This window comes from Thermohalobaculum xanthum (assembly GCF_016623495.1).
Taxonomy (GTDB): Bacteria; Pseudomonadota; Alphaproteobacteria; order Rhodobacterales; family Rhodobacteraceae; genus Thermohalobaculum; species Thermohalobaculum xanthum.
The window spans coordinates 54,151-162,471 of sequence record NZ_JAEHHL010000010.1; the positions used below are offsets into that span (position 1 = coordinate 54,151).

The window sequence follows — 108,321 nt, forward strand, 5'->3', positions numbered from 1 at the left end:
GTTCATGCTGGAAGCCATTTCCGCCAAGAGCTGGATCACTGCCTCGCTCGAACCGCCGCTTGGTCGGGGTATCAATTTCGAGATTGGCGTCGATGACCTCGGAGCAATCGAGACCCGGCTGGTGGCCGCGGGCGTCGCGCTCTTCCGCCCAACCGAAGAGGCCTGGTACCGAGCCGGCCCGGTCTGGCTCGGACAGCGCCAGTTCCTTGTGCAGGATCCGGATGGGTATCTGCTCAGATTCTGCGAATCGCTCGGCGAGACATCCAGCCGCCCGGAACGCGGCAGGGTAGTGGGATGACCGACGCGCCCAAACCCCGCTCTCAGGGCATGTTCCAGCCGCGCGTGGCCGCGCGGCCCCGGCCGCTCATGGAGGATCTGCACCGCCCCGGCGCCTTCACCGCCCGGGTGCTGACCCTCTTTCCGGGCATGTTCCCGGGCCCGCTGGGCGACAGCCTCACCGGAAAGGCCCTTAGCGACGGTCTGTGGCGGCTCGAGGCTCTGGACATTCGCGAATTTGCGCGCAATAAGCACCGCACCGTCGACGACACCCCCGCCGGGGGCGGGCCGGGCATGGTGCTCAAGCCCGACGTGGTGGGAGAGGCGATCGACGCGGCGATGGCGGATGCGACCGGCGACCGGGCGCGTTGGCCGTTGTTGTATTTGTCGCCCCGTGGCCGGGTGTTCGATCAGGCCATGGCGCGGCGGCTGGCCGGGGCGCAGGGCGTCACCCTTCTCTGCGGCCGCTTCGAAGGCGTGGACCAGCGGGTGCTGGACGCGCGCGGGGTCGAGGAGGTCTCGATCGGCGACTATGTCCTCACCGGGGGCGAGTTGGCCGCGATGGTGATCCTCGACGCGGTTCTGCGGCTTCGCCCCGGGGTTCTGGGCAACGAGGCCAGCACGGCCGAGGAAAGTTTCTCGCGGGGGCTCCTCGAGCATCCGCAGTATACGAGGCCCCAGGTCTGGGAGGGGCGCGAGATACCGGAGGTTCTCCTCTCCGGCCATCACGCCCGGATCGCCGAATGGCGGCACGCCCAGGCAGAAAGGCTGACGAAGGAAAGACGTCCCGACCTCTGGCGGGCCTGGGTGAACGCCACCCAGCCGGACCCGGCAGGAGAAGCAGAGCTCTCGGACGCTGAAACCTCCGCCGCAAAAGGCGGGCCAAAGAAGGACGACGAGACATGAACCTGCTTCAGCAGCTCGAAGCCGAGCACATCGCCGCTCTCGGCAAATCCATCCCCGACTTCGCCCCCGGCGACACCGTTCGCGTGGGCTTCAAGGTTGTCGAAGGCTCGCGCTCGCGCGTGCAGGCCTACGAGGGCGTCTGCATCAGCCGCCGCGGCGGCAACAACCTCAACGCGTCGTTCACCGTGCGCAAGATCTCGTTCGGCGAGGGCGTCGAGCGCGTCTTCCCGCTCCACTCGCCCAACATCGACTCGATCACCGTCGTGCGCCGCGGCAAGGTCCGCCGCGCCAAGCTCTATTACCTGCGCTCGCGCCGCGGCAAGTCGGCCCGCATCGTCGAGAAGACGAACTACAAGGCGCGCGACGAGGCGGCAGCCGCCAAGTAATCGCCGCGCAAAAGCGGGCGAAGCTTCGAAGGGCGGCCATCGGCCGCCCTTTTGCGTTTGGACAGAACCCGCTCACGCCGCCGCCATCGCCAAGCGGCGGCGCGCCGGTCACTCGTCGAGCTTGCGCGCCTCGTCGATCAGCATGATCGGGATGCCCGAACGGATCGGGTAGGCGAGGCCCGCCGCCTTCGAGACAAGCTCGCCCCGCGCGCGGTCGAGAACCAGCTTCCCGCCGGTGGCGGGACAGACCAGCGACTCGAGCAGCCGCGGCGCCACGGCATCGGCGCCCGGCGTCGGGCCCATGTTGCGCTGCGGCCGGTCGTCATCCGTTTCGGTCATTGCACCTTGTTCCCGTCCGATCCGCCCGAGGCGATGGCGAAACGCATCAGGGCAACGAGCGTGTCGCAGCGATCCGAGAGCCGCGGCGCTTCAAGCAGCGCCTGGCGCTCCTCGACCGAGAAGGGACACATCATCGACAGCGAGTTGATCAGCATTTCGGGCTCGGCCTCGCGCATCGCGTCCCAGTCCGACGAGAGGTGCGCCGACTCGAAATACTGGCGCAAGAGCGCGAGGAAGGCGTCGCGGTCGAAGGCGGCATCCGTCTCGACCCGCCCGAGGTCCGCCGCGAAGTCGGTCCAGTCGGCGCGGACGCGCCGGTACGGCGTGAACCCGTCGAGCTCGCCCCGCAGGCGGAAGCGGCAGACACCCGAGAGCGCGATCAGGTAGCGCCCGTCCTCGGTCTCCGAAAGCGAGGTGACGCGCCCCGCACAGCCGATCGAGTGGAGTTTCGGCGGCTGGCCCGAGTTCTCGAAAGGCTGCACCATGCCGATCAGCCGGTGATCCGAGCGAAGCGCGTCATCGAGCATCGCGAGGTATCGGGGCTCGAAGATGTTGAGCGGCAGCCTGGCCCTGGGCAACAGAAGCGCCCCCGGAAGCGGAAAGACGGGAATGACTTCCGGAAGATCTGCAAGGGCGAAGCGCCGGGTCAAACGCCGGATCCTTTCTCAGGCGAAGATCATCGAGGAGAGCCGTCGGCGCCCCTTCTGCGTCAGCGGGTCCTTGGGGCCGAGCGTGTCGAACAGCTTGAAGAGCTGGGTCCGGGCCGCGCCGTCATTCCATTCGCGGTCGCGACGGAAGAGGTCGAGCAGCGCGTCGATGGCGCCCTCGTTGTCGCGCGCCGCGATCAGCGCGAGGGCGAGATCGTAGCGTGCCTGGTGATCGGAGGGGTCGGCCTCGAGCCGCGCGCGCAGCTCGGCGACCTCGCCGGTCTCCTGCGTCATCTCGGCAAGCTCGATCGCCGAGCGCGCCGCGAGGATCGCCGCATCCTTCTGCAGCTCGGCCGGCGCTCGGTCGAGCGTGGCCTTCGCCTCGTCGGTGTTGCCGGCGGCCAGCAGTGCGCGCGCCAGGCCGCCGATCGCGCGGCCATTGTCCGGGACCTCGGCCATGATCGCCGCGAAGGTCTGCGCTGCGTCCTGAAGCGCGCCCTCGGCCAGCATCGTCTCGGCCGCCTCCAGCGCCTCCTCGATGCCGTCGCCGCCCGCCATTTTGGCCAACCGCTCGACGAATGCCTTCACCTCGGACGGCGCAACCGCGCCCTGGAAGCCGTCGACCGGCTGGCCCTGGAAGAAGGCGTAGACCGTCGGGATCGACTGCACGCGCAGCTGGCCCGCGACCATCTGGTTCTCGTCGACATTGACCTTGGCCATGCGCACCGCGCCGCGGGCCGCGTTCACCGCCTGCTCGAGCGCCGGGCCCAGGGTCTTGCACGGACCGCACCAGGGCGCCCAGAAGTCGACGATCACCGGCACCTCGCGCGATGCCTCGATCACGTCCTCCATGAAGCTCTGGTCGGTAACGTCCCGGATCAGGCCCTCCGCGGGCTTTTCCGGTGCGGTATTGCCAAGCTCGATCATCGTCTCACCCTAAAATTGCGGTCGGCCTGCCCAAGGGGCTTTCGCCCCACATAGAGCCTCGCGGGGCGCGCCGCAATCATCCCGCGGCCGCGTGGCCGCCGCTTTCCGCGCGCGCGCGGGCCAGTGCCTCGAGCGCGTCAAAGTCCACGACCACCGCCTCGTGCCCCGTGAGTGCGACGAACCGCATGAGATCATCCCTCGAGATAGCGGTCGTCGCCTCGTTGTGTAGCGGGTGGACGTTGATCGTGTCGAAGTCGAGCAGCCGCGCGTCGAGCGCGAAGTTCACGCGGCCCTCGCGGTCGTTCAGCAGGCCGAAGGGCGTCACCGCGCCGGGCCGCACGCCAAGGCTCTCCCACAACAGGTCGGGCTTGCCGAAGCTGAGGTTCTTGGCGCCGATCTCCTTCTCGAGGTCGCGGATGCGGATCTCGCGATCCTCGAGACAGGTGGCAAGCCAGATCGCTCCCTTCTTGTCCTTCATGAACATGTTCTTCACATGCGCGCCCGGCAGGTCGCCGCGCAGCGCGCGGCTCTCCTCAACCGTGTGCAGCGGCGGATGCGTGTGATGGCGAAAGGCGATCCCGTGGTCGCGCAGGTAATCGTAGAGTTCTGCCTCGCCGGCCGGCGTCGCGCCCGTCATCACGCCCTCCTTCTGTCCCGTCCGGCAGCATAAGGCGGGGTGGCGCTGAGGCAAGGGCAGCCGGGCCGCCCGGCGCGATCAATCATCGGACGTGGATGCGGGCGGCGCGATATCGTGCCCGCCAGCGGCGCGGCGCGTCTGCGACGGCGTCTCGCCATGCATCTGCCGGTAGGCGCGGGTGAACGATGCGGCCGAGGCGAAGCCCGCCGCTGCCGCGACCTCGACCACCGGCTGCGCCGTCTCGATCAGAAGGCGCCGGGCATGGTTGAGCCTGAGCGCGAGGTAGTGGCCATGCGGCGAGACGCCGAACCTGCGGCGGAACAGCGTCTGCAGGTGCCGGGCCGACACCCCGGCGCGGCGGGCGATGCGCTCGAGCGGCAGGGGGGCATCGAGGTTGGCCTCCATCTCGCTCAGCGCGGAGGCCAGAACCGGCTCGCGCGGACGGGCGAGCGCAAGCGCCGGCGCCTGCTCCTCGCGGCCCGAGGGCTCGTAGATGAAGGCCTTGGCAACCTCGAGCGCGAGGGGATAGCCCAGCCGCCTGCGGATCAGCGCGAGCATCAGGTCGAGCGCAGGCCCCGCGCCGCCGGTGGTGAAGCGGTTGCCATCGATCACGAAGCGCGCGGGCTCGACGCGGATGTCGGGGAAGGTCCCGGCAAAGGCATCGAGATCCTCCCAGTGTGTCGTCGCGCGGCGCCCGGTCAGCAGGCCCGCGCGCGCCACCGCCCATGCCCCGCCCTCGATGCCGCCGATCACCGGCCGCTCGCGCCCGGCCCGGCCAAGCCGTCGGATGAGCGTCCCCGCCGCATGCCGGTCGATATTGTAGGAGGCGAAGACGAACAGCGGCTCGCGCGAGGCCAGAGGATCGAAGGCCCGCGCGGCAGGCACCGGGATCCCCGCCTGGGTCGGCGCGGCGGCACCGTCGGGCGTCGAGATGGTCCATGCGAATTGCCTGCGCCCCAGAAGCCGGTTGGCCGCGCGCATCGGCTCGATCACGGCCGCCACCTGGATCAGGGTGGTCTCGGGCAGGACCAGCAATTCGACGGCCAGAGGTGCGGGATCGGGTTCGAACACGGGTTGTTCCGTTTCTGCATCTTAAAGTTCCGATAATGTAGAGCACGGGTGGCCACATGCAGGCAATCTGCGCGAAAGCCAAGGGAGGATGCCTGATGCCGCTCGCCATGAACCGCGAGGTCTTCATCACCTGTGCCGTCACCGGATCGGGGGGCACGCAGGATCGAAGCCCGCATGTGCCGCGCTCGCCCAAGCAGATCGCCGAGAGCGCGATCGAGGCCGCCAGGGCCGGCGCCGCGATCGTGCACTGCCATGTCCGCGACCCCGAAACCGGCAAGCCCTCGCGCGATGTCGCGCTCTACCGCGAGGTGACCGAGCGGATCCGCGACGCCGAGGTCGACGTGGTTCTGAACCTCACCGCGGGCATGGGCGGCGACATCGTCTTCGGCTCGGTCGAGCAGCCCCTGCCGACGGTCGCGGGAACCGACATGATCGGCGCCTCGGCCCGCGTCGAGCATGTCGTGCAGTGCCGACCGGAGATCTGCACCCTCGACTGCGGCACGATGAACTTCGCCGAGGCCGACTACGTCATGACCAACACCCCCGGCATGCTGCGGGCGATGGCGAAAATGATGACCGACTCGGGCGTGCGCATCGAGATCGAGGCCTTCGACACCGGCCATCTGTGGCTCGCCAAGGAACTGGTTAAGGAAGGGCTGATCGAGGACCCGGTGCTGGTCCAGCTCTGCATGGGAGTGCCCTGGGGGGCGCCGGACGACCTCAACACCTTCATGGCGATGGTCAACAACGTGCCGGAGAGCTGGCATTTCTCGGCCTTCTCGATCGGGCGGAACGAGATGCCCTATGTCGCGGCGGCGGTGCTGGCGGGCGGCAATGTCCGGGTTGGGCTCGAGGACAACCTCTGGCTCGAGAGGGGCGTGCTGGCGACCAACGCGCAGCTGGTCGACCGCGCCGTCGGCATCGTCGAAAGGATGGGCGCGCGGGTGATCGGCCCGGACGAGGTGCGCAAGCGCCTGAAGCTGGAGAAACGGGCGCCGAGGTGAGTTCAAACGATGCCGTAAAGCTAGCGATCGTGGCGGCCACGTTTATCGTCGCCGCCTTGCCTATGCTTGCGAGAACCTGGAGAGGGCTCGCTGCAATCTCGATACCGATCGCATTGGTTGGCGGGTATTGCTGGTTGGACTCGCTCGCCATGGACGACCACTACACCGTGGAGATTGCCTTCGCTGTCGGCGCCTTGGTCACCACCGTCGGGGGTACGGTCGGCACAGGTGCCGCAGCGCTCCGTCTCGCCGGCAGCAAACACAACTGGCGCATCTCGCGCTTCCCGGTCACCGAGGTTCTGGCATCCGGCATCCTCCTGATGTTCTTCCTTGGTTACTGGCGGCTGCTCCTAGTTTGAGGATCTTTCAATGTCGTCACTTAAGAGAGCTGCCATCCTCGGCGGCGGTGTCATCGGCGGAGGCTGGCTCGCCCGCCTGATCGAGAACGGGGTCGAGGTCACGGTCTATGACCCCGACCCGGAGGCCAGGCGCAAGCTGGGAGAGGTCTTGGCCAATGCCGAGCGCGCCTATGGCAAGCTGACGCTCGCGCCCCGGCCCGCCAAGGGCGGCTGGCGGCTGGCCGGATCGGTGGCCGAGGCGGTCGAGGGCGCCGAGCTGATCGTCGAGGCGGTGCCCGAGCGGATCGACCTCAAGCACAAGGTCTATGCCGAGATCGAGACGGCGAATGCCGAGGGCATCATCGCCTCCTCGACCTCGGGCTACAAGCCGAGCGACCTGCAGAAGCCGCTGGCCCACCCGGAACGCCTGATTGTCGCCCACCCGTTCAACCCGGTCTACCTGCTGCCGCTGGTCGAGATCGTAGCGGGCGAGCGGACCGACGCGGGCGTGGTCGAGCGGGCCAAGGAGATCTACGCCACCATCGGCATGAAGCCCCTGCATATCCGCAAGGAGATCGACGCCTTCATCGCCGACCGCTTCCTCGAGGCCGTCTGGCGCGAGGCGCTCTGGCTGGTGAAGGACGGCATCGGCACGACCGAGGAAATCGACGACGCGATCCGCTTCGGCTTCGGCCTCCGCTGGGCGCAGATGGGCCTTTTCGAGACCTATCGCGTCGCGGGGGGCGAGGCGGGGATGCGCCACTTCATCGCCCAGTTCGGCCCCTGCCTGAAATGGCCCTGGACCAAGCTGATGGACGTGCCCGAACTGACCGACGAGCTGATCGACATGGTCGCCGACCAGTCGCACGCGCAGTCGGGCAAATACTCGATCCGCGAGCTCGAGCGCATCCGCGACGACAACCTCGTCGCCATCATGCAGGCGCTGAAGGCCAACGACTGGGGCGCGGGCAAGGTGCTGGCGGATTACGAGAAGCGGCTCTTCGCCCTGACCGGGACCAAGGCGCAGGACTTCTCCCGGCCCTTCGTCACCGCCGAGGCGCGCATCCCCGCCGACTGGACCGACTATAACGGCCACATGAATGAGAGCCGCTATGGCCAGCTTTTCTCGGACGCCGCCGACGGCGCGATGAAGGCGATCGGGGCGGATCAGGACTACATCGCCAGGGGCCTCAGCTATTTCACCGTCGAGATCCACATCCGCTATCTCGACGAGGCGAAGGCCGGCGACCGGGTGACGGTCACGACGCAGGTGCTGGAGGGCAAGGGCAAGAAGCTGCGCCTCTTCCACTGGATGCGGCACGAGGACGGGCGGCTTCTGGCGACCGGCGAGCAGATGCTGATCCATGTGAGCCTCGAGACCCGCGCCGCCTGCGACCCAGCCCCCGCCGTCGCGGCGAAGCTCGGCGAGATCGCCGCCGCCCACGCCGCCCTGCCCTTGCCCGAGGGCGTGGGCCGCGCGGTCGGGCAAAGGCCATGACCGCCCCCATCACGCTGCCCGCGGGCCATCGCGTCCTGATCACGGCCGGCGCGTCCGGCATCGGCCGGGCGATGGCCGAGGCCTTCGCCGACGCCGGCGCACGGATCTGGGTGGCGGATATCGACCGCGAGGCGCTGGCCGCCTGTCCCGACAGCTGGCAGCGCTGCGCAACCGACGCGGCCGACGAGGCGCAGGTCTCGGCCATGTTCGAGGAGATTGGCGCCCTCTGGGGCGGGCTCGACACGCTCTGCGCCAACGCCGGGGTCGCCGGGCCGACCGCGCGGGTCGAGGACATGCCGCTCGACGGCTTCCGCGACTGCGTGCGGGTGAACCTCGAAGGGGCGTTCCTCGCGGCGAAATACGCGGCCCCAATGATGAAGGCGCAAGGCTCGGGCGCGATGGTTCTCACCTCGTCCACCGCCGGGCTCTACGGCTACCCGAACCGCGCACCCTATTGCGCGGCCAAGTGGGGCGTGATCGGCCTGATGAAGACGCTGGCCATGGAACTGGGCCCGCACGGCATCCGCGCCAACGCCATCTGCCCCGGCGCGGTCGAGGGCCCGCGGATGGAGGGCGTCGTCGCCCGCGAGGCCGCCGCCAAGGGCATGACGCCCGAGGCCGTGCGCGCGGGCTATGCCGCCGGCACCTCGATGCGGAGCTGGGTCACGGCCGGCGACGTGGCGCAGATGGCGGTCTTTCTCGCCTCGCCCGCCGCCCGCCTCGTCTCGGGCCAGGCGATCGCGGTCGACGGCCATACCGAGAACCCGGACCCCAAGGTCTGACGGAGCATACGGGAGCAAGACAGATGCATTTCGGCCTGACCGAAGAACAGGAAATGATCGTCTCGACGGTCCGCAGCTTCGTCGAGAACGAGATCTATCCCCACGAGAACGAGGTCGAGCGCACCGGCGAGGTACCGCTCGCCGTCGCCGAGGCGATCAAGGCCAAGACGCTGGAGTTGGGCTTCTACGCCTGCAACTTCCCCGAGGAGGTGGGCGGCGCGGGTCTCTCCCACCTCGAATTCGCGCTGGTCGAGCGCGAGCTCGGGCGCGGCTCGATGGCGCTTACGCACTTCTTCGGCCGGCCGCAGAACATCCTGATGGCCTGCAAGGGCGAGCAGCGCGAGCGCTACCTCTTGCCCGCCGTCCGGGGCGAGCGGATGGATGCGCTGGCGATGACCGAACCCGACGCGGGCTCGGACGTGCGCGGCATGAAGACCTTCGCCCGGCGCGACGGCGGGGACTGGGTGATCAACGGCACCAAGCACTTCATCTCGGGCGCCGACCATGCCGATTTCGTCATCGTCTTCGTTGCGACGGGCGAGGACCAGACGCCGAAAGCGCCGAAGAAGCGGATCACCTGCTTCCTGGTCGACCGCGGCACGCCGGGCTTCACCATCCGGCACGGCTACAACTCGGTCAGCCATCGCGGCTACAAGAACATGATCCTCGAGTTCGACGACTGCCGCCTGCCCGACGCACAGGTGCTGGGCGAGGTCGATGGCGGCTTCGACGTGATGAACGAGTGGCTCTATGCCACCCGCATCACGGTCGCGACCATGTCGGTCGGCCGCGCGCGCCGCGTCTTCGACCACGCGCTCAGCTACTCGGCCGAGCGCAAGCAGTTCGGCCAGCAGATCGGCAAGTTCCAGGGCATCAGCTTCCAGCTTGCCGACATGATCACCGAGATCGACGCGGCCGATTGGCTGACCCTCGCCTCGGCCTGGCGGCTCGATCAGGGGCTGCCGGCGAACCGCGAGATCGCCTCGGCCAAGCTCTACGCCTCCGAGATGCTGGCCCGCATCACCGATGCGGCAATCCAGATCCATGGTGGGATGGGCCTGATGGACGACCTGCCGCTCGCCCGCTTCTGGCGCGATGCCCGTGTCGAGCGGATCTGGGACGGCACCTCCGAGATCCAGCGCCACATCATCAGCCGCGAGATGCTGCGCCCGCTGGGCGCATAGCCCGATGGCGCCTCGAAACGTCATCTCGCAACCGCGAAAGGAAGATTGACCGAGGCTGCACCCTTGGTATACCAGAGGGACGTTTCGGCATCTCGGCGGCCGGGACCGTCCGGGCCGCGGGGGTGCCGGAAGGCCGCGCCGCCCCGAGCGGGGGAGATCACGATGCGAGCCATATTCACGGCGCTGCTGGGCGCCGCCCTCATCGTCCCGTCCCTTTCGGCCAGCGCGGCACAAACGGCCTGTGACGAGGGCGAGCAGAAGATCCGCTTCAGCCATGTCGTCGCCGACAAGGGCCATCCCAAGGGCGAGGCCGCGGCCGAGTTCGCCGCCCGCGTGAACGCGACCTTCGAGGGACGCTACTGCGTCGAGGTCTATCCCTCCTCCACGCTCTTCTCGGACGACGACGTGCTGGACGCGCTGGTCGCCGGCGACGTCGAGATGGCCGCGCCCTCGCTCTCGAAGTTCGAGACCTATACCCTGGCGTTCCGGATCTTCGACCTTCCCTTCCTGTTCGAGGACATCGCCGCCGTCGAGCGGTTCCAGACCTCGCCCGCCGGCGAGGCGATGAAGTCCTCGATGCGCGACCGGGGAATTCTCGGCCTCGCCTACTGGCACAACGGCATGAAGCAGATGTCGGCCAACCGGCCGCTGAAGGCACCCGAGGATGCGGCCGGCCTCAAGTTCCGCATCCAGTCCTCGGACGTGCTGGACGCGCAGTTCCGGGCGCTGGGCGCCGAGCCGGTGAAGCTCGCCTTCAAGGACGTCTACGATGCGCTCGGCGACGGCCGGGTGCAGGGGCAGGAGAACACCTGGACCAACATCTACACCAAGAAGTTCTACACCCGTCAGGACGGGGTCACCGAGACCAATCACGGCATCATCGACTACCTGGTGATCGTGTCGCGCGACTGGTGGGAGGGGCTTCCGGCCGCCGATCGCGCCGGCATCGGGCAGATCCTCGTCGAGGTCAGCCACGAGTACAACCGCTTCTCGTTCGAACTCAACGAACTGGCAAAAATGCGCATTCTGGAGAATGGTGGAGCGGTGCGGCGGCTGACGAAGGGCAATCGCGAGAAATGGGTCGATGTGCTGACACCGGTGTGGCGGCAGTTCGAAAACGAGATCGGCGCCTCGCTGATCGAGGCGGCTCTGGCCTCGAACCGCCGCTGACCCCGCTGCCGCGCCAGGCGCCCGGCAGGGCGCGAGGGCGGCGGTCGTGACGCGCCGCCTGACGACCCTTCTGGCCCTCGCCTTGCCAGTCATGCTGGCCGCGGCGCTTGCCTGGTTGTGGGCGTGGGCCACCGGCATCGACGCGATGCGCCGCGACGCCGACTCGGAGATCGCGCTCGCCGTCGCCCGGATCGAGACGCCGCTGGCCAAGTTCAAGGAACTCCCGCGCGTCCTCGCCGACACCGGCCCCTTCGCCGAGACCCTCGCAGCACGCGACGAGTTGTCGATCGAGGCGTCGAACCGGCTGCTCGAGCGGCTGGTCAGCGTCACCGGCGCCTCGGACATTTACCTGATCGACACCGACGGCGTGACCGTCGCCGCGTCCAACTGGAACGAGCCCCGCAGCTTCGTGGGCCAGAACTTCAGCTACCGACCCTATTTCAGCCGGGCCATGGAGGGCGCGCTGGGCCGGTTCTACGCGATCGGCACCACCTCGAAGCTGCGGGGCTTCTATTTCGCCGTGCCGGTCGACGTGCAGGGCACGCGCCTCGGCGTGCTGACGGTCAAGGTGGATGTGGACGAGCTCGAGGCCGAGGCGCTTACCGGCGAGCGTGACGTCTTCTTCACCGATCCGCACGGCGTGGTGTTCCTCGCCTCGTCGCCCGGACTTCTCTACCGGACGCTTGAACCGCTGCCGCCCGATGCGCTGGACGCCATCCGGCAGAACCGGCAATACGACGGCGCCGAGATCCTCACCTTGCCCAAGCTGCCGGCGCGGTCGGTCGCGGGCCGTGAAACGGTCGACGGAACCGCGTGGGCGAGCGAGGGTGTCGCAACGGGCGAGGCCATTCTCACGCGGCTCGACCTGCCGCGGCTCGACCTCATCGCCCACATGCTGACGCCGGTGGAGCCGGTCGCCGCGCAGGCGCGCACCGTTGCGGCGATCGCGGCGCTGGCGAGCCTGGTGATCGCGCTTGTCATCGCGCTTCTCATCCAGCGCCGCCGGCGACTGGCCGAACGGCTCGCGATCCAGGCCCGGGCCAGGGCCGGGCTCGAGGCGCGCGTCGCCGAGCGCACCGCGGCCTTGACGCGCACCAACCGGCAGCTCTCGGCCGAAATCGCCGATCGCCGTGCCGCAGAGGCGGCACTGCGCCAGGCGCAGGATGACCTCATCCAGGCCTCGAAGCTCTCGGCCCTGGGCCAGATGTCGGCGGGCATCAGTCACGAACTGAACCAGCCGCTCGCCGCCATACGCTCCTTCGCGGAAAACGCGCAGGTCCTGATCTCGCGCGCGCGCACGGACGAGGCCGCCGCGAATCTGGGCCGGATTGCCGAGCTGACCTCGCGCATGGCGCGGATCATCAGCAACCTGCGGGCCTTCGCACGCAGGGAAGGCGAGCCGGCGACCGAGGTCGCGCTCGACCGGATCGTCACCGATGCGCTCGAACTGATGGAGCGGCGCCTCGCGGCCGAGGGCGCACGCGTCGACTGGCATCCGCCCGAGGCGCCGGTCATCGTCCGCGGCGGCCAGGTCAGGCTGGGGCAGGTCGTGATGAACCTCGTCGCCAACGCGCTCGACGCGATGACCGGCACCAGCGAGCGATGTATCGAGATCCGGGCCGAGCCGACGCCCGAGGGCGGCCGGCTCACCCTGCGCGACACGGGACCCGGCCTCAGCGAGGAAGCACGGCGCAATCTCTTCGACCCGTTCTGGACAACCAAGAGCGTTGGCGAAGGGCTGGGCCTTGGTCTCTCGATCTCGTTCGGGATCGTCGAGAGCTTCGGCGGACGGATTCGCGCGACCAACCATCCCGACGGCGGCGCCGTGTTCACCATCGATCTGCCCGGCGTCCATGTCGAGGCCGCGGAATGAGCGCGCAGATCGCCCCGCATGTGCTGCTTGTGGAAGACGACGCGATGGTTCGCGCGGCCCTCGCGCAGACCCTCGACCTTGCCGACATCGCCGTCGAGACGGCGGAGTCGGCCGAGGTGGCGCTGCAGCGGCTTGACCCGGCCTGGCCCGGTGCCGTCATCTCGGACGTGCGGATGCCCGGCAAGGACGGGCTTGCACTGCTCGACGCGGTCGTCGCGATGGACCGCGAACTGCCGGTGGTGATGCTGACGGGCGAAGGCGACATCCCGATGGCGGTCCGCGCGATGAGCGCCGGCGCCTACGATTTCCTCGAGAAGCCCTGCCCGCCGCAACGGCTGATCGAGGTGGCGCGCCGAGCCTGCCATACGCGCGCGCTGGTGCTCGAGAACCGCGCCCTGCGCGCCGAGCTTGCCGCGGCGCCGGGCACCGTCCGCCTGATCGGCGAAAGCGCCGCTGCAAAACGGCTGCGCGAGCAGATCGAGAAGGTCGCCGCCTCGGGCCTCGACGTGCTCATCCTGGGCGAGACCGGCGCCGGCAAGGAAGTCGCGGCGCGCATGCTGCATGCGCGCTCGGCACGTGCCGAAGGACCATTCATCGCGATCAACTGTGGCGCGCTTTCGCCCGACCTGGCCGGGTCAGAACTGTTCGGGCATGAAAAGGGAGCCTTCACCGGAGCGACGGCCCGGCGCATTGGCCGGTTCGAGCAGGCCGGGGGCGGGACCGTCTTCCTCGACGAGATCGAGTCGATGTCGCTCGACCTCCAGGTCCGCCTGCTGCGGGTGCTGCAGGAGCGCGAACTGGAGCGCCTTGGCGCCGAGCGCGCGATCCCGATCGATGTTCGGGTCATCGCCGCGACGAAGGCCGATCTGCACGCCGGCGCCGCCGAGGGGCGTTTCCGATCCGACCTGACATATCGCCTCGATGTCGCGCGGGTCGCCGTGCCCCCGCTGCGCGAGCGGCGCGAGGATCTGGCCGCGCTGTTCCGCCATTTCGTGGTCGAGGCCGCGTCGCGCGCGGGGCAGACCGCGCCACAGGTTCCCGACGCGCTGGTGGCCGAGCTTGCGGCACATGAATGGCCCGGCAATGTCCGCGAGCTCAAGAACGCGGCACAGCGTTTCGCGCTCGGCCTCGACTGGCATGCGAGCGGCACGCAGTCCGCGGAGCCGGCCCCGGATGGAACGGCAGCCACCCTTGTGGCGCGCATGGCTGCCTACGAGAAATCGATGCTCAGTGACGCCCTGCGCGCAACCGGAGGCCATGTGCCGACGGCCTGCGAGCGTCTGGGTACTCCGCGCAAGACCTTCTACGAGAAGCTCGCGCGTCACGGCCTCAAACCGGACGACTTCCGTTGAAGCGCCCCTTCCCCGGGCCGCGAGGGTCAGCGGTGCGGCACGCAATGCCGCGGCCTGCGCGACGTCACACAAGAGGACGGGCGGCCTCGGATCTATTCGCATGACTGTGCGGAATTCCGCACGCGAAGGGCGTGTTCTGTGCGGCAGCTCGCACCACGGGTGTCAGCGGAACGACCAGGGCGCGAGCGGGCATCGGGCGATGTGTGTGCAGCAAATGGGCTTTTTCGGCCTTATCCGCTTTCCCTTGCAATCTGGCACGCATCTTGAAGACTATCCCGGCAGCGCGCCGCCGGGCGCGTGCTGACAAACCCGACTGGGAGGAGAGAGATGCAATTCCGCAAGATCGCCGCGACCGCCGTGGCTATCAGCTTCATGGCCGGTGGCGCCGCCTTCGCCGCCTGCGACTCGGGCGAGATCGTCATCAAGTTCAGCCATGTGACGAACACCGACAAGCACCCCAAGGGCATTGCCGCCTCGCTGCTGCAGGAGCGGGTCAACAACGAGATGAACGGCAAGGCCTGCATGGAGGTTTATCCGAACTCGTCGCTCTACGACGATGACAAGGTGCTCGAGGCGATGCTGCTGGGCGACGTTCAGCTCGCCGCGCCCTCGCTCTCGAAATTCGAGAAGTTCACCAAGAAGTTCCGCGTCTTCGACCTGCCGTTCCTGTTCGAGAACGTCGCCGCGGTTGACCGCTTCCAGGCATCCGAGACCGGTCAGGCGCTGCTCGACTCGATGCAGAAGCGCGGGCTGCAGGGCCTCGCCTACTGGCACAATGGCATGAAGCAGTTCTCGGCCAACAAGCCGCTGCTGCTGCCGGAGGACGCCAAGGGCCTGAAGTTCCGCGTGCAGCCGTCGGACGTGCTGGTCGCGCAGATGGAAGCACTCGGCGCCAATCCGCAGAAGATGGCGTTCTCCGAGGTCTACGGCGCGCTTCAGACCGGCGTCGTCGACGGGCAGGAGAACACCTGGTCGAACATCTACGGCCAGAAGTTCTTCGAGGTGCAGGACGGTTCGACCGAGACCAACCACGGGATCATCGACTACCTGGTCGTGACCTCGGCCGAGTGGTGGGCCGGGCTCGACGACGACGTGCGCACCCAGCTCAAGACCATCCTCGACGAGGTGACCGCGGATCGCAACGGCGACTCGAGCAAGGTCAACGAGGAGGCCAAGGAGGCGATCATCGCGGCCGGCGGCGTCGTGCGCCAGCTCACGCCCGAGCAGCGCGCGGCCTGGGTCGAGGCGATGAAGCCCGTCTGGGCGAAGTTCGAGGGCGACATCGGCGCCGACATCATCGCGGCCGCGCAAGCCTCGAACGCGTCGAACTGATCCGAGAGTCGAAGACCCGCGCGGCGTCCGCGCCGCGCGGGTTATCCTGAAAGAACAACAGGCGCGGGGCATCCAGACCCTGTGCTCAGAACCCGCAAGGGCCGACCCCGGGGGGAATGTCCATGTCCGGCCACTACGAGGCTCGAACCACGCTCGGACGCGTGATCAACGAGATCGAGGAGACGCTGATCGCGGTCTTCCTCGGGTTGATGACCGTGATTACCTTCGTCAACGTCGTCGCGCGCTACGTCTTCAACGCGAATGTTCTCTGGGCCCTCGAGGCGACCGTCTTCCTCTTTGCCTGGCTCGTGCTCTTTGGCGTCAGCTATTGCGTGAAGATCACGGCACATCTGGGTGTCGACGCGCTGGTCAGCGTGTTCTCCCCACCGATCCGGCGCGTCATCACCATGTTCGCGCTGATCGCGACACTGGCCTATGCGGTGCTGCTGCTCGTGGGCTCATGGGACTACTGGTACAAGTTCGCGACCACGGCCTCGTTCCTCGAGGTCAATGACGTGCCCTTCCCGGACTGGATACAGATCGCGCTCGGCCTGACCGACGAGGGCGAGCCGCTCTACGACTACCTGCCGCGCTACATCCCCTATTTCATCCTGCCATTCGGCATGGCGCTGTTCCTTGCCCGGCTGCTCGAGGCGGGCTGGGACATCATCACCGGCCGGCGCACCATGCTGATCGCGAGCCACGAGGTCGAGGAGATGCTCGAGGAAGTCGCGGCACAGAGGAAGGAGGACTGATCCATGGATGTCGTCTTCCTTTTCATCCTCGTCATTGGCTTCCTGCTGATCGGCGTGCCGATCGCGGTGTCACTTGGCCTCTCGTCGATCATCTTCCTGACGCTCTACTCGGACAGCACGCTCGCCTCGATCGCAGGCACGCTGTTCAACGCCTTCGCGGGCCACTACACGCTGCTGGCGATCCCGTTCTTCATCCTCGCCTCGTCCTTCATGTCGACGGGAGGCGTTGCGCGGCGCATCATCCGCTTCGCGATCGCCTGCGTCGGGCATCTGAGGGGTGGACTGGCGATCGCCTCGGTCTTCGCCTGCATGCTCTTCGCCGCGCTCTCGGGCTCGTCGCCCGCCACCGTGGTCGCCATCGGCTCGATCGTGATCGCGGGCATGCGGCAGGTCGGCTACACGAAGGAATTCGCCGCGGGCGTGATCTGTAACGCGGGTACGCTTGGCATCCTGATCCCGCCTTCGATCGTGATGGTCGTCTATGCGGCGGCGACCGACGTGTCGGTCGGGCGCATGTTCCTCGGCGGCGTCATCCCCGGTCTTCTTGCAGGCTTCATGCTGATGCTCGGGATCTATGTCGTGGCGAGGATGCGCAACCTTCCGGCCCAGCCCTGGGTGGGTTTCGGCGAGGTCATCGACTCGGCGCGCGAAGCGGGCTGGGGCCTGTTCCTCATCGTCATCATCCTGGGCGGGATCTACGGCGGCATCTTCACGCCGACCGAGGCCGCCGCCGTTGCCGCGGTCTATGCCTTCGTCATCGCCAACTTCGTCTATCGCGACATGGGACCGCTGAAGGCGGAAGAGGGCTCGGAGTATCCGCTGCCGCTGGTGCGGAGGCCTTACGCCCTCGTCACCTGCTTCTTCCACCGCGACACCAAGAACACGCTGCTCGAGGGCGGACGCCTGACGATCATGCTGATGTTCATCATCGCGAACGCGCTGATCCTCAAGCACGTTCTGACCGACGAGCAGATCCCCCAGCAGATCGCAGAAGCCATGCTCTCGGCGGGTTTCGGGCCGGTGATGTTCCTGGTGATGGTCAACGTCATCCTGCTGATCGGCGGGCAGTTCATGGAGCCTTCTGGTCTCCTGGTGATCGTCGCGCCCCTGGTGTTCCCGATCGCGATCGAGCTGGGCATCGACCCGATCCATCTCGGGATCATCATGGTGGTGAACATGGAAATCGGGATGATCACGCCCCCGGTCGGCCTCAACCTCTTCGTGACCTCGGGCGTGGCGGCCATGCCGCTCTGGGATGTCGTGAAGGCGGCGCTGCCGTGGCTCTCGATCCTCTTCGTGTTCCTGATCCTCGTCACCTATGTGCCTTGGCTCTCGACCTGGCTGCCGACGCTGATGATGGGACCCGAGATCCTGATCAAGTAGCGGCTGCCGCATGTCGGCACCAATTGGACGGCGCGGCAGCTCCCCTGCCGCGCCGTATCTCGTGAACGGCATCGCATCGACAACGGCTGGTGCCGCGGCGGGGCGGCGCTAATCTTTCCCTGCCGATTCGGCGTGGAGGGCCCTTGCGCCGAGGCCGGACGCGACAGGAGACAAGATGCGCCGCCTCATTCCGCTCGTGCTGCTTACCGCCCTTCTGACCAATCACCTCCTCGCCGGCGCGGACGAGTCCGCGGCTCCGCCATGCGGCAATCCCGAAGGCATCTGCTCGGTCGAGAACGGCATCTACCGGCTTCGGCTTCCGGACAGCGTCGGGGCCGCCCCGGTTCCGGCCGTGATCTACCTGCACGGCTGGGGCGGCAACTCGCTCGCGGTGATGCGCGGCGCAAATCGAGTGAGCGATGCGACGGTCGCACGCGGTTATGCGCTAATCGTGCCCGAGGGCGTGCCGAAACCGGGGCGAGAGCAGCGTGACTGGGCGGTTCGCGACATGCTGAGCAACCACCCGCGCGACGACATCGCGTTCCTCGCCTCTGTGCTGGACGACGCGGCCGCCCGCGGGATCGACCGCAGCCGTGTCCTTCTGGCGGGGTTTTCGCGCGGCGGCTCGATGGTCTGGGACGTGGCCTGCCGGGCGCCGGGGCTCGCGCATGCCTATGCGCCGGTGGCTGGCGCGTTCTGGGAACCGCTGCCGGACGACTGCAATGGCCCGGTCAACCTCTTCCATACCCATGGCTGGACCGACCGCGTCGTGCCGCTGGAGGGAAGGTCTGTCGCCGATGGGCGTCTCATTCAGGGCGACGCCTTCGCGAGCCTCGCAATCATGCGCGACATGACCGGATGCGATGCGCGGATGCCCGACACTACTCCGATGGAAGCGGATGGCGGCATCTGGTGGCGCCACTGGACGAGCTGCCCCGGCGGCAGGCTCGATCTCATGCTTCACCCCGGCGGCCACGCCCTGCCCGATGGCTGGATCGATCAAGCCCTGACATGGTTCGAGTTGCTCGAGTGATCAAGCTGCATCAAAGCCAGCGGCGCGTGCGCGCGCGGTAGGCTCGATATCCCTCCCCCAGCCGCGATTCCAGCATCGCTTCTTCCGGCAGGATGAAACGACGCTCGAACACCCGAGCGAGAGGCCAGAGCAGCAGCAGGCCAAGGGGCTGCCCGGTTGTCAGCACCCAGCCCGCAAGGATGACCAGATCCGCGATATAGATGGGATTTCGGCTGAACCGGTAGGGCCCGCCTTCCACCAGCGCCGCGGGCTCCGCGCGCGGCACGATCGTGGTGCGCGCGCGCCGGAACTCCAGCGCCGCCCAGATCATCAGCGCGACGCCGGCCGCGATGACCAGCCACCCCGGCCACCGCGACCAGTCGCCCAGTGGCGACCCGAGCGCCCCAAGCGCCGAGGCGATCGCCATGGCGAGCGCGAGCCAGACCGGCGGCCAATCGAGGTGCCGCAGCCAGGTCATCCTTCGACGGGCATGTTGTCGATCAGCCGCGCCCGACCCAGCCGCGCCGCGCCGAAGATGCGCGTCGGCACGGTCGGATCGAACCGCACGACCTCGGCAAGGGTGTCGGCTTCGCGCAGCTCGACATAGTCGATCGAGGCAAAGCCCGCACCGAGGATCGCAGCGCGCGCCGCCGCCAGTTCCGACGGGATGTCCTGCCCTGCCACGATCCGCTGCGCGGCTTCGCGCAGGGCCTGGTTGAGCGTGCCGGCGACGGCGCGCTCGTCAGCCGTGAGATACCGGTTGCGCGAGGACATCGCGAGGCCATCGGGCTCGCGCAGGATCGGCGCGCCGAGGATCTCGGTGGGGATGTCGAGGTCGCGGGTCAGCCGGCGGATGACGGCAAGCTGCTGCCAGTCCTTCTCGCCGAAGATCGCGACATCGGCCTGCGCCTGGTTGAGAAGCTTGGTCACAACCTGGGCGACGCCGTCGAAATGCCCGGGGCGGACAGCGCCACAAAGCACATCCGTGAGCCCGTCGACGATGACCCTGGTCGAGAAGCCGGGCGGATACATCTCGCCGACCGCCGGCGCGAAAAGCAGATCGCACCCTCCCCTGGACAGCAGGTCCGCGTCGCGTGCTTCATTCCTCGGATAGCCGTCGAGGTCCTCGTTCGCACCGAACTGCGTCGGGTTGACGAAGATCGTCGCAACCACCCGATCCGCGTTGTGCTGGCCAAGCGCGACGAGGCTGAGATGCCCATCGTGCAGGGCGCCCATGGTCGGGGTGAGCGCCACCCTCTCGCCCCGCGCGTGCCAGCCGCGAACGCGGGCACGCAGGTCTGCAACGCTTCGGACGATGTCCATGGCCCGCCTCGATTTCCGCCACCTGCGTCGTGCTAGCGCGATTTGAGCCCGGGTGGAAGCTGGAGCTGAGGTTTGCACAGCGGCCAGTACGACCTCGGCGTGCCCGCAGGTGCGTGCGCCTCGTCCGGCGGACCGGAATGCGCCTGGTCAGGGGGGTGTTCCGGCGCGGGACGCGTCCCGAAGTGACGGCACGGTCACGCTAGAGCCAGCCTTGTGCCTCGCGCCGGACGATGCTCTCGATCATGTCGATATGCGCCTCGTCATCGTTGAGGCACGGGATGTAGTCGAAACGCTCGCCGCCGGCTTCCTCGAAGCTCTCGCGGATCTCTTCGTTGATTTCCTCGAGTGTCTCGACGCAGTCGGACGAGAAGCCGGGCGCCATGATGGCAATATGCTTGTGCCCCTGGCGCGCGAGTTCGGCGACGTATTCGACGGTGTAGGGCGTCAGCCACTCCTCGGGCCCGAAGCGCGACTGGAAGGTGGTGTGTATCTCGCCCTTCTCCCATCCCAGCCGCTCTCCGAGAAGGCGCGACGTCTTCTGGCAGAAGCAGTGATAGGGATCGCCCTTCAGGAAATAGCTGCGCGGAAGCCCGTGATACGAGGTGACGAGCGCGGTCGGGCGCTGCTCCATCGCGGCATAGGCCTTCTCGACCGAGAGCGCGAGCGCCTCGATGAACTTCGGGTCGTCATGATAGCTCGGCACGGTGCGAAATGCCGGCTGCCAGCGCAGCTTCATCAGCGTCCTGAAGGCATGGTCATTGGCCGTGCCCGTCGTGGCCGCGGCGTAGTGCGGGTAGAGCGGGAAGAAGAGGATCCGCTCGCAGCCCTGCTTCGCCATGCGCCTGATCACGCTGTCCGTGGACGGGTTGCCGTAGCGCATGCAGAAATCGACCACGACGCCCGCACCGAACTCGGCTTCCATCCGGCGGCGCAGTTTCTCCGTCTGGCTGCGCGTGATCGTAAGCAGCGGGCTCTCGTCCAGCTCGGTGTTCCAGATGCCCCTGTAGGCCTCGCCCGACGAGAACGGCCGCTTGGTCAGGACGATCCCCTGCAGGATCGGCTGCCAGATCAGCGGCGACCACTCGATGACCCGGCGGTCGGATAGGAACTCGTTGAGATACCGCCGCATCGACCAGTAGTCGGTCCCGTCAGGCGTCCCGAGATTGGCGAGCAGGATACCGACCCGCGACGGCGGAACGGGCGGGTGGTCTGGCCCGGCGTGGGCCAGCCGTCCGGTGCCCGCGATCACCTGCGTTGCCGTCGTACTGTCGAGCATCACGTTCTCCGTCCGTCACCTCGCCCCGGCGCACCAACCATGGCTTACCGCACCGCTGCGCCGAGAGGTATCCCTTCGCGGGCAAAGGTCAAACCCGTCGGCTGCGACCTATTCGACCCTGATGTGTCGAACATCACCCCGACCCGGGTGCCTTCTCTCCCGCCTTGTGCTCGGTCGTGCCGAGCGCGTCGGCAAGCCGCACCGCGGCCGACCCCGGCCGCTTGGCCTTCGGCTGGCCGGGACCAGGCGCCCAACCGGTCAGGAAAACGATCTCGAAGGTCGCCTGCACGCGTCCGTCCGGCGTCGGGAAATGCTGCGCATAGAGCTGGCAGGCGCGGGCCAGGACGTCCCGCCGAAGCGGGCGGCGGTCCCGAAGAATGCCGCTTTCGCCCATTGCCCGAAGCTCGCGCATCAGGTGAAGCGGCGTCTCGTACGTGACGGTGAAGCGCTCCGTGTCGGCGACTGGCATCGCGAATCCGGCCCGCTGGATGAGCGCGCCGAGATCCCTGATTTCGCCCATCGGCGCCACGCGGGCAGCCAGCGTCCCGGTGAGCTCGGCTTCGGCCTCGGCCAGGGACGCGCGCAGCTCGGCAAGGCTTTGTCCGCCGAAGAGCGCCGCGATCATCAGACCATCGGGACGCAGCGCATGCCGCAGCTGGACGAGATGGCCGACCGGATCGTTCAGGCCATGCATCACCATCGCCGAAACGGCCAGATCATGCGCGCCGGGCTCGAAGGCGAGGACCGACGACCATGGCCGCGCCTCGACATTCGGTTGTGGGACCGCTGCGGGAAATGGCTCGGCGAGCGCGACATGCCCGACCCCGGCCCCGACCAGCGCCCCGGGGATGACGCCAGCGCCGCCATCCACGACGGCAGCGTCCCGAAAATCCCGCTTCACCTCGGCCAGGCGCTCGATGACCAGCTGAGCCACCTCGCGGATCAGGAAGTCGGCGCCCCCGCGAAACCCGAGCCGCAGCGCCCGCGCGCGGCGGCGCGGCATGCCGGCTTCGTCGAAGATCTCAGGACGCTCTTGATTCTCCGCCATGACGACCCGCCATATAGGTGCAACGGGAGTGGCGTGCGAGGGATTTCTCGAGATGGAGCGAAGCGCGGTAGGTCGTCTGGTGACCGCAATGGGCGGCGCACTCTTCCCACCGCTTTGCCCCGGCTGCCGGGCCGAAACGGCCGAGCCCCAGAGCCTTTGCCAGAGCTGCTGGAGCGACACGGAGTTCATCGCCGGCGCGGTCTGCGATACCTGCGGCCGACCGGTGACGGGCCTTCCCGCCACCGAGCCGGGGTTTCGGTGCGACGAATGTCTGCGCAATCCGCCTGAATGGGACCGGGCGCGCGGCGTTCTCGTCTACGGAGGGACCGGCCGGCGCATCGTGCTGGCACTCAAGCACGGCGACCGGCTCGACGTCGTGCCGATGCTGGGCCAGTGGGCGGCCCGGACTGGCGAGGGACTGATCGCCGACGCCGACCTGGTGGTTCCCATCCCGCTGCACTGGACGCGCCGACTGCGGCGCCGCTTCAACCAGTCTGCCGAACTCGCGCGTGCGGCCCTGGTCGCGGCCCGAAGACCCGAGATCTATGCCCCCGAGGTCTTGCGCCGGGTGCGGCGGACGGCAAGCCAGGACGGACGCAGCCGATCGGAGCGCGCCGAGAACGTCGCCGACGCCCTTGCGGTGGCGCCGGGCGCGGAGCCATTGATCCGCGGCAAGCGCATCCTTCTGGTCGATGACGTGATGACCACCGGCGCGACGCTGTCTGCGGCCGCGACGGTCCTGCGGGCAGCGGGCGCGAAAAGCATTGACGCCCTCGTGATCGCACTGGTGAGGGCGCCGCGTGATGATTATCTGCGCGCCGAGCAACGCAAAGAACACCCTTCCGAGGAGAGCGAGGCATGAAATCTGTCGAGATCTACACGACCCCCATCTGCCCCTACTGCATGATGGCCAAGCGCCTGCTGCAGAAGAAGGGCGTGCCCTTCACCGAGATCAACGTGATGGGTGACGCGACGACCCGCTCCGAGATGGTCCAGCGCGCACATGGGCGCAATACCGTCCCGCAGATCTTCATCGGCGAAACCCATGTCGGGGGATGCGACGACCTCTTCGCGCTCGACGAGCGCGGCGGGCTCGACCCGATGCTTGCGGCGTGACCATGGAACTGCGCGCCGCCCTGTTGCAGCTCACCGCCTCCGACGACCCGGGCGCGAACCTCGTCGTGACCGAGCGGCTGTTGCGAGAAGCGGCAGCGGGTGGCGCGGAGATGGTGCTCACGCCCGAGGTCACGAACATGGTCTCGGCAAGCCGCGCGCATCAGAAGGCGGTGCTTCGCTCGGAGGCCGATGACGCGACCCTCGCCCGGCTTCGCGACGTCGCCGCCGAATGCGGCATCTGGCTTGTCATCGGCTCGCTGGCATTGAAGGGCGAACAGGACGAGCGCTTCGTCAACCGCTGCTTCGTGGTGCGACCCGACGGCAGCATCGCGGCACGCTATGACAAGATCCACATGTTCGATGTCGAGATCGGCGAGGGCGAGAGCTATCGCGAGAGTGCCGGATACCGCCCGGGTGACGCCGCGGTCACCGTGGACACGCCCTGGGGCAGGCTGGGTCTGAGCATCTGCTACGACATGCGGTTCCCCGCGCTCTACCGCGCGCTCGCGCAGGCAGGTGCCGTGATCCTGACGGCACCGTCTGCCTTCACGGTGCCGACGGGCCGCGCCCACTGGGAGGTCTTGCTGCGCGCCCGCGCGATCGAGACCGGCGCATTCATGCTCGCACCCGCGCAATGGGGTCGCCACGCCGCCAGCGAAGGGCGAACCCGCGAGACCTGGGGGCATTCCCTCGCGGTCGATCCCTGGGGCCGGGTGCTCGCGGATGCAGGCGACGGCATGGGAGTGACCTTCGTGACCCTCGACCTCGACGAAGTCGCGAAGACACGTTCGAGGATCCCGTCGCTGGCCAATGCCCGGAGCTTTACGGGCCCCTGACGTCAGACCTCGCCGGCCACCCAGAAGACCTTGGCGACGATCTGCCAGCGGCCGTCGTGCCGAAGGAGCGTCAGGGTGTCGATGAACCGGTACCCGACATAGTCGTCCTCGACCCGGACCAGGGCGGTGTCGCCCGTCACCTCGAGGTCCTGGATCTCCCACCGCGGTGCCACGCCCGACGACGGATCGAAAGCGGCCTTCACCCCGGCAATGAACGCGTCCAGCTGCTCCCATTCGAGCGCGCCGCCGAAATGGCCGATCGAGCACGCCTTGGGGTGGAAGGCACGGCGCAATCGGGGCTCGTCCGCGAGAACCATGCCTTCCACGTAATCGGCGACGACCGCCTCGATTTGTCGGCGATCCGTTTCGCTGACGCTCATGCTGACCTCCGGCTGCCCTTGGCGGACGACGTTAAGGCGCGGCGCGCGGCCGGGCAATTCGTCAGTCGGGGAGCACCGCACCGGGGTTCAGAATGCCGTTCGGGTCAAGCGCCTGTTTGATCGCGCGCATCGCGGCCAGCTTCACGGGGTCCGCGAACCGGGCCAGATCGGCTTTCTTCAGCCTTCCGATCCCATGCTCGGCCGAGATCGAGCCCCCGAGGCGGTCGGCGACCTCGTGAATCGTCGACTTGATGGCGGGGCGATCCCCGTCGTGGTCCGCGCGCGTCCGGCCCGGGGCAGGGAAGACGTTGAAGTGCAGGTTGCCGTCCCCGACATGCCCAAAGCAGTTGATGGTCAGATCGGCGTCGATCGCCGCAACCGCGGCTCCCGCCTCGTCGATGAAGCGGGGAATCGCGCTCAGCGGCACCGAGATGTCGTGCGACGAGACCGCTCCGACCCTCCGGTTCGCCTCGGGGATCGTCTCGCGCAGCCACCACATCGCCTCGCGCTGCTGTCCCGAGGTGGCAACGACACCATCCGTGGCAAGACCCGCCTCGAACAGGTCCGCGAGCGCCGTCTCGGCCCGCCCGGCCAGGTCACCGCCAGCGGGGCCGGTGATCTCGACCAGCACGCGCCATGCGGGATCGCCGTCGAGAGGGTCGCGCCAGTCGGGATAAAACCGCCGGATGAACGTTGGTCCCTGCCCGGCCATCAGTTCGAAGGCGGTGACACCGTCGCCCATCCGATCGCGCAACGCGTGCAGCAGCTTCACCGCGGCGGCCGGCGACGGCACCGCAAGCATGCCGGTGACGGTTTCGCCCGGCGCCGGGAACAGCTTCAGGACCGCCGCCGTGATAATCCCCAGCGTCCCCTCCGATCCGATCAGCAGGTGGCGCAGATCGTAGCCGGTATTGTCCTTGCGCAGGACCTTCAGGCCGTGATGGATGCTGCCATCCGCCAGCACGGCCTCGACACCGAGGCACAGGTCCCGCGCGTTTCCGTAGCGCAGCACCTGCACGCCGCCCGCGTTTGTCGCGAGGTTGCCACCGACGCAGCACGAACCCTCGGACGCCATCGACAGCGGGAAGAGCCGCCCTGCCGCCTCGGCCGCGGCCTGCACTTCGGCAAGGGTGACGCCTGCCTCGGCAATCAACGCCCCATCGTCCGGCAGGACCGCGCGAACGCGGTTCAGCCGCTCCAGGGACAGGATCACCGGCTTGGCGCCGTGATCGAGCGTCTGCCCGCCGACCAGCCCGGTCCCCCCCGAGATTGCGATCACGCCGATACTGCGGTCGTGGCACATCCTGACTGCGGCCGCGACCTCCTCGGTGGTGCGCGGACGCAGCACCGCGGCCGCCTGGCCCTGCCAGCGGTCCCGCGGCTCGCGCAAATACGCGTCGAACCGATCCATGCCCGGAAGCAGCAGGTCGCCGGCGTCGAGCCGCGCCGCGAGGGCGTCGAGATCGTCGCGGGAGGGCTCTCGCAGGGATCGCGCCGGAGTGTCCATCGTCTCGAGCTACCTTGTCAGCGCCTTGATCACGAGTTGGTCATGGCCGGGGCGCCGCCGCCCGCCTCAGCCGGTCATTGATGGCACGGCCGAGGCCGCGGTCCGGGATCGCTGCGACCGCGACTGTCCCCTGCCCGTGCATCAAGCCATCGAGCGTCCGCAGATGCGAGAAGAGATTGGCCGCGGCCTCCGCCATGTCGCCCGAGGGCGACAGGTTCAGCGTGGGAGCGTCGATGCCCTCGGGGTCGGCGCCGAAACCCAGCCAGCCCTCGCCCGCAGCCGGGGCGGCCGCGTTCAGCCGCAGCCGGATGCCCGGCGCATAATGGCTTGCAAGCTGGCCCGGCGCCCTGATGCCGCCGCCCGCCCGCCCCAGGCTGCGGCCGAGGCAGGCCTCGATGACCTCGACCGGCAAACCGCCGGGACGCAGCAAGACCGGCACATCCCCGTCGAGGCCGATGATGGTCGACTCGACACCGACCGGGCACGCCCCGCCATCGACGACCGCGGCGATGCGCCCGCCGAGACCGTCGAGGACATGGTCCGCCGAGGTCGGGCTGACCTTGCCGGACGGGTTCGCGGACGGCCCCGCCAACGGCCCGCCGAATGCTGCGAGCAACCGCCGGGCGACCGGATGGGCCGGCACCCGGATCGCCACCGTCGCGAGCCCCGCGGTCACGAGATCGCTGAGCCCTGCCTCCGGCGTCACCGGCGCGACAAGGGTCAGCGGCCCGGGCCAGAACGCGTCTGCGAGCCGCTCGAGCGCACCCCGGACTGCGGCGATCCGGCGGGCTTCATCGAGACCGGGCACGTGCACGATCAGCGGATTGAAGCGCGGCCTGCCCTTCGCCTCGAAGACATGCGCGACCGCAAGACCGTTGCGCGCATCGGCACCGAGGCCGTAGACCGTCTCGGTCGGAAAGGCGACAAGCCGCCCCTCCGCCAACAGCGCGGCGGCACGGGCGATCCCGGCATCGTCGGAAGCGAGTCGCTCGGTCTCGGGCATGATGACGCGGGTTCCGGGGTTGACTGGAAGCTGCGCGGCGCGACTTCCTTTTGAAGCCATCCCGCCTTACCCCGAGGCGGAGGGCTCAGGCAAGCTCAAGCCCGACGGGGCGAAAGACGGGGCGGGAGAGACACGCGATGAGCTACGTTGCGCCGGTCACCGAGATGATCTTCTGCGCCGAGCAGGTCGTCGGGCAATCGCGCCTCGCGCTGACCGACAGGTTCGCCGAAGCCACGGCCGAGACGCGGGCGGCCATCCTCGAGGAGGCCGCGAAGCTGTGCGAAGGTGTGCTCGCGCCGTTGAACCGTGCCGGTGACCTGACACCGGCGCGGCTCGAGAACGGTGTCGTGCGCTGCACCCCCGGCTTCGGCGCCGCCTATCGCCAGATCGCCGAGGGCGGCTGGGTCGGCATGTCTGCGCCGGCCGAGCTTGGAGGGATGGCGCTGCCGCAGTCGCTGACGGTGATGGTCAACGAGATGATGGCGTCGGCCTGCCTTGCGCTCTCTCTCAATCCGCTCATGACACAGGGACAGATCGAGGCGCTCGAACATCACGCCGAGGACTGGATCAAGGCGCTCTACATCCCGCGCCTCGCAAGCGGTGAATGGACGGGGACGATGAACCTGACCGAGCCGCAGGCCGGCTCCGATGTCGGCGCTCTTACCACCCGCGCCGAGCCGCGCGGCGACGGCAGCTACGCAATCTCGGGGCAGAAGATCTACATCTCGTGGGGCGATCACGACATCGCCGAGAACATCTGCCACCTCGTGCTCGCGCGCCTGCCGGGCGCCCCTGCGGGGACGAAGGGGATCTCGCTCTTCATCGTGCCCAAGTTCATCCCCGACGACGGCGGCGCGCCCGGCGTCGCAAACGCGGTGAAGCCGATCGGGCTCGAGCACAAGATGGGGCTGCACGGCTCGCCCACCTGCGTGATGCAATACGACGAGGCGACCGGCTGGATGATCGGCCCCGAGAACGGCGGGATGGCCGCGATGTTCACGATGATGAACAACGCACGGCTCGGCGTCGGCGTCGAGGGCATCGCCGTCGCCGAGGCGGCCCTTCAGAAAGCCGCGGCCTGGGCCCAGGAACGCCGCCAGGGGCGCACGCCCGACGGCAGTGCAACGATTGCGGGGCACGCGGACGTCCGGCGCATGCTGATGCGCATGCGGGTGCAGACGGCGATGGCACGCGCGATCGCGTATGACTGCGCGTTCTCGCTCGACATGGCGAAAGCGGCCGAGAATGGCGATGCGTGCGCCGCGCACACCGCGCGCGGCGCATTCCTGACGCCGATCGCGAAGGCGTTCGGAACCGACACCGGGATCGAGGTCTCGGGCCTTGGTGTCCAGGTCCATGGTGGCATGGGCTACATCGAGGAGACGGGGGCCGCGCAGTTCAGCCGCGACGTTCGTGTCACCGCGATCTACGAGGGAACCAACGGCATCCAGGCGATGGATCTGGTCGGTCGAAAGCTGTCGCTCGACGGCGGCGAAACGGCGCTCGACCTGATCGCCGAGCTGCGTGAGACGGAAGCTGCCGCGCGCGATGCCGGCCACGAAGCGTTGGCGGAGGCCCTAGGCTCGGCCCTCGCCGCGGCCGAGGCGGCAACCAAATGGATGGTCGCACAGAGCGACATGACCGAGCGCAACGCCGGCGCATCGGATTATCTTCGGATGTGGGCGCTCGCCCTTGGCGGGCATTACCTGATCCGCGGGGCGCTGGTCTCCGGCGACGCCGAGAGAGTGGCCCTGGCGCGCTTCGCCGCAACGCGCATGTTGCCCGAGGTCCCGGGGCTGGCGACGGCCGCGGCCGCCGGCTCGGCCGATCTCTACGCCATTCCAGCCGAACGGCTCGCGGGATGACGGCGCCCGCAGCCGCCGCGCGCGCTGGCGGGATACGCCATCCCTGGCCCGATCCGCCCGCCGCCGGCGAGATCACCGAGATCGCGCCGGGCATCCTGTGGGCGCGGCTGCCGCTGCCGATGGCGCTCGACCACGTGAACGTCTACGCGCTCGATGACGCAGACGGCTGGACACTGGTCGATACGGGGCTCGACTGGTCCCGGGGGCGTGCCGCGATGGCCGCGCTGAGGTCGGGACCGCTGGGAGGCAGGCGCGTTGCGCGTGTCATTCTCACCCATCACCATCCCGATCATGTCGGCCTTGCGGGTCCGCTGGCCGAGGAGGGCGCCGAGATCCTCGCCACCCGCGTCGCATGGCTGACCGGCCGGATGCTGACGCTCGATCGCCAGGAACGCCCCACGGCCGCGCAGATCGCCTTTCGCCGCCGGGCGGGAGTGACCGGAGCCGCGCTCGAGGCGTACGCGGCCGAGCGCCCGTTCAACTTCGCCGATTGCGTCGCGCCCCTGCCTCTCGGCTACCGGCGCCTGACGGGCGAGAGCGTGATCGAGGCCGCGGGCCGCGCATGGCGGGTCCATATCGGCGAGGGACATGCGCCCCAGCATGCCACGCTGTGGTCCGAGGACGGCCTCGTCCTTGCCGGCGACCAGATCCTTCCGGGCATCTCGCCCAATATCGGCGTCCATCCGACCGAGCCTGACGCGGACCCACTGGCCGGATGGCTCGAGTCCTGCCGCCGGTTTCTGGCGCTTGCGGAGGTGGCGGATCCGTTGGTCCTGCCCGGCCACGGCCTGCCCTTCATGGGCGCTGCGTTCCGCCTGCGGCAGCTGATCGACAACCACGAGCATGCGCTTGCCCGAATTCTCGCGGCCCTCGAGCGTCGCGCTTGCACCGCCACGGAGCTTTTCCCGGAAATTTTCAAGCGCGAGATCCGCGAGCGTGAATTCGGCCTCGCCCTGGTCGAGGCCGTCGCGCATGTCAATCACCTGCTCCATGCCGGGCGGGTGTCACGCTACGCCGACGAGGACGGTGCGTGGCGCTACCGACCCGCCTGAGTGGGCCGAAAGCTCGTTCAGGATCGGCCAACAGCGCTTCCGGGGAATTGCGCTTAGCCGCCGCCCGGGTATAGTGCGCGGCAAGACGAGACATCACCGAGAGGTCGAACCGATGGCCAGCCACGAGCACGGCAGCATGGATATCAGTGCCCACGAGCGCACTTTCGAGGGCTTCCTGAAGGCCTGCGCCATCGTTGCGGTGGGATCCGCCCTGATCCTGATCCTGCTCGCCTTCGTCGGCACCTGACGCGATCCGCGCGGATCGTCGATCCCTCAACCGGGAAATGACGCAAGAATATCCCGGCGCGCCCAGAAAGCGCGTTTCAAGGGCTATTGGAAGCGCGTCATATGGGCGCCGGCAATGCTTCGACGCCGGATTTGCCGAGCACTCCCCAACGAGTGCCCTCGAGGACGAGGCAGCTCAGGCGCCCGCCGAACACCGCACCAGTGTCGATGCCGATCCGGTTGCGACGCACGACGATCTCGTCCGATGGCGTATGCCCATGGACCACGACCGCGCCGAAATCGTCGGATGACGACAGGAACGGCTCGCGGATCCAGGTCAGGTCGCGTTCGTTCTGGGCCTCGATCGGCGTGCCCGGACGCACACCCGCATGGGCGAAGAAGTAGTCGCCCAGCCGCACGCCGATCCTGAGCCCTTCGAGAAAAGCGCGATGCGCCGCTGGCATCGCCGCACCCAGCATCGAATGAAGCTCCCGCCGGCGACGCGGGCCGACCAGCACGGCCTCGCCCGGTTCCGCGCCGTAATCGCGCAGCGTCGTCTCGCCACCGTTGAAAAGCCATGCATCGAAGGACCCCGCATCCGGGTCGTCGAGGAAATCCATGAGGTACTGATCGTGATTCCCGCGCAGGCAGACAATTCTGGGATCGCTGGCAAGTGCGGCGAGGGTTTCGATGGTTCCCCGGCTGTCCGGCCCACGATCGACGTAATCACCGACATGGACGATGCGCCAGTCGGCAACCGGCGCGGCCTCGAGATGATCGCCGATCATCCCATGGACTTCCCGCAACTGTGCAGTGCAGCCGTGGACGTCGCCGACCGCGTAGATCCGCATACCCTCGGGCGGGCGCGCCGCGCCAAGCATCACCATCGGCCTTCCCACGCTCCCAAAAAGCGAAACCCCCGCCGGTTGCCCGGACGGGGGATCAATGACTAGGCGTCATTCCGGTCCGTTGACCAGCGAGCCCGTCACGCTTCAGAGAAGACCCTCACGCTGCGCCTTCTTCCGCGCGAGCTTGCGCGCGCGGCGGATGGCTTCGGCCTTTTCACGAGCGCGCTTCTCCGACGGCTTTTCGTAGTGCTGCCGAAGCTTCATCTCGCGGAAAACGCCTTCACGCTGCATCTTCTTCTTCAGCGCACGAAGCGCCTGATCGACGTTGTTGTCGCGAACCAGTACCTGCACCTAGGTCACCACCTTTCTAGTTCGATTTGCGTCGAGGGGGCCTATATACTCGTGTGCGGGGTGCCTGTCCACCGTCACCACACGCGGCACGAGGGAGCAAACCATGGAAATCGCGCCGAAAACCGAGAGCGACCATATTGCCGCGGCGCGCGAGCAACTGTTACTCGCGGCTTTGCCGCATGTCGCCTTCGACGGATGGTCGCACCGGACCCTTGAATGCGCCATCGCCGATTCGGGGGTTGACCGGGGGCTCGCGGCGCTTGCCTTCCCGCGCGGCGGCGTCGACATGGCGCTGGGCTTCCACGAGCTGATGGATCGCCGACTTGCCGACGAACTCGCGCAGGTCGACCTCGCGAGCATGAAGGTGCGCGAGCGGATCACCTTCGCGGTCCGGCGCCGCATCGAGATCGTCGCCGATCATCGCGACGCGGTGCGCCGGGGCGCCACCCTGCTCGCCCTGCCCCATCATGCCGGCGACAGCGCGGCGGCGATCTGGGGCACCGCCGATCTTGTCTGGCGGCTCTGCGGCGACACCTCGACGGATTACAACTGGTACTCGAAGCGCGCGATCCTTGCCTCGGTCTACTCGGCCACCGTTCTCTACTGGCTCGGCGACGAGAGCACGGGCGCCCAGAACACATGGGGCTTCCTTGACCGGCGCATCGAGGATGTGATGCGCTTCGAAAAGTTCAAGGCGCAGGCGCAAGCCAATCCGGTGGCACGCGCCGCCTTCTGGCTGCCGGGGCAGCTCCTGGGGATGATCCGCGCGCCGCGAAACGCCAGCCGCGGCGGGGCGTGAGGGACCGCTGACGCCCTCAGCGCCGCGGGCCGATGCGCGTGACGTGGCCCATCTTTCGACCCGGACGTGTTTCGGCCTTGCCGTAGATGTGCAGGCCCCCGCCTTCAGCAGCAAGGCGCGGCCAGTCGTCGATCTCGTCACCGATGAGATTGGTCATGACCGCATCCGAATGCCGTTGCCCGTCGCCAAGCGGCCAGCCGGCGACGGCACGGATGTGCTGCTCGAACTGGTCGACGACACAAGCCTCGATGGTCCAGTGACCTGAATTGTGAACGCGCGGCGCGATCTCGTTGACGATCACGGGCTTGCCGGCCAAGTAGAACATCTCGACGCCCATCACACCGACATAATCGAGCGCGTTGAGAATGCGTCCCGCGACGAGCACCGCATCCTGAAGCGCGCCCTTGGGCAGGCCAGATGGCACCGTGGTCTGATGCAGGATGCCGTCGCGATGGACGTTGCTCCCGGGATCGAAGCAGACCACCTCGCCCGAAACGCCGCGCGCGGCGATGACGGAAAGCTCGGCAGTAAAGGGAACGAAGCCCTCCATGATCGCGGGCTGGCCGCCAATCCTGTGCCAGGCCGCGTCGACATCCGCCGGTCCCGAGACGCGTGCCTGTCCCTTGCCGTCATAGCCCAGACGCCGCGTCTTCAGAATAGCCGGGGCCCCGGTACGGCCGAGCGCGCCAAGAAGATCGGCCTTGCTGTCGACCTCGGCCCATGGCGCGGTCGCGACCCCGAGATTGTGGAGAAATCGCTTTTCGGTAACCCGGTCCTGCGCGATCTCGAGCGCCCCCGGGCTCGGTCGCATCACCGTCGAGAGCGCGAGCGTCTCGGCGGCCTTGGCGGGGACGTTCTCGAACTCGCATGTCACCACGTCGCATCCCGATGCGAACTGGCGCAGGGCGGCGGTGTCGTCATAAGCGGCGCAGGTCACGTCCGCGGCAACGTCCCCGGCAGGCGGCGAGGCACTCGGCTCGAAGACATGAACGCGGAACCCGAGCCGTGCAGCGGCAATCGCCAGCATGCGGCCAAGCTGGCCGCCCCCGAGAATACCGATCGTCGACCCCGGCTTGAGCGGCGTCGAAGCCTTGGGCTTGCGCTCGCGGATCGGATGGCGCGGCTCGACCGTGGCATGCGTGCTCTCAGTCAATTTCTGGCTCCTCGGCAACCGCTTCGGTCTGCGTCCGGCGCCAGCGATCGAGACGCTCGGCTAGCGCAGGATCCCCGGCCGCGAGTTGCGCGCAGGCAAAGAGCGCCGCGTTCGCGGCGCCCGCCGCACCGATCGCGAAGGTGGCGACGGGAATTCCCTTCGGCATCTGGACGATCGAGAGCAGGCTGTCGAGTCCCGATAGCGCCTTCGACTGCACCGGGACGCCCAGCACCGGAACAGGCGTCTTCGCGGCAAGCATGCCCGGCAGATGCGCGGCCCCGCCCGCCCCCGCTATGATTGCAGCCAGCCCCCGCTCGCGCGCCGCCTCGGCGTAGGCAAACAACCGATCGGGCGTGCGGTGGGCCGAGACGATCTTCACTTCGTGCGGAACGGCAAGGGCATCAAGGACGGCGGCGGCAGCCTGCATGGTCGGCCAGTCAGACTGGCTTCCCATGACGATCCCTATGCGCGGGGCGGCCGTTCGTGGCTCGGCGGGGCTGTCGCTCACGCGGGCGATTCCTTCTTGTTCTCAGGCAAGCTGACGCGTGACGCGCTTCGGTGCAGTGGACGACGCGCCAGGGCCTGACTCAGGCGATGATATCGGGGTAGAGGGCGTCTTCGATACGGGTGATCTGGTCTTTGAGGCTCAGCTTGCGTTTCTTCAGCCTCCGAAGCGCAAGCTGATCCGGGCTCGGCGTCTGCGCGAGCGCCGTGATCGCATCGTCCAAGTCCCGATGCTCCTGCCGCAGCTCGTCGAGCCGGGCGCGAAGATTCTCTTCCTGATCCACGAGATCCATTCGGAGTCGCTGCACCCGATGGCATGATGCGAGGCCCCTTTATACACAAACCCCTTCGTGCTCGGAAAGCCTTTCGCGCGCCGGGCCGCACCGGGTAGCGTCTTGCCGGATACCTGGCGCGCCTTTAAGTCACGAACGGGCGCTGCGCCCGGGCACGAAGCGATCAAGGGAGCCGCGATGCTGACCAAGGTCCTGTTCACGGCTGGGATTGTGGTGGTCGTGCTCATCGTGGTGCCATGGCTGATGCGGGCCCGCGCGCAACGTCCCGGCCCGACGCCGCCGACGCGCGTCGAGGACCTCATCCGATGCCCGCGATGCGGGGTCTACCGGGGCAAGCACGACCCATGCGAGTGTGGCTTGCGCTCAACATCCCACCGGTGACTTCGCAACCCCCTTCCGAATGGGCTTTGCCGTGCTATATCGCGGACACCGACCGGCATGAGCCGGCGCCCGGTTCGCGACAAGGGAACCTTTAACCGCATGGATTTCCTGCTGATCATCGCCGGGCTCGTGCTGCTTCTGGCCGCCGGCGACGCATTGGTTCGGGGCGCTGTGGCTTTGAGCCTTCGGCTCGGCGTTCCGGCAGTGATCGTGGGAGCCACTGTCGTCGCATTCGGAACCTCGGCGCCCGAGTTGCTGATCTCGGTCCAGGCCGCGATCGAGGGCTCGCCAGGGATCGCGCTCGGCAACGTGGTGGGCTCGAACATCGCGAATGTCTGGCTCGTGCTCGGGCTGCCGGCGCTGATCACGCCGATTGCCGGCTGCGGGAAGGATGCACACCGCAATCTCTGGTTCATGCTGCTGTCGACCGCGATCTTCACGGTCCTGCTGCTGCCCGGGACAATCTGGTGGTGGGGTGGCCTGGTGCTGATCGGCGTGACCGCGCTCATGGTCGCCGACTCGATCCGCCATTCAATGGAGATGCGCGCGATCAATGGCGAGGCATCCGAGGAGATCGCCGAACTCGAAGACGTCGACCCGGACATGCCCTCGTGGAAGATCCTCGGCCTGATCACCGCATCGCTGATCGGCCTGCCACTGGGCGCGCAGCTCCTGATCGACGGCGCGCGCGGGATCGCAAGCGAGTTCGGCGTCTCGGAGACCGTGATCGGCCTGACCCTCGTCGCGCTGGGCACCTCGCTGCCGGAACTGGCGACCACCCTGATGGCGGCGATTCGCGCTCAAGCCGACGTCGCCATCGGGAACGTCGTGGGCTCGAACATCTTTAACGTGACTTTCATCATCGGCGCCGCGGCACTGGTCGGGCCGATGGAGGTCCCCCACGAGATCTTGTGGCGCGACAACTGGATCATGGTTGCGGCGGCGCTGACACTGGCACCATTCGTGCTGACATGCCGGCGCATCTGCAGGGTCGCGGGAAGTATCTTCCTGCTGCTTTACGGGGCCTTCTTGGTCTTCGCGGTGGTTGGCTGAGGAGAGGACGCGATGACGGAACGCCGCCGCGCCGTGGTCACTGGCGGAGCGCATCGTCTGGGCCGGGCAATGGCGCTGGACCTCGCGTCGCGCGGCTGGGACGTCGCGATCCATTACTCGAGCTCGGAGGCCGGAGCGCGCGCCGTGGTGGCCGAGGCCGAAGCGCTGGGTGCCCGCGCGGCCAGTGTCCGCGCCGACCTGCTCCGCGAGGACGAAACGGCGACGATCATCGCAGAAGCCACCGAGGCGCTGGGCGGGCCGCTCAGCCTCCTGATCAACAACGCATCGATCTTCGAGAACGACCTCGTCGAGACAATGACCCGCGAGAGCTGGGATCGTTCGGTCGAGACGAACCTGCGCGCCGCGGTCAAGCTGACCCAGGACTTCGCGTCTCAGGCTCCGCGCGCCGAGATCGACGGTGCGGGCGAGCCGGTCGCCCGGGCATGCATCGTCAACATGATCGACCAGCGTGTCTGGAAGCCGACGCCGTTCTTCCTCAGCTATTCGGTGGCGAAGGCGGGGTTGATGGCGTTCACGCGCACATCGGCACAAGCGCTCGCCCCGCATATCCGCGTCAATGGCATCGGCCCCGGGCCAACGCTCAAGGGCACGCGCCAGTCGGACGAGCATTTCGCACGGCAGCGGGCCGCCTGTGTCCTGGGCCGCGGGGCCGACGCGGCGGACATCGTCCAGGCGCTGCGTTTCATTCTCGAGTGCAAGGCCCTGACCGGACAGATGCTCGCGATCGATGGCGGGCAACATCTCGCGTGGCAGACCCCGGACATCCTGATGGCCGACGAGTGATTCGTGATGGCAGCGTGGCAGTGGGGCCACTTGTCCACCCCTTCGCGGGGGCCGTCGCACCGCTGTTAAAATTCTTTAACAATCCCAAGGCGATGGCGGGGAAATTTATTTTCTCCTTTAAAAACAGTACATTAGAACGATGCCTATTTTTTGTGCAAGATGAACAACGTCCCTCAGACTCCACGAAGAATCCGGTCCTGCCACTAGATACTGACAGAGTTATCCACACATTCGGGGGACTCATTCACGCTTGAATGACGATCCCGTTACGGCTAGCCGAAAACCGATTCTCATGACACCGAAGAACACAACGCACGCCGAAGCAGCCGAAACCGGGATCGAGACCGGTCCCGAGGTGATCCGACGGCACCTCGCGACGCTCGATGACCGCCCAGGGGTCTACCGCATGCTGTCGGCGCGATCCGAGGTTCTCTACGTCGGCAAGGCCCGCGCGTTGCGCCGGCGCGTCGCGTCCTACGCGAAGATGGGAGGCCACACCAACCGGATCGCGCGGATGATCTCCGAGACCGCGTCGATGGAGTTCATCACCACCGAGACCGAGACGGAGGCGCTGCTCCTCGAGGCCAATCTGATCAAGCAGCTCAAGCCGCGCTACAACGTGCTGCTGCGCGACGATAAGAGCTTCCCCTACATCCTGATCGAGGACGGCGCGTTTCCCCTGCTCACCAAGCATCGCGGCGCGCAGCGCGCGAAGGGGCACTACTTCGGACCGTTCGCCTCGGCCGGCGCCGTCAACCGTGCGCTCAACCAGATGGAGCGGGCGTTTCTTCTTCGGACCTGCTCGGACACGATGTTCCGCTCGCGCACGCGGCCGTGCCTTCTGTTCCAGATCAAGCGATGCTCGGGCCCCTGCACCGGCGAGATCTCGGCCGAGGATTACGCGCTTTTGGTTGAGGATGCGGTCGCCTTCCTGCGCGGCCGGACGACCCGCATCCAGGCCGAACTTGCCGAGCGCATGCGGACTGCCGCAGCAGACATGGACTTCGAGCGCGCCGCCATCTTCCGCGACCGGATCCGCGCGATGGCGCATGTCCAGGGTCACCAGGGCATCAATCCGCGCCTCACTGCGGAAGCCGATGTCTTCGCCCTGCACCGGGAGGGCGGCCAGGCCTGCGTCCAGGTCTTCTTCTTCAGGAACCACCAGAACTGGGGCAACCACGCGTTCTTCCCGAAGGTCTCGCCCGAGATGGATGATGCCGAGGTGATGGAAAGCTTCATCGGTCAATTCTACAGCGCCATGCGCGTGCCGCCGCGAATGGTCCTGATGAGCCACCCGGTCGAGAACGGAGACATGCTTTCAGGCGCGCTTCGCGCCCTCGCTGGGCGGCGGGTCGCCATGGCCGTGCCCCGCCGAGGCGAGAAGCGCGAGCTGGTCGATCACGCGCTCACGAATGCCCGCGAGGCGCTGGGACGCCGGATGGCCGAAACCGCGAGCCACGCACGCAACCTCGAGGGCGTGGCCGAGGCCTTCGGATTGACCGCACCGCCGCAGCGGATCGAGGTCTATGACAACAGCCACCTCATGGGAACCGACGCCGTCGGCGCGATGATCGTGGCCGGCCCGGACGGCTTCGAGCGCGGCCAGTACCGAAAGTTCACGATCAAGGGCGGCGACCTCACGCCCGGCGACGATTTCGGGATGATGCGCGAGGTCTTGACCCGCCGCTTCGGCAAACTCATGCGCGACGACCCCGAGCGGCAGACAGGCGCGTGGCCCGACCTCATCCTGATCGATGGCGGGCAAGGACAGGTCTCGGCCGCAGGCTCGGTGCTTGCCGATCTCGGCGTGATCGATGTCGCGCTTGTCGGCGTGGCGAAGGGCGTCGACCGCGACGCTGGCAAGGAAATCTTCCACGCACCCGGGCGCCGTCCTTTCGCATTGCCCTATCGAAGCGCGACGCTCTACTTCCTCCAGCGACTGCGCGACGAGGCGCACCGCTTCGCCATCGGCGCCCATCGCGCGAAACGCGCGAAGGCCACAACCCGGACGCCGCTCGACGACATCCCCGGCGTCGGGCCCGCGCGCAAGCGCGCGCTGCTGACGCATTTCGGCTCGGCAAAGGCCGTTTCCCGCGCCGGCCTGACGGATCTCAAGGCGGTCGAAGGTGTCTCCGACGCAATGGCCGAGACGATCTACGCCTTCTTCCATGGCGAGCGGTAGAGGACCGCCTCCAAGCCCCCCTTGCCAACTGCCCCGCCGCCCGATACCCCGCTTGGATGCGCTGGACCGTACCGAACCTGCTTACCGTCTCCCGCGTCCTCGCGGCGCCAGGCGTGCTTTTCGCCTTCCTGCTCCTCGATTCGCCCTATGCGGACTGGATCGCGCTGGTTCTGTTCGTCAGTGCCGCGATCACCGACTATTTCGACGGCTGGCTGGCGAGGCTGTGGCGACAGGAAAGCGCGTTCGGCAAGATGCTCGACCCGATTGCAGACAAGCTCATGGTGGCAATCGGGTTGCTCGTGCTCGCGACTTTCTCGGTGGGCGCCACGCCGCTCTACCTGATCCCGGCGAGCGTGATCCTCACGCGCGAGATCCTGGTCTCCGGCCTCCGGGAGTTCCTCGGCGAGGTCAAGCTTCACGTCACGCTGATCGCGAAATGGAAGACCACCGCGCAACTGGTCGCGATCGGCGTCCTGCTGTCGGCCGTGCCGCTCGCGCATCTCACGGGTGCCGAGCCGCGACCGGCGCGGCCCAGCGCCCTTGTCGAACCCATCGGAACCGCGATCGCCTGGGGCGGACCCACCGCGCTGCCGGTCTGGAACTGGGTCGTGATTTCAGGGCTCTCCCTGCTCTGGATCGCGGCCGGGCTGACAGTGCTGTCGGGCTGGGATTATTTCCGCAAGGCGATGCCCTATATTCAGCATCGGGAGAAATGACGATGCAGGTTCTCTACTTTGCGTGGATGCGCGAGCGCGTCGGAGCCGCCTCGGAGGAGATCGACCCCGAGGGCGCAAAGACGGCTCGAGAACTCGTCGAGCGGCTGTGCGCGCGTGACGAGCGCTATGCTCTGGCCTTCTCGGAACTCGCGTCGGTCCGCGTGGCGGTCGACCAGGAGATGGCCGATCTCGATGCCTCGATTGCCGGGGCCCGCGAGATCGCATTCTTCCCCCCGGTGACGGGAGGCTGAGCATGGCTGACGCCGGCGGCATTCCCACCCACGTTTCCGTCCAGCCCGACGATTTCGACATCGGCGAGGAGATCGAGCGCCTCGCCCGCGGAAATCGGGACATCGGCGCCGTCGTCAGCTTCACCGGGCTCGTTCGCGAGATGACGACGGATGGCGAGATCTCGGCGATGGAGCTCGAGCATTGGCCGGGGATGACCGAAAAGGCGCTGAGCGACATCGCGCGCGAAGCAACGGCGCGCTGGCCGCTCGATGGTGTCAGGATCATTCATCGCCATGGCAAGCTCGAGCCCGGCGACAAGATCGTGCTTGTCCTTACGGCCAGCCGACACCGCGCCGCAGCATTCGAGGCCGCGGAGTTCCTGATGGACTACCTCAAGACGCGCGCGCCGTTCTGGAAGAAGGAGCATTCCGCGCGCGGCGGCCGATGGGTCGATGCACGCGAGTGCGACGATGCCGCCGCCGATCGGTGGTCAGGCCAGGACTGACGTCAGCTTCCCTCGCCGTCCGTTTCGGACTCGCTCGGCTTTCTGGCAGACCTGCTCCGTCGTCCGGTGGACGATGATCCTGTCGGCGCTGGTTTCTTTCGCGTCGAGGACTTCCGCCGCGATCTCGTCTGCGGCTTTGGCGGCTCCGACGTGTCTGTTTTCGGTGCGGACTGCAGTGCGCTCGCCCCCTGCGCCTCTGAAGGCGTGGTCGCGGCCTTTGTGGGCGCTGACAGGGTATCCTGCGCTTCCGCCAGACGGGCTTCGAGCTCTTCCACCCTTGCGCGCGCCGCGCGGAGCTCGGTCATCGATGCGTCGCGGTCGGCCGTTACCTCGGCGAGCGCCCGTTCCAGTTCGGCCTCGCGCCGCGCCGCGGCAGAATTGAGCCGCGCCTCCTGCTGCGAAGACGACCGCTGCAGCTCGGAGTTTTGTGCATCCAAAGCGGCTTCGGCAGCGATCCGCGCCTCGATCGCTGCATCCCGCGCCTCCTCGGCTTCGTGCAGCCGCTTCGAGAGCACGGCAATACGCCCCGCATGCGATGTCGGTACCGGCGCAAGCCTTCGCCACAGGACGTGCAGAAGCCATCCCAACAGGATCGCCCCGGCGAGCGTGACGCCAATGGCAATTTCCAGCTCGGCGCGGTCGAACATTGCTCTACTCCTTCAGCTTGAAGGCGATGCGGCGATTGCGGGCGCGGCCCTCGGGCGTGTCGTTTGTCGCGATGGGATCGTGCTCGCCGTATCCCTTCGCGTCGAGACGATGAATGCGGATGCCTTCGTCCACCAGCGCGTCCAGCACGGCTTCCGCGCGGCTTTCGCTCAGCTGCTCGTTGAGTTCCTCGCGCCCCTGGTTGTCGGTGTGTCCGCCGATCTCGACGGCAACCTCGGGGCAGCGCCGAAGGATCGAAGCGAGGGCGCGAATATCGTCGCGACTGCCACTGTCGATGCGCGCGCTCCCGGGATCGAACAGGACACCGCGTTTCATGACCGCGCGGTTCAGCTCGGCGACGCAGCGGTCGGGATCGAGTGGAAGCGCCCTGATCATGCTGGGCAGATCCACCCGAAACTGCGTTCGCAGCGGGATGGTCTCCGGCATGCGTTCGGCAATTCGGTCATGGAGTTCCCGCGCGGCGCGGGCACCCGGAAGCTTCGCGGTGAGTATCAGGCCACGGGCCGTCAACTCCGCGGTCCCGCGAAACTCGGTGAGGGCCTCGAGCGCGGCGAGTGCGGCCTCCTGCCACCCTGCCGGCGGAGTGACATCAGCGGCCCGCAGGTCCGACTCGACCGCATCGCGCCCAAGGCGCGACGACGCGACCGACGAGAGCGCGGTCGCCGCGACCGCATCCTCGACGCGCCCCTCCAGCGTGAGGCGCTCCCCGAGCCGCGTCAGCCGCATCCAGTAGCTTTCCTTCTCACGCGCGGCGCGCTCGGTCTCATGTCCCGCCGCGACCGCCCCGGAAAGGTCGAAACCCGGTGGAAGGTCGATCGAAAGGCTGGCGAGCGCCGCCTCGAACCTCTCGGTGCTGGTCGGCGGCAGGGCATCGAGCGTCACCGAGCGGTAGGTCACTTCCACGCGCCCCGCCGGCAGCGCGGCAAGGGCGCCGAGAGCGGCGCGAACCGCACTAACCCATTCGCCATGGGGGCCGCCAAGTCCCGCGGGGCACCGTGCAGGTCCCCCGGCGATCTGCATCTCCTTGCGAATGGTGTCGATTTCCACCGCCTCGGCCTCGGTCCGGGCCGAGCAGACGACAAGCGTCATCACGCCATCCCGTGATTTCTCCGTCACGAAGGAGAAGGGCGTGATCACCCGGCCGGGAACCCTGATCGCCGTGACGAGCTTGATATCAGGTCCGGCCAGCTTGAGAAGCTCGGTCTCCATCGCATCGCGTGCCTCGAGGTCGGCCGCGACCCCTTCGACGAAGACACTGCCCGGCGTCACGCGAACGAATGCACGCGGCATCATGTCGATCACGGCGAGGGCAACCGCGATCTCGCCGCCCCAGCCTGCCGGCGGTCGCGCCGCGTCGATCCCGGTCAAATCGTCGATCTCGAGTTTCTGGTCGACCTTCCGGACCTGCGCGATCAGCGCATTGCGCATCTGCTCGTCATGAACCCGGCCCATGAGCGTGAGCGCATTGTCATCGAGGTGAAATTCCAGCTCGATCGGCTCGCGGCGCTCGGGCGGCGCGAGCCGCGCGGTCGTCCCGTCGATCACGCGCCCGAGGCGCGCAAGCGATCTGCTCGCCTCGACGGCGAGCGCCTGCGAGTCGACATCTGGCGCATCGCCAGACAGCTCTACAATGAGGCCATCGACCGCGACGCGCGCCCAGTCGAGCCCCAGAACGTCAAGCCCGTTCTCGACACGCGCGCCAAGCATCGCCTCGATCGCGACGGCGCCGCGCGCGCTGAGGTCCCGGATGCCCAAGGCGACCAGCAGGGCGACCAAGGCGAACATCGAAAATCGCAGAACTGGTGTCATGCGTCCAAATCTTGGGCGCGACCATCGTGGGTCTCGACCTGCAATTCGCGGTGGAGATCCGTCACGACCGCGTGGTCGCCATCGCGCGCTGGTGTCGCATGCCCCGCTCAATCGCGCAAGCCGCCGTCTGGGTACTGGCATGTCGGCCCCTGCAATGCGAGAACGGTCGCCGTTCTGCCCCGCGCGTGGCGAACGCATCCCTGAAGCCATAGCCGGGAGCCATGGTCATGAGCTCGACACCTTCGGTCACCGCCGCACGACCCGACACGCCGCGACCGGCGCGGTTCGCGCGCGTGATCGCGCATCGCGGTGCCAGCGGCGCGGCGCCCGAGAACACGCTCGCCGCGTTCCGCCTCGCCGCCAGCCAGGGCGCGCGCGCCGTCGAGTTCGACGTCTCGCTTCTTGGCGACGGGACGGCGGTCATCTTTCACGACGAGACCCTTGATCGCTGCACCAACCGGACGGGGGCGCTCTCGGCCATCGGGCGGCATAACCTTGCCAACATCGACGCAGGGTCGTGGTTCAGTCCGGAGTTCGCGGGAGAGCCGCTGCCCACACTTGACGCGGCGCTCGAACTGATCGGCGCTCTGGGTCTGTCAGCCAATCTGGAGATGAAAGCGCATGGCGCCGCGCCCGGGCCTTTGGCGCGCGCGGTCGTTGACGCACTGGACCGGCATGCCTGGACGCGGCAGCGTCTGACCGTTTCGAGCTTCGATCACGACGAGTTGCAGGAACTGCGCGGTCTCTCCGCCGATGTCCCGGTCGCGGTGCTCTACGAGGAGCCGACAAGAGACTGGCGCGGGTTTCTCGCCGACCTCGATGCCGAGGCGATCCATCTCCATCACACCGCGCTCGACGGCGCGCTGATCCATGCCGCAGGCGATGATGGACGCTCGGTCCGCGTCTACACCGTAAACGACCCCGCGATGGTGAGCGCGTTCCGTGACGCGGGGCTCGAAGGTTTGTTCACCGACCATCCCCCGCGCTTTCTGAGCCAGAGAGACTGGGCGTCGTGGGACCGGGCTGCGGGCTGAACTTCGTCAGGCCACGCGCGTCGAGAGGTCGAGGCCGAGAAACAGGACGATCGTCAGACCCAGTGCAACGCCCGCCGGAAGGTAGACGGTCTGATCCAGTGATTTCCATCCGGTCTCGCGCACGCGCACGACGCGACGCGCGATCTGATGGAATACGATGAGCCCGATCGCCGAGAGCGCAAAGATCAGCAGGACGCCTGTGACGGCGCTTCCCGGCACGAAGGGGGTGATCGCCGCAATCAGCTTGAGATCCCCCGCCCCGATGCTTCCGCCGGCGACGCTGAACAACACGAAGCCGGCCAGCAGAGCAATCACCGCGTGGAAGATGCGCCACAGATAGACGTCGAACGGCAGTCCCCAGAGCCCGGTGACGAGAAAAACGCCAAAGGCCGCGAGCACGGCCCAGTTGGGGATCTTCATCGTCCGCAGGTCGGACAGGATGACGTAGGCCATCAGCGGCAGCATGACCGCGAAGGCAAGGGTCAGAGCGGGCGTTTCCATCATGGGCGTGCCGTCCTCAGTTCACGATCGCGGAGTCGAGATGAGCCAGGCGGTCGGCCGCCGCCTGATAGTACCTTGGATGCGACTGCAACGCCGCGGCATAGAGCCCGCGCGCGATGCGCAACTCGCCATTCTGCTGCGCGATAACACCCATGTTGTACTGGATCGTCGCGCGCTCGGAGTCCGTCATCGGCACGATCGGAAGACGAAAATCGCCCTGCAGCGCCCGGGAGATCGCGAGGTTGTTCTTCGCGCTGAACAGGCGGGAATCATAGCTGATAGCACGCTCGAAGGTTCGCGAGGCGTCCGGAAGGTCGCCGCGCGCCATCTTGCTCACACCCCAGTTGTTCAGGACCTCGGCCGGCGCAGTGCTCTGCGCCTCGGCGCGCTCATACGCCCGGTCGGCGGCTTCCCAGTCCTTGGCGTGATCGGCAAGCATCGCATCGAGCAGATGCCGCCTCGGCGTGTCGAGCGATGCAGGAAGTGACGCGGCCAGCGCCGAGGCATCGTTCCAGCGGTCGAGCCGCACGGCGACATAGGCGTAGTCGAGCCGATCGACGACTTCCTCCTGCTTGAGCGCCAGCAGCTCCTGATAAATTCGCGCCGCTTCGGGGTAGCGTTTCGCACGGGAATACGACTGGGCAAGCCCCCGACGGAAGTCGGCACGGTCGGGCTCGCGCGCGACCGCGTTCTCGAAGTAGCGAACGGACTCCTCGGGATCGCCCGCCTGCAACATCAACTGGGTAAGGTTGGCCTCGTCGATGATGTCACCCTTCAGCGGATCCTGCTTTTCGGAAACCGAGGGCGTGTCGCAACCGGCAAGTCCGACTGCCGACAACATCATGAGCGCAGCAATTGCGCGTTCTGCCCGCATCGCCTCTCCTCCTTCAGCCCGGCGTACCGGAGCTTTCCGCGCCTTCGGCGTCTTGTTCATTCGTTTCCATCAACCGGTATTCACTTGCCCCAAGTCGCTGCAGCCTGTGGCTCACCGCGGGGTCAGGCTGCGATTCCTGATCGGCGATGGCAATGGCCGTCTCCGCTTTCGCAAGATACAGCGCCGCAACTTCATTGGATCCGCTCGACAAGATGAACGCGGTCTGAAACGCCTGCTTCGCTTCATGATACCGGCCCAGATCGTAGAGCACCACGCCTAGATTGGTGTGGACCGTCGCGTCTTCGGGCGCGAGATCGCGAGCGTTCTCGAGATGCATCAGGGCACGCGACATCTGTCCCATCTGCGACGTCGCAATTCCCAAGCCGGTCAGGGTGCGGGCATTCAGGCCTTCAAGCGCGAGCGAGCGGTTGAACGCCCGTTCTGCCTGCGCCGGCTCCCGGGTAGCGAGGAGCTGCACACCAAGCATGTACCAGGATTGTCCCGAACTGACCTGGAGCGCGCCGGGAGCCTCAAGCTCCGCCAAGGGCCCTTTGGTCTCGCATCCTGAGAGGGCCACGACGACCAGGATCGTCCAGACGTGACGCGCGGTCGCGCGATGGATCATTGAGCGACGCCGGAGAGCTGGGCAAAGGAGCGCAAGATCTGGATGAAGGACGGTCCCACAAGGATCAGGACGAGCGGCGGCACCGTGAACAGCATGGTTCCCAGCGTCAGCTTGGTAGGCAGCACGTTTGCCTTTTCTTCCGCGCGCATCAGGCGCTTGTCACGCATCTCCGCGGCGTAGACACGCAATGCATCGGCAACGGATGTACCGAAGGCGATCGACTGGATCATCACGGTGACGAACGAGCCGACGTCATTGACGGCGGTCCGCTCAGCGAAGTCGCGCAAGACGGCGATGCGGTCCTTGCCAACGCGGAACTCCTGCGTGACGATCTGCAACTCGTTCGCAAGGGCGTCTGCGCTCTTTTGCATTTCCTTGCCGACACGCGCCATGGCCTGGTCGAGCGATTGCCCACCCTCGATGCAGACCAGGATCATGTCCATCGCATCGGGGAAAGCGCGTTCGATGTCTTCCTGCCGACGTCCGATGCGACGTTTCACCCAGAACGTCGGGAAGAGGAAACCGGCAAGGCCGAGCAGGCTGCTAAAGATCAGGGCGACCCCGACGTTCGGCTTTTCCGGGATCAGGAACGTCACCACGACGCCGAACAAGAGCAGCCCCAGTCCGAGCCCGACCCGCAGCAGCACGTACATCCGCACTGCCGATCCGCCTGTGTACCCCGCACGCTTCAACTGCGTGCGGAGTTCATCCATCTCCTTCTTTTCCTTGGGCTCAAGGTAGTTCTTGAGGGCCCCAAGCTTGCCGTCGTCCTTGTCGCTGCGAAGATTGACGAGCTCGCTCTTGAGCCGATCATCCCGGAAATTGAACCTCTCGAGGGGGTCCTTCTTCTTGCGCAGAACCAGCGGAATTGCCACCAGCACCATCAGGATCGAGAGCGCGGCAAGCGCATAGAAGGGTCCTGCGGGACCGTAGTTCTCGACCAGCGCCGCGACGACGCGATCAAAGAAACCTTTCAGGAACTCGAGCAGCCCAGCCATCTCTCAGACCTTGATGTTGACCATGAGGCGCATGAAAATGATGTTCAGGATCAGCAGGATAAACGTGAGGATCGCACCCGGCATGAACAATGGGTGATCCGACACGCTATCATAATAGTCCGGCTTCACGACCTGAACCATCAACAGCGCTAGCACAGGGAAGAACGAGAGGAACCAGCCCGACCAGCGTGCTTCCGCAGTGATCGCGCGGACCTTCCTGAACAGCTTGAAGCGCGCGCGGATCACCTTGCTCAATCCGTCGAGGACTTCCGCGAGGTTACCACCCGAGGTCGACTGGATGTTGATCGCGATCGCGAAGAACCGAAGATCCGGCAGGGGGACGCGGGCCGTAAGCCGGTCGAGCGCGTCATTGATATTCATTCCGTAGGTCGCTTCATCGGCGATCAGGCCGAACTCCGAACCAAGCGGATCCGGCATCTCCCGCGCAACGATCGCGATCGCAGCGGTGATGGGATGGCCCACGCGGAGCGAGCGGACCATGAGATCGATGGCGTCGGGGAACTGCTCTTCCAGGAGCGAGATCCGGGCCTTTGCCTTGTTGCGGAGCCAGATGAACAGCGCACCATAGCTGATCATAATGGCGACCACGATCCGGATCGGCAGAGACGCCGAGGTGAAGGCCGTCAGCATCACGAAAGCGGCGATCATCAGGAAGAAGAGGGTAACGACGATCCAGATCGGCGTGATCGCGATGTTCGCGAGGCGCGCCTGCTCCATCATCGCGCCGATGATCGGGATGCGCAGGTCGTATTTCTTGCCCTCACGCTCCGCGCGCAAGATCGAGAGGACCTCTTCGGTATCCTTGCCTTCCTGCAGGAGCGAGAGGCGGCGGTTGATCTTCTTCTCGCGCCGCAGCGTCTTGCCGAAGACGATCAGGTAGACGCCTTCGACCATCAGCAGGACGCCGATGAAGATCAGCGCATAGACGATCGGCTGGAAAAGCATGCTTCGATGGTCCCCGCTTCTACATCAGACGTCCGGGCGGAAGAGGCTCGCCGGAAGCTCGTAACCCCACTGCTTGAACCGGTCGGAGAACTTGCTCCGGATGCCGGTTGCGACGTAGCGCCCACGGATTAAGCCGCCCTGCTCCGTGGAGAGGCGTTCGAACTTGAAGATCTCCTGCATGGTGATGATGTCACCTTCCATGCCGACGATCTCGGAGATCGACGCCATGCGACGCTTGCCGTCGGACATGCGGCTCACCTGCACGATGATCTGGATCGCGCTGGCGATATTCGTCCGCACCGCCTTGAGCGGAAGCTCGATGCCCGACATGCCGATCATGTTCTCGATACGGCCCATGGCGTCGCGCGGGCTGTTGGCGTGGATCGTGGTCATCGATCCGTCGTGGCCCGTGTTCATCGCCTGGAGCATGTCAATCACTTCCTCGCCGCGAACCTCGCCGACGATGATCCGGTCGGGACGCATGCGGAGCGCGTTGCGCACGAGATCGCGGATCGTGACCGCTCCATGCCCTTCGATGTTCGGCGGGCGAGATTCCATGCGGCCGACATGGTCCTGCTGCAGCTGAAGCTCGGCCGTATCCTCGATTGTCACGATGCGCTCGTCATTCGCAATGAAACTTGAGAGCGCGTTCAGCGTCGTCGTCTTACCGGAGCCGGTTCCACCCGAGATCAGGACGTTCAGCCTGGTCCGAACGCAGGCATGGAGGAAGAGCGCCATTTCCTCCGAGAACGCGCCGCCCTCGATCAGCTTGTCGACCGTGTACGGGATCTTGGAGAATTTGCGGATCGAGAGCAGCGGGCCGTCCACCGCGCAAGGCGGGACAAGCGCGTTGACGCGGCTGCCGTCGGCGAGACGGGCGTCGACCCACGGGTTGGATTCATCGACGCGGCGGCCGACCGCCGAGACGATCTTGGTGATCACCCGCATCAGGTGCGCATTGTCCTTGAACTGGACATTGACGCGTTCGAGCTTTCCGCCGCGCTCGACGTAGCACTGTTCGTAGGTGTTGATCAGGATGTCCGTGATCGTCGGGTCGGCGAGAAGCGGCTCGAGGGGGCCAAGACCCATGACCTCGTCGACCAACTCGCGGACCAGCTGTTCGAACTCGGTGCGGCTCAGGACGAGATCGCTGTCGACCAGACCCTCGCGCACGATCTCCCCGATCTCGTAGCGAAGTTCGTTCTCGCTCACCTTGTCCAGCGCGGCAAGATTGAGGGTGTCCAGCAGCTTGCGGTGGAGTTCGTCCTTGAAGTTCAGCAGGCGGCGGCGGCGCTTCTGGTCCACCTCAGGCGCGGCAACGCCCGCGCGTGCATCCATGCCGATCTGGCGCAGGCGTTCCGACGTGTCGCTCTCGCGCTGAAGGGCGCCATTGGTGTCTGCCGCCGCGGCGGGATCCCGGAGCGCCTCGGCGCCCACGCCCCCTTCCGTACCGTCTGTGTCCTTCTGGCCGGTTCTCGAGCGACGAAACATCTTCGAACTCCCGTACTACACGGCCCCACTCACGCTGAGTCGGCCGATGCCTCGGTGGTTGTGACCAGGGTGATCGCGCGCTGTGCAACCTTTGCGATCTCTCGCCGCAGCGGATTATTCCGCGCGACCTCCGCGAGAGGAGCTCCCTGATCGCAACAATTCACCACCTGCTTTCCACCATCAGGCAGCATATGCGCAAATTCAATCCCCAGGCTCTCGGACAGGCGCTTGACCCGCGCCTTGCCCGACAAGTCGGTAAGGCCTGGCGCGCGGTTCAGGACGAACTGCAGCTTGTTGAGCGGCAGGTCTTCCGACTTAAGCGAGCGGATGAACCTGAACATGTTCTGCGCCGAACGCATGTCCGTTTCCATCAGGGCGTAGAACACGTCTGCGGCGCTGTAGACGGACTCGGACCACCCCATCAGAGCCTGGGGCATATCAACGACCACATAATCGAATGCGTCCCGCGCGAGTGCGAGGATGTTCTGAATGTCCGAAGGCGCCACGATATCGAGCGGCAATGCGTCGCGTGGCGCCGTGAGGACGTGAAGGCGATCGCGATATGACGACAATGCCTGCATCAAGCCGGTCTGATCGAGATTGCCGGCCTCGGACACCAGCTCATAGACGGCCTCGCGCCGCGGCACGTCGAGGAACGTGGCGATCGAACCATACTGGAAATTGAAGTCGAAGAGGGCGACGCGGCGCCCCTCAGACCGAACGATGCTCGCGAGTTCCCACGCGACGTTCACCGCAAAGGTGCTGGCCCCGACGCCTCCGGCGACGCCATAAACACCGACAATCTTGCCGCTGCGCTGCGTCTTTCCTTTCGCGGACCCGAGCGCGCCGCCACCTTGCGTCCGGGCGACGCGCAGTCGGTTGATCGCCTCCTGGAGCGCGCCAGGAGGGTCAGGATAGGGTGCAAACTCGACGGCGCCGGCACGCATGACGTTGTGCATGGTTCGCGGCGAGACATCCCCGATGACGAGAAGCACGAGCAACTCGGCATTTGAGGCCTTGCGGATCAGTTCGGCGCAGGCTTCGACCTCACCCTCGTCGTCCGAACTGAGCGTGAGGATGACGAAGGTCTGGTCGCGTTTGATTTCGTCGAAGACTTCGTCGGCTTCGGTGTTCGAGACCTCGACCCACTTGTCGGCGCCAATCTCGCCGTCGAGGTCCTCGGCCAACGAATCCATAGCGGCGAAGTTGTCCGAAAACACCATCGCCTCGGGCGTCGCCTCGGACTCTTTGCGCATGAAGGAAAGCGCCATCACTCTTCACCCTGCTGTTGCGCGGCGAAACCGGGCCGCTGCGGGAAAAGCGATCGCTCCCACAATGCTGCCCCGGTCATGCCTCGCCCTGCTACTGCCCCGCTACCGGCGCTGAAGAGCATCCGGACAGCCTGCTCAAACTGCACGACACCGCCTCCGGACACAGGCCCCATGCCCCGCGTGACAGAACGTGCCCCGTTGATGATACCGACTTTTCGGACATTCTGCCCGAATTTGAAACATCACGGGGACACCCTTCCCCACTACGCCGTACATCATGGCCACCCACTCCGGACAAACGGCCCTTACGCAAAACCCACGGATCCAACTTCGTAAACGATAATTAAACAAAAAGGCGGGCTCGTGGCGACAAGTCGACGAGGGCCGCCGAAAATGAAGGCGCGCGCAAGCTTCTGGACATGCGCGCGCCCTCGCGCCTGGATCAGTTCTCGACGTCGGTGCTGTCGGGTTCCGTGGTGATGTTCTGACCGGCCTGATACCGGTCATACACGCGCTGCGCGTACTCACCATCCAGACCCGTGCCAACCACGCTGAAGTCGAAGCCGACGACCTCGGTAACCGAACGCCGGTTGCGCCGTTCGCGCTCCTGCGTCTGGATGACCGGATCCCGCTCGCCGCGCGATTCGACGACATCGATGCGCTTTCGGGAGATCCCCTTCGCCACCAGGTAATTCGCCGCGGCGCGGGCGCGCCGCATGCCCAGGCGGTTGTTGTACCCCTCGCCGCCGACAAGATCAGTGTGCCCAATAACGGCAACGCGGACCGTCTTATTCGCCATCAGCCACGCCACCTGCTGGTCGAGCGCGCTGCGCGCGGTCTCGTCGAGGTTGGACTGGTCGAACTCGAAGGTGACGGTATCGGTTGCTGCGGCCTTGAACGCCGCGTTCAGCGCCCTCAACCGCTCGACCGGATCGCCATAGGCGATCTGGATCCGCTCGTTATGTGCCGCCGCGAGGCCATAGACACCCTGGTTGGGCGAGTCGCCGGCGATCTGATTTGCGCAACCGGCGACGCCAAAGGCTGCGACGACGAGAAGGGAAGTCGAGATTCTCTGCATCGTCCTCACTCCACCACGTAGCCGAATGCACCGTCGAGGCCCTGAGATGCGGCCCCACCCGCGAACTCGTTCGACGGCTGTCCCATGATGAACAGGTCGAACTCGTTCGGCAGCGCGACCCGGTCACCCGGCATCTGCAGCTGCTCGATGCTGTCAACCGGCACCACCAGGTTCGCGGTGACGATGATCACGAGTTCGGTCTCGTTCCGCTGGAATTCCGTCGAACGGAACAGCGTGCCCAGCACCGGCACGTCGCCCAACCAGGGGATCTGGTTGACGGCATCCGCGAAGTCGTCCTGGAACAGGCCGGCGATCGCGAAGCTCTGACCGTCACGGAGCTCGACCATCGTGGTCGCCCTGCGGATGACGAACGACGGCACCGTGACCGGCTGACCGCCAACCGTGCCAACGAACGTGCTGTTGTTCGGGTCAATGTTCGACACTTCGGCCGAGACCGAGATATTGATCAGGTCATCGTCGAGAACAGTCGGAATGAAGTTGAGTCCGACGCCGATCGGCTTGAACTCGACATTCGACTGTCCGTCGTCGTCGATGACCGGGATCGCGACCTCGCCGCCGGCAAGGAAACTCGCCTGGGCGCCGGAGAGCGCGACGAGGTTGGGCTCCGCCAAAAGGCGGGCAAAGCCTTTGTCCTCAAGCGCGGTGATCGTGATGTCGAGCAGGAAACTGTCGGCAATCGCGAAGATTGCACCGAAAGTGCCGAAGCCGGCCGCTGCGAGCCCCGCCGGGCCAACAAAACCCGTGCCCAGCCCCTCCTGCGGAGACACGGTCGCAGCGGTGTTCGGGTTGACGATCGCACCGGTTCGACCGGTCGAACCCCGCGCGCCGACATTAATGCCCAGCTCCTTCGAGGCAGCACGACTCATCTCGGCGATGCGGACCTTCAGCGACACCTGCTGCGTTCCGCCGACCGACATCATGTTCGTGACCTCGGCGCCGGTGTAGGCGCGCGCAAGGCTCATGGCCTTGTCGAGCTTCGCTTTGCCGGAGACGATGCCCGACAGCACGATGCCGCTCGCCGCCGACCGCACTTCGATCGGCTCGCGCGGCATCACAGCGCGAAGGCGCTCCTTCAGCTCCGCGAGATCGGGCATCACGCTGACCGTCACGTTCGCGATCAGTGCGCCGTTCTCGCCCAGGAGGGTAAGCGTGGTGACGCCGCGCGCGCGGCCCAGCACGTAGATCGCCCGATCCGAGAGCGGAGAGACGTCCGCGACTTCGGGCTGAGCAACCGACACCTCGACGAAAGGCTGCGACGTCTCGACAACCACGGCCCGGTTGACCAGAACCGAAACGTTGTCGGACGCGAGCCCTCGCGCGATCCGCAGGACCGAAGGCCCCTCGGCGGATGCGGCACCAGGCCACCCGATTGCAAAGACACAGATGCAGGCGGTCAAACCCGCTAGAAGAAAAGTGTTAAGTCGACCCCACATAGCGTTCATCGCCCCCAACGTGCGCTGTGACACCATCTCATGCTCGCAAGTTAAACACTCGGATGGTGGCTTCTTCAACAGTTTATGTCGCGAAGCTACAGTTCGGCCCAAAAGTCGTGGCAGAAGTGCCGCAAATCACTCGATACGCGTCGTCTCGACCGCGGTCCCCTTGCGGACCCGGATGTCGGTACCGGTATCAACGACCTTGGGCTTTTCCGCCCGGCCGATCAGATCGTCGAGACTGACAGGCTTGCTGGCATCCCCCTCGCCAGTACCCGCGGTCTCGGACTCATTGAGCCCTCGAAGGGTGAGCGACAGACGCCCGACCTGTTGCGCCAAGGCGAGTATCTGCGCCTGGCGCGAGTCGACCTCGACCGTCGCGGTGCGGCCAACCCGGGGCGAAGCCCGGTCCTTCGTCTGGCTCTGGTCGACCGCAATGACAAGGATGTCCTGGAGAATTACACGCGAGGCCAGCTGCTCTCCGCGGCTCTCCGTAAGAATGATATCGACACGATCACCAGGCGCCAGGAAACCGGCCACACCGGATACGGCATCGATGGGGAGAGAGTAGGCGCGCTTGCCATCGGCCAGCCGCATCGCCATTCCGGCTTCCTGGCCAAACCCCGTAATCTTGGCTTGGAGGATCGGCTCGCCCGGCTCCATCGCCCGCAGCACGAAACGCTTCTGCTGACCGGAAGAATCGACCAGTGCCTCGACCGCATCGAAAGTTCCCGCGGGGACCGATGCCTTCGGCCAATCGATGACGTTCAACGCGCTCGGCTCGAGCTCCTGTCCGTAGGAAAGAGGGATCTTGGCGACGACGACCTTGGCCATCGCGGGTCCCTGAGGACCCTGATTGCGCGCTTCGAAGGCGGCGAAATACTGCTTTGAATAGTAGAGCGCACCGCCCGCGAGAGCGACACCAAGGATAAGAACGAGAATACCAATCAGGCGCATCTGTTTCGGCCACTCCGCTCGCCATCCACCCTGAGGGAGGCGTTATATCAGAATGTTCTTTGAGCGTGCACCCGCCCCATGAGGCTGGGCAAGCCATATCAGTCAAATCGATACCGCGATGCGGAGTCGCCCCCAAGTGTTGCGCGGGCGCATCAGCGCTACTCTTGACTCGGCCGGCTCAAGCCCGGGCTTGGAGGTCAGCTCCATCGACGCGCGCTGGCCGAACAGGAGAGCTCAACCAGAAGTCAGCGTCGCACCGGCGAGTGTATCGCTTACCACTACGCCCAGGCCGCTCTTGATCCCAACGGCGACGCCAGTGATCGGATCGACGAGCACACCGATCACACCAAGGGCAAGCAGCACAACACCCGCGGCAAGTGCCACCCATTCGATGGTGATTGCGCCGTGTTCCTCGTTCAGGAAGGCCAAAAGATGCTGCATACTCTTTACTCCTTCGTCGACACAGTGGGCCTCGAAAAGATCGGCCAGGCTCACCACGGAAAGACGAAATCCACTTACAGGCAGCCCTGCATCTATCCGGCTCCGATCGCGCAAGCTGCAGATTTGGAAAGGTCAACTTGCCGGTAGCGTCGGCACACCTTTACTCGTCTGGGCTGCCTCCCCAAACGCATCCGGAGAGGCAGCAGTTCTCAGGCGCCCGAAGGCTGATCAGCCGGTCGTCGCACCGACGAGGGTCGTCGACGTCACGTCACCGATCGTATCGGCAATGTTCGACGCAACGCTCTCGAGCGCCGGGTCGAGAACCGCGATCACACCAAGGGCAAGCAGCACGACACCGGCGGCAAGCGCCACCCACTCAATGGTGATCGCGCCGTCTTCGTCTTTCAGGAATTTCACGAACTTCGTCATTTCTGTCTCCTACGGTTTACAAGCCGACTGGCAGGCGCCGATTCTTCATACCCACCAACCCGGGACGCCCTCGCGATACTTACACCATCACCCCACCGGCAGCGCCCTCTCGAATACGAATACCACCACGCCATCCGAGTCTCAAAGAACTTTTAAAGAATGTCTTTGAATATGACAGGCCAATCTCCTATCTTGATTACAACAGGCTCAAATAAAGGCAGCGTCGCCACAATTCATCGACGGAGAGCGTCAATTGAGGCGGAAATGTGGCAAAGCCATTTGGATCGTGATTCTTTCACTGGTCTGCGAATCGTCCGGAGTGGGAATCGTCCCGCCTGGAATCGCGACCGCAGGAACACTTCCGAACAGCGTCCGCGTCGGTGACCGCTCCAAGATGACGATCATCGGGCTCCCCAAGCCCGGAGAAAAGCGGATCGTCCTGCACCCTCCCACCGCGAAATCGAGGGACAAGCCCGCTAGCGTCGCGCGTCGCCCCGGACCATCCGAGCTCGACTGGTTCTGGTCGCGTCACAGCCCCGATGCCAGTGCGTCGACGCCTGCGCGCTGGGACGCGGCGCTTTCCAGCCTGCGCGAGCGGCGTGGCCAAGGCGGGGGCTTCGTCTCGGCGCGCCTGATGCGCGAGGTCATCGCCAGTCACGGAAACATCATCTCGGGAGCAGCCGAGCGCAACGGCATCTCGAGCGCGCTCATCGCGGCGGTGATCGCGGTCGAGTCTGCCGGCCGTGAAAAGGCGGTCAGCCACAAGGGGGCGCAAGGCCTCATGCAGCTGATACCAGCCACCGCCCGGCGCTTCGGCGTCTCGAACAGCTTCGACCCGGCGCAGAACATCGGTGGCGGCGCTGCATATCTGCGCTGGCTGCTCGACCGGTTCGGCGACGACGTCCTGCTGGCGCTGGCCGGCTACAATGCCGGCGAGGGCGCCGTCGAGAAGCACGGCGGGGTTCCCCCGTACCGCGAGACGCGCGATTACGTGGTCAAGGTGATCGACGCCCTTGTCGCGGCAGAGGGCATGTGCGCGCTCGCCCCTGCGGGACCGCGCGAGCCCTGCGCCTTCGTGCAGGCGAGCCGGTAGAGAACGACAACGGGCGCCCGATGGGCGCCCGCTTCAACCTGCACGATAATGGATGTCACTTGACGAGGCGCGCCTCGGTCAGCTTCTCGACCTCGTCCATCGTCACACCGTCGGCGAGTTCCACGACCTTCAAACCGCCCTCGACGACATCGAACACGCCAAGATTGGTAATGATGCGATCCACGACACCCTTGCCGGTGAGCGGCAGCGTGCATTCCTTGAGCAGCTTCGACTCGCCCTTCTTGTTCGCGTGATCCATCACCACGATGACGCGCTTGACCCCGGCCACGAGGTCCATCGCGCCGCCCATGCCCTTCACGAGCTTTTTGGGGATCATCCAGTTCGCGAGATCGCCCTTCTCGGACACTTCCATGGCGCCGAGGATCGCCATCGCGATCTTGCCGCCCCGGATCATTCCGAAGCTGTCCGAAGACGAGAAATACGCGGTGCGCGCCAGCTCGGTCACCGTCTGCTTGCCGGCGTTGATCAGGTCGGGATCGACCTCGTTCTCGGTCGGGAACGGTCCGATGCCAAGCATCCCGTTCTCCGATTGCAGCGTGACGTCAACACCATCGGGGATGTAGTTGGCCACCAGCGTCGGGATACCGATGCCGAGGTTCACGTACATCCCGTCCTCAAGCTCACGCGCGGCCCGCGCGGCCATCTGGTTGCGGTCCCATGCCATCTCAGAATCCTCCCCTCAGGCCGCGCGCGTGGTGCGCTGCTCGATACGCTTCTCGAAATTGCCCTGGATCAGGCGGTGCACGTAGATGCCGGGCAGGTGGATGTTGTCGGGGTCGAGGCTGCCGCGCGGCACGATCTCCTCGACCTCGGCGACGCAGACGCGCCCGCATGTCGCGGCCGGCGGGTTGAAGTTGCGCGCCGTCTTGCGGAACACCAGGTTGCCGGTGTCATCCGCCTTCCATGCCTTCACGATCGACAGGTCGGCGACGATGCCGCGCTCGAGGATGTAGGTCTCGCCGTCGAACTCCTTGTGCTCCTTGCCCTCGGCGACGGCCGTGCCGACGCCGGTCTTGGTGTAGAAGCCGGGAATTCCCGCGCCACCGGCGCGCATCCGCTCGGCCAGCGTGCCCTGCGGGTTGAACTCGATCTCGAGCTCGCCGGAGAGATACTGCTGCATGAAGAGATCGTTCTCGCCCACATAGGAGCTGATCATCTTCGATACCTGCTTGCCCTGCAGCAGCAGCCCGAGGCCGAAATCATCGACGCCCGCATTGTTCGAGGCGATGGTGAGGTTCTTGACGCCCGAGTCCTTGATTGCCGCGATCAGGTTCTCGGGGATGCCGCACAGGCCGAAGCCTCCAGCCGCGATCAGCATCCCGTCGCGCAGCAGGCCATCCAGGGCCTCCTTCGCGCTCCCGTAAACCTTCTTCATCCGGATTTCCTCCCGATCTTCCGCGCGGGACCGGCCGCGCCCCCAGGATCTTGCCGCGGCGCACCATAGAAAGTCGCGTGTCGGCCAGCAAGCGGGATCATGCCTGATTGCGACCCGTGTCTGAAACCCGGGGCTGCCGCGGGAATCTGCGTCGCGCGGCGTCCGGGGTCTGCCAGGCCTAGCGGGCCGAAGCGTCGCTCTGCGATACCCTCGCAAGAAGTGCCGCGATCCGCCCGTTCACGGCCTCCGCGGCCTCCAGCGTCGCAATATGTCCGACGCCGGGCAGGACGGTCAGAGCGGCATCGCGACAGGCCTCGACGATGGGCGGATGGAGCCTTGGTGGACAGATGCGGTCCGCCTCGCCCACGATCACCTCGACGGGTGCCGCAAACCCCTCGATCGGGCCCAGCATCTCCCTGCGTGTGTCGAGCGCGAGCGCCTGCGCGTGCATGACATCGGCCGGGGTCTCGAGCGCCATGGCGCGCACCATCGGGCCAAGCTGCGCCGCGATCTCGCTGTCATGGACAAAGAACTTCGGGACGAACCGATCGACATAGGCCTGCGTCCCGGTTCGCCGGGCCTCGGCCAGCAGATCCGAGCGCCACGCACACTCCTTCGGGCGGGCCGCGGTCGGGTCGGTGTCCATCAGAACTGCGCCGGCCACCCGCTCGGGCGCGCGCGCCATCACCTCCATCGCGACCATGCCCCCCATCGACAAACCGGCGACGACGAAGCGCGGCGGGGCGGTCGCGAGAAGCCGCTCGGCCATGGCGCCGAGATCGTCATCCCGCAGCGTGTCGGCGATCACCGTCGGATGACCGGCCGCGAATGCCGCAAGCTGCGGCGCATAGAGCCATGGCCCGCAGAGATGGCCGGGGATCCAGACGATTGGAAGCCCGCCCGCACCGTTTTGTGAAATCGCCGGATCGCCACCGTTGCCGGTCATCGCGGGAGGTCCCCTGCGCATCCGCGCATCGGTTCCCAAGGGACGCTGTCTCGAGGGGATCGCGATGCCATCGCTCGGGCCAGGGCGGCGATCGTGCGAGACGGGCGATCGCGCCTGCTCAAACCCTGCGCCCCCAGAGGTCGTAGTCGTCGGCCTCCTCGACCTCGACCTCGACGATATCGCCGGGCGCGAGCCCGTCGAAGCCTTCGTCAATGAACAGATTGCCGTCGATTTCAGGCGCGTCGGCCTGCGTGCGGCAGGTTGCGCCCTCCTCGTCGACCTCGTCGACGATCACGGGCATGCGGCGGCCTACCTTGGCCGCAAGGCGATCGGCCGAGATGCGCCGCGCGACCTCCATGAAGCGGTGCCAGCGCTCTTCCTTGACCTCTTCGGGCAGATGATCAGGCAGGTCATTGGCCGTGGCGCCCGCGACATTCTCGTATTTGAAGCAGCCCACGCGGTCGAGCCGCGCTTCCTCCATCCAATCGAGCAGGTGGCGGAAGTCGTCCTCGGTCTCGCCGGGGAAGCCCACGATGAAGGTCGAGCGCAGGGTGATGTCGGGACAGATCCCGCGCCACCGCGCGATCCGCTCGAGAACCTTCGCCTCGTTTGCCGGGCGGCGCATCGCCCTCAGGACCGAAGGGGCCGCATGCTGGAACGGGATGTCGAGATACGGCGTGATCAGCCCCTCGGCCATCAGCGGGATCACGTCGTCGACATGCGGGTAGGGGTAGATGTAGTGCAACCGCACCCAGGCGCCGAGGCTCCCCAGCCCGCGGGCCAGGTCGGTCAGATGCGCGCGCCACTCGGCCCCGCGCCACGGGCTCGCGGCATGGCGCAGGTCGACGCCATAGGCCGAGGTGTCCTGGCTGATCACCAGGATCTCGCGCACGCCCGCATCAACCAGCCGCTCGGCCTCTCGCAGCACCGCCGACGCGGGCCGCGAGGCCAGCTTTCCGCGCATGCTGGGAATGATGCAGAAGCGGCAGGCGTGATTGCAGCCTTCCGAGATCTTCAGATAGGCGTAGTGCCTGGGCGTCAGGCGAACCCCCTGCGCGGGGATCAGGTCGACGTATGGGTCGGGCGACGGCGGGACGGCATCGTGGACCGCGTCGAGCACCTGTTCGTACTGATGGGGCCCGGTTACCGCCAGGACCGACGGGTGGGCGCCGCGGATGTAGTCTTCCTCGGCGCCAAGGCAGCCGGTGACGATGACGCGGCCGTTCTCGGCCAGCGCCTCGCCGATCGCCTCGAGGCTCTCGGCCTTCGCGCTGTCGAGGAAGCCGCAGGTGTTCACGATCACCGCGTCCGCCCCGGAATAGTCGGGCGAGATCGCATAGCCCTCGGCCCTCAGGCGGGTCAGGATCCGCTCGCTGTCCACCAGCGCCTTGGGGCAGCCAAGGCTGACCATCCCGATCCGGGGCTGACCAGGGCGCGCATCGGCCGCGCCGATGCGGGCGCGCGGCGCGAGATCGGGGCGAAGGTCGGGCGGGTTTTGCGTCATGCGCGCTCTCTAGCGCAGCGCGCGGCGCGCTCCAAGCCCCATGCAGCTCTCAGGCGTCCTGCCAGCAGATGAAAACCTGGTCGCGGACCCGAGAGAATACCGCGCGATGGCGCCGGAACCCCTCGGGCGTCCGCGCTTTGAGGTAGTCGAACGCGGCGTCCGACTGCGCCTTGTCGCGGAAATCCATGACGAAGAAGAACTCGTGGCCGCGCTCGCGGTCGGTGTCGAGATGGGTCTCGACGCAGCGCCGCTTCACCCCGCTGCCCCCGAGGGCAAGCCCGGTTTCCCGGAGATGCGAGATAAAGGACTCGAGCGCGGCGCCGAACTCCTCCAGCCCCACACCGCGCTTGAGATTGAAGCAGGTGAGCATCTGGAACATTCGCGCCTCCGTCGGCCCCCGGCTCCCCGCGCTTCAGTTAATCACGAACCCGACACCCAGCCAACCGGCCGCCCCGATTGCACCGGGGCGGCCCGCTCACGCGCTCAGAGGTTCAGCTGATAGCCCGCGGCGACGTAGCGGAACCCGTCGCCCATCGGCTCGACGTAACCGACCGACGGCGCCGGCATGTGATACCCGATGAAGGGGATCTTGTCGGCGGCGACCATGCCGAAGACCTGCTTGCGCGCGGCGACGGCCATCTCCTTGTCCATGTCGAAGCGGACATGCCAGTCGGGGCGCTGCAGCGACATCACGTAGTGGTTCGCCACGTCCCCGGTGACCAGCAGACGCTTGCCGTCGCTCTCGAGGTGGTAGCACAGATGGCCGGGCGTATGGCCGAAGCTTTCGACCGCCTCGATCCCCGAGACGACGGCGTCGCCACCCTTGATGAAGGTGGCCTTCTCGGCCAGGGGCACGACGTTGCTCTGGATCAGCTCGACCCGACCCTTCATCTGCTCGTTCTCGAGATGCGCCGGGTCGGTCCAGAAATCGTACTCGACCTGACCGATCACATAGGTGGCGTTTGGGAAAGCGGGCTTGCCGTCCTCCATGAGCCCGCCGATGTGGTCGGGGTGGAAATGCGTGAGCGCGACGATGTCGACCGCCTCGGGCGCGACCCCGAGCTCGCCCAGAACCGCCAGCAGCCGGCCGGCATTGGGGCGGCGCCCGGCGCCGTTGCCCGCGTCCATCAGGATCAGCTTCTCGCCCGTGTTGACCAGGGTGACGGTGAAGCCGATCTCCATCCGGTCCGAGGGGAGGAAATTCGCTGCCGCCAGCTCGGCGACGTCCGAGGCCTCGACGTTCTGGCCGAAGATCGGATGTGGCCCGTCGAGCTGGATTGCGCCGTCATGGATGGCGGTTACCTCGAAAGTTCCCACCATGAACCGATAGACGCCCGGCCGATGCAAGCCCTGCATCGGGATTGCCGCGCGCGCGGCGCCCGCTGGCAGCGCGGCTGCAAGGCCAAGCCCGGCGGCGCCCAGCATCAGGGCGCGACGATCGAAGACAGGCTGGTTGGTCATCCCTCCTCCTTTCCGCGACCTCTGTGGGTCGAGAGCGCATGTTGCATGCCAAGATCAGCGGTACAGGCGTGACGAGAGTTGACGCGAAGCTGCGCAAAGGAAAGCCCTGCTCAGCAAAATTTGAGCAGGATGTCGCAAACCACGCCAGCGCGAAATGAAAAGCGCCGCGCGAGCTTCCCCGCGCGGCGCTGGTCTCAGACCTCTCGGAGCGGCGTCACCAGACCAGCCGCACCCGCTTGATATCCCACGGGAAGTCGATCGTACCATCCGCCGGAGCGCAGTCGGGATCGAACGTGGCGCCGGCCGTAAAGCTGATCGCTTCCGCCGTGCGAATGTCGAGACCGCCGGTCGTGCTGGGACCCGCCGTGAAGTTCACGTTCTTCTGGGCATAGATCCTGAGCGTGTTGAAATCGCCCTGCGCGGTGAAGTTGACGCCGCCCAGCGAGAAAATGTTGAGACCGTCATCCCACGTCGTGACCTCTGATACGCAGTTGCCACCGGCCACGGGCTGGCCGTTCAGCTTCACCGACACGTTGTCGGTGGAGGCCGAGGCCGAGTTGCCCGGATCGACGATGCTGCCGCCCTTGGTATTGGCCGAGGCAATGATGGTCGGACCGAAATTGATGTTCGACCCTACCAGTTCACAAGGATCGCCCTCGACCCCAGGCGCTCCCGAGCCGGACGGCCCAGTATAGATCGTGACCCCTGAGAGGGAGGTGATGCCGGTGCCGCCCGTCGCCAGCGAGTGGTTGTTTGCCTCGGCGACCATCTGGCCGAGGTCGACCGAGACGTTCGAGGTGTTGCAGGTGATATGGAAGTTCCTGGACCCGCTGGCATAGGCCTGACCCATCAGCGTCTCGGCGCTTGGGTTGCCGCCGTTCTTGATCTTGTGCAGCGGGAAAACCGACGGTCCGCCCCCGGATGGCGGGTACAAGCGCTCGCGCACGATGCCGACCGCCGTGACCGCGATTGCCTCAAGCGCGCTCTTCTCCGTCTCGGGGATTTCCATCGCCGCGCGTTGCTCGCACCCGTCGCATTCCTGGACGTCCCAGCCATAAACGGCCGAGTCCTTCGACGCGTCACCCCAGCCAAAGACCACGCCGTCGGCCGAGGCGTTGTTCATGTTGCCTTCGATGCCGTTCTTGCCATAGACGCAAAGGTCGCCGCCGAAGCCGTTGCCCGAGGTGAACTGCACGTCGTTCTGGGCCAGCATCCAGTTGGCCTTGCCGGTGCAGAAGCCACCACCCGCCGCGGCGATCGCCTCGACCGTGATGTTCCAGCTGTTGAAGTCGACGATCCGCAGCAGGCTGGTCGGCAGCGGCAGCTTCGACGTCTCTCCCGCGACCGTGGCTCGCTGCGCGATCACATGTACGCCATTCGGGTCGGCCATGCCGGTGTAGGGTGTGCCCTTACCCGGATTGTTGGGGTCGGGCACATAGGTGATCAGCGTCACGTCGCTGGCCAACACGACCGTGCCGTTCGACGCCGTAGGCAGGTTCTCCTGTGCGTAGGAGATTGCCTCGGCTTCTACCTCGGCCTTGGTGCCGTTGCCGTTGACCAGCCGGATTGCGCCGGCATGAGCAGCGGCGTCCGCCGTCGCCTGAAGCATGGCGCGCGTGCGGTACGCATTCGACACGTCGACCGCGAGCCCCGCGAAGCCCAGGAAAATGATCGACCACATCAGGAGCCAGATGGTGACGGCTCCGTCCCGGTCATCGCAAAAACGCTTGATACTCAACATATCGGCCTCCCGAGGTTAGAAGGGCTCTTTGTGCAGACGGACTTGGGTGACGATGGTAGGGCTCGATGCCGCGAAGGCACCGTAGAAGTCGAAGATGCTCAGCGCCCCGACATTCGCCGTGACCCGCAGAGCCGGGTCGAAGGTCGGGCCGTCGATCAACTGCGCAGTGAACTGGTTGCCGAGGCGCGCCTGCACGTCGGCATTGACCGCCGTGCTCACGGCGGCGACGGTCGTGGTGCCGATCAGGCCGTAACGCCCGACCGAGATCTGGCGCGCGATGTCGCGCGTGGTGTCCCACATCGCCGTGTAGCGCCAGTAGAACACCGACGCATCGACGATCAGCAGCAGCATCAGCAGGAAGAACGGGATCCAGACGACCAGCTCAACCGTCGCGGTGCCGCGCTCGTCAGCTGCGAAACGTGCAAGAAGCTTTCGAGGTTCTGTCCACTGTCTCATGGATCGATCCTCATGATCACGGTCGCGGTGATGTCACCGCCCAGAAGGTTCGAGAACACCGAGAAGGTGGTCAAGAAATCCGGGTCGCGGCGTACCGTCACGATGACGCTCTTGCCATCGGGATGCGGCGCGGTCAGCACGGTAACATTGGTCACCCCCAACCGCTCGGCCGCGAAGGCGCTGAGGTCGGAGGAACTGCTGCCATCGAGCGATCCCGCGGCGATCGTGCGCGCGACGTCGCGCGCCACGTTCCACATCTCGCCGTGGCGCCAGTACAGCAGCGATGCATCGACGGTGAGAAAGACGAGGAACAGGAAGAACGGCATCCAGAGCACGATCTCCATGGTCGCGCTTCCCCGCTCGTCACGCAGGTAGCGCGAAGCCCGGGCTCGCAATGCCTCGTTGAAACGTTTCAAGTCACCCCTCATTCGTCACCCATAGAATACACTCGGGGATCAATGCACACATGCGACACGGACGATTCAGCGTCCGATCGCTCAGCAACCCCGCCGGATGAGCGCCGCTCCAAACGCCTTCCATTAATAATATCGCAGAAACCGCTGCTCTGAGCGAGTCATTTTGCGGCGCAGCCCCCTTGGATGCACCATATCATTCCACTAAACTTGCCTACTCGTCTCAGATTGGGCCGCTATCCGATCCTCGTGACTGGCCGCCCATTCTCATTCGGCGACTCAATCGCGTCATCTCCGGTCGGCGCGGTGCGTTTGAGCCATGCGCTGATTCCATGCCTGGTCTTGTCCCAGTAGTATGGGGCGATGAAAAGCTCGACGACCGCCTTCCAGGCCGCGATCGCGCCCAAAGTCCAGTAGACCGGCAGCATCGGCACCCACATCAGGAACGCCGGCGATCCGCGCCGCAGCATCGCGACGGCGGCGCAGCTCAGCATCACGGCCTGGCCAAGTCCGAGCGCCCAGCCCAGCGGCGTGAGCAGCCACGCCGGGATCACCTCTCCCCAGACCGATCGCCCGGTCACGGCCCAGGTGCAGAGCGACGCCCAGAACAGCGGCATGGCAAGATAGCTGAGCGCACCGCCGAGCAGCAGCACGTTGAGACCGACAAACCCCTTCGCGCCAAGATCGCGCCAGAGCCGGTCGGGCCGGCGCATATGCGAGAGCCAGGTCAGCATGTAGCCCTTGAGCCACCGCGAGCGCTGCCGCACCCAGGGAAGTGCGCGGCAGTTTGCCTCCTCGCGCGTCGTGGAGTCGACAACCTCGCAACGCATCCCGCGGCGCGCGAGGCGCATGCCGAGGTCTGCGTCCTCGGTGACATTATGCGCGTCCCAGCCGCCCAGTTCCAGCAGCGCCTGCCTGCGGAAATAGACCGAGGTGCCGCCCAAGGGGATGGGCAGACCAAGCTGCTGGAAGCCGCGCATCAGCACGTCGAACCAGATCGAGTATTCGATCTGGAAGCATCGCGTGATCCAGTTCTCGGCCGCGTTGTAGTAAGACAGCTGGCACTGAACGCACGCGACCCGTTCGGGCGCGGCGACAAGGTGGCGTGCGACGCGACGGAACTGGTCCGGGTCGGGGCGATCCTCGACATCCAGGATGCCGACGATGTCACCGTGACAGAAATCGAGCGCGTAGTTGAGCGCGCGCGGCTTGGTCTTCGGCGCGCCTTCGGGCACCGTCAGCACGCTGATCCAGTCCGGCAGGCAGACCTCGGCCACCGCTCGGCGGGTCGCGTCGTCGTCAGCCTCCAGCAGGATCTTCACGTCCAGCAATTCTCGCGGATAGTCGGTGGCGCCGAGCGCGGCCGTTATTTCGGGCACCATGCGCGTCTCGCGATAGAGCGGCACCAGCACGTCGATACGTGGCCATCGGAACAGCTCGACATTCGGGGCGTGATCGAGCCGCTCGCCCGGCCTTCCGGCGAGCATCGCCGCGAGCCTCAGCCCCGTCGTGAGCGCGTTGATCCCGAGCAGGGCGCCCGCCGCGGCCGCGGCAAGGGCGCTGCCCGCCGTGAGCGCGGCCAGCGCCACACCAAGCAGGCCGAGCCCCACGATTGCCCGTTGCAGCGCCAGTGTCCGCACGCTCTCGCCCGGGGGCGTGCGTTGCGACGCCCGTGCTGCCAGCACCGGTGCCGCGTGGGACTGGATCGCCGCATCGAACTGCGCACGGGTCGCTACGACGACATCCCCCGCTGCGATGCCCGGACGGCCCATCGCACGCGGCGGGTCGTCCGTGACGTGGACGACCCTGCCGCCCCGCATGCGCCACGGCAGCAGGCGGTCGTCGAGCCAGCGCGACGCGTCGCGCGATGCCGCAAGGACATCCGCGTCAGGCGGCTCGGCCTCGAGGTCGATGACGGGCAGGCCCCACTGCTCGCCCAGAGCCGCGGCAACGTCCCGGGGCACGGTCGAGCCGCGCGCGCACAGGAGTTCTCCCAGCCGGCATCCCCGCTGGGGCATGAGAGCGAGCGCCTGTGCGAGGTCTTCGCCGGTCACCGCACCGCGCGCCACCAGGATCTCGCCGATCATGCGACCCGAGCGCGGGGCGTGGCCCGCGAAGCGGCCAGGCGTCACCGGCGTCGAGACGTTCACGTCAGGACCCCGTCCGGGCCCGTCCGGTCATTGCGGCGACACCACGACACCTGAACACCCTCCAGCACACCACCGGAGGGAAGGTTTACAAAGTCTTAGGTTAACAGTGGTTTAACCATAACCCGGCGCAGCGCTCTGTGCCGGGCGCGCGTTCAGGCCATCGCGGCGACGAAGCGCTCGAACAGATAGTAGCTGTCCTGCGGGCCCGGGCTGGCCTCGGGATGGTATTGCACCGAGAACACCGGACGGCCCTCGACCCTGATGCCGCAATTCGATCCGTCGAACAGCGACACATGGGTCTCCACCACGCCCGCGGGCAGGCTCGCGGCATCGACGGCGAAACCATGGTTCATCGAGGTGATCTCGACCTTGCCGGTCTCGAGATGCTTCACCGGATGGTTCGCGCCATGATGGCCATGATTCATCTTCATGGTGCGCCCGCCCAGGGCCAGCGCCAGCATCTGGTGCCCCAGGCAGATGCCGAAGACCGGCTTCCCGGCCTCGATCACGCCCTGGATCATCGGGACCGCATAGGTGCCGGTCGCAGCCGGGTCGCCCGGACCGTTCGACAGGAAGACGCCGTCGGGGTCATGCGCGAGGACACACTCGGCCGTCGCCGTCGCAGGCAGCACCATGACGTCGCATCCGGCAGAGGCCAGGCAACGAAGGATGTTGCGCTTGGCGCCGTAGTCCACCGCGACCACCTTGTGGCGTGCACCCTCGACCCGCTGGTGCCCCTCGCCCCAGGCCCAGCGCCCCTCGTCCCAGCGATAGGGCTGCGGGCAGGTCACCTCGATGGCGAGATCGGTGCCGTCGATCCCGGGAAACGCCCGCGCAGCAGCAACCAGGGCGTCGGTATCGAAGCGCCCCTGCGGATCATGCGCGATCGCGACATGCGGCATGCCCTTGTCGCGGATCAGGCGGGTGAGCCGACGCGTGTCCACGCCCGAGACGCCGACGCGCCCGCGCCGGGCCAGCCATTCCGAGAGATGGTCGGCCGCGCGCCAGTTCGACGGATCGGTGACGTCCCACTTCACGACCATCCCGCGCGCCACCGGGTCGGTGGTCTCGTCATCCTCGGGGTTCGTGCCGACATTGCCGACATGCGGGAAGGTGAAGGTGACGATCTGGCCGGCATAGGAGGGATCCGTCATGATCTCCTGATAGCCGGTCATTGCCGTGTTGAAGCACAGCTCGCCGACCGCGACCCCCTCGGCCCCAAATCCTCGGCCGAACACCAGCGTGCCATCGGCCAGCGCGATGCAGGCGGTCGCACCCGGCGGCGTGGAGGTTCCGGCGTCGGCGATCATGGCGTTCTCCTCGGGTGCGAGTCGCGCCGGGAAGTCGCGTCACCCGGAGCGGCTGGAAGCTAGCCCTGCGCGCCCGATTGGTCAAGAACCCACAAGATACTGATATATAACGGATTTACGCCCAGGAGACTCGACTGTTCGGCATTGCAGCATATATGACGCTCGTGTAACGTCACGTGTCTTGCGCTGGAATAGCGTGCCACGGAAGAGCGTTCGGGGTAGCAAGCGATGATCAGAGACCAGATTGCATCGGCGCTCAAGGATGCCGAAGAAGCCGGCAACGACGTGCCATGTTGCACGATGCGCCTCATGCTGGCGGCCATTCGCGACCGCGACCAGGCATTGAACAGCGACGATGGCGGTCAGCGGCTGGACGAGCCCGAGACGATCGCGCTGCTCGCCCGGATGATCGCCCAGCGCGAAAAATCCATCGAGGAATACGAGCAAGCCGGCCGCATGGAAGAGGCCGAGCGCGAGCGGGACGAGATCAAGATCATCCGCCAGTTCATGCCCCGGCCGCTGACCGGCCAGGAATATGACGCCGCCATCCGCGGCGCGATCGCCGAGACGCAGGCCTCCTCGATCCGCGACATGGGCAAGGTGATGGGCGTGCTCCGCAGCCGCTATCCCGGCCGGATCGATTTCTGCGACGCCAATGCCCGGGTCAAGGCCGCGCTTGGCTGACACCGCGGCGGCCCGCCCGCTTGCCCCTTACCCTCCGATCCGCTAGGGAACCTCGGCGCGCGTGCCGGGCGTGCGGACGAGGGACGACCCATGGCCAAGGACAAGGTGAAGAAGACGCCCCGACCGCGGGCCGAGACCCCGCGCGGCTTTCGCGACTATTTCGGCGCGGAGGTGGTCGAACGCCGGCGGATGCTCGACGCGATCTGCGATGTCTACCACGCCTATGGTTTCGACCCGCTCGAAAGCTCGGCCGTCGAGACGGTCGAGGCGCTTGGCAAGTATCTCCCCGATGTCGACCGGCCGAACGAGGGCGTCTTCGCCTGGCAGGATGATGACGAGAGCTGGCTCGCGCTGCGCTACGATCTGACGGCGCCACTGGCGCGCGTCTTCGCGCAGCATCGCCTGTCGCTGCCCACGCCCTACCGGCGCTATGCGGTCGGGCCGGTGTGGCGCAACGAGAAGCCGGGGCCCGGACGGTACCGCCAGTTCTATCAGTGTGACGCCGACACGGTGGGCACGCAGACCGTCGCTGCGGATGCCGAGATCTGCATGATGCTCGCCGACGCCTTCGAGGCCATCGGCATCAGCCGCGACGACGTGATCGTCCGGGTGAACAACCGCAAGGTGCTCAACGGCGTGATGGAGGAGATCGGCGTCCTCGACCCCTCGGACCCCGGCATCCGCGCGCATGAGCGCGGCATTGTCATGCGCGCGATCGACAAGCTCGACCGGCTGGGCGAGGACGGGGTGCGTGCGCTTCTCGGCAAGGGCCGGCTCGACGAGTCGGGCGACTTCACCAAGGGCGCGGGCCTCTCCGCCGACCAGGCCGAGATCGTCATGGGGTTCGTCGCCGCGCGCCGCGACACTGGCGCCGCGACCTGCGCGCGCCTTTGCGAACTCGTCGGCAACTCGGCGACGGGCGCCGAGGGCGTGGTCGAGCTCGAGACCATCGCCGAGCTGATGGAGGCGCAAGGCTACGCCAGCCGCGCCATCATCGACCCCTCGGTGGTGCGCGGCCTGGGCTATTACACCGGCCCCGTGTTCGAGGCCGAGCTGACCTTCGAGATCGTCGACGAAGACGGCCATCGCCGACAGTTCGGATCGGTTGCGGGCGGCGGCCGCTACGACGATCTCGTGAAGCGCTTCACCGGACAGGCGGTGCCGGCAACCGGAATCTCGGTCGGCGTCGATCGACTGCTGGCGGCGCTGCGTGCGATCGGGCGCGCCGGCGGGGCCGAGGCCTCCGGCCCCGTCGTCATCCTCGTGATGGATCGCGACCGGATGGCCGATTACCAGACGATGTGTGGCGAGCTTCGCCGGGCCGGCATCCGGGCCGAGGTCTTCCTCGGCGGCGGCAACATGGCACGCCAGCTCAAATATGCCGACAAGCGCAACGCGCCGGTGGCGATCATCGAAGGCGGCGACGAGCGGGCGGCAGGTGTCGTCCAGCTCAAGGACCTCGACCTCGGCGCGCGCCTGTCCTCCGAGATCGCGTCGCGCGAGGAATGGCGCGAGCAGCCGGCGCAGCAGACGGTCGCGCGTACCGACCTCGTGCCGCAGCTGCGCGCGATGCTTGCCCGGGCGGAGGCCCGCGGCCCGGCTGTCGCACGCGACGGAAACGGCGCGGCGTGACCCCGGCGACCCGGCTCGGTCCCGATCTCGCGGCGCTCGACCGGGCGCTCGCGGCGCTCGCGCGGCTCTTTGACGATGCCGGTTACGAAGCCGTCTCGCCGCCGCATCTGTTCCCTGCCGACCTCATGCTCGACCTCTACGGCGAGGACATCCGGGCTCGCGCCTTCCTGTTTCCCGGCGGCGGCGGCGACGAGGTCTGCCTGCGCCCCGATTTCACCGTGCCCGTCGTGCTCGCGCATGGCGAGCGCGGCTGGGACCGGCCGGCGCGCTACGCCTATCAGGGCCCCGTCTTTCGGCGCCAGGCGAGCGGCTCGCGCCGCCCGGTCGAGTATTTCCAGGCCGGCATCGAGTATCTGGGCGCGGCCGATCCCGCCGAGGCTGAGGCCGAGGTGCTGACGCTGACCCTGCGGGGGCTCGAGTTGCTCGGGGTCGCGCCGCTGCGCCTGACCACGGGCGATCTGGGGATCGTCTTCGGACTGCTCAACGCTCTCGACATGCCCGTGGGTCGCCGGGCACGGCTTCGCCGGCATCTTTGGCGTCCTGCCCGGTTCCACGCGCTCGTCGCCGCGGCCGTGGCCGGGCCGACCGAGGTGACCGCGCGCCGCGCGAGGCTCATCGCCGCGGTCGGCGCGCCCGACCCGCTTGCACAGATCGAGCGCCTCGCGGCCGGTGAAGGCGAGATCCTCGGGCTGCGCGACATAGAGGACATCGCCGAGCGCGCCGCCGCGCTTGCCGAGGCCGCGGCCGAGCCGCCGATGCCCGCCGAACAGGCGGAACTGATCGAGGCGGTTCTTGGGGTCAACGGCCCCGCCGAAGGCGCCCTCGCTCGCCTCAGGGGCCTGACAGCCAACGCAGGCATCGGCCTCGATCGCGAACTCGACGCGTTCGAGCGCCGCCTCGAGGCGTTGGCCCGGCACGGGATCAGCGGGTCGGAGCTCGCCTTCGACGCCGATTTTGGCCGCAACCTCGAGTACTATGACGGCTTCGTCTTCGAGGTCAGCGGCCCCGACCCGTCGCTGCCCCTGGCCGGCGGCGGGCGCTACGACAGCATGACGACGCGCCTCGGCGCAGGCACCAGCGTTCCCGCCATCGGCGCGATGATCCGACCCGAGGCCGCGCTTGCAATGCGGGGGGGGCGCTGATGGGCAGCCTGACGCTTGGCCTTCCCTCCAAAGGCCGCCTGATGGAAGCCACCATCGAGTGGTTCGGCGCCCGGGGCATCACCATCCGCCGCAGCGGTGCCGGGCGCGAATACGCCGCCCATGCGGAAGGCATCGACGGGCTCGACATCGTGATGCTCTCGGCCGGCGAGATCCCGCGCGAGCTCGATCGCGGCCGCATCCATCTCGGCGTCACGGGCGAGGACCTGATCCGCGAGAAGATCGCGGGATGGGAGCACCGGGTGAAGATCGCCACCGCGATGGGCTTCGGACACGCCGACCTCGTCGTCGCGGTGCCCGCCTGGTGGGTCGATGTCGAGACGATGGCCGATCTCGACGAGGCCTGCGCCCAGTTCCGCGCCCGCCACGGCACCGCGCTGAGGATCGGCACCAAGTACCACGCGCTGACCCGCGACTTCTTCCGCCGCAAGGGCGTCGCCGACTACCGCATCGTCGACAGCCAGGGCGCGACCGAGGCCGGCCCCAAGAACCAGAGCTTCGAGGCAATCGTCGACATCACCTCGTCGGGCGAGACGCTGACCGCGAACCACCTGCGCGTCCTGTCAGACGGGATGATCCTGCAGAGCCAAGCCAGCCTGTGCCTCAGCCTCGCCGCCGACTGGGGCGCCGAGGCAGTGCGGGCGCGCGACAGCCTCGGCACGAAGCTCGGCCTCGCGCTCGGCTGACGCAGCCGCAGGCTGCGGATCACAGGTTGACGCTCTCCATCACCTCCGGAGCGTGCACCGCGACGGGCGCGACCAGCGCGCGGAAGTCGTCGGCTGACTGCGCCAGAAGCGGGAAGGTGCGGTAGTGGCTCACGATCACGCCCTTGAGGTCGAAGAACTTCTTGCAGGCATAGGCTGCGCGCTGCGCGTCCATGGTGAAGTGTCCGCCGATCGGCACGATCGCATGGGTCGGATGGTGCAGATCCTCGAACAGCGCCATGTCGGCCATCACGTCGGTGTCGCCCATCACGTAAAGCGTCACGCCCCCGCTCGCGATCATGAAGCCAGACTCGGCGCCGGCATAGACCGGCGCGCCGTCAGGCCCCGCGACCGAGGACGAATGGACTGCATTCACCATCGTGACCTTGACGCCACCCAGGTCGACCGTGCCGCCCTTGTTCATGCCGATGCCCTCGACGCCCTCGGCCGCCGACACCCAGCTCACCCAGTCATAGATGCCGACGATCGGCGCGCCGGTCTTCGCCGCGATCTCGGCCGCGTTCGAGGAGTGGTCGCCATGGCCATGCGTGACCAGGATATGCGTCGCGCCCGTGATCGCCTCGTCGAACCGCGCCTCGTCGAAGGCTGGATTGCCGCGCAGCCAGGGGTCGAGCAACAGGACCTGCCCGCCGGTCTCGATGCGGAAGCTGGCATGGCCAAGCCACGTGACTTTCATCGGATGTCCTCCGTACTGATCCGGGTCGGGGCAAGGATGGCGCATTTCGCCTGATCCGCAAGGCGCATCGGCCACATCGGACCCGCACTTGCCGCCGCCGGGCGCGCCCGCTAAACCACGGCTCCGACACGACCCCATTTCCGGAGGCCGCATTCATGAGCATCGACGCCGCAACCGCGCGCAAGGTGGCGCATCTTGCCCGCATCTCGGTTGCCGAAGACGAACTCGAGCAACTCACCCGCGAGCTGGACGGCATTCTCGGCTGGGTCGAGCAGCTGCAGCAGGTCGATGTCGAGGGGGTCGAGCCGATGACCTCGGTGACCCCGATGTCCCTGCCCCGGCGCGAGGACGCGGTGACCGATGGCGGCATCCGGGACAAGGTGCTGGCCAACGCCCCGGATGCGCGCGAGGGCTTCTTCGCGGTTCCCAAGGTGGTGGAGTGACGCCGATGACCCTGCCTGCCACGACCATCGCCCAGGCGCGTGACGGCCTGCGCCGCGGCGACTTCACCGCGCGTGACCTGACCGAGGCCTGCCTGTCCGAGATCGGCGCGGCCAGTGCGCTGAACGCCTTCACCACCGTGACGGCCGAGCGCGCGATCGACATGGCCGACGCGGCCGACCGCGCGCGCGCCTCGGGCGAGGGCGGCGACCTGCTCGGCATTCCGATCGGCGTGAAGGACCTCTTCTGCACCGAGGGCGTCCGCAGCCAGGCGGCGTCGCGCATTCTCGACGGCTTCGTGCCGCCCTACGAGAGCACGGTGACCGCGAAACTATGGGCCTCGGGCGCCGTGATGCTGGGCAAGCTCAACATGGACGAGTTCGCAATGGGCTCGTCGACCGAAAGCTCGGTCTACGGCCCCTGCGTCTCGCCGTGGCGGCGCACCGGCGACGAGACGCCGATCGTGCCGGGGGGCTCGTCTGGGGGCTCCGCGGCCGCGGTGGCCGCTCGGCTCTGCCTCGGGGCCACGGCGACCGACACCGGCGGCTCGATCCGGCAGCCGGCCGCCTTTTGCGGTGTGACCGGCATCAAGCCGACCTATGGCCGCTGCTCGCGCTGGGGCATCGTCGCCTACGCCTCGTCGCTCGACCAGGCGGGCCCGATCGCGCGCGACGTGCGCGACGTGGCGATCCTGCTGCGCCACATGGCCGGGCACGACCCGAAGGACTCGACCTCTGCGGCGATCGACGTGCCCGACTTCGAGGCCGCGCTAACGGGCGATCTGAGGGGCAAACGCATCGGCATTCCCGCCGAGTATGCCGAGGGCCTGGGCGAGGAAACCGCCGCGCTCTGGCGCAAGGGCGCCGAGATGCTGCGCGACGCGGGCGCCGAGATCGTCGACATTTCGCTGCCGCACACGAAATACGCGCTTCCCGCCTACTACATCATCGCGCCTGCCGAGGCGTCGTCCAACCTCGCGCGCTACGACGGCGTTCGCTATGGCCACCGGGCCCCTCTCGACCAGGGCGACGGCGTGACCGAGATGTACGAGAAGACCCGCGCCGAAGGCTTCGGCCCCGAGGTGCGGCGCCGCGTGATGGTCGGCACTTACGTCCTCTCGGCCGGCTACTACGACGCCTATTACCTTCGGGCCCAGAAGGTGCGCACGCTGATCAGGCGCGATTTTGAAACGGCGTTCGGCGCGGTCGACGCGATCCTGACTCCGGTCTCTCCGGGGCCGGCCTTCGGGATCGGCGAGGTCACCGGCGACCCTGTGCAGATGTATCTGCAGGACGTCTTCTCGATCACGTTGAACCTGGCCGGTCTGCCGGGCGTCGCGGTCCCTGCCGGGATCTCGGCGAACGGTCTTCCGCTCGGGCTGCAGATCGTCGGCAAACCGTGGGGAGAGGCGGAGCTTTTGAACGCGGCATACGCGCTCGAGCAGCGCGCCGGCTTTGCAGCGGAGCCAGAAAGGTGGTGGTGAGGCCCTTGGTGTGGCCTCAGCCCATCTTCTTGAGAAGCAGGAACATGCAGGCGCCGAAGAAATAGAGCAGCGCGAACTTTCTCGCGCCAAACATGACCATCAGCAATGATGGAATGGTGATCACGTACATGTTCATGTGGTCGACTTCGAAAAGCGTCGAGATCCACCCCGACGCGTCAACCCGCTGCGATTCCATATCCCCCTCCGCTCCACCAGGCCCCGCGCTGGGATGTCGTGACGCGAAGCCTTACAAAAACACTCTGTACGTAACAATCATACCGTGTCCGCAATCGGATTGACACGGATCATGGCGCGCCCCCGCTGCGCAGGCAGACTATGTGCTAGAATAGCACAGGCTGGGTAAGTGGAGGACAAAATGATCTCGATCGAGGACTGCATCGGACTCACCGGCCTGACGCGCGAGGAGATCGACGCCATCGCCGAGCACGAACACATCCCCGAATCCGCGGCAACGGCGCTGGCGGGTTATCTCATGACAACGTCCGAAGGCCCGGCGGCCGTTCGCCAGATGATCCGCGACGATATTCGCGAAGCGCTCGCGGCGGGAAATCGCGAGCACGCGGCCGAACTGCTGGCTGCGCTCCGCCATTTCCTGGCGGAGCATCCGGTCCATCCGTGACGTCGGTAAGGTGCCTGCCGCGTCCGCTCAGAGAACGGTGATCGATCCGGCCGACATGCGCCCGTCGCGGCCCGACTGAAGCTCGAAGGAAACCTTCTGGTTCTCCTTGAGTTCCTCGATGCCGGCGGCGCGGACCGCCGAGATGTGGACGAAGATGTCCTTCCCGCCATCGTCGGGGGCGATGAAGCCGTAGCCCTTCTCGGTGTTGAACCACTTCACGGTGCCAGTGGCCATGACTGCTAGTCCTTCGCGTTGTGGGGATCAACTCGTCCCCTGATCGTCATACGTGAGGCAACGCCTCGGTTAAGATGTCGCCGAGGAATCTACCCCACGGGTGAAACCCGCGAAGGGACGAAGTCTTCAGGCCAACATGCGCCGGACGGGGACGCGCGAAAATCCTACACCGGATCAGGGCGCGGCACAATGAAGCAGGCGAGGCTGGCCAGACGGGCGCTGGAATTGAATTGCGGAATCCGCATGGCTGGGTTGCGCCACAGGGCTTTCATTCACTGAAGTTTCACACTATCTCCCCGTCATCCCGCGCGTCGCCCCGGCTTCGCGCCGCACCCCATGACCGAGACGAGGAGGCGCGAGATGTTTCGCGACACCGATGGCATTGCCTTCGATAACGAACAGGGCGACCGCGCCCGACGACTTTTTGCCGCCGTTGTAATGGCGGTAATGGAAGACGCCGTGAAGGAAGAGAAGAAGACCGGCCGCGGCGCCAGCGACCTGGCCAGCTGGGCGCGCTCGCGCGACGGGCGGACGGTGCTGAGCTGTGCCGGGATCGAGCCCAACGAGCGCAGCATTTCTGGCATGATCTCCTATGTCCGCTCGGGCGGCCGCCAGGGGATGAGCGACGGGCGCGAGGAACTGCCCGAAGCGGCGTGACCCGGACGGGCCATGCGTGACATGATGCGGGGCCTCCGGCGGGAACGCTGGGGGCCCTTGTCGCGTCGGCCCCCCAGGCCGGCGCCGGGCCGTCGATCCAAAGGAGCCGGGATGCCCCATCGCAGCCTCGTCGCGCTGACCCTGCTGAGCCTCGCCACGGCGCTTGCCGGGTGCGAGATCGACCAGGACCTGCCCTTCGGCGGCAGCTTCACCATGAGCCCGACCCAGCCGATGCCGGGCGGCAACTACGACGCCTCGGGCGGGGCGGCCTGCGTCGGGATCAACGAGCGCGGCCAGCGCACGCTGCTGGCGCGCTCGCGCTGCGCGGGGGACGATGACGGGGCGATCCGCGCGCCCTGAGGCCCCGTCGGGCAGCGCTTTCACGCGTGAAATCTCTATTAAGATGCTGAAATAAAACATTTTTATGGACGCGCAACGCACCCCCGCGCGACCGCGGCTGCACGGGGCATCCCCTGCGGCTGGCGGGGCGGCGCGGCAGGGGGTATCCTGTGCGGGCGATGGCCCGGACGGGCGCGGGAGAGGGGGCCCCGGATGCGGAGAGCGGGACGGCCAGGCATGGCCGCGGCGGTGGTGTCGGGGCTGGCGGGGCTGGCAGGCCTTGCGCTGCTGGCGGGCTGCGAGACGCATTATGTCGGCGAGCCGCCGCTGCGCGAGGCCACCACCCCGCGCGAGAAGCTGTGGCTGCACTGCGTCGGCACCGATCCGGGCTTCATCACCTACGAGTGCCGCCAGTTCGCCGGTCCCGACCGCTAGGGCACGCCGCCCGCGGGGCCGCCACGGCGACGGGAGACGCCGCGGCGCCGGGTATCGCGTCGGGCACCGCGGCGCGAGAGACCGCAACGGGAGAGACCGGGATGACCCCACGCCCCCTTGCCGCCCTTCTGGCCGCGGCCGCGCTGGCCGCCGGCTGCACCGACGAGGGCACCACCATGCCCGCCCCGCCCGAGCCGGGCCGGCCCTACCTCGACAACGGCACCTGCTTCGTGCGCGATCGCGCGGGCCGGCCGGTGCGCATCGCGCCCGAGAAATGCCGGGGGCTCGAACAGGCGAACTGAGGCAAGCAGGGGCGCCGCGCGTGCCGCGCCCTTCGCCGGCGGGTGGCGCGGGATCAGGCGGGCGCGGCGTCGGCCGCGAGGTGGAGCATCACGTCGCCCTCGGACACGATCGGCGGGTCGAGCCGGATCTGGCCGGCATTGTCGCGGATCCAGTCGCGCGCGGCGGCAATCGAGGCGCGGGTGCCCTCGGCGCTCTCGCAGATGGTGATGGCGACGCCGCCCACGCCGGTGCGGATCAGCTCGTAGGAGATGAAGCCGGGAACCTTGCGGATGATGGATTCGACCTCGGCCTTGCGGCTTTCAAGCAGGTCGAAGAACGCCACTGCACCATGACCGTTATAGGTACGGACGACGGCATGCATGGGACCCTCCCCCGGTTGGTGTGCGGGGCGTCCCCGGAGCGGGCAGGCGCGCGGGGGCGCCCATCGGTCCAGTATAGCCGGAATCGCCGCGGAATGGGACGGGCGCGCGGGCGCGGGCGCGGCGCCTCAGCCCAGCGCCAGGATCACCTCGCCCTCGGCGATCGTGGGGCCGGCGAGGTTGAGGTTGGCGGCATTCTCCGAGATCCACTTGTGCGCGAGCTTCATGCTCTGGTCGGTGCCGAACTTGTCCTCGCAGCAGGTGACCGAGGCGCCGCCCGTGGCCGTGCGGATCAGCGTGTAGGAGCGGAAATCGGCGACCCCGCGCATGACCTCCTCGACCTCGGCCTTGCGCGCCTCGAGCATGTCGAAGAGCGCGCGGGCGCCCTCGCCGGAATAGAGACGGATGACGGCGTGCATGGAACCCTCCCTGCGGCTGGCGAGACAGGGCGTCCCCGCGGGCGGGCAGGCGCGCGGGAGCGCCGGATGGTGGGGGGAGTATAGCGCGGCGCGCGGGTGACGGGGAGGCGACGGGGAGGCGACGGGGAGGCGGCGGGGAGGCGACAGGGCGGCGGCGCGGTGCTAGCCTCGGCGGCCGGAGGACCCCGCCCATGATGGAGCAGCACCGCCTGCCGATTGCGCGCATCCACGTGCCTGTGAAGCGCGCCCGCACGCTCGACCCCGCGCGGGTCGCGGCGCTGGCCGAGGACATCCTCGAACACGGCCAGAAGACCCCCATCCGCTGCCGGGTCGACAGCAAGGCGGGCGAGGAGAGCTATGTCCTGCTGGAAGGCTACCACCGGCTCGAGGCGCTGAAGGCGCTGGGCGAGGACACGGTGGTCTCGTACCTGGCGCAGGCGCGGGTGTTCTGAGCACCTACATGCTGTCGCGGCTGGCCGGGATCATGAAGGGGGAGTTCGAGAAGCGGGTGGAGTGAGGGGGCGGGCGGAAGGGTGAGGCTAACCCCATGGTCTAGCCATGCTTCATGGATGTAGTGGGAGGGATCACCGCTTACAATCGCTAAGCTCGTGTCTCTTTGAGGTTTAGCGCCCGCGTCAGCCCATCATGAACCTTGTAAGTTTCGACATCTAGAAATCCTTGGGATGGATGAAAACAACGAAAGCGCCAAAGTTGGGATTTCCCAACCTTGAACCCAATTATCGAGTTATCAAACATGAACTTCATGTATTTTCTCGCATCCACTTCAATTAGATCTAATCCCTGCCTCTTGAGAGCATTCTGAAATTCTAGAAACGAAAACGTCGTTGACCCTATTGCGGAAAGGGAATCAAGTATAGTATTTATTTGAGGGAACTGCGCTTGCCATTCATCAATAATTTCTTCCTTTAACCACTCTGAGTATAGCGGTTCTGCATTATAAATAGCCTTGCACTCCAACTTTTCAAGATTCACATCCTCACCCTCAAAAGGGTTATCACGACGATCAATCATGTCACTCCTAACAAGCTGAAGAAACTTGATCAAATCACGCGGCCGCATCATCGTTCGAAGAAGCAAATAGTCAAATGGCGCCCTCTGCTGTCGCATTTTTTCTTTATCAAACAAATCGTTCACGCTCTGAGGGCCGCTTACACCCGCCCTCTTTGAGAAGAAGTTTACTCTTTCCATGATAACTCTATTGAGAGAATTTGCTTGCCAAGCAAGAAGTTGGCCACAGTCTGACCTCAATTTATTTTTATCATTAACACTAAGATGTGAAAATATATCCTCCCTCAGAAACAACACCGGCCGAAGCTTTCCGCCAAATTTTTGTGTAATAGAGTCTGCAGCAGAAACAAGACCTCCAATCATCGGCTTTATGGTCTCAATTGATCCATCCACCCACGCCTCATCCACCCTATCGAAGGAAACGAAAGCTCGTCCGGAATTTTCAAAATGCGCAAGAAGTTCTATCTCAAACGTTTGAACAAGATTTCCAACATTTGAAGACAGCTTTGACTGCATTGACGGGTCTGATTTAACATCGCCAAACTCTACTTCACCCCCAGAGACTGACAACCCCTCGAGGTCTCTTTCAGAAATTGTGACGCCACCGCTCGGAAGCTTCAGGCGAGACAGTTGGAGAATCTTGCCGCCCACAAGATCCACAAGCGTAGGGACAGGAGATCCATATATTTTTTTTAGGATTTTATTTAACTTCTTAGTGTGGATGCTGCCAAATCCGACTTCCTCGATCAATCTGACAGTCTGAACATAAATGAAGAATTTCCAAGACTCTATGAACGCGAGAGCAGGGGCCTTTGCTGGATTGCTCAACAATTCATGAACTGACCAATCATAATTGTCGAGAGAAAGCGCCACAGAGCAATCACCTTCAGAAAGATATTTCTCGTAATTCTTATCAAATTGAAGGAATACGGCAGTCTTTCCGGCTCCCTTTCTTCCAAGTACAAGAAAATTCGATCCTGAAGCCGATACAGAGTCGAGAACCCCAGTATCAAAGAAATACTCTCCCAAAAGATCGTCACGTTCGGCGGCTACTTGACCGAATTCGATCCATGAAAGCATCTCACCCATCCATCTTCAACGCATTGATAAACGCCTCCTGCGGGATCTCCACCTTCCCGAACTGGCGCATCTTCTTCTTGCCGGCCTTCTGCTTCTCCAGAAGCTTGCGCTTGCGCGTCACGTCGCCGCCATAGCATTTCGCGGTGACGTCTTTCCGTAAAGCCGAAATCGTCTCGCGCGCGATGACGCGCCCGCCGATCGCCGCCTGGATCGGCACCTTGAACATGTGCTGGGGGATCAGCTCCTTGAGCTTCTCGCACATCGATCGCCCGCGCATCTCGGCCTTGTCGCGGTGGACGATGGTCGAGAGCGCGTCGACCGGCTCCTCGTTCACCAGGATCTGCATCTTCACCAGGCTCCCGGCCTCGTAGCCGTCCATCTGGTAGTCGAAGCTGGCATAGCCGCGCGTGACCGATTTCAGCCGGTCGTAGAAGTCGAACACCACCTCGTTCAACGGCAGGCGGTAGACCACCATGGCGCGCGAGCCGGCATAGGTCAGGTCCATCTGGATGCCGCGCCGCTCCTGGCACAGCTTGAGCACGTCGCCGAGGAAGTCGTCGGGCACCAGGATGGTGGCCCTGATCCAGGGCTCCTCGATCCGGTCGATCTTGACCACGTCAGGCATGTCGGCGGGGTTGTGCATCTCGCGCATCGAGCCGTCGGTCATGTGCAGGTGGTAGACGACCGAGGGCGCGGTGGTGATGAGGTCGATCTCGTATTCGCGCTCGAGCCGGTCGCGCACGACCTCGAGATGCAAGAGCCCGAGGAAGCCGCAGCGGAAGCCGAAGCCCAGCGCGGCCGAGGTCTCCATCTCGTAGGTGAAGGAGGCGTCGTTGAGGGCGAGCTTCTCGATCGCGTCGCGCAGGTCCTCGAAATCCGCCGAATCGACCGGGAAGAGGCCGCAGAACACCACCGGCACCGCGGGCTTGAAGCCCGGCAATGGCTTGGCGCAGCCGCCGCGCTCGGAGGTGATGGTGTCGCCCACGCGGGTGTCGCGCACCTGCTTGATCGAGGCGGTGAGGAAACCCAGCTCGCCCGGGCCCAGCACGTCGGTCTCGAGCATCTTGGGCGTGAAGACGCCGACCCGGTCGGTCTGGTAGATCGCGCCCGTCTGCATCATGCGGATGCGGTCGCCCTTGCGCAGCACACCGTCGATCACGCGAACCAGCACGATGACGCCCAGATAGGCGTCGTACCAGCTGTCGACCAGCATCGCCTTGAGCGGCGCCGCGGCCTCGCCCTTGGGCGACGGCAGGCGGGTCACGATGGCCTCGAGCACGTCGGGGATGCCGAGCCCGGTCTTGGCCGAGATCAGCACCGCCTCGGAGGCGTCGATGCCTATGACGTCCTCGATCTGCTCGCGCACGCGGTCGGGCTCGGCGGCGGGCAGGTCGATCTTGTTGAGGACGGGCACGATCTCGTGGTCCGCGTCGATCGCCTGGTAGACATTGGCCAGCGTCTGCGCCTCGACCCCCTGGGAGGCGTCGACCACCAGCAGCGAGCCCTCGACCGCGCGCATCGAGCGGCTGACCTCGTAGCCGAAGTCGACATGCCCGGGCGTGTCGATCAGGTTGAGGACGTATTCCTCGCCGTCGCGGGCCTTGTAGATCAGGCGCACGGTCTGCGCCTTGATGGTGATGCCGCGCTCGCGCTCGATGTCCATCGAGTCGAGGACCTGTTCCTTCATCTCGCGCTCGGTCAGGGCGCCGGTGGCCTGAATCAGACGGTCGGCAAGCGTCGACTTGCCGTGGTCGATATGGGCCACGATCGAGAAGTTCCGGATGTGCGCGAGGTCTTTCATGGCGTGGCGTTATGGGGCCGGGCCGGTGGGCCGTCAAGCGGGCGCGAGAGGCACGCGGCGCGCAACCTCGCCGCGGGGCGCGGAAGGTCAGGGCTGACGGGTGGCGGCGGGGGCCGGAAAGGCGCGGCGGGCCGCGGGCGGCGGAAGGTTCGGACCCGGCATCACGCTTGACCCGGGGCGGGCGCAAGTTCCGCGATCAGGTCACGCGCGGCCGCCTCGATCAGGTCGAGGGCGCGGGCGTAATCGGCCGGCCCGCCCGCGAAGGGGTCGGCGATGTCGCGGCCCTGTGGGTCGAGGAGGCGCGGCGCCGTACCGGGGCCCGGCGGGCGGAGGCGTGCGAGCGCGTCGAGGGTCGCGCGGTCCATCGCCAGCACGAGGTCGAAGCGCGCGAAATCCCCGGCCGCGACCGCGCGGGTGCGCTGGGCCGCGATGTCGTAGCCGCGCGCCGCGGCCGCGGTCAGCGCGCGCGGATCAGGCGGCACGCCGGACCCGCGCGGCGCGGTGCCGGCGCTGTCGACCTCGACCGGCAGCCCGGCCTCGCGCGCCAGCGCCTCGAGCACGCCCTGCGCCATGGGCGAGCGGCAGGTATTGCCGTGGCAGACGCAGAGGATGCGGCGGGTCATCGAATGGCTCGGGGGTCTCCGGAGGCAGTCCCTCAAGGGTTACGGGTCTGGGGCGGCAGCGTCCAGAGGTCCGAAAGCCGATTGAAGGGCCCCGCCCGCTAACGGGGCCGTAAGCTGCCGCTCAGGCCATCACCGCGGGATCGTCGAGGACGATATGCATTCCCCCCTGCCCCTGCCGTCCGCCGAGGTCGTAGTCCTGCAGGAAGACGTCGAAGGCAAGCGTGATGCGCTCGGTCCCGTCGGTATGCACCGAGGTCTCGTGCAGGATGGTGCTGGGAAAGAGGGTCATGAGCCCCGGCTCGTTCCGGACCGGGACCGAGCGGTCGATCCTGGGCGCGCCCTGGTAGAGGAAGGGCGGAAAATAGATCGTCTGGGTGTCGGTGCAGGCGACCGTGAAATTGCCCGAGAGATAGGCGTAGGGCGACTGGTCGTGGCAGTGCGGCGCGAATTTCTCGCCGCCGCGCACGACATTGGCCCAGCCCTGGACGAAAACCCTCTGGCGGGGCACGCCCAGCGCCGCGAGATAGGCGCGGTAGCTGCCGCGCACGAAATCGTGGAAGGCGCGCATCGGGGGCTCGGGCCAGGTGAAGATGTTGAAGCCGTGCCAGCGCGAGGTCAGGCCGTCCGCAATCCCGGCGATGGGCCTGGCCGGGATCTTGCGCTTGAGCTCGGCCTCGCGGGCCAGCACGGTCTCGCGGATCGCCGCCAGAAGCCCGGCATCGTCGAGCTTCTCGAGGTAGAGCGGGATCTCCCAGGACGGCGCGAAGGGCGACCTGGCGGGCGGCGACTTGAGGCGCTTGAGAGGCATGGCGGGGCTTCCTGTCCGGGGGTGGCAGATCCGGGGCGGGGTTTGGGAAGGGCGGGCTTGGAAGAGCGGCGCGCGCACCGACTCCGTGCTCGGCCAGGGCGCGGCCGGGTGCAAGTCACGTCCCGGGGAGCTCACGCCGGCGTGATGGGACGGGTTTGACGCGGCAGCGTTTTCGGCGATGCTGCCGCGCGCGGAATGGCGAGGGAGCAGCGGCATGGCCGACGAGATCGTGATCCTGACCGGCGCGGGCATCTCGGCCGAGTCCGGGCTTGGCACGTTCCGCGACGTGGGCGGGCTGTGGTCGCAATACGATCTCGAGGATGTCGCGACGCCGCAGGGCTATGCCCGCGATCCCGACCTTGTCCTTGGCTTCTACAATGCCCGGCGCGAGAACGCGCGCATGGCCGCGCCGAATGCGGCGCATCGCGCCATCGCGCGGCTGCAGCGCGAGTGGCCGGGCGCCGTCACGCTTGTCACCCAGAACATCGACGACCTGCACGAGCGCGGCGGCAGCCCGGAGGTCGTGCACATGCATGGCGAGATCATGCGCGCGCTCTGCGCCTCCTGCGGCCATCGCTGGGGCTGGACGGGCGCGATGAGCCGCGAGGACACCTGCCCCGCCTGCGGGCGCGGCGCGCTGGTGCGGCCCGACGTGGTCTGGTTCGGCGAGATGCCCTATCACCTCGACCTGATCGGCGAGCGGCTGGAGCGCGCGGGGCTCTTCGTGGCGATCGGCACCTCGGGCGCGGTCTATCCGGCGGCGGGTTTCGTTGCCGAGGCGGCGGGGGCCGGGGTGCCGACGATCGAGATCAACCTCGAACGCTCGGAGGTCGCGGGGATGTTCGACCGCCACATCCTGGGGCCAGCGAGCGAGACCGTGCCGCTATGGGTCGAGGGCATGCTGTCCGGCTGAGGGCGCTCGCGCCTCCGCGTGCCGCGCGGGTGGCAATGAACGCGAAAGGCGCGATCCGTCGCCGGACCGCGCCTTGCTCAAACTATACCGCCCCGTGGCCGGGGCAGGATTGCGCCGGCTCAGGCCGTGGCGGCCGCGGCCTCGATGTCGCGCTTGACCTTGAGGGCCTTGGGGCTCAGCACCTCGTCGCGCGACTTGCGCAGGAATGCGTCGAGACCGCCGCGGTGGTCGACCGTGCGCAGCGCCGAGGCGGCGACGCGGAAACGGAACGAGCGGCCGAGCGACTCGCTCTCCAGCGTCACCGTGTTCAGGTTCGGCAGGAAGCGGCGCTTGGTCTTGATGTTCGAGTGGCTGACATTGTGGCCCGAGAGCACGGACTTTCCGGTCAGTTCGCAGCGGCGCGACATGGGTCTTCCTCATTCATTCCAGGCTGCGGGTCGCGCGCGCCAACGGCGCCGAGCCTGACCCGCCGAAATCCGAGAGCGCGTCATTACGCGCTTCGCGCCTTCCCGTCAACCCGCGGGGGCGCGATTCAGCCCTGTTCCACCCCGTCAGACCCGTCCTCGGGCGTCACGGGACCCAGAAAGAGCGCAAGCAACTCGTCCGCGGCATCCTCGGGCACGACGCGGCCGGCGGTGACCGCCGATTCGAGCGCGCCGATGCGCGCGGCCACGGCGGGGTCGGCATAGAGGCGCTCGATCAGGCCGTGCTCGAGGGCCGAGCGCATCCAGCGCACCGCCTGCCCCGCGCGGCGCCGGTCGAGCCAGCCGCTGTCGCGCCGCCAGTCGTCGAGGGCGCGGATCTCGTCCCACACGGTGCCAAGCCCGTCGCCGGTCAGCGCCGAGGCGGTGAGCGCCTTGGGAAAACCCGGCGCGTCGCCCTCGCGCGCGCGCATTAGCCTGAGCGCGCCGGCGTAATCCGCGCGGGTGCGGCTTGCGACCTCGCGCAGCGGCCCGTCGGCCTTGTTGACGACGACGAGGTCGGCAATTTCCATGATACCGCGCTTGACGCCCTGCAGCTCGTCGCCGCCGGCGGGGGCCAGAAGCAGGACGAAAAGGTCGGTCATTTCGGCGACGACGGTCTCGGACTGGCCGACGCCCACCGTCTCGACGATCACGACGTCGAAGCCGGCGGCCTCGGCCAGGAGGATGGCCTCGCGCGTGCGCCGGGCGACGCCGCCAAGCTCGCGGCCCGCGGGCGAGGGCCGGATGAAGGCGCTGGGCGAGCGCGAGAGCCGGTCCATCCGCGTCTTGTCGCCGAGGATCGAGCCGCCCGAGCGCGCCGAGGTCGGATCGACCGCCAGCACCGCGACCTTGAGGCCCTGCTCGACCAGCATCATGCCGAAGGCCTCGATGAAGGTGGACTTGCCCACGCCGGGCGTGCCGGAAAGACCGATGCGCCGCGCGCGCCCGGCATGGGGTGCGGCCCTGGCCATCAGCGCGCGCGCCGCCGCGCGGTGATCGGACCGGGTCGACTCCGCCAGCGTGATCGCCCGCGCCAGCGCGCGGCGCTCGCCCGCGATCAGGCGCTCGGCAAGCTCGTCGACATCGATCTGTGGCATGCGTCGGAACCCGGGCTATCTTGCGTAGGACGATGAGAGGCGCGAGCCGTGATAGCGGCCATGGTGGCCGCTGGCAATTGTAGCGGGAGTGCGCGGATGCTCGGACCGACGACCCGGTCGCTTGCCCTCGCGGGCGGGCTGGCGGCGGCGCTGGCGGCGCCCGCCGGCGTTGGACCGCACCCGGGCGCCATGGCCGCGCTCAACCCGGGAAGCTTCGGCGGGATCTACGACCTCTACCTGGGCGGTATCCGCGGGGGCGAGATGTCGATCCGCGTCGAGCTGGAGGACGCGCGCTACCGGGCCGAGGCGGCAGGCCAGACCGCCGGCATCGTCGGCACGTTCTGGAGCGCGGGCTTCGCCGCCGTCAGCGAGGGGCAGTCGGACCGCGCGGGCGTCTCGCCGATGCGGTTCGAGGCCGACAGCTTCAGCCCCGGAAAGACCCAGAAGGTCGCGATGGCCTACGAGTCGGGCCGGCCCGCCGCGATCGAGGCCGAGCCGCCCTTCACGCCCAAGCCCTGGCAGGTCGATCCCTTCGCCCAGGCCGGTGCCTTCGATCCGCTGACGGCGGCGCTCTCGGGGCTGGCGTTGCAGTCGCGCGCGCAGATCTGCGACCGGTCGGTCGAGATCTTCGACGGCCGGCGGCGCTATGCCATCGACATCGGCCCGCCGCAGGCGGACCCCGAGGGGCTGCGCTGCGACGCCGCCTACCGCCGCGTCGCGGGCTACAAGCCCAAGCTGATGAGGAAGCCGGACTGGCCCTTCACGATGTGGTTCGCGCAAGGGGCGGACGGGCTTTGGCACGTCACCCGCGCGATGGGCGACACGCCGCTGGGCGTCGCGGCGGTCAAGCTGCGGGACGAGTAGGCCGACATCTCGACCCCGCCGCGCCCCCGGTGTAGGAGCCGGGGCATGGAGCATGTCCCGCTGCCGATCGACGAGGTCCTGCCAAGGCTGGCCGCGGCGCTTGCCGGGGGCGGCTGCGCCGTGCTGGCCGCGCCCCCCGGCGCGGGCAAGACGACGCGGGTCCCGCCGCTTCTGGCCCGCCAGCCCTGGGCCGCGACGGGCCGGATCGTGATGCTCGAGCCCCGCCGCCTCGCGGCCCGCGCCGCGGCCGAGCGCATGGCCGAGGAGGCGGGCGAGCCCGTCGGCCGGAGGGTCGGCTATCGCATCAGGGGCGAGAGCAAGGTCTCGGCCGCCACCCGCATCGAAGTCGTGACCGAGGGCGTGCTGACCCGGATGCTGCAGGCCGACCCCGAGCTGCCGGGGGTCGCGGCGGTGGTGTTCGACGAGGTGCACGAGCGCTCGATCCATTCCGACCTCGGCCTCGCCCTGGCGCGCGAGGTGCAGGCGGCGCTGCGGCCCGAGCTGCGGCTGGTGGCGATGTCGGCCACGCTCGACACCGCCCGATTCGCGGCGCTGATGGGTGGCGCGCCGGTGATCGAGAGCGCGGGACGGATGTTCCCGGTCGAGACGCGCTGGCTCGACCACCCCGCCGGGCCCGGGACGCGGATCGAGGATGCCGCGGCCGATCTCGTGACCCGCGCCATGGCCGAGGAGGCGCAGGGCGACGCGCTGGTGTTCCTGCCCGGCGCGGGCGAGATCGCGCGGGTCGAGGCCCGGCTTTCCGGGCGCCTGCCCGACGTGGCGCTGCGCCCGCTGCACGGGTCGATGGATTTCGCCCGCCAGCGCGCGGCGCTGATGCCCGAGGCCGCGGGGCGACGGCGCGTGGTGCTGGCGACCTCGATCGCCGAGACCTCGCTGACCGTCGAGGGCGTGCGCATCGTGGTCGATTGCGGCCGCTCGCGACGCAGCCGGTTCAGCCCGGCCACGGGACTGTCGCGCCTCGTCACCGTCCCGGTCAGCCGCGCCGAGGCCGCGCAGCGCCGCGGCCGTGCCGGGCGGCTTGGCCCCGGCGTCTGCTACCGGATGTGGACGAAGGGCGAGGAAGGGGCGTTGCCGGCATTCGCGCCGCCCGAGATCCTCGAGGCCGATCTCGCGGGACTGGCGCTGGAGCTCGCGGCCTGGGGCGTTGCCGATCCCGCGGGGATGGCCTTCGCCGACCCGCCGCCCGCGCCGGCGCTGGCCGAGGCGCGGGCGGTGCTGGAACGGCTGGGCGCGCTGGGCGCTGATGGCGCGATCACGGCCCATGGCCGCGAGATGGCGGGCGTCGCGGCGCACCCAAGGCTTGCGCATATGTGGCTGACGGCGCGGGCACGCGGGCTGGGCGCGGAGGCGGCGCTGCTGGCCGCGATCCTGGGCGAGCGCGACCCGCTGCACGCCGATGGGCCGGCGCCGGCCGACTTGGGGCTGCGGATCGAGGCCGTGACCGACCCGCGCCGCTTCGAGGCAGCGCATCCCATGCGCGTCAACCGCGGTACGGCCGAGCGCATTCGCGCCGAGGCGCGGCGGCTCGATTCCGGCCGGGTCGACGCGGCCAGGGCGAAGACCGAGGCCGGGGCGCTGCTGTCTCTGGCCTATCCCGACCGGGTCGGCAAGCGGCGTGCGGGCGAGGCGCCGCGCTACCTCCTGGCCAATGGCCGGGGGGCGGAACTGTCCGCCGGCGACCCGCTGGGCGCGGCGGCTCTGATCGTCGCCACCGAGGTCGAGGACCGCGGCCGCGACGCTCGGATCAGGCACGGTGCCGCGCTGGCCGAGGCCGAGTTGCGCGCGCTGCACGGGGCGGCGATCGGCTGGCACGCGCACATCGCCTGGTCACGCCGCGCCCGCGCCGTCGAGGCCGTGCGGCGCGAGACCTTCGGCGCCGTGGTCCTGCGCGAGGAGCCACTGCGCGACGCCCCCGCCGACGCGCTGGGCCACGCGCTGGCCGACGGGCTGCGCGAGCGAGGGCTTGCCGTGCTGAACTGGACGGATGCGGCGGCGAGCCTGCGCGACCAGGTGCGCTGGCTGGCGGCACAGGGCACGGGCGGACTGGCAGCGCGGCTGCCGGACTGGTCGGATCACGGGCTGCTCGCGGGCCTCGACGACTGGCTGACGCCGCATCTTGCCGGCATGCGCCGCGTCGAGGACGCCGCCCGGATCGACGTGGCGGCGGTGCTGCGTGCGGCGCTGGGGTGGGAACTGGCGGCCGAGGTCGATCGCGCCGCACCCACCCATTTCGAGACCCCGCTGGGCGGCCGGGCGCGGATCGACTACGGGCGCGAGATCCCGACGGTCTCGATCCGGGTGCAGGAATTGTTCGGCGTCACCCGCCACCCTTGCGTGGGCGAGCCACCGGTCGCGCTCTCGCTCGAACTGCTCTCGCCGGCGCATCGGCCGGTGCAGGTGACACGCGACCTCCCGGGCTTCTGGGCAAGTTCCTACGCGGATGTCCGCAAGGACATGCGCGCGCGCTATCCCAAGCATCCTTGGCCCGAGAACCCAGCCGAAGCCGCACCGACGCGGCGCGCCAAGCCGCGATCCTAGCGACAGTCCTAGCCCGTGATGCTGCGGAACTGCGACGAGGCGACCGCGAGCTTGGCCACGGTCAGCGTTCCGCCCTCGTTCAACTCGCGCACCAGCCGCTCGGCGCGGGTGACCGCCTCCTCGTGCAGGGCGCACCAGCCGTCGATGCAGGCGCTGCCGGAGCATTTCTTCTCGGCATCGAGGGCCGCGGCCGCGATCAGCGACTGCTGCGAGCGCAGGTCGGCGACCAGGCGGCTGACGGCAACCCGCTCCCAGTGGTCCGAGGTCTCGAGCCCGCGGGCGCTGGCGCGCAGCCAGTCGAGGCCGAAGCGGGCGCCGGCGGCGAAGTAGGTCTCGGCCACCTCGATCACGTCGCGCTTGCGCGAGCGGGCCACGTCGACGATGTCGAGCGCGCCGCCGAGGAACTCGAGCCCGCTGATCCGCGTGGCCAACGCCTTGGGCACGCCGTCCCTCTCGAAGGCGGCGGCGCGTTCCTGCATCCGCTTGCCCGAGAAGTCGCGCAGCAGGCTTGCGACGTTGCCCGCGATCTGCAGCACGCCCGGCTTGTAGATCTCGATCACCTCGTCGACGCTGCGGTCGCTGGCGCGGGCAAGGATCGCCTGGCTTTGCGAGGCGATCATGTCCGAGAGCGCGAGGTGCATCGTGTTCTGCGCCGCGGCCGCGACCTTGTTGTCGAGGGCGTTGATCTCGTCGCGGATCGCCTCGATCTCGAAGATGTCGCGGCCGATGACGAAGGCCTTCGCGATCATCGCGGTCCCTGCCCCGGTCTCGTCGCTGATACGGTTGATCAGCGAGGGGCCGGCCTCGTTCACCACCGCGTTGGCCAGCACCGTGCCGATGATCTCGCGCCGCAGCCGGTGGCCGAGGATCGCCTCGCGATATTTCTGGCGCAGCGGCGTGGGCATGTATTCGATCAGGAAGCGGGTGCAGTAGCCATCGTCCGGCAGGCTCGACGCCACCAGCTGGTCGAAGGTGACGATCTTGGCGTAGGCGATCAGCACCGCGATCTCGGGCCGGGTGAGGCCCAGGCCGCGGGCGCGCAGCTCGGCCAGCGCCTCGTCGTTGGGCAGGAGCTCGATCTCGCGGTTGAGCTGGCCCCGCTGCTCCAGCGCGCGCATGAAGCGGGCGTGGTCGTCGAGCAGCGTCGCCGCGCGCGCCTCGGCCATCGAGAGCGCCAGCGTCTGGTTGTAGTTGTCCTCGAGCACGAGGTCACCGACCTCGTCGGTCATCTTCGCGAGCAGGGTGTTGCGCTGCTTGGCGGTCATGTCGCCCGCCTCGACCACGGCGCCGAGCGCGATCTTGATGTTGACCTCGTGGTCCGAGCAGTCGACCCCGGCCGAGTTGTCGACCGCGTCGGTGTTGACCTTGACGCCGCAGCGGTCGAGCTCGATGCGGCCGAGCTGGGTGACGCCGAGATTGGCGCCCTCGCCGATCACGCGCGCGCCGACCTCGCGCGCATCGACCCGGATCGGGTCGTTCGTGCGGTCGCCGGCGTCGGCGTGGCTCTCGCCGGACGACTTGATGTAGGTGCCGATGCCGCCGAACCACAGAAGGTCGGTCCTGGCCGAGAGGATCGCCTTCATCAGCTGGAAGGGCGTGACCTTGTCGGCCTTGAGACCGGTCACGCGCTTGATCTCGGGCGTGAGCGTGATCGACTTGGCCGAGCGCGGAAAGACGCCGCCGCCCTTCGAGATCAGCGAGGCGTCGTAGTCCTTCCAACTGGTGCGCGGCGCCTCGAACAGGCGCTTGCGCTCGGCGAAGCTGGCGGCGGTATCCGGGTCGGGATCTATGAAGATGTCGCGGTGATCGAAGGCCGCGATCAGCCGGATCTGGTCCGAGAGCAGCATGCCGTTGCCGAACACGTCGCCCGACATGTCGCCCACGCCGATCACGTCGAAGGGCTGGGTCTGGGTGTCGTGGCCCAGCTCGCGGAAATGGCGCTTGACCGCCTCCCACGCGCCCTTGGCGGTGATGCCCATGCCCTTGTGGTCGTAGCCGTTCGAGCCGCCCGAGGCGAAGGCATCGGCCAGCCAGAAGCCGTAATCCCCGGCCACGCCGTTGGCGATGTCCGAGAAGGTCGCCGTCCCCTTGTCGGCGGCGACGACGAGATAGGGATCGTCGTCGTCGCGGCGCACCACGCCCGCGGGCGGCACCAGCGCGCCGCCGACGAGGTTGTCTGTGACGTCGAGCAGGCCGCACAGGAAGGTCTTGTAGCAGCGGATCGCCTCGGCCTGGATTTCCTCGCGCGTGCCGCCCGCGGGCAGCTTGCGCGGCAGGAAGCCGCCCTTCGAGCCGACCGGCACGATCACCGCGTTCTTGACCTGCTGGGCCTTGACCAGGCCCAGCACCTCGGTGCGGTAGTCCTCCTTGCGGTCGGACCAGCGCAGTCCGCCGCGCGCGACCGGGCCGCCGCGCAGGTGCACACCCTCGACCCAGGTCGCGTAGACAAAGATCTCGCGCCATGGTCGCGGCAGCGGCAGCTCGTCAAGCGCGGCGCAGTCGAACTTGAACGAGACATAGGGCTTGGTCCCGCCCGCGGCGTCGGGCTGGTAGTAGTTGGTGCGCAGCGTCGAGGTGATGGCATTGCGGAAGCGGCGCAGGATCTGGTCGATGTCGAGGCTCGGCACTTCCTCGAGTGCCGCCTCGATGGCGGCGCTCGCGGCCTCGGCCTCGGCGGCGCGGGCGGCAGCGTCGAGCTTGCGCGACGGGTCGAACTGCGCCGCGAAGAGGTCGACCAGAAGCCGCGCGATCGCCGGGTACTGGGCGAGCGCGTCCTCCATGTACTCGACCGAGTAGGGGATGCGGACCTGGCGCAGGAAGCGGCTGTAGGCACGCAGCAGCGCGGTCTCGCGCGCGCTGAGGCCGGCGAGCAGCACGAGGCGGTTGAGCCGGTCGTCGTCGACAACGCCCCGCCAGGCCGCGTCGAAGGCGTCCTCGAGCTTGGCGCGCAGGCGCGAGAGGTCGATCTCGACCCCGGCGGCCGAGAGCATGTGGAAGTCGTGGATCCAGCTGTCGATCTCGCCCAGCTCGACCCGGTAGGGATGCTCGTTGTGGATGCGGAAGCCCATGTTCTCGAGCACCGGCAGCGCGTCCGAGAGCGGCACCGGGTCGCCCCGGTGGTAGATCTTGAAGCGCACCGAGCGCTCGTCGTCCTCGAGCTTGCGGTAGAAGCTGAGCGCGAGCGGCGCCTCCTCGGACAGCGTGTCGAGCTTCTCGATGTCGCCGATCGCGGCGGCGACCGGGACGTCCTCGCGGTAGCTGGCGCTGAAGCCCTTGCCATACCGGGCGTGAAGGCGGTGGCCCGCCGCCTCGCCGAAATGGTCGATCAGCTCCTCGAGCAGGATATCGCCCCACGAGCGGACCGCCTCGACAATCTCGGCTTCGAGGGCGGCGGCATCGTAGGCGGGCACGCGGCCCGCATGCAGCGCAATGACGAAATGCACGCGCGCCAGCCCCTCGGCGCCGAACGAGGGCTCCCACGACGCCACGCGCCCGTCGAGGCCGGCGCTGAGGATGTTGCCAAGGCGCACGCGCAGTTCGGTGTTGTAGCGCTCGCGCGCCACGTAGACGAGGCAGGAGACGAAGCGCCCGAACCGGTCCGAGCGCAGGAACAGCCGGGTGCGCGGCCGCGTTGACAGGTGAAGCACGCCCATCGCGTTCTCGAAGAGCTGGTCCTCGGTCCCCTGGAAAAGCTCGTCGCGCGGATAGGTCTCGAGAACGTTGGTCAGCGCCTTGCCGTCATGGCTCGACGGAGCGAGGTTCGCGCGCTCGATCACCCTGGCGACCTTGGCGCGCAAGAGCGGGATCTCGCGCGGGCTTCGGTTGTAGGCGGCCGAGGTGAACAGGCCGATGAAGACGTGCTCGCCCACCAACTTGCCCTTGGCGTCGAACTGCTTGATCGCGACGACATCGAAATGGACCGGGCGGTGCACGCTCGAGCGCCGGTTCGCCTTGATGATCAAGAGCGGCGAGGGATCCTGGGTGAAATCCGAGAGCTGCGGCGACCAGTGGGCCGACCGGCCTTCCTTGTCGCGGATGACGGTGTAGTCGGGATCGCGCATGAGCCCGAGCCCGCTGCCCGGTTCGAGTTCCATCTTCGACTTGCGCGCGACGACCTGGAAATGGCGGTAGCCGAGGAAGGTGAAGTGGTTGTTCGCCAGCCAGTCGAGGAAGTCGCAGCATTCCCCGTTGGCCGCGGCCGGCGCCTTCGGCCCGCGCTCGCGCAGCTCGCCCGAGACCTCGATCAGCTTGTCAAGCATGGTGCGCCAGTCCTCGACCGCGACGCGCACATCGGCGAACATCGTCTCGATCTCCTGGCCGAGCTGGGCCAGCGTCTCGGCATCCGCCACCTGGTCGATCTGCACCTGGATGATCGACTCGGGCGTCGTTCCCTTGGCATCGGCCTTGGCGACGTCCAGCAGGTTGCCCTTGGCGTCGCGCTTCACCGCGATCACCGGGTGCACCAGGGCATGAATGCCGAGGCCCCTTTCGGTGATCAGCACGGTGAGCGAGTCGACGAGGAACGGCATGTCGTCGTTCAGCGCCTCGATGATGGTGTGGCTCGACTCCCAGCCGTGCTCGGCGATGCGGGGGTTGTAGATGCGCAGCTTGCAGGTGCCGGGCGAGCGCTTCTGGCAGAACTTCCAGAGCGCGAGCGTCGCGCCGTAGATCTCCTCGGCCGGTTGCTCGAGCAGCTCGTCGCGCGCGACGGTCGAGAGGAATGCCTCGAGAACGCTGGTGAAGGCCTTGGCATCGGCACTTTCGAGGCGCTCGGCGGCGATGGCGCGGACCTCTTCGAACCTGCCGGCGATCCGATCGTTGACGCTGAGTGACATGGCGTGACTTCCCCCCAGAAGGCCGAAACCGTCGCGGCCCGCTGTCTGCGCGGGCTTCTTGTTGCCGGCCCCGCAGGCCGGAACGCCGCAGGCGAAACCCGCGAGCCGGCCAGGACGGGCCCGGCACTTCGCGCCGCCGAAATGTGGCACCGCGCGCCTGTCCCGACCCTAGCGCCCCCTCGGGCGAAATGACAGGGGAACCACGTTCACGTGGCTGTCACGCGCGACACGGCGCGATCGGGGGGTTGTGGAGAGCGCCCGGCCGGCCGGTTCAGGCGGCGATGCGGCGGGCGAAATCCACCAGGCGCCCGAGCGCGTCGCGCAGCACCGCCTCGGGCCGGGTGAGAGCCACGCGCAAATGCCCCGCGGCGGCGGTGCCGAAGCTTTCGCCCGGCATCACCGCAATGCCCTCGGCATCGAGCAGGCGATGGGCGAAATCGAGGCCCGAGAGCCCCGTGGGACGGATGTCGAGCATCACGTACATCCCGCCCGCCGGCGCGTTCGCCCGCACCGCGCGGGCATTGCCGAGCGATTCGAGCACCGCGTCGCGGCGGCGGCGGTAGCGCAGGGCGATGGCTTCCTCGATCTGCGCGCCCTGGGTCAGCGCGAACACGGCGGCATCCTGGATGAATCCGGGCACGCCATAGGTGGTGGTGGTCGCAAGCTCGCCCATGCGGGCGATCGCGTCCTCGGGCCCAAGGACCCAGCCGATGCGCGAGCCGGTCATGGCGTGGCTCTTGGACAGCGAATTGACGACCAGCGTGCGCCCGGCCATGCCGGGCAGGTCGCGCGGGCTTGCGTGGCGCCCGACATGCACCTGCACGTCATAGACCTCGTCCGAGATCAGCCAAAGGTCGCGGCGGCGGCACAGATCGGCGATCGCCTCGAGCAGGTCGGGCGCGTAGACCGCGCCGGTCGGGTTGTTGGGCGTGTTGAGCAGGATCGCGCGGGTGTCGGGCGCAAGCGCCGCCTCGATACGCGCGGCCTCGGGCTGGAAGCCGTCCTCGGCGTCGGTGGGCACGACGATGGCGCGCCCGCCCGCGGCGCGGACGGTCTGCACATAGGTCGCGTAATAGGGATCGAGCACGACGCAGGACTGCCCCGGGTCGAGCGTGGCGACCAGCGCGGCGAAGAGGCCAGCCTGCCCGCCGGGCACGACCTGCACCTCGGCCGGGCGGGCGGGATGCATGGTGCGCGCGCTCACCCGCTCGGCGATGGCGCGGCGCAGCGCCGCCGAGCCGGTCACCGGCGGGTAGCCCAGATCGCCGCGCTGCTGGCTGTCGCGCATCGCGTCGAGGATGGCGGGGTCCGTCTTGATGTCGTGGTCGCCCACCGTGAGCATGACGATGGGATGGCCCGCCTCGGCAAGCTCGCGCGCGCGGTAATACACCGACCAGCCGTCGTCGCCGCCCTGCCCCACGATGCCCGAGATCCGCTGCGACAGCTGTGCCATCGAGTCCTCCGAATGCGGCGCGCCCGCGCCATGACCGTTGAAGGGACGGGGCCGCCCCGGACAGGAGCGGCCCCGATCACGAATTGGGTCCGGCGCGCGCCGGACGGATCAGTCGCCGACGGCGAGCGGCACGAAGCGCGGCATGTCGGCGCCGGTCTGGATCAGGAAGAGCGCCGACTTGCGGCCCGCGGCCTTGGCGTCCTCGACCCGGTCGGCGACGTCGGCCGGGGTGGCGACAGGCGTCTGCTGCACCTCGATGATCACGTCGCCGGGCGCGATGCCCTTGCGCGCGGCCTCCGAATCGCGGGCCACCTCGGCCACGAGCACGCCCTCGACGCTTTCGGGCAGGCCGTATTGCTGGCGTGCGACGTCGGTGATCGGCGCAAGGCGCAGACCGACGCCCGCGAGCTCGGTCGCCGGCGCCGGCTCGTCGGGCTCGACGATTCCCGGAGCGGCGTCGGCCTGTTCCTCCAGAAGGCCCAGCTCGACCTTCACGGTCTGGGTCTTGCCGTCGCGGAAGATGACCACGCGGACCGACTTGCCGACCGGGGTGTCGGCCACCATGCGCGGCAGGGAGCGCATCTCGGTCACATCGCGCCCGTCGAAATTGACGATCACATCGCCCGCCTTGATGCCCGCGGCGGCGGCGGGCCCGTCGGGCGCCACGTCGCTGACCAGCGCGCCCTTGGCGCTTTCGAGGCCCAGCGCCTCGGCGATCTCGTCCGAGACCGTCTGGATGTGGACGCCCAGCCAGCCGCGCCGGGTCTGGCCGTGCTCGCGCAGCTGGGCCACAACGTTCGCGACGATGTTCGACGGCACCGAGAAACCGATGCCGACCGAGCCGCCGGTCGGTGAGATGATCGCGGTGTTCACGCCGATCACCTTGCCGCCCATGTTGAACAGCGGCCCGCCCGAGTTGCCCCGGTTGATCGCCGCGTCGGTCTGGATGAAGTCGTCATAGGGCCCGGCGTTGATGTCGCGGTTGCGCGCCGAGACGATGCCGGCCGAGACCGAGCCGCCGAGGCCGAAGGGGTTGCCGATCGCCAGCACCCAGTCGCCCACGCGGATCGCATCCGAATCGCCGAACTCGACGAAGGTGAGCGGCGCGGTGGGCTCGACCTTGAGCAGCGCGATGTCGGTCTTGGGGTCGTTGCCGATCAGTTCGGCCGGCAGCGACTTGCCGTCCGAGAAGTTCACGGTGATCTCGTCGGCATCCTCGATCACGTGATTGTTGGTCACCACGAAGCCCTCGGGCGAGACGACGAAGCCCGAGCCGAGCGACTGGACCTCGCGCGGGCCCTGCGGGAAGCCGCGCTCGAAGAAATCGCGGAACAGGTCGCGGAAATCCTCGGGCAGCGTGCCCGGCGGGATGCCGGGGATCTCGCGGTCGGGCTGGTCGACCGTCTGCGAGGTCGAGATGTTCACCACGGCGGGACTCAGCTTCTCGGCGAGATCGGCGAAGGTCTCGGGAGCGCGTGACTGTGCCCAGGCCGGCCCGCCGGCGGGAACGCCCGCCCCGAGCAGGGCCGCAGCCAGGACGGCGGCTGCAGCAAGACCCCGGCCAGCGGCCGCTCCGATCCTCAAATCCAGCATCTCTTTGCCTCTCTTCTGGTCGTACCGCCGGCGAAAAACCCGGGCGGCGGCGCAATCATCCGGTTCGTGGTCCGCACCGCGCTGGCTATCCGCGGATCGCAAGATAGGCGACGGCGCCACAGACCGCCATCACGATCCCGAGGGTCCTGCGCTGCGACGCGGTGGTCTCGCGCATCGCCGCCAGAAGTTCGGGCAGCGAGCCCGAGAAGATCGCGATCGCGAGGCCCTCGATCACCAGAACGAGGGCGAGGGCGGCGAGCATGTCCATGTCAGACCCCCGCGCGCCCTGCCCGGTCCGTCACTCTCAACGCTGCGCCCCGCCCCTCTCCGTCTTGAGATACTCGAAGAATTCGCTGTCGGGCGAGATCACGAGCGTCGAGTTCTCGCCGCTGAGCGATTTCTCGTAGGCCGAAAGCGAGCGGTAGAAGGCGAAGAACTCCTCGTCGCGCCCGAAGGCGTCGGCGAAGATCTTGTTGCGCTCGGCATCGGCGCGGCCGCGGACGATCTCGGCCTCGCGGTTCGCCTCGGAGACGAGTTCGACCGCCTGGCGGTCGGCCTCGGCGCGGATGCGCTGCGCCGCCTCCTTGCCGCGGGCGCGCTCGTCGGCGGCCTCGCGCTGCCGCTCGGCGTTCATGCGGTCGTAGGTGGCGCGCAGGTTCTCGACCGGCAGGTCGGCGCGGCGGATGCGCACGTCGATGATCTCGACGCCAAGCTCGCGCGCGGCGAGACGGGCGTCCGCGGCGATGCGCTGCATCAGCGAGGTACGCTCGGCCGAGATGATCGCGTCCGAGGTCACGGTGCCCAGCACCTCGCGCAGCGAGGCGTTGAGGATGCGCTCGAGCCGCGAGATCGCCGCCGTCTCGGTCTGCACCGCCTGGCGGAAGCGCACGACATCGGTGATGCGCCAGCGCGCGAACGCGTCGACGACGAGGCGCCGCTCGTCCGCGGGCGTCACCTCGAGCGGCGTGGTGTCGAGCGGCAGGATGCGGGCCTCGTAATAGGCCACCTCCTGGATCAGCGGGACCTTGAAGCCGATGCCCGGGTCGGTCTTGACGTCCTTGACCTCGCCGAACTGCAGGACGATGGCCTGCTGGCGCTCGTCGACGATGTAGATCGCCGAGAGCCCCGCGAAGACGACCGCGGCGAGGATCACCACGATGACTGGAATGATCCGCATCAGTTCGACCCTCCCTTGCGCAGCTCGTTGAGCGGCAGGTAGGGCACGACGCCCGCCGAGCCCTGCGAGCCGCCGACGCCTTCGTCGATGATGATCTTGTCGACGCTGCCGAGCACGCGTTCGAGCGTCTCGATGTAGAGCCGCTTGCGGGTCACGTCGGGCGCGTTGCGGTATTCCTCGTAGATCGACACGAAGCGCGCCGCCTCACCCTTGGCCTCGTTGACCACGCGCGCGGCGTAGCCCTCGGCCTGCTGGCTGACCTGCGCGGCCTCACCGCGCGCGCCCGCCAGCGTCTGGTTGGCGTAGGCCTCGGCCCGGCGCTCCTCGGTCTGGCGATCCTGCGCGGCCGCCTGCACGTCGCGGAACGCCTCGATCACTTCGCCCGGCGGATCGGCGCGGTCGAAGTTCACGCGCACGATGTTCACGCCCGACTGGTAGTTATCGAGCGTCTGCTGGATCAGCTCCTGCAGCTCGGCCGAGATCGCGCCGCGCTCGCGGCTGAGGATCGGCTTGAGATCGGAACGGCCGATGATCTCGCGCATCGCCGATTCGGACACCGCGCGGATGGTCTGCGCGGGATCGGCGAGGTTGAACAGGAAGAAGTCGGGGCGCGAGATGTTCCAGACCACCGAGAAGTCGATGTCGACCACGTTCTCGTCGCCCGTCAGCATCAGGCCCTGGTCGTCGCGGCGCGAGCCGGCGACGCCGATGTCGATCGTGTTCTCGCGCGCGACCGGCAGCACCTCGTAGGTCACCAGGGGCCAGGGCGCGAAGTTCAGACCCTCGGTGCCAATCTGGCTGAATTCACCGAGGAAGAGCTCGACCGACTGCTCGCCGGTATCGACGCGGTAGAAGGACTGGAAGGCCCAGCCGGCAACCAGCACCACGGGGATGATGAACGGGATGGCCTTGTTCAGGCCACTGTTCGGACCCCGCCCGCCGCCGCCAAAGCCACCACCGCGGCCGGGGCGGCCGCCGCGGCCGCCGAGCACCACCTTGAGCTGGTCGCGGCCCTTGCGCAGCAGGTCATCGAGGTCGGGTCCCTGCCCGCCGCCTCCACCGCCGCCGCCGCCGCCACCGCTGCCCCACGGGTTGCGGCCGCCGCCGTTCTTGCCGCCCCCTCCACCCCAGGGGCCGCCACCGCCACCCGAATTGCTGTTGAAAGGCATTGCTCTCGCATATCCTCCGGTTGGGAATTTGCCCTGAGGGCAAGCTGTCACGCGCGGTTCTAGCAGCAGTTAGGCCCCGCGCGCCATCCCCCAACAGGTGGGTCTGCGAAGGGCGCGTTCAAGGCCGCGCCCGCCCTGCCCGCAGCACCCGGCCCACCGGGCGCCGTCAGACGGTGGCGGGCTCGGGCAGTGGCGTCTTCATCGTCACCAGCTCCTCGGCCGCGGTGGGGTGAACTGCGACGGTGCGGTCGAAATCCTCCTTGGTGGCGCCCATCTTCACGGCGATGGCGGCCATCTGGATCATCTCGCCCGCCGCGTGGCCCGAGATGTGGACGCCCAGCACCCGCCGCGTGTCGCGCGCGACGATGAGCTTCATCAGCATCCTCTCGTCGCGGCCGGACAGGGTGTGGAGCATCGGGCGGAAGGCCGAGCGGTAGACCTCGACCGGCCCCTCGGCACGGGCCTGCACCTCGGTAAGGCCGACGGTACCGATCTCGGGCTGGGTGAAGATCGCCGTCGCCACAAGGGCGTGATCGGCCTTGGTGGGCGTCGCGCCGAAGATCGTGTCGGCAAAGGCCTGCCCCTCGCGGATCGCGACGGGGGTAAGCTGAAGCCGGTCGGTCACGTCGCCCACGGCGAAGATCGAGGGCACTGCCGTCTGCGACCACGCGTCGACCGCGATCTCACCCTTCCTGCCCAGCGTGAGGCCCGCGCGCTCGAGACCCAGGCCATCGGTGTTCGGCACTCGGCCGGTCGCGGCGAGCACGAGGCCGGCCGCGCGCGTCTCGCCGTTCGTGAGGCTGACCGAGAGGCGCTCGCCATCCTTGTCGATTCCGGCCACGTCGGTCTCGGTCAGGATTTCGATGCCCTTCTTGCGCATCTCCTCGGTCACATGGGCGCCGAGGTCCGCATCGAAGCTGCGCAGCAGCTGCGTACCGCGATAGACCAGCGTCACCGCGACGCCCAGGCCGTTCAGGATGCCGGCGAATTCGCAGGCGATGTAGCCGCCGCCCATCACCACCGCGCGCTCGGGCAGGCGCGGCAGGTCGAACATCTCGTTCGAGGTGATGGCGTGGTGGCTGCCCGGAAAGTCGGGCACGAAGGGGCGCCCGCCGGTGGCGATCAGGATGTGCTTGGCCCGCACCTGGCGGCCGTGGGTCGCCAGCTCGACCGTGTGGGGGTCGACGACGGTGGCGCGCGAGCGGAAGATCTCGACCCCGGCGAGGTCGAGGTTGCGGGCGTAGATCTCCTCGAGGCGGGCGATCTCGCGGTCCTTGTTCGCGATCAGGCGGGCCCAGTCGAAGGTCGGCGGGGCCACGTCCCAGCCAAAGCCCGCGGCATCCTCGAAGGCCTCCGAGAAGGCGGACGCGTAGACCAGGAGCTTCTTCGGCACGCAGCCGCGGATCACGCAGGTGCCGCCGAAGCGGTATTCCTCGGCGATGCCGACGCGTGCGCCGTGGTTCGCCGCAACCCGCGCCGCCCGCACGCCGCCCGAGCCGCCGCCGATGACGAAGAGGTCGAAATCGAAGTCGCTCATGGGTGCCTCTTTGCGTTTGTTCCGCCCGTGGCCGACCGTGTCCCGACCGCGCGGCACCTCAGATAGGCAGCCCCCGGCACGATTGCACGAATGCGGCACGCGCTCGCGAAAGCGTGATTTGCCTTACTGCTCGCCGATCACGCGGGCCGTACCGTCCTCGTAGCCGACCACGATCGCCGAGGCGATGCCGCAGAAGAGCCCGGTCTCGACCACGCCCGGCACCACGTTGAGCGCGGTGTTGAGGCGCTCCGGCTCGGGGATCGCGCCGAGATGGAGGTCGAGGATGTGGTGCCCCTCGTCGCTGACGAAGGCGCCGGACGGCCCGCCGCGCAGCGCGATGCGGCGCCCGCCGAGGCCATGCTCGTCAAGCACGCGGGCGATCAGCCGCGCCGTGGTCTCGTGCCCGAATCGGACGACCTCGACCGGCAGGGGAAAGGCGCCGAGCCGCTCGACATGCTTGGACGGGTCGGTGATCACCACCATGCGGTCCGAGGCGGCGGCGACGATCTTCTCCTGCAGCAGCGCGCCGCCGCCGCCCTTGATCAGCCGGCGGGCGTCGTCGAACTCGTCCGCGCCGTCGATGGTGAGATCGAGCCAGCCCGCGTCATCGAGGGTCGAGAGCGGGATGCCGAGCGCCGAGGCCTGCGCCGCCGTGCGCGTCGAGGTCGGCACACCGATCACGCGCAACCCCTCGGCCTTCATCCGTTCGGCCAGGAGACGCACCATCCAGTCGGCGGTTGAGCCGGTGCCGAGCCCCAGCGTCATGCCGGTCTCGACATAGTTGAGGGCGCGCGCAGCCGCGGCGCGCTTGGCGCGCTCGGCCGGCGAGAGGTCGGTGGGGGCGGATGCGTCGGTCATGGCGATGGGCTCCGTCGTGTCTTGGGCGTGTCTTGGACGCGCGCGGCCAGATCGCGCCGCGGCCGGGATGCGGGGTCGCGCGGCACTATACCCACCGCACGAGGTCGCGCCAGAGCCATTCCCGGTCGAGATTGAACGTGCCCGGCGTCGGGTCCACTTCTAGAACGGCGACGGTGAACGCAGGATTGAGAGAGAATGTTCCTCAGCGTCTTCGACATCTTCAAGATCGGCATCGGTCCATCGAGCTCGCACACGATGGGGCCGATGGTCGCGGCTGCGCAGTTCCTCGAAGCGCTGGCGCAGGGCGAGAAGATCCCCGGCGCCGGGCAGCTTGCGCGGGTGGGCTGCCGGCTGCACGGCTCGCTGGCCTTCACCGGAAAGGGCCATGCCACCGACCGGGCGGTGATTCTGGGGCTGGCGGGCTTCCGCCCCGACACGCTCGATCCCGCCAAGGCCGAGGCGGCCGAGGCCGAGATCCGCGCGCGCGGCCGGGTGAACCCGCCGGGCCTGGGCGAGCTTGCCTTCGACCCGGCGACGGACCTCGTGTTCGACTACGGCCCGGCGCTGCCGCTGCACGCCAACGGCATGGTGCTGTCGGCCTGGGACGAGGGCGGCAATCTCTACCAGACCGAGACCTATTACTCGATCGGCGGCGGGTTCGTGAAAACCGCCCGCGAGATGGCCGAGGACGACACGGCCCCCGGCGCGCAGGCGCGCGAGGTGCCCTATCCCTTCGACAGCGCCGCGGCGATGCTGGCCATGGCGCGCGACGCGGGCCTGCCCATCGCGCAGATGAAGCGCGCGAACGAGGAGACGCGGATGTCGCGCATCGACCTCGACCGCGGCCTCGACCGGATCTGGGAGGTGATGAACGCCTGCATCGAGCGCGGCATGGCGTGCGAAGGCATCCTGCCCGGTGGCCTCAACGTGCGTCGGCGCGCCAAGAGCATCCACGACCAGTTGGTGGCCGAGCGCGGCCTCAACCGCCAGATGCCGCATGTCGCCAATGACTGGCTCTCGACCTACGCCATGGCGGTGAACGAGGAGAACGCGGCCGGCGGCCAGGTCGTGACCTCGCCCACCAACGGCGCGGCCGGGGTCGTCCCGGCGGTGTGCCGCTACTACCTCGACCACATCGTCGGGGCGAACCGCGACGGGCTGAGGACGATGTTCCTGACCGGCGCGGCGATCGGCGGGATCATCAAGCACAACGCGTCGATCTCGGGCGCGGAATGCGGCTGCCAGGCCGAGGTCGGCTCGGCCTCGGCGATGGCGGCGGCGGGCCTTTGCGCGGCGATGGGCGGCACCCCCGAGCAGGTCGAGAACGCGGCCGAGATCGCGCTCGAGCATCATCTGGGCATGACCTGCGACCCGGTGAAGGGCCTGGTGCAGGTCCCCTGCATCGAGCGCAACGGGCTCGGCGCCATCAAGGCGGTCTCTGCCGCCTCGCTGGCGCTGCGTGGCGATGGCGGGCATATTGTGTCACTGGACGCCTGCGTGCGCACGATGCGCGAGACCGGGCGCGACATGAGCGAGAAATATAAGGAAACCTCGCTCGGGGGGCTCGCGGTCAACGTGCCCGACTGCTGAGCGGCGCATGCAACCGGCGGCGCGCGGTTTCGTGAACGCCACGGAGATTGACGCCACCCACGCGCGGCGGCATATGCCCGCGAACCTTCCCCGTGAAACCGTCCCGTCGAACCGCCCCGTGGAGCCGCAATGATCCCGTCACGCCTTGCGCCGCTGCTGTTCGCCCTGATCCTTTCGGGCGTCATGTCGTTCCTGGTAACGGGCATCGCCACGCTGAGCACCCAGGGACTGGTGGCGGATTTCCACGTCATCTGGCTGGGCACCTGGCTGCGGGCATGGCCCGTGGCCTTCCCCGCGGCCTTCGTGTTCGCCCCGATCGTGCGGCGGCTGGTGGCGCGCCTCGTGCGCGCGAGCTGACAGGCTCGCGACGCGGGGCTCAGCCGGGTGGAGGTGCGGCCACGGCGTGTACCAGCGCGGCGAGGAAGGGGCGCTCGACCATCACCAGTGCGCCGGGGGCGTCGAATTTCATCTCGACCAGCGGATGCGCCGCCTCGTTCGAGGTGCCGACCCGCTCGCCCGGCGCCAGCCGCAACCCGTCGAGCGGCCAGGCCAGCCCGCGCGAGGGTCCGCCCGTGACCGGCAGGAGCGGAAAGATCGAGACCCGCGCCCCGGGCCTGAGCCGCAGCCGCAGCAGGCGGCCCGCCGGCGCGAGCGCCATTGCCTCGTCCTCGCCGACCAGCACCACGGGCTTCGAGGGATAACGCAGCATGGCGTGGAACACGGCCAGAGTGTGGTCGATGCGGCCGCCGGTGAACCCGACCCCCAGATAGAAGGGTGCCTCGGTGGCGTAGAGGCACTTCTCGAAATCGGTGGTGTCCTGCTCGGCCAGGTGGATGACCCGCGTGCGGCCGTCGTCGAAGGCCGCGGGGTCGGGCAGCGAATCCATGTCGCCGATAACCGCGCGCGCTGTCTTGCGCAGCACCGCGAGCCGATGCGCGCCGCGATCGGCGGCGATCAGGTCGGGGGCGATGGTCTGGGCCTCGGCCAGCATCTCGGCCGAGAACGGCCCGTTGCCGACCAGCGTGACGGGGCCCGCGCAGCGGAATGGCAGATCACTCATGCGCAGAACCCTTGGACGCCGCGGATTGCTGCGTCAATCCCGGGCGATTGCGGGCCCTGCGGCCGGGGCGGCGCTTGACCCCCCACTGCAAATACGCGACTCTGGCCCGCGCAATCAGCGGGGGATCGGTGGAATGCGCGGGAATGCGAAACGGCTTGATGTTTGCCTCGGCGACTTCGCGGTTTCGATCCAGGGATACGATGACCCGGTTGCCGTCCTTAAGGACGTGCTGCACATCGCCCAGCGGGTCGCCGCCGACACGCCGGACTTGCTCAACAGCGAGGCGGCGTTCGACGAGGACACGATTCTCAAGGTGATCGACCGGGTGGCGGCACGTGTCGGCGTGGACGCCGACTCGCTGGGCGCGGTGCCGGGGCTGGTGCTGGTGCATCGCGGCGAGGAGACGGATGGCGGCCTCGACGCGATCCGCCGGGTCGCGATGCGCGCGGAGCCGATCAGGGACAAGACCGGCGACAGCGCCAGTGACGTGGCCGGGGCGCCTGCGGACGAGCCGGCCGACGATGACGCCGAGACGCCGGAGACCAGCGCCGCCGCCCGCGCTGCCGACGACCGGATCGAGGCGCTGCGCCGCCGCTACGAGGAGCGCGGCGACCCTTTCGAGCAGGACGCGCCGAGCGGCGCCGAGGCCGGCAGCGCGGCGCAAGCCGAGGACGCCGGCGCGCCCGTCGCGACCGCGGAAAAGGAGAAAGCCGGCGCCGAGGCGGAAGGCGACGGCGCCCGGGTGGTCAACATCTTCGGCGCGCCGGTCGCGGCCAAGGCCGACAGCGCCGCGAAGGCAGAGCCCGAGACGACGGGCGCCGGCGAAGGGCGCCGGCCGCTCTTTTCCCGCGCGGGCGGATCGGATGGCGACGGCGCGAAACCGAAGCCGATGCCGGTCCCGCGCCCCGCGCCGATCGGCGAGGCCGGGGGTCTCGGGGACCGGTTCGAGAGCCTGCTCGCGCGGGTTCACGGCAAATCCGAGGACCCCGCGGCACCTCGGCGAGCGTCTGCCGCCTCGGCCATCCCGGTGGCGGGGATGACACCTGCCGATGTCGCCGCCAAGGCCGGCACGGAAGATGCGCTCGACGCGTTGCTGAGCGCTGCCGCCTTCCTGACGATCGTGCGCCGCCAGCCCCGCTTTACCCGCCGCGAGCTGATGTCGGTGTTCGACGAGATCCCCGGCGAGTTTCCCCGCACGCTCGAGGCCCAGATCAAGGGGATCGGCAAGCTCGCGCGCAACGGATCGCTGCGGCGCATCGATGACGAGCATTTCGGGCTGAGCCGGGAACTGGTCGAGCAGTTCGAGCCGCTGTTGCGTGGCGAGAGCTGAGGCGCCTCAGCCGTCGCCGCCCCTGCCGCCCTCGGCCTCGGGATCCGGTTTGCCGACCCCGAGGAAGACGCGTCTGAGCGGGATCGCCCAGAGCACGCCCAGCCCGACATAGATGCCGAGCTCGAGCCAGTGCGGCGGACGCTCGAACAGCCCCACCACCGTCACCGCGGCGACGATGTAGGCGGGCAGGCCAAGCACGAGGACGGCGAGCGCGAGACGCTTTCGGTTGCGGTAGGTCATGCGGCCGACATAGCCCGGCCCGCAGGTGATGCCAAGGGCCGGGCCGAAGGTCTCGCGAAGGGCAATGCCGGGACAGCTGCCGGGGCGGGCGCGGGCCGCGGCGCGCAGCCGCCCCCTCGCAGGTCAGTCGACCTGCTGCGCGCTCAGGAACATCGCCTTTTCCAGCGCCGCGAAGAACTGCTGGTAGGGCACGGGATCCTCGACCGGCGTGATGTTGTACTGCGCGTTGGCGCGCACGATCATCTGGGTCTCGCCGCGCGGCCGGACGGTGACAGTCATGCGCAGCTGGTAGCCGTCGAGCTTGGTGCCGCTGACCGTGCCCAGCACGTCATCGGCCTTCTCGACCACGAAGCCCAGGTCCTGCAGCGTGGCGATCACCGCGCGCATGGTCTGGAGCTTGTCGGAGGTGTCGAAGGCGCGGCTCTGCATGGCGCGCAGGGCGACCTGGCTCTCGGACGAGGCGAGGACCTGGTCCTTCGAGTTGGTCTGGCAGCCGGCGAGGCCGATCAGCGCGATTGCCGCGGCGGCCATGATGGCGGTTCTGTTCATGCTCCCCACTCCCCCTCAGATCTCTTGCGCCTCGAGGAACACGGACTGCGCGAGCTTCTCGAAGAAGCCCTGATACAGCTCGGGCTCGTTGAGCCCCTCGATCTTGCTCAGGTTGCCCTGCGTGTCCCAGACCAGCCGCTGGAAGGTCGCGCGCACGGCCGTGCGTCCGCGCCCGTCGTCGAGCGGCCGGGTGACGACCGAGACCCGGATCTTCTGGTTGCGGTCGGTCGGCACGTAGACGCCGGTGAGCACGCCCAGCAGGATCGCGCCGGCGATCTGCCCCGCCTCGGTGGCGTCGCGGTCCTTGGTGGCAAGCAGCACGCCCAGATCGGTCTCGGATTCCTCGAGCGTGAAGCCAAGATCCTGGAGCACCGCGACCGAGGCGTTCAGCAGCAGCGATTCGTCCTCGGTCTCGAAATACCGGGTCTGGAGCTGGCGCTTCTCCACCGAGACCTGGCTGATGGCGAGCGCCTCGGGCGGAATGCCCTGCTCGCAGCCGGCAAGAAGCACGCTTGCGGCCGCGAGGGCCGCAACGATCGGCTTACGCATGCTGATCTTCCCCTCAGAACGCGGACTGGCGATAGGCGAAGTCGCGCACGCGCCCGGCCGTGTCGTACTTGATCACGACGGTCAGCGTGCGCTGCGACGTCGACGAGGCACCGGCCTGCTGGCTTGCGCCGAAGAGGATGAGCCCACCGCGGGCGCCGCTGGTCGAGACCACGCGCTCGGTCGCGACCTTGTCGTAGACCCAGACCTCGCGGCGCTGCTCGTCGGTGGTCACCAGGTTCGGCGAGCCCAGCACCTCGACCACCTCGGCCGAGGTCATGCCGACGCGGATCTCGCGCTGGACCTTGCCGGCGGTGAGATTGTCGGTCGCCTTGGTCGAGCCTACGGCAGCCTGGTGTTCCGACGCCGACATGCAGCCGGCGAGAGCAAGGGTTGCCGCGACCGGCAGGAAGAAAATTCGAGCGTTCAAAACTGGTCTCCCGGGATCATGCACATCTGTCACGATACGGCACGACGGCGCCGGCGCACATTAACCAGCGGAATGAGGAAGGATTATGGCGATCACGCGCTCCGCCTCAGTCCGCGAAGGGGTCGGTCACGAGGATGGTGTCGTCGCGCTCGGGGCTGGTCGACAGGAGCGCGACCGGGCACTCGATCAGCTCCTCGACGCGCTTGACGTACTTGATCGCCTCGGCCGGCAGGTCGAGCCAGCGCCGCGCACCTTGCGTGGATTGCTGCCAGCCGGGAAGCGTCTCGTAGACCGGCTCGCAGCGGGCCTGCGCCTCGGCGGCGGTGGGCAGATGGTCTAGGATCTCGCCATCGAGGCGGTAGCCCGTGCAGATCCTGAGCTCGTCGAGCCCGTCGAGCACGTCGAGCTTGGTCAGCGCGATGCCCGAGACGCCGCTGGTGAGGCAGGTCTGGCGCACGAGCGCCGCGTCGAACCAGCCGCAGCGGCGCTGGCGTCCGGTCACGGTGCCGAACTCGCGGCCCCGCTCGCCCAGCCGGTGGCCGATCGCGTCGGTGAGTTCGGTCGGGAACGGGCCCGAGCCCACGCGTGTGGTGTAGGCCTTGACGATCCCGAGCACGAAATCGACCGCGTTCGGCCCGAGGCCCGTGCCGACCGAGGCCATGCCCGCCAGCGTGTTCGACGATGTCACGTAGGGATAGGTGCCGAAGTCGATGTCGAGCAGCGCGCCCTGCGCGCCCTCGAACAGGATGCGCCGCCCTTCGCGCCGCTTCTGGGCCAGGATCTGCCAGACCGGCGCGGCGAAGGGCAGGATGCGCGGCGCGATCTCCATCAGCCTGGACTTGAGCGCATCGCGATCCACCGGCTCGGCACCAAGGCCGCGGCGCAACGGCTCGTGATGTGCCATCAGCCGGTCGAGCCGCGATTCGAGCGTGGGCTCGTCGGCGAGATCGGCCACGCGGATCGCGCGCCGGCCGACCTTGTCCTCGTAGGCCGGGCCGATGCCGCGGCCGGTGGTGCCGATCTTGGCCGAGCCCGCAGCTTCCTCGCGGATCCGGTCGAGGTCCTGGTGCACCGGCAGGATGAGGGGCGCGTTCTCGGCGATCATCAGGCTCTCGGGCGAGACGCTGACGCCCTGCGCGGCC

Annotated in this window: 115 protein-coding genes (2 of these 115 cut by a window edge); 48 read left to right on the plus strand and 67 right to left on the minus strand. The window is 67.7% G+C overall.

Features of this window, described 5'->3' with window-relative positions:
• The 3 genes in view from H0I76_RS16140 to rplS are tightly spaced (each overlapping or abutting the next) and all read left to right on the plus strand, a layout consistent with a single transcriptional unit that may run on beyond the window.
• Positions 1-298: the 3' portion of a bleomycin resistance protein gene (locus H0I76_RS16140; RefSeq protein ID WP_234455382.1), read on the plus strand. It extends 125 nt beyond the left edge of the window; 298 of the gene's 423 nt are visible here — the last part of the coding sequence; the start codon falls outside the window, past its left edge; its stop codon occupies positions 296-298.
• Complete coding sequence (gene trmD / locus H0I76_RS16145) at positions 295-1,182, plus strand: tRNA (guanosine(37)-N1)-methyltransferase TrmD (RefSeq protein ID WP_200612098.1); 888 nt, start codon at positions 295-297, stop codon at positions 1,180-1,182. The genes H0I76_RS16140 and trmD overlap by 4 nt, the downstream gene beginning before the upstream one ends.
• Positions 1,179-1,568 (plus strand): 50S ribosomal protein L19, encoded by a 390-nt coding sequence (rplS, locus tag H0I76_RS16150; RefSeq protein WP_200612101.1) that lies wholly within the window; start codon positions 1,179-1,181, stop codon positions 1,566-1,568. The genes trmD and rplS overlap by 4 nt, the downstream gene beginning before the upstream one ends.
• A gap of 108 nt (positions 1,569-1,676) precedes the next feature.
• Here the strand turns inward: rplS and H0I76_RS16155 are convergent, their stop codons facing one another.
• The 5 genes from H0I76_RS16155 to H0I76_RS19710 form a co-directional block, all read right to left on the minus strand.
• Positions 1,677-1,871, minus strand: coding sequence for a Trm112 family protein (locus H0I76_RS16155; protein WP_200612498.1), 195 nt, complete (start codon positions 1,869-1,871; stop codon positions 1,677-1,679).
• Positions 1,872-1,903: 32 nt separating this feature from the next.
• Positions 1,904-2,557 (minus strand): LON peptidase substrate-binding domain-containing protein, encoded by a 654-nt coding sequence (locus H0I76_RS16160; RefSeq protein ID WP_200612113.1) that lies wholly within the window; start codon positions 2,555-2,557, stop codon positions 1,904-1,906.
• Positions 2,558-2,572: 15 nt separating this feature from the next.
• The gene (locus H0I76_RS16165) at positions 2,573-3,481 is read right to left on the minus strand and encodes a thioredoxin family protein (RefSeq protein ID WP_200612115.1); all 909 of its coding nucleotides are present in this window, start codon (positions 3,479-3,481) and stop codon (positions 2,573-2,575) included.
• Between the two features lie 76 nt (positions 3,482-3,557).
• Positions 3,558-4,118 carry a prolyl-tRNA synthetase associated domain-containing protein gene (locus tag H0I76_RS16170; RefSeq protein WP_200612117.1) on the minus strand — a complete coding sequence of 187 codons (561 nt, stop codon included), beginning with the start codon at positions 4,116-4,118 and terminating at the stop codon, positions 3,558-3,560.
• Positions 4,119-4,196: 78 nt separating this feature from the next.
• Positions 4,197-5,189: a GlxA family transcriptional regulator gene (locus H0I76_RS19710; protein WP_200612119.1), complete on the minus strand. Its 993-nt coding sequence runs from the start codon at positions 5,187-5,189 to the stop codon at positions 4,197-4,199.
• A 95-nt stretch (positions 5,190-5,284) separates the two neighbouring features.
• On the opposite strand from H0I76_RS19710, the gene H0I76_RS16180 reads away from it, so the two are divergent.
• The 12 genes from H0I76_RS16180 to H0I76_RS16235 all read left to right on the plus strand — a co-directional run bounded on the left by H0I76_RS16180 (position 5,285) and on the right by H0I76_RS16235 (position 18,893).
• The gene (locus tag H0I76_RS16180) at positions 5,285-6,193 is read left to right on the plus strand and encodes a BKACE family enzyme (RefSeq protein WP_200612122.1); all 909 of its coding nucleotides are present in this window, start codon (positions 5,285-5,287) and stop codon (positions 6,191-6,193) included.
• A 149-nt stretch (positions 6,194-6,342) separates the two neighbouring features.
• Positions 6,343-6,552, plus strand: a complete 210-nt coding sequence (locus tag H0I76_RS16185; protein WP_200612124.1) for a hypothetical protein — start codon at positions 6,343-6,345, stop codon at positions 6,550-6,552.
• A 10-nt stretch (positions 6,553-6,562) separates the two neighbouring features.
• Entirely contained in the window at positions 6,563-8,029 is a 1,467-nt protein-coding gene (locus H0I76_RS16190) for a carnitine 3-dehydrogenase (RefSeq protein ID WP_200612126.1), read from the plus strand.
• Entirely contained in the window at positions 8,026-8,811 is a 786-nt protein-coding gene (locus H0I76_RS16195; RefSeq protein WP_200612128.1) for an SDR family oxidoreductase, read from the plus strand. Before H0I76_RS16190 ends, H0I76_RS16195 begins: the two co-directional genes overlap by 4 nt.
• Positions 8,812-8,834: 23 nt before the next feature.
• A complete protein-coding gene (locus H0I76_RS16200; protein ID WP_200612138.1) occupies positions 8,835-9,995 on the plus strand; it encodes an acyl-CoA dehydrogenase family protein in 1,161 nt (386 codons plus the stop codon).
• 162 nt (positions 9,996-10,157) lie between these two features.
• Positions 10,158-11,165, plus strand: a complete 1,008-nt coding sequence (locus H0I76_RS16205; protein WP_200612141.1) for a DctP family TRAP transporter solute-binding subunit — start codon at positions 10,158-10,160, stop codon at positions 11,163-11,165.
• Positions 11,166-11,211: 46 nt separating this feature from the next.
• Positions 11,212-13,038, plus strand: a complete 1,827-nt coding sequence (locus H0I76_RS16210) for a sensor histidine kinase (RefSeq protein WP_200612144.1) — start codon at positions 11,212-11,214, stop codon at positions 13,036-13,038.
• Positions 13,035-14,390 (plus strand): sigma-54-dependent transcriptional regulator, encoded by a 1,356-nt coding sequence (locus H0I76_RS16215; protein ID WP_200612147.1) that lies wholly within the window; start codon positions 13,035-13,037, stop codon positions 14,388-14,390. Before H0I76_RS16210 ends, H0I76_RS16215 begins: the two co-directional genes overlap by 4 nt.
• A gap of 327 nt (positions 14,391-14,717) precedes the next feature.
• Positions 14,718-15,722, plus strand: coding sequence for a TRAP transporter substrate-binding protein (locus H0I76_RS16220; protein WP_200612150.1), 1,005 nt, complete (start codon positions 14,718-14,720; stop codon positions 15,720-15,722).
• Between the two features lie 122 nt (positions 15,723-15,844).
• Entirely contained in the window at positions 15,845-16,477 is a 633-nt protein-coding gene (locus H0I76_RS16225) for a TRAP transporter small permease (RefSeq protein WP_200612153.1), read from the plus strand.
• Positions 16,478-16,480: 3 nt separating this feature from the next.
• Complete coding sequence (locus tag H0I76_RS16230) at positions 16,481-17,860, plus strand: TRAP transporter large permease (RefSeq protein ID WP_200612156.1); 1,380 nt, start codon at positions 16,481-16,483, stop codon at positions 17,858-17,860.
• A 175-nt stretch (positions 17,861-18,035) separates the two neighbouring features.
• Positions 18,036-18,893: an alpha/beta hydrolase family esterase gene (locus H0I76_RS16235; protein ID WP_200612159.1), complete on the plus strand. Its 858-nt coding sequence runs from the start codon at positions 18,036-18,038 to the stop codon at positions 18,891-18,893.
• Between the two features lie 10 nt (positions 18,894-18,903).
• Here H0I76_RS16235 and H0I76_RS16240 read toward each other — a convergent pair whose 3' ends face one another.
• The 4 genes from H0I76_RS16240 to H0I76_RS16255 all read right to left on the minus strand — a co-directional run bounded on the left by H0I76_RS16240 (position 18,904) and on the right by H0I76_RS16255 (position 22,519).
• Positions 18,904-19,350: a methyltransferase family protein gene (locus tag H0I76_RS16240; protein ID WP_200612162.1), complete on the minus strand. Its 447-nt coding sequence runs from the start codon at positions 19,348-19,350 to the stop codon at positions 18,904-18,906.
• Positions 19,347-20,195, minus strand: coding sequence for a pantoate--beta-alanine ligase (panC, locus tag H0I76_RS16245; RefSeq protein ID WP_200612165.1), 849 nt, complete (start codon positions 20,193-20,195; stop codon positions 19,347-19,349). Before panC ends, H0I76_RS16240 begins: the two co-directional genes overlap by 4 nt.
• A gap of 199 nt (positions 20,196-20,394) precedes the next feature.
• Positions 20,395-21,471: a ferrochelatase gene (gene hemH, locus H0I76_RS16250; protein WP_200612167.1), complete on the minus strand. Its 1,077-nt coding sequence runs from the start codon at positions 21,469-21,471 to the stop codon at positions 20,395-20,397.
• 133 nt (positions 21,472-21,604) lie between these two features.
• On the minus strand, positions 21,605-22,519 hold the full coding sequence (locus H0I76_RS16255) for a class I SAM-dependent methyltransferase (RefSeq protein ID WP_200612169.1): 915 nt from the start codon (positions 22,517-22,519) through the stop codon (positions 21,605-21,607).
• A gap of 52 nt (positions 22,520-22,571) precedes the next feature.
• On the opposite strand from H0I76_RS16255, the gene H0I76_RS16260 reads away from it, so the two are divergent.
• The 3 genes from H0I76_RS16260 to H0I76_RS16270 are packed head-to-tail and all read left to right on the plus strand — an operon-like array spanning position 22,572 to position 24,471.
• Complete coding sequence (locus H0I76_RS16260; RefSeq protein ID WP_200612171.1) at positions 22,572-23,381, plus strand: ComF family protein; 810 nt, start codon at positions 22,572-22,574, stop codon at positions 23,379-23,381.
• Entirely contained in the window at positions 23,378-23,635 is a 258-nt protein-coding gene (grxC, locus tag H0I76_RS16265; RefSeq protein ID WP_200612185.1) for a glutaredoxin 3, read from the plus strand. The genes H0I76_RS16260 and grxC overlap by 4 nt, the downstream gene beginning before the upstream one ends.
• Positions 23,636-23,637: 2 nt before the next feature.
• Complete coding sequence (locus H0I76_RS16270; RefSeq protein WP_234455397.1) at positions 23,638-24,471, plus strand: carbon-nitrogen hydrolase family protein; 834 nt, start codon at positions 23,638-23,640, stop codon at positions 24,469-24,471.
• 2 nt (positions 24,472-24,473) lie between these two features.
• On the opposite strand, the gene H0I76_RS16275 is transcribed toward H0I76_RS16270, so the two are convergent.
• The 3 genes from H0I76_RS16275 to H0I76_RS16285 all read right to left on the minus strand — a co-directional run bounded on the left by H0I76_RS16275 (position 24,474) and on the right by H0I76_RS16285 (position 27,361).
• A complete protein-coding gene (locus H0I76_RS16275) occupies positions 24,474-24,851 on the minus strand; it encodes a nuclear transport factor 2 family protein (RefSeq protein WP_200612188.1) in 378 nt (125 codons plus the stop codon).
• A gap of 61 nt (positions 24,852-24,912) precedes the next feature.
• Positions 24,913-26,358, minus strand: coding sequence for an FAD-binding oxidoreductase (locus tag H0I76_RS16280; protein ID WP_200612191.1), 1,446 nt, complete (start codon positions 26,356-26,358; stop codon positions 24,913-24,915).
• Between the two features lie 40 nt (positions 26,359-26,398).
• Entirely contained in the window at positions 26,399-27,361 is a 963-nt protein-coding gene (locus tag H0I76_RS16285; RefSeq protein WP_200612511.1) for an L-threonylcarbamoyladenylate synthase, read from the minus strand.
• 137 nt (positions 27,362-27,498) lie between these two features.
• Here H0I76_RS16285 and H0I76_RS16290 point away from each other — a divergent pair, with 137 nt between their 5' ends.
• The 3 genes from H0I76_RS16290 to H0I76_RS16300 all read left to right on the plus strand — a co-directional run bounded on the left by H0I76_RS16290 (position 27,499) and on the right by H0I76_RS16300 (position 30,525).
• Entirely contained in the window at positions 27,499-29,226 is a 1,728-nt protein-coding gene (locus H0I76_RS16290) for an acyl-CoA dehydrogenase (RefSeq protein WP_200612193.1), read from the plus strand.
• The gene (locus H0I76_RS16295; protein ID WP_200612202.1) at positions 29,223-30,278 is read left to right on the plus strand and encodes an MBL fold metallo-hydrolase; all 1,056 of its coding nucleotides are present in this window, start codon (positions 29,223-29,225) and stop codon (positions 30,276-30,278) included. Before H0I76_RS16290 ends, H0I76_RS16295 begins: the two co-directional genes overlap by 4 nt.
• Before the next feature lie 112 nt (positions 30,279-30,390).
• The gene (locus tag H0I76_RS16300) at positions 30,391-30,525 is read left to right on the plus strand and encodes an aa3-type cytochrome c oxidase subunit IV (protein WP_200612205.1); all 135 of its coding nucleotides are present in this window, start codon (positions 30,391-30,393) and stop codon (positions 30,523-30,525) included.
• Between the two features lie 97 nt (positions 30,526-30,622).
• Here H0I76_RS16300 and H0I76_RS16305 read toward each other — a convergent pair whose 3' ends face one another.
• A complete protein-coding gene (locus tag H0I76_RS16305) occupies positions 30,623-31,390 on the minus strand; it encodes a metallophosphoesterase family protein (RefSeq protein ID WP_200612208.1) in 768 nt (255 codons plus the stop codon).
• 105 nt (positions 31,391-31,495) lie between these two features.
• Entirely contained in the window at positions 31,496-31,702 is a 207-nt protein-coding gene (rpsU, locus tag H0I76_RS16310; protein WP_200612211.1) for a 30S ribosomal protein S21, read from the minus strand.
• Positions 31,703-31,805: 103 nt separating this feature from the next.
• Here rpsU and H0I76_RS16315 point away from each other — a divergent pair, with 103 nt between their 5' ends.
• Complete coding sequence (locus H0I76_RS16315) at positions 31,806-32,501, plus strand: COQ9 family protein (RefSeq protein WP_200612217.1); 696 nt, start codon at positions 31,806-31,808, stop codon at positions 32,499-32,501.
• 16 nt (positions 32,502-32,517) lie between these two features.
• Here H0I76_RS16315 and H0I76_RS16320 read toward each other — a convergent pair whose 3' ends face one another.
• The 3 genes from H0I76_RS16320 to H0I76_RS16330 form a co-directional block, all read right to left on the minus strand.
• Positions 32,518-33,612, minus strand: a complete 1,095-nt coding sequence (locus tag H0I76_RS16320) for a 5-(carboxyamino)imidazole ribonucleotide synthase (protein WP_200612514.1) — start codon at positions 33,610-33,612, stop codon at positions 32,518-32,520.
• Positions 33,613-33,646: 34 nt separating this feature from the next.
• Entirely contained in the window at positions 33,647-34,108 is a 462-nt protein-coding gene (gene purE / locus H0I76_RS16325; protein ID WP_200612517.1) for a 5-(carboxyamino)imidazole ribonucleotide mutase, read from the minus strand.
• 133 nt (positions 34,109-34,241) lie between these two features.
• Entirely contained in the window at positions 34,242-34,451 is a 210-nt protein-coding gene (locus H0I76_RS16330) for a YdcH family protein (RefSeq protein ID WP_200612220.1), read from the minus strand.
• A gap of 438 nt (positions 34,452-34,889) precedes the next feature.
• Between H0I76_RS16330 and H0I76_RS16335 the strand changes: the two genes are divergently transcribed.
• The 6 genes from H0I76_RS16335 (at position 34,890) to moaE (ending at position 40,323) form a co-directional block, all read left to right on the plus strand.
• Positions 34,890-35,885, plus strand: a complete 996-nt coding sequence (locus H0I76_RS16335; RefSeq protein WP_234455384.1) for a calcium/sodium antiporter — start codon at positions 34,890-34,892, stop codon at positions 35,883-35,885.
• 12 nt (positions 35,886-35,897) lie between these two features.
• A complete protein-coding gene (locus H0I76_RS16340) occupies positions 35,898-36,689 on the plus strand; it encodes an SDR family oxidoreductase (RefSeq protein ID WP_200612222.1) in 792 nt (263 codons plus the stop codon).
• 292 nt (positions 36,690-36,981) lie between these two features.
• Positions 36,982-38,871 carry an excinuclease ABC subunit UvrC gene (gene uvrC, locus H0I76_RS16345; RefSeq protein WP_200612224.1) on the plus strand — a complete coding sequence of 630 codons (1,890 nt, stop codon included), beginning with the start codon at positions 36,982-36,984 and terminating at the stop codon, positions 38,869-38,871.
• 56 nt (positions 38,872-38,927) lie between these two features.
• The gene (pgsA, locus tag H0I76_RS16350; protein WP_200612226.1) at positions 38,928-39,587 is read left to right on the plus strand and encodes a CDP-diacylglycerol--glycerol-3-phosphate 3-phosphatidyltransferase; all 660 of its coding nucleotides are present in this window, start codon (positions 38,928-38,930) and stop codon (positions 39,585-39,587) included.
• A gap of 2 nt (positions 39,588-39,589) precedes the next feature.
• Positions 39,590-39,838 (plus strand): molybdopterin converting factor subunit 1, encoded by a 249-nt coding sequence (gene moaD / locus H0I76_RS16355; RefSeq protein WP_200612228.1) that lies wholly within the window; start codon positions 39,590-39,592, stop codon positions 39,836-39,838.
• 2 nt (positions 39,839-39,840) lie between these two features.
• Positions 39,841-40,323, plus strand: coding sequence for a molybdopterin synthase catalytic subunit MoaE (gene moaE / locus H0I76_RS16360; RefSeq protein ID WP_200612230.1), 483 nt, complete (start codon positions 39,841-39,843; stop codon positions 40,321-40,323).
• A gap of 2 nt (positions 40,324-40,325) precedes the next feature.
• Here moaE and H0I76_RS16365 read toward each other — a convergent pair whose 3' ends face one another.
• Together H0I76_RS16365 and H0I76_RS16370 are read right to left on the minus strand one after the other, a co-directional pair.
• Positions 40,326-40,970 (minus strand): hypothetical protein, encoded by a 645-nt coding sequence (locus tag H0I76_RS16365; protein WP_200612232.1) that lies wholly within the window; start codon positions 40,968-40,970, stop codon positions 40,326-40,328.
• A 4-nt stretch (positions 40,971-40,974) separates the two neighbouring features.
• A complete protein-coding gene (locus H0I76_RS16370; RefSeq protein ID WP_200612234.1) occupies positions 40,975-42,798 on the minus strand; it encodes an OmpA family protein in 1,824 nt (607 codons plus the stop codon).
• Positions 42,799-43,025: 227 nt separating this feature from the next.
• Here H0I76_RS16370 and H0I76_RS16375 point away from each other — a divergent pair, with 227 nt between their 5' ends.
• A complete protein-coding gene (locus H0I76_RS16375; RefSeq protein ID WP_200612237.1) occupies positions 43,026-43,832 on the plus strand; it encodes a glycerophosphodiester phosphodiesterase family protein in 807 nt (268 codons plus the stop codon).
• A gap of 6 nt (positions 43,833-43,838) precedes the next feature.
• Here the strand turns inward: H0I76_RS16375 and H0I76_RS16380 are convergent, their stop codons facing one another.
• From H0I76_RS16380 to H0I76_RS16435, 12 genes are all read right to left on the minus strand, one after another.
• Entirely contained in the window at positions 43,839-44,333 is a 495-nt protein-coding gene (locus H0I76_RS16380; protein WP_200612249.1) for a prepilin peptidase, read from the minus strand.
• 16 nt (positions 44,334-44,349) lie between these two features.
• Positions 44,350-45,267 carry a tetratricopeptide repeat protein gene (locus H0I76_RS16385; RefSeq protein ID WP_200612252.1) on the minus strand — a complete coding sequence of 306 codons (918 nt, stop codon included), beginning with the start codon at positions 45,265-45,267 and terminating at the stop codon, positions 44,350-44,352.
• A complete protein-coding gene (locus tag H0I76_RS16390) occupies positions 45,221-45,832 on the minus strand; it encodes a tetratricopeptide repeat protein (RefSeq protein ID WP_200612255.1) in 612 nt (203 codons plus the stop codon). Before H0I76_RS16390 ends, H0I76_RS16385 begins: the two co-directional genes overlap by 47 nt.
• Positions 45,829-46,830 (minus strand): type II secretion system F family protein, encoded by a 1,002-nt coding sequence (locus H0I76_RS16395; protein ID WP_200612257.1) that lies wholly within the window; start codon positions 46,828-46,830, stop codon positions 45,829-45,831. The genes H0I76_RS16390 and H0I76_RS16395 overlap by 4 nt, the downstream gene beginning before the upstream one ends.
• Positions 46,831-46,833: 3 nt before the next feature.
• Positions 46,834-47,796, minus strand: a complete 963-nt coding sequence (locus tag H0I76_RS16400) for a type II secretion system F family protein (RefSeq protein ID WP_200612260.1) — start codon at positions 47,794-47,796, stop codon at positions 46,834-46,836.
• Between the two features lie 24 nt (positions 47,797-47,820).
• Positions 47,821-49,287, minus strand: a complete 1,467-nt coding sequence (locus tag H0I76_RS16405; RefSeq protein WP_234455385.1) for a CpaF family protein — start codon at positions 49,285-49,287, stop codon at positions 47,821-47,823.
• Between the two features lie 29 nt (positions 49,288-49,316).
• Positions 49,317-50,558 carry an AAA family ATPase gene (locus H0I76_RS16410; RefSeq protein WP_200612263.1) on the minus strand — a complete coding sequence of 414 codons (1,242 nt, stop codon included), beginning with the start codon at positions 50,556-50,558 and terminating at the stop codon, positions 49,317-49,319.
• 442 nt (positions 50,559-51,000) lie between these two features.
• Entirely contained in the window at positions 51,001-51,636 is a 636-nt protein-coding gene (locus tag H0I76_RS16415; RefSeq protein WP_200612265.1) for an OmpA family protein, read from the minus strand.
• A gap of 5 nt (positions 51,637-51,641) precedes the next feature.
• The gene (locus H0I76_RS16420) at positions 51,642-53,126 is read right to left on the minus strand and encodes a type II and III secretion system protein family protein (RefSeq protein WP_407704279.1); all 1,485 of its coding nucleotides are present in this window, start codon (positions 53,124-53,126) and stop codon (positions 51,642-51,644) included.
• Positions 53,127-53,225: 99 nt separating this feature from the next.
• Positions 53,226-54,047, minus strand: a complete 822-nt coding sequence (gene cpaB / locus H0I76_RS16425) for a Flp pilus assembly protein CpaB (protein WP_200612272.1) — start codon at positions 54,045-54,047, stop codon at positions 53,226-53,228.
• Positions 54,048-54,281: 234 nt separating this feature from the next.
• Complete coding sequence (locus tag H0I76_RS16430; RefSeq protein ID WP_200612275.1) at positions 54,282-54,488, minus strand: hypothetical protein; 207 nt, start codon at positions 54,486-54,488, stop codon at positions 54,282-54,284.
• Between the two features lie 228 nt (positions 54,489-54,716).
• Positions 54,717-54,917: a Flp family type IVb pilin gene (locus H0I76_RS16435; RefSeq protein WP_200612278.1), complete on the minus strand. Its 201-nt coding sequence runs from the start codon at positions 54,915-54,917 to the stop codon at positions 54,717-54,719.
• 394 nt (positions 54,918-55,311) lie between these two features.
• Between H0I76_RS16435 and H0I76_RS16440 the strand changes: the two genes are divergently transcribed.
• Positions 55,312-56,010, plus strand: coding sequence for a lytic transglycosylase domain-containing protein (locus H0I76_RS16440; RefSeq protein ID WP_200612281.1), 699 nt, complete (start codon positions 55,312-55,314; stop codon positions 56,008-56,010).
• A gap of 55 nt (positions 56,011-56,065) precedes the next feature.
• Here the strand turns inward: H0I76_RS16440 and H0I76_RS16445 are convergent, their stop codons facing one another.
• The 11 genes from H0I76_RS16445 to carA all read right to left on the minus strand — a co-directional run bounded on the left by H0I76_RS16445 (position 56,066) and on the right by carA (position 67,387).
• Positions 56,066-56,695 carry a CoA transferase subunit B gene (locus H0I76_RS16445; RefSeq protein WP_200612284.1) on the minus strand — a complete coding sequence of 210 codons (630 nt, stop codon included), beginning with the start codon at positions 56,693-56,695 and terminating at the stop codon, positions 56,066-56,068.
• Positions 56,696-56,710: 15 nt separating this feature from the next.
• Positions 56,711-57,406 (minus strand): CoA transferase subunit A, encoded by a 696-nt coding sequence (locus H0I76_RS16450; RefSeq protein WP_200612288.1) that lies wholly within the window; start codon positions 57,404-57,406, stop codon positions 56,711-56,713.
• A 178-nt stretch (positions 57,407-57,584) separates the two neighbouring features.
• Positions 57,585-58,352 (minus strand): alpha/beta fold hydrolase, encoded by a 768-nt coding sequence (locus tag H0I76_RS16455; protein WP_200612291.1) that lies wholly within the window; start codon positions 58,350-58,352, stop codon positions 57,585-57,587.
• A gap of 118 nt (positions 58,353-58,470) precedes the next feature.
• On the minus strand, positions 58,471-59,856 hold the full coding sequence (gene rimO, locus H0I76_RS16460) for a 30S ribosomal protein S12 methylthiotransferase RimO (RefSeq protein ID WP_200612293.1): 1,386 nt from the start codon (positions 59,854-59,856) through the stop codon (positions 58,471-58,473).
• A 49-nt stretch (positions 59,857-59,905) separates the two neighbouring features.
• The gene (locus H0I76_RS16465; RefSeq protein WP_200612297.1) at positions 59,906-60,235 is read right to left on the minus strand and encodes a DUF6614 family protein; all 330 of its coding nucleotides are present in this window, start codon (positions 60,233-60,235) and stop codon (positions 59,906-59,908) included.
• A 104-nt stretch (positions 60,236-60,339) separates the two neighbouring features.
• Positions 60,340-61,317: an MBL fold metallo-hydrolase gene (locus H0I76_RS16470; protein WP_200612299.1), complete on the minus strand. Its 978-nt coding sequence runs from the start codon at positions 61,315-61,317 to the stop codon at positions 60,340-60,342.
• Positions 61,318-61,531: 214 nt separating this feature from the next.
• Complete coding sequence (locus tag H0I76_RS16475) at positions 61,532-63,058, minus strand: TadE/TadG family type IV pilus assembly protein (protein ID WP_200612302.1); 1,527 nt, start codon at positions 63,056-63,058, stop codon at positions 61,532-61,534.
• A gap of 15 nt (positions 63,059-63,073) precedes the next feature.
• On the minus strand, positions 63,074-63,514 hold the full coding sequence (locus H0I76_RS16480; RefSeq protein ID WP_200612305.1) for a TadE/TadG family type IV pilus assembly protein: 441 nt from the start codon (positions 63,512-63,514) through the stop codon (positions 63,074-63,076).
• Positions 63,511-63,930: a TadE/TadG family type IV pilus assembly protein gene (locus H0I76_RS16485; protein ID WP_200612308.1), complete on the minus strand. Its 420-nt coding sequence runs from the start codon at positions 63,928-63,930 to the stop codon at positions 63,511-63,513. Before H0I76_RS16485 ends, H0I76_RS16480 begins: the two co-directional genes overlap by 4 nt.
• A 233-nt stretch (positions 63,931-64,163) precedes the next feature.
• The gene (locus H0I76_RS16490; protein WP_200612316.1) at positions 64,164-66,077 is read right to left on the minus strand and encodes a glycosyltransferase family 2 protein; all 1,914 of its coding nucleotides are present in this window, start codon (positions 66,075-66,077) and stop codon (positions 64,164-64,166) included.
• Positions 66,078-66,229: 152 nt separating this feature from the next.
• On the minus strand, positions 66,230-67,387 hold the full coding sequence (gene carA / locus H0I76_RS16495) for a glutamine-hydrolyzing carbamoyl-phosphate synthase small subunit (RefSeq protein ID WP_200612329.1): 1,158 nt from the start codon (positions 67,385-67,387) through the stop codon (positions 66,230-66,232).
• A 228-nt stretch (positions 67,388-67,615) separates the two neighbouring features.
• Between carA and H0I76_RS16500 the strand changes: the two genes are divergently transcribed.
• The 4 genes from H0I76_RS16500 to hisG all read left to right on the plus strand — a co-directional run bounded on the left by H0I76_RS16500 (position 67,616) and on the right by hisG (position 71,549).
• Positions 67,616-68,071, plus strand: coding sequence for a GatB/YqeY domain-containing protein (locus H0I76_RS16500; RefSeq protein ID WP_200612331.1), 456 nt, complete (start codon positions 67,616-67,618; stop codon positions 68,069-68,071).
• A 90-nt stretch (positions 68,072-68,161) separates the two neighbouring features.
• A complete protein-coding gene (hisS, locus tag H0I76_RS16505) occupies positions 68,162-69,703 on the plus strand; it encodes a histidine--tRNA ligase (RefSeq protein ID WP_200612333.1) in 1,542 nt (513 codons plus the stop codon).
• On the plus strand, positions 69,700-70,845 hold the full coding sequence (locus tag H0I76_RS19715) for an ATP phosphoribosyltransferase regulatory subunit (RefSeq protein WP_200612335.1): 1,146 nt from the start codon (positions 69,700-69,702) through the stop codon (positions 70,843-70,845). Before hisS ends, H0I76_RS19715 begins: the two co-directional genes overlap by 4 nt.
• On the plus strand, positions 70,845-71,549 hold the full coding sequence (hisG, locus tag H0I76_RS16515) for an ATP phosphoribosyltransferase (RefSeq protein ID WP_200612337.1): 705 nt from the start codon (positions 70,845-70,847) through the stop codon (positions 71,547-71,549). Before H0I76_RS19715 ends, hisG begins: the two co-directional genes overlap by 1 nt.
• 19 nt (positions 71,550-71,568) lie before the next feature.
• Here the strand turns inward: hisG and H0I76_RS16520 are convergent, their stop codons facing one another.
• Positions 71,569-72,264 (minus strand): metal-dependent hydrolase, encoded by a 696-nt coding sequence (locus tag H0I76_RS16520; protein ID WP_200612339.1) that lies wholly within the window; start codon positions 72,262-72,264, stop codon positions 71,569-71,571.
• A gap of 155 nt (positions 72,265-72,419) precedes the next feature.
• On the opposite strand from H0I76_RS16520, the gene gatC reads away from it, so the two are divergent.
• Entirely contained in the window at positions 72,420-72,707 is a 288-nt protein-coding gene (gene gatC / locus H0I76_RS16525) for an Asp-tRNA(Asn)/Glu-tRNA(Gln) amidotransferase subunit GatC (protein WP_200612341.1), read from the plus strand.
• A gap of 5 nt (positions 72,708-72,712) precedes the next feature.
• Positions 72,713-74,188, plus strand: a complete 1,476-nt coding sequence (gene gatA / locus H0I76_RS16530; protein WP_200612343.1) for an Asp-tRNA(Asn)/Glu-tRNA(Gln) amidotransferase subunit GatA — start codon at positions 72,713-72,715, stop codon at positions 74,186-74,188.
• A 16-nt stretch (positions 74,189-74,204) separates the two neighbouring features.
• Here the strand turns inward: gatA and H0I76_RS16535 are convergent, their stop codons facing one another.
• Positions 74,205-74,384: a hypothetical protein gene (locus H0I76_RS16535; RefSeq protein ID WP_200612345.1), complete on the minus strand. Its 180-nt coding sequence runs from the start codon at positions 74,382-74,384 to the stop codon at positions 74,205-74,207.
• A gap of 180 nt (positions 74,385-74,564) precedes the next feature.
• Between H0I76_RS16535 and H0I76_RS16540 the strand changes: the two genes are divergently transcribed.
• A complete protein-coding gene (locus H0I76_RS16540) occupies positions 74,565-74,828 on the plus strand; it encodes a hypothetical protein (protein ID WP_200612347.1) in 264 nt (87 codons plus the stop codon).
• Between the two features lie 27 nt (positions 74,829-74,855).
• Here H0I76_RS16540 and H0I76_RS16545 read toward each other — a convergent pair whose 3' ends face one another.
• Positions 74,856-75,062: a cold-shock protein gene (locus H0I76_RS16545; protein ID WP_200612349.1), complete on the minus strand. Its 207-nt coding sequence runs from the start codon at positions 75,060-75,062 to the stop codon at positions 74,856-74,858.
• 360 nt (positions 75,063-75,422) lie between these two features.
• On the opposite strand from H0I76_RS16545, the gene H0I76_RS16550 reads away from it, so the two are divergent.
• From H0I76_RS16550 to H0I76_RS16565, 4 genes are all read left to right on the plus strand, one after another.
• Positions 75,423-75,719, plus strand: a complete 297-nt coding sequence (locus tag H0I76_RS16550; RefSeq protein WP_200612351.1) for a DUF6280 family protein — start codon at positions 75,423-75,425, stop codon at positions 75,717-75,719.
• A gap of 111 nt (positions 75,720-75,830) precedes the next feature.
• Positions 75,831-76,079, plus strand: a complete 249-nt coding sequence (locus tag H0I76_RS16555; RefSeq protein WP_200612353.1) for a hypothetical protein — start codon at positions 75,831-75,833, stop codon at positions 76,077-76,079.
• A 216-nt stretch (positions 76,080-76,295) separates the two neighbouring features.
• On the plus strand, positions 76,296-76,493 hold the full coding sequence (locus H0I76_RS16560; RefSeq protein WP_200612355.1) for a hypothetical protein: 198 nt from the start codon (positions 76,296-76,298) through the stop codon (positions 76,491-76,493).
• 101 nt (positions 76,494-76,594) lie between these two features.
• Positions 76,595-76,795, plus strand: a complete 201-nt coding sequence (locus H0I76_RS16565; RefSeq protein WP_200612356.1) for a hypothetical protein — start codon at positions 76,595-76,597, stop codon at positions 76,793-76,795.
• 53 nt (positions 76,796-76,848) lie between these two features.
• Here H0I76_RS16565 and H0I76_RS16570 read toward each other — a convergent pair whose 3' ends face one another.
• Together H0I76_RS16570 and H0I76_RS16575 are read right to left on the minus strand one after the other, a co-directional pair.
• Positions 76,849-77,157, minus strand: a complete 309-nt coding sequence (locus tag H0I76_RS16570; protein WP_200612357.1) for a hypothetical protein — start codon at positions 77,155-77,157, stop codon at positions 76,849-76,851.
• A gap of 126 nt (positions 77,158-77,283) precedes the next feature.
• Positions 77,284-77,574: a hypothetical protein gene (locus H0I76_RS16575; RefSeq protein WP_200612358.1), complete on the minus strand. Its 291-nt coding sequence runs from the start codon at positions 77,572-77,574 to the stop codon at positions 77,284-77,286.
• Between the two features lie 191 nt (positions 77,575-77,765).
• On the opposite strand from H0I76_RS16575, the gene H0I76_RS16580 reads away from it, so the two are divergent.
• A complete protein-coding gene (locus H0I76_RS16580) occupies positions 77,766-78,026 on the plus strand; it encodes a ParB N-terminal domain-containing protein (RefSeq protein ID WP_200612359.1) in 261 nt (86 codons plus the stop codon).
• Between the two features lie 148 nt (positions 78,027-78,174).
• Here H0I76_RS16580 and H0I76_RS16585 read toward each other — a convergent pair whose 3' ends face one another.
• The 4 genes from H0I76_RS16585 to H0I76_RS16600 all read right to left on the minus strand — a co-directional run bounded on the left by H0I76_RS16585 (position 78,175) and on the right by H0I76_RS16600 (position 82,915).
• On the minus strand, positions 78,175-79,683 hold the full coding sequence (locus H0I76_RS16585) for a P-loop ATPase, Sll1717 family (protein ID WP_200612361.1): 1,509 nt from the start codon (positions 79,681-79,683) through the stop codon (positions 78,175-78,177).
• Position 79,684: 1 nt separating this feature from the next.
• The gene (lepA, locus tag H0I76_RS16590; protein WP_200612363.1) at positions 79,685-81,484 is read right to left on the minus strand and encodes a translation elongation factor 4; all 1,800 of its coding nucleotides are present in this window, start codon (positions 81,482-81,484) and stop codon (positions 79,685-79,687) included.
• Positions 81,485-81,645: 161 nt separating this feature from the next.
• Complete coding sequence (locus H0I76_RS16595; RefSeq protein WP_200612365.1) at positions 81,646-82,107, minus strand: low molecular weight protein-tyrosine-phosphatase; 462 nt, start codon at positions 82,105-82,107, stop codon at positions 81,646-81,648.
• A gap of 121 nt (positions 82,108-82,228) precedes the next feature.
• Entirely contained in the window at positions 82,229-82,915 is a 687-nt protein-coding gene (locus H0I76_RS16600) for a putative 2OG-Fe(II) oxygenase (RefSeq protein WP_200612368.1), read from the minus strand.
• Positions 82,916-83,129: 214 nt separating this feature from the next.
• Between H0I76_RS16600 and H0I76_RS16605 the strand changes: the two genes are divergently transcribed.
• A complete protein-coding gene (locus H0I76_RS16605) occupies positions 83,130-83,828 on the plus strand; it encodes an NAD-dependent deacylase (RefSeq protein WP_200612371.1) in 699 nt (232 codons plus the stop codon).
• Between the two features lie 119 nt (positions 83,829-83,947).
• Here H0I76_RS16605 and rpmB read toward each other — a convergent pair whose 3' ends face one another.
• Both rpmB and meaB read right to left on the minus strand, forming a co-directional pair.
• Positions 83,948-84,235: a 50S ribosomal protein L28 gene (rpmB, locus tag H0I76_RS16610; RefSeq protein WP_200612375.1), complete on the minus strand. Its 288-nt coding sequence runs from the start codon at positions 84,233-84,235 to the stop codon at positions 83,948-83,950.
• A gap of 125 nt (positions 84,236-84,360) precedes the next feature.
• On the minus strand, positions 84,361-85,380 hold the full coding sequence (gene meaB, locus H0I76_RS16615) for a methylmalonyl Co-A mutase-associated GTPase MeaB (RefSeq protein ID WP_200612534.1): 1,020 nt from the start codon (positions 85,378-85,380) through the stop codon (positions 84,361-84,363).
• 105 nt (positions 85,381-85,485) lie between these two features.
• Between meaB and H0I76_RS16620 the strand changes: the two genes are divergently transcribed.
• Together H0I76_RS16620 and hrpB are read left to right on the plus strand one after the other, a co-directional pair.
• Positions 85,486-86,253, plus strand: a complete 768-nt coding sequence (locus H0I76_RS16620) for a DUF3108 domain-containing protein (RefSeq protein ID WP_200612378.1) — start codon at positions 85,486-85,488, stop codon at positions 86,251-86,253.
• 45 nt (positions 86,254-86,298) lie between these two features.
• Positions 86,299-88,812, plus strand: coding sequence for an ATP-dependent helicase HrpB (gene hrpB, locus H0I76_RS16625; RefSeq protein WP_200612382.1), 2,514 nt, complete (start codon positions 86,299-86,301; stop codon positions 88,810-88,812).
• 8 nt (positions 88,813-88,820) lie between these two features.
• Here hrpB and H0I76_RS16630 read toward each other — a convergent pair whose 3' ends face one another.
• From H0I76_RS16630 to rpiA, 8 genes are all read right to left on the minus strand, one after another.
• Positions 88,821-93,647 (minus strand): NAD-glutamate dehydrogenase, encoded by a 4,827-nt coding sequence (locus H0I76_RS16630; RefSeq protein ID WP_200612386.1) that lies wholly within the window; start codon positions 93,645-93,647, stop codon positions 88,821-88,823.
• Positions 93,648-93,918: 271 nt separating this feature from the next.
• Positions 93,919-95,100, minus strand: a complete 1,182-nt coding sequence (locus H0I76_RS16635) for a pyridoxal phosphate-dependent aminotransferase (RefSeq protein WP_200612389.1) — start codon at positions 95,098-95,100, stop codon at positions 93,919-93,921.
• 108 nt (positions 95,101-95,208) lie between these two features.
• Entirely contained in the window at positions 95,209-96,693 is a 1,485-nt protein-coding gene (locus H0I76_RS16640; protein ID WP_200612392.1) for a DegQ family serine endoprotease, read from the minus strand.
• A gap of 85 nt (positions 96,694-96,778) precedes the next feature.
• Positions 96,779-96,961, minus strand: a complete 183-nt coding sequence (locus H0I76_RS16645) for a DUF2065 domain-containing protein (protein WP_200612395.1) — start codon at positions 96,959-96,961, stop codon at positions 96,779-96,781.
• Between the two features lie 36 nt (positions 96,962-96,997).
• Complete coding sequence (hflC, locus tag H0I76_RS16650; protein ID WP_200612398.1) at positions 96,998-97,870, minus strand: protease modulator HflC; 873 nt, start codon at positions 97,868-97,870, stop codon at positions 96,998-97,000.
• A complete protein-coding gene (gene hflK, locus H0I76_RS16655) occupies positions 97,870-99,039 on the minus strand; it encodes an FtsH protease activity modulator HflK (RefSeq protein ID WP_200612401.1) in 1,170 nt (389 codons plus the stop codon). Before hflK ends, hflC begins: the two co-directional genes overlap by 1 nt.
• Before the next feature lie 166 nt (positions 99,040-99,205).
• Positions 99,206-100,576, minus strand: a complete 1,371-nt coding sequence (gene gor / locus H0I76_RS16660) for a glutathione-disulfide reductase (RefSeq protein WP_200612404.1) — start codon at positions 100,574-100,576, stop codon at positions 99,206-99,208.
• Positions 100,577-100,699: 123 nt separating this feature from the next.
• Entirely contained in the window at positions 100,700-101,434 is a 735-nt protein-coding gene (rpiA, locus tag H0I76_RS16665; RefSeq protein ID WP_200612407.1) for a ribose-5-phosphate isomerase RpiA, read from the minus strand.
• A 195-nt stretch (positions 101,435-101,629) separates the two neighbouring features.
• Here rpiA and H0I76_RS16670 point away from each other — a divergent pair, with 195 nt between their 5' ends.
• Both H0I76_RS16670 and H0I76_RS16675 read left to right on the plus strand, forming a co-directional pair.
• Positions 101,630-103,024, plus strand: coding sequence for an L-serine ammonia-lyase (locus tag H0I76_RS16670; protein ID WP_200612410.1), 1,395 nt, complete (start codon positions 101,630-101,632; stop codon positions 103,022-103,024).
• Positions 103,025-103,153: 129 nt separating this feature from the next.
• Entirely contained in the window at positions 103,154-103,381 is a 228-nt protein-coding gene (locus tag H0I76_RS16675) for a DUF2798 domain-containing protein (RefSeq protein WP_200612413.1), read from the plus strand.
• A 19-nt stretch (positions 103,382-103,400) separates the two neighbouring features.
• Here H0I76_RS16675 and H0I76_RS16680 read toward each other — a convergent pair whose 3' ends face one another.
• Complete coding sequence (locus H0I76_RS16680) at positions 103,401-104,084, minus strand: thiamine diphosphokinase (RefSeq protein ID WP_200612416.1); 684 nt, start codon at positions 104,082-104,084, stop codon at positions 103,401-103,403.
• Positions 104,085-104,217: 133 nt separating this feature from the next.
• On the opposite strand from H0I76_RS16680, the gene H0I76_RS16685 reads away from it, so the two are divergent.
• Positions 104,218-105,414, plus strand: coding sequence for a hypothetical protein (locus tag H0I76_RS16685; RefSeq protein ID WP_200612419.1), 1,197 nt, complete (start codon positions 104,218-104,220; stop codon positions 105,412-105,414).
• 6 nt (positions 105,415-105,420) lie between these two features.
• Here the strand turns inward: H0I76_RS16685 and H0I76_RS16690 are convergent, their stop codons facing one another.
• The 5 genes from H0I76_RS16690 to H0I76_RS16710 form a co-directional block, all read right to left on the minus strand.
• Positions 105,421-105,654 (minus strand): DUF2842 domain-containing protein, encoded by a 234-nt coding sequence (locus tag H0I76_RS16690; RefSeq protein ID WP_200612435.1) that lies wholly within the window; start codon positions 105,652-105,654, stop codon positions 105,421-105,423.
• A gap of 123 nt (positions 105,655-105,777) precedes the next feature.
• Positions 105,778-106,203 (minus strand): hypothetical protein, encoded by a 426-nt coding sequence (locus H0I76_RS16695; protein ID WP_200612437.1) that lies wholly within the window; start codon positions 106,201-106,203, stop codon positions 105,778-105,780.
• Positions 106,204-106,218: 15 nt separating this feature from the next.
• Positions 106,219-106,752, minus strand: coding sequence for a hypothetical protein (locus H0I76_RS16700; protein WP_200612439.1), 534 nt, complete (start codon positions 106,750-106,752; stop codon positions 106,219-106,221).
• A gap of 13 nt (positions 106,753-106,765) precedes the next feature.
• The gene (locus tag H0I76_RS16705) at positions 106,766-107,179 is read right to left on the minus strand and encodes a hypothetical protein (RefSeq protein WP_200612441.1); all 414 of its coding nucleotides are present in this window, start codon (positions 107,177-107,179) and stop codon (positions 106,766-106,768) included.
• A 106-nt stretch (positions 107,180-107,285) separates the two neighbouring features.
• On the minus strand, positions 107,286-108,321 hold the 3' portion of the coding sequence (locus H0I76_RS16710; RefSeq protein WP_200612444.1) for an adenylosuccinate synthase. It continues 257 nt past the right edge of the window; only the last 1,036 of its 1,293 coding nucleotides appear in the window; its start codon lies beyond the right edge, outside the window; the stop codon is at positions 107,286-107,288.

What these genes read in the sequence shown, in the direction of transcription:
- trmD (WP_200612098.1), top strand. Translation starts at nt 295, where the DNA reads ATGACCGACGCGCCCAAACCCCGCTCTCAGGGCATGTTCCAGCCGCGC.
- rplS (WP_200612101.1), top strand. Translation starts at nt 1,179, where the DNA reads ATGAACCTGCTTCAGCAGCTCGAAGCCGAGCACATCGCCGCTCTCGGC.
- H0I76_RS16155 (WP_200612498.1), bottom strand. Translation starts at nt 1,871, where the DNA reads ATGGGCCCGACGCCGGGCGCCGATGCCGTGGCGCCGCGGCTGCTCGAG.
- H0I76_RS16165 (WP_200612115.1), bottom strand. Translation starts at nt 3,481, where the DNA reads ATGATCGAGCTTGGCAATACCGCACCGGAAAAGCCCGCGGAGGGCCTG.
- H0I76_RS16170 (WP_200612117.1), bottom strand. Translation starts at nt 4,118, where the DNA reads ATGACGGGCGCGACGCCGGCCGGCGAGGCAGAACTCTACGATTACCTG.
- H0I76_RS16180 (WP_200612122.1), top strand. Translation starts at nt 5,285, where the DNA reads ATGCCGCTCGCCATGAACCGCGAGGTCTTCATCACCTGTGCCGTCACC.
- H0I76_RS16185 (WP_200612124.1), top strand. Translation starts at nt 6,343, where the DNA reads ATGGACGACCACTACACCGTGGAGATTGCCTTCGCTGTCGGCGCCTTG.
- H0I76_RS16190 (WP_200612126.1), top strand. Translation starts at nt 6,563, where the DNA reads ATGTCGTCACTTAAGAGAGCTGCCATCCTCGGCGGCGGTGTCATCGGC.
- H0I76_RS16195 (WP_200612128.1), top strand. Translation starts at nt 8,026, where the DNA reads ATGACCGCCCCCATCACGCTGCCCGCGGGCCATCGCGTCCTGATCACG.
- H0I76_RS16200 (WP_200612138.1), top strand. Translation starts at nt 8,835, where the DNA reads ATGCATTTCGGCCTGACCGAAGAACAGGAAATGATCGTCTCGACGGTC.
- H0I76_RS16205 (WP_200612141.1), top strand. Translation starts at nt 10,158, where the DNA reads ATGCGAGCCATATTCACGGCGCTGCTGGGCGCCGCCCTCATCGTCCCG.
- H0I76_RS16215 (WP_200612147.1), top strand. Translation starts at nt 13,035, where the DNA reads ATGAGCGCGCAGATCGCCCCGCATGTGCTGCTTGTGGAAGACGACGCG.
- H0I76_RS16220 (WP_200612150.1), top strand. Translation starts at nt 14,718, where the DNA reads ATGCAATTCCGCAAGATCGCCGCGACCGCCGTGGCTATCAGCTTCATG.
- H0I76_RS16225 (WP_200612153.1), top strand. Translation starts at nt 15,845, where the DNA reads ATGTCCGGCCACTACGAGGCTCGAACCACGCTCGGACGCGTGATCAAC.
- H0I76_RS16230 (WP_200612156.1), top strand. Translation starts at nt 16,481, where the DNA reads ATGGATGTCGTCTTCCTTTTCATCCTCGTCATTGGCTTCCTGCTGATC.
- H0I76_RS16235 (WP_200612159.1), top strand. Translation starts at nt 18,036, where the DNA reads ATGCGCCGCCTCATTCCGCTCGTGCTGCTTACCGCCCTTCTGACCAAT.
- H0I76_RS16240 (WP_200612162.1), bottom strand. Translation starts at nt 19,350, where the DNA reads ATGACCTGGCTGCGGCACCTCGATTGGCCGCCGGTCTGGCTCGCGCTC.
- panC (WP_200612165.1), bottom strand. Translation starts at nt 20,195, where the DNA reads ATGGACATCGTCCGAAGCGTTGCAGACCTGCGTGCCCGCGTTCGCGGC.
- hemH (WP_200612167.1), bottom strand. Translation starts at nt 21,471, where the DNA reads ATGCTCGACAGTACGACGGCAACGCAGGTGATCGCGGGCACCGGACGG.
- H0I76_RS16255 (WP_200612169.1), bottom strand. Translation starts at nt 22,519, where the DNA reads ATGGCGGAGAATCAAGAGCGTCCTGAGATCTTCGACGAAGCCGGCATG.
- H0I76_RS16260 (WP_200612171.1), top strand. Translation starts at nt 22,572, where the DNA reads ATGGAGCGAAGCGCGGTAGGTCGTCTGGTGACCGCAATGGGCGGCGCA.
- grxC (WP_200612185.1), top strand. Translation starts at nt 23,378, where the DNA reads ATGAAATCTGTCGAGATCTACACGACCCCCATCTGCCCCTACTGCATG.
- H0I76_RS16270 (WP_234455397.1), top strand. Translation starts at nt 23,638, where the DNA reads ATGGAACTGCGCGCCGCCCTGTTGCAGCTCACCGCCTCCGACGACCCG.
- H0I76_RS16275 (WP_200612188.1), bottom strand. Translation starts at nt 24,851, where the DNA reads ATGAGCGTCAGCGAAACGGATCGCCGACAAATCGAGGCGGTCGTCGCC.
- H0I76_RS16280 (WP_200612191.1), bottom strand. Translation starts at nt 26,358, where the DNA reads ATGGACACTCCGGCGCGATCCCTGCGAGAGCCCTCCCGCGACGATCTC.
- H0I76_RS16285 (WP_200612511.1), bottom strand. Translation starts at nt 27,361, where the DNA reads ATGCCCGAGACCGAGCGACTCGCTTCCGACGATGCCGGGATCGCCCGT.
- H0I76_RS16290 (WP_200612193.1), top strand. Translation starts at nt 27,499, where the DNA reads ATGAGCTACGTTGCGCCGGTCACCGAGATGATCTTCTGCGCCGAGCAG.
- H0I76_RS16295 (WP_200612202.1), top strand. Translation starts at nt 29,223, where the DNA reads ATGACGGCGCCCGCAGCCGCCGCGCGCGCTGGCGGGATACGCCATCCC.
- H0I76_RS16300 (WP_200612205.1), top strand. Translation starts at nt 30,391, where the DNA reads ATGGCCAGCCACGAGCACGGCAGCATGGATATCAGTGCCCACGAGCGC.
- H0I76_RS16305 (WP_200612208.1), bottom strand. Translation starts at nt 31,390, where the DNA reads ATGGTGATGCTTGGCGCGGCGCGCCCGCCCGAGGGTATGCGGATCTAC.
- H0I76_RS16315 (WP_200612217.1), top strand. Translation starts at nt 31,806, where the DNA reads ATGGAAATCGCGCCGAAAACCGAGAGCGACCATATTGCCGCGGCGCGC.
- purE (WP_200612517.1), bottom strand. Translation starts at nt 34,108, where the DNA reads ATGGGAAGCCAGTCTGACTGGCCGACCATGCAGGCTGCCGCCGCCGTC.
- H0I76_RS16330 (WP_200612220.1), bottom strand. Translation starts at nt 34,451, where the DNA reads ATGGATCTCGTGGATCAGGAAGAGAATCTTCGCGCCCGGCTCGACGAG.
- H0I76_RS16335 (WP_234455384.1), top strand. Translation starts at nt 34,890, where the DNA reads ATGAGCCGGCGCCCGGTTCGCGACAAGGGAACCTTTAACCGCATGGAT.
- H0I76_RS16340 (WP_200612222.1), top strand. Translation starts at nt 35,898, where the DNA reads ATGACGGAACGCCGCCGCGCCGTGGTCACTGGCGGAGCGCATCGTCTG.
- uvrC (WP_200612224.1), top strand. Translation starts at nt 36,982, where the DNA reads ATGACACCGAAGAACACAACGCACGCCGAAGCAGCCGAAACCGGGATC.
- pgsA (WP_200612226.1), top strand. Translation starts at nt 38,928, where the DNA reads ATGCGCTGGACCGTACCGAACCTGCTTACCGTCTCCCGCGTCCTCGCG.
- moaD (WP_200612228.1), top strand. Translation starts at nt 39,590, where the DNA reads ATGCAGGTTCTCTACTTTGCGTGGATGCGCGAGCGCGTCGGAGCCGCC.
- moaE (WP_200612230.1), top strand. Translation starts at nt 39,841, where the DNA reads ATGGCTGACGCCGGCGGCATTCCCACCCACGTTTCCGTCCAGCCCGAC.
- H0I76_RS16365 (WP_200612232.1), bottom strand. Translation starts at nt 40,970, where the DNA reads ATGTTCGACCGCGCCGAGCTGGAAATTGCCATTGGCGTCACGCTCGCC.
- H0I76_RS16370 (WP_200612234.1), bottom strand. Translation starts at nt 42,798, where the DNA reads ATGACACCAGTTCTGCGATTTTCGATGTTCGCCTTGGTCGCCCTGCTG.
- H0I76_RS16375 (WP_200612237.1), top strand. Translation starts at nt 43,026, where the DNA reads ATGAGCTCGACACCTTCGGTCACCGCCGCACGACCCGACACGCCGCGA.
- H0I76_RS16380 (WP_200612249.1), bottom strand. Translation starts at nt 44,333, where the DNA reads ATGGAAACGCCCGCTCTGACCCTTGCCTTCGCGGTCATGCTGCCGCTG.
- H0I76_RS16385 (WP_200612252.1), bottom strand. Translation starts at nt 45,267, where the DNA reads ATGAACAAGACGCCGAAGGCGCGGAAAGCTCCGGTACGCCGGGCTGAA.
- H0I76_RS16390 (WP_200612255.1), bottom strand. Translation starts at nt 45,832, where the DNA reads ATGATCCATCGCGCGACCGCGCGTCACGTCTGGACGATCCTGGTCGTC.
- H0I76_RS16395 (WP_200612257.1), bottom strand. Translation starts at nt 46,830, where the DNA reads ATGGCTGGGCTGCTCGAGTTCCTGAAAGGTTTCTTTGATCGCGTCGTC.
- H0I76_RS16400 (WP_200612260.1), bottom strand. Translation starts at nt 47,796, where the DNA reads ATGCTTTTCCAGCCGATCGTCTATGCGCTGATCTTCATCGGCGTCCTG.
- H0I76_RS16405 (WP_234455385.1), bottom strand. Translation starts at nt 49,287, where the DNA reads ATGTTTCGTCGCTCGAGAACCGGCCAGAAGGACACAGACGGTACGGAA.
- H0I76_RS16410 (WP_200612263.1), bottom strand. Translation starts at nt 50,558, where the DNA reads ATGGCGCTTTCCTTCATGCGCAAAGAGTCCGAGGCGACGCCCGAGGCG.
- H0I76_RS16415 (WP_200612265.1), bottom strand. Translation starts at nt 51,636, where the DNA reads ATGCAGAGAATCTCGACTTCCCTTCTCGTCGTCGCAGCCTTTGGCGTC.
- H0I76_RS16420 (WP_407704279.1), bottom strand. Translation starts at nt 53,126, where the DNA reads ATGGTGTCACAGCGCACGTTGGGGGCGATGAACGCTATGTGGGGTCGA.
- cpaB (WP_200612272.1), bottom strand. Translation starts at nt 54,047, where the DNA reads ATGCGCCTGATTGGTATTCTCGTTCTTATCCTTGGTGTCGCTCTCGCG.
- H0I76_RS16430 (WP_200612275.1), bottom strand. Translation starts at nt 54,488, where the DNA reads ATGCAGCATCTTTTGGCCTTCCTGAACGAGGAACACGGCGCAATCACC.
- H0I76_RS16435 (WP_200612278.1), bottom strand. Translation starts at nt 54,917, where the DNA reads ATGACGAAGTTCGTGAAATTCCTGAAAGACGAAGACGGCGCGATCACC.
- H0I76_RS16440 (WP_200612281.1), top strand. Translation starts at nt 55,312, where the DNA reads ATGACGATCATCGGGCTCCCCAAGCCCGGAGAAAAGCGGATCGTCCTG.
- H0I76_RS16445 (WP_200612284.1), bottom strand. Translation starts at nt 56,695, where the DNA reads ATGGCATGGGACCGCAACCAGATGGCCGCGCGGGCCGCGCGTGAGCTT.
- H0I76_RS16450 (WP_200612288.1), bottom strand. Translation starts at nt 57,406, where the DNA reads ATGAAGAAGGTTTACGGGAGCGCGAAGGAGGCCCTGGATGGCCTGCTG.
- H0I76_RS16455 (WP_200612291.1), bottom strand. Translation starts at nt 58,352, where the DNA reads ATGACCGGCAACGGTGGCGATCCGGCGATTTCACAAAACGGTGCGGGC.
- rimO (WP_200612293.1), bottom strand. Translation starts at nt 59,856, where the DNA reads ATGACGCAAAACCCGCCCGACCTTCGCCCCGATCTCGCGCCGCGCGCC.
- H0I76_RS16465 (WP_200612297.1), bottom strand. Translation starts at nt 60,235, where the DNA reads ATGTTCCAGATGCTCACCTGCTTCAATCTCAAGCGCGGTGTGGGGCTG.
- H0I76_RS16470 (WP_200612299.1), bottom strand. Translation starts at nt 61,317, where the DNA reads ATGACCAACCAGCCTGTCTTCGATCGTCGCGCCCTGATGCTGGGCGCC.
- H0I76_RS16475 (WP_200612302.1), bottom strand. Translation starts at nt 63,058, where the DNA reads ATGTTGAGTATCAAGCGTTTTTGCGATGACCGGGACGGAGCCGTCACC.
- H0I76_RS16480 (WP_200612305.1), bottom strand. Translation starts at nt 63,514, where the DNA reads ATGAGACAGTGGACAGAACCTCGAAAGCTTCTTGCACGTTTCGCAGCT.
- carA (WP_200612329.1), bottom strand. Translation starts at nt 67,387, where the DNA reads ATGATCGCCGACGCCGGAACCTCCACGCCGCCGGGTGCGACCGCCTGC.
- H0I76_RS16500 (WP_200612331.1), top strand. Translation starts at nt 67,616, where the DNA reads ATGATCAGAGACCAGATTGCATCGGCGCTCAAGGATGCCGAAGAAGCC.
- hisS (WP_200612333.1), top strand. Translation starts at nt 68,162, where the DNA reads ATGGCCAAGGACAAGGTGAAGAAGACGCCCCGACCGCGGGCCGAGACC.
- hisG (WP_200612337.1), top strand. Translation starts at nt 70,845, where the DNA reads ATGGGCAGCCTGACGCTTGGCCTTCCCTCCAAAGGCCGCCTGATGGAA.
- H0I76_RS16520 (WP_200612339.1), bottom strand. Translation starts at nt 72,264, where the DNA reads ATGAAAGTCACGTGGCTTGGCCATGCCAGCTTCCGCATCGAGACCGGC.
- gatC (WP_200612341.1), top strand. Translation starts at nt 72,420, where the DNA reads ATGAGCATCGACGCCGCAACCGCGCGCAAGGTGGCGCATCTTGCCCGC.
- gatA (WP_200612343.1), top strand. Translation starts at nt 72,713, where the DNA reads ATGACCCTGCCTGCCACGACCATCGCCCAGGCGCGTGACGGCCTGCGC.
- H0I76_RS16535 (WP_200612345.1), bottom strand. Translation starts at nt 74,384, where the DNA reads ATGGAATCGCAGCGGGTTGACGCGTCGGGGTGGATCTCGACGCTTTTC.
- H0I76_RS16540 (WP_200612347.1), top strand. Translation starts at nt 74,565, where the DNA reads ATGATCTCGATCGAGGACTGCATCGGACTCACCGGCCTGACGCGCGAG.
- H0I76_RS16545 (WP_200612349.1), bottom strand. Translation starts at nt 75,062, where the DNA reads ATGGCCACTGGCACCGTGAAGTGGTTCAACACCGAGAAGGGCTACGGC.
- H0I76_RS16550 (WP_200612351.1), top strand. Translation starts at nt 75,423, where the DNA reads ATGTTTCGCGACACCGATGGCATTGCCTTCGATAACGAACAGGGCGAC.
- H0I76_RS16555 (WP_200612353.1), top strand. Translation starts at nt 75,831, where the DNA reads ATGCCCCATCGCAGCCTCGTCGCGCTGACCCTGCTGAGCCTCGCCACG.
- H0I76_RS16560 (WP_200612355.1), top strand. Translation starts at nt 76,296, where the DNA reads ATGGCCGCGGCGGTGGTGTCGGGGCTGGCGGGGCTGGCAGGCCTTGCG.
- H0I76_RS16565 (WP_200612356.1), top strand. Translation starts at nt 76,595, where the DNA reads ATGACCCCACGCCCCCTTGCCGCCCTTCTGGCCGCGGCCGCGCTGGCC.
- H0I76_RS16570 (WP_200612357.1), bottom strand. Translation starts at nt 77,157, where the DNA reads ATGCATGCCGTCGTCCGTACCTATAACGGTCATGGTGCAGTGGCGTTC.
- H0I76_RS16575 (WP_200612358.1), bottom strand. Translation starts at nt 77,574, where the DNA reads ATGCACGCCGTCATCCGTCTCTATTCCGGCGAGGGCGCCCGCGCGCTC.
- H0I76_RS16580 (WP_200612359.1), top strand. Translation starts at nt 77,766, where the DNA reads ATGATGGAGCAGCACCGCCTGCCGATTGCGCGCATCCACGTGCCTGTG.
- H0I76_RS16585 (WP_200612361.1), bottom strand. Translation starts at nt 79,683, where the DNA reads ATGCTTTCATGGATCGAATTCGGTCAAGTAGCCGCCGAACGTGACGAT.
- lepA (WP_200612363.1), bottom strand. Translation starts at nt 81,484, where the DNA reads ATGAAAGACCTCGCGCACATCCGGAACTTCTCGATCGTGGCCCATATC.
- H0I76_RS16595 (WP_200612365.1), bottom strand. Translation starts at nt 82,107, where the DNA reads ATGACCCGCCGCATCCTCTGCGTCTGCCACGGCAATACCTGCCGCTCG.
- H0I76_RS16600 (WP_200612368.1), bottom strand. Translation starts at nt 82,915, where the DNA reads ATGCCTCTCAAGCGCCTCAAGTCGCCGCCCGCCAGGTCGCCCTTCGCG.
- H0I76_RS16605 (WP_200612371.1), top strand. Translation starts at nt 83,130, where the DNA reads ATGGCCGACGAGATCGTGATCCTGACCGGCGCGGGCATCTCGGCCGAG.
- rpmB (WP_200612375.1), bottom strand. Translation starts at nt 84,235, where the DNA reads ATGTCGCGCCGCTGCGAACTGACCGGAAAGTCCGTGCTCTCGGGCCAC.
- H0I76_RS16620 (WP_200612378.1), top strand. Translation starts at nt 85,486, where the DNA reads ATGCTCGGACCGACGACCCGGTCGCTTGCCCTCGCGGGCGGGCTGGCG.
- hrpB (WP_200612382.1), top strand. Translation starts at nt 86,299, where the DNA reads ATGGAGCATGTCCCGCTGCCGATCGACGAGGTCCTGCCAAGGCTGGCC.
- H0I76_RS16630 (WP_200612386.1), bottom strand. Translation starts at nt 93,647, where the DNA reads ATGTCACTCAGCGTCAACGATCGGATCGCCGGCAGGTTCGAAGAGGTC.
- H0I76_RS16635 (WP_200612389.1), bottom strand. Translation starts at nt 95,100, where the DNA reads ATGGCACAGCTGTCGCAGCGGATCTCGGGCATCGTGGGGCAGGGCGGC.
- H0I76_RS16640 (WP_200612392.1), bottom strand. Translation starts at nt 96,693, where the DNA reads ATGCTGGATTTGAGGATCGGAGCGGCCGCTGGCCGGGGTCTTGCTGCA.
- H0I76_RS16645 (WP_200612395.1), bottom strand. Translation starts at nt 96,961, where the DNA reads ATGGACATGCTCGCCGCCCTCGCCCTCGTTCTGGTGATCGAGGGCCTC.
- hflC (WP_200612398.1), bottom strand. Translation starts at nt 97,870, where the DNA reads ATGCGGATCATTCCAGTCATCGTGGTGATCCTCGCCGCGGTCGTCTTC.
- hflK (WP_200612401.1), bottom strand. Translation starts at nt 99,039, where the DNA reads ATGCCTTTCAACAGCAATTCGGGTGGCGGTGGCGGCCCCTGGGGTGGA.
- gor (WP_200612404.1), bottom strand. Translation starts at nt 100,576, where the DNA reads ATGAGCGACTTCGATTTCGACCTCTTCGTCATCGGCGGCGGCTCGGGC.
- rpiA (WP_200612407.1), bottom strand. Translation starts at nt 101,434, where the DNA reads ATGACCGACGCATCCGCCCCCACCGACCTCTCGCCGGCCGAGCGCGCC.
- H0I76_RS16670 (WP_200612410.1), top strand. Translation starts at nt 101,630, where the DNA reads ATGTTCCTCAGCGTCTTCGACATCTTCAAGATCGGCATCGGTCCATCG.
- H0I76_RS16675 (WP_200612413.1), top strand. Translation starts at nt 103,154, where the DNA reads ATGATCCCGTCACGCCTTGCGCCGCTGCTGTTCGCCCTGATCCTTTCG.
- H0I76_RS16680 (WP_200612416.1), bottom strand. Translation starts at nt 104,084, where the DNA reads ATGAGTGATCTGCCATTCCGCTGCGCGGGCCCCGTCACGCTGGTCGGC.
- H0I76_RS16685 (WP_200612419.1), top strand. Translation starts at nt 104,218, where the DNA reads ATGCGCGGGAATGCGAAACGGCTTGATGTTTGCCTCGGCGACTTCGCG.
- H0I76_RS16690 (WP_200612435.1), bottom strand. Translation starts at nt 105,654, where the DNA reads ATGACCTACCGCAACCGAAAGCGTCTCGCGCTCGCCGTCCTCGTGCTT.
- H0I76_RS16695 (WP_200612437.1), bottom strand. Translation starts at nt 106,203, where the DNA reads ATGAACAGAACCGCCATCATGGCCGCCGCGGCAATCGCGCTGATCGGC.
- H0I76_RS16700 (WP_200612439.1), bottom strand. Translation starts at nt 106,752, where the DNA reads ATGCGTAAGCCGATCGTTGCGGCCCTCGCGGCCGCAAGCGTGCTTCTT.